The sequence below is a fragment of the Streptomyces sp. NPDC048606 genome (assembly GCF_040650855.1).
Classification (GTDB): domain Bacteria; phylum Actinomycetota; class Actinomycetes; order Streptomycetales; family Streptomycetaceae; genus Streptomyces.
Genome location: NZ_JBEZIB010000003.1, coordinates 1 through 113,830, shown reverse-complemented (window position 1 = coordinate 113,830; position 113,830 = coordinate 1). Strand labels below are relative to the sequence as shown.

Genomic DNA, 113,830 nt, shown 5'->3' with positions numbered 1-113,830 from the left:
CCTCCGCCCCTCGTCGACAACGACGAGAACGAGGACACGCCCATCGGTCGTGCCGCCCAGCTGGCGGTCGAGGCGCTCGGGCGGTCGGGTTCGCGTCTGCCGCGGCCCGCGCAGACCCGGATCATGGTGGTCGCGAACCAGAAGGGCGGCGTGGGCAAGACCACGACGACCGTGAACCTGGCGGCCTCCCTGGCCCTGCACGGCGCGCGGGTCCTCGTGATCGACCTCGACCCGCAGGGCAACGCCTCCACGGCCCTGGGCATCGACCATCACGCCGAGGTGCCGTCCATCTACGACGTGCTCGTGGACAGCCGGCCCCTGCTGGAGGTCGTCCAGCCGGTGGTGGACGTGGAAGGGCTGTTCTGTGCCCCGGCCACCATCGACCTCGCGGGCGCGGAGATCGAGCTCGTCTCGCTCGTGGCCCGTGAGAGCCGCCTCCAGCGCGCGATCCAGGCGTACGAGCAGCCGCTCGACTACATCCTGATCGACTGCCCGCCCTCGCTCGGCCTGCTCACCGTGAACGCGATGGTGGCCGGCGCCGAAGTGTTGATCCCGATCCAGTGCGAGTACTACGCGCTGGAGGGACTGGGCCAGCTGCTGCGCAACGTGGACCTGGTGCGGGCCCACCTGAACCCGAGCCTGCACGTGTCGACGATCCTGCTGACCATGTACGACGGCAGGACGCGGCTGGCCTCGCAGGTGGCGGACGAGGTGCGCACCCACTTCGGCAACGAGGTGCTGCGCACCAGCATCCCGCGGTCGGTGCGCATCTCGGAGGCCCCGAGTTACGGACAGACGGTCCTCACGTACGATCCGGGCTCCAGCGGTGCCCTCTCCTACCTGGAGGCGGCGCGGGAGATCGCGTTGCGCGGGGCCGGCATTCATGACGACGCCCAGTACGCCCACCAGGGCGCGGGCATGAACAGCACGCAGAGTGTGGCGGAGGGGATCCAGTGAGCGAGCGACGTAGGGGTCTGGGGCGGGGGCTCGGCGCGCTGATTCCCGCGGCTCCCCAGGAGAAGGCGCCGGCGACGGTGGGTGGGTCGACGTCTCCGTCGGCGGTGCCCTCGCTGACGTCGGAGCGGGGCATCGCCGCGGCGAAGCTCGCTTCGCTGGCGCAGGCCGATGTTTCACGTGAAACATCGGTTCCCGCGCCGGCGGGCTCGCAGGAGGCGGAGGTCGGAGCGACCTTCGCGGAGCTGCCGATCGACGCGATCATCCCGAACCCGCGGCAGCCGCGCGTGGTGTTCGACGAGGACGCGCTGGCCGAGCTGGTCACCTCCATCCAGGAGGTGGGTCTGCTTCAGCCGGTCATCGTGCGGCAGTCCTCGGTGGGGCGCTATGAGCTGATCATGGGCGAGCGCCGCTGGCGGGCCTGCCGTGAGGCGGGTCTGGAGCGCATCCCCGCGATCGTCCGGGCCACGGACGACGAGAAGCTGCTGCTGGACGCGCTGCTGGAGAACCTGCACCGGGCCCAGCTGAACCCCCTGGAGGAGGCGGCCGCCTACGACCAGCTGCTCCAGGACTTCAGCTGCACGCACGACCAGCTGGCCGACCGGATCGGACGTTCGCGTCCGCAGGTCTCCAACACCCTGCGGCTGCTGAAGCTCTCGCCGCCGGTGCAGCGACGGGTGGCCGCGGGCGTGCTGTCGGCGGGTCACGCGAGGGCGCTGCTCTCGGTGGCCGACGCCGAGGAGCAGGACCGTCTGGCGCACCGCATCGTGGCCGAGGGGCTGTCGGTGCGTGCGGTCGAGGAGATCATCCAGCTGATGGCCTCGGAGGCCTCGCCCGCGGTGAAGCCGAAGGGCCCGAGGGCGGGGACGCGTGTGGCCCCGGCACTCAGCGAGCTGGCGACCCGGCTTTCGGACCGCTTCGAGACCCGGGTGAAGGTGGACCTGGGGCAGAAGAAGGGCAAGATCACGGTCGAGTTCGCCTCCATGGAGGACCTCGAAAGGATCCTGGGGACGCTGGCTCCGGGCGAGGGTCGGGTCCTGGAACAGGGCCTGTCCGGGGAGTAGTTCCACCGCCGCCGCCCCCTGCCGCGCCGAGGGACGTTCTCACTCGAAGATGCGGGGGGCAGTGGTTACGATGCGGTCATGGGTCGTCGGCTGGTACCGCTCACGCTGGACAACCTCCAGGATCTTCCCGGGCGTTGCCGAGGCTGCGTCTTCTGGGAGCTCGATCCCGTCAGCGGTGAGGCGGCCGTCAAGGCCGGTACTCCGGAGCTGGAGAAGGAGGCCTGGATCTCCGCCGTCCTGTTGGACTGGGGGTCCTGCGGCCGGGTGGTGTACGTCGACGAGGTCCCGGTGGGCTTCGTGCTGTACGCGCCGCCCGCCTACGTCCCGCGTGCCGCCTCCTTCCCGACCAGTCCGGTCTCCCCGGACGCCGTGCAGCTGATCACGGCCTGGATCATGCCGGGCTACCAGGGCCAGGGGCTGGGCCGGGTGATGGTGCAGACGGTCGCGAAGGACCTGCTGCGCCGGGGGTTCAAGGCGATCGAGGCCTTCGGCGACGCCCGCTGGGAGCGTCCGGCCTGTCTGCTGCCCGCCGAGCACCTGCTCTCGGTGGGCTTCAAGACGGTGCGCCCCCATCCGGTCCATCCCCGGCTGCGGTTGGAGCTGCGTACGACGCTGTCGTGGAAGGAAGACGTGGAGCTGGCCCTGGACCGCTTGCTGAGCGGTGCGAGGGCCCGCAAGGAGCCGGCGCTGCGTCCCCTGTGAGGACGTGGTCGTGCGAAGTGACCACGCGGTCATGCGAACGGGGCCGCCCCCTCGAAGGGGGCGGCCCCGTTTCACGTGGTCACCGACCACCTGCCGCCAAGGGCGGTGGGTCAGGCCTTGACCTCGACGAAGTCGGAGAGGTCACGCAGGATCGCGGCCTTCGGCTTGGCACCGACGATGGTCTTGACGACCTCGCCACCCTGGTAGACGTTCAGGGTGGGGATGGACATGACGCCGTACTTGGCGGCCGTGGCCGGGTTCTGGTCGATGTTGAGCTTGACGATCTGGATCTCCTCGCCGTGCTCGGCCGCGATGGCCTCCAGCGACGGCGCGATCTGACGGCACGGGCCGCACCACTCGGCCCAGAAGTCCACCAGAACCGGCTTGTCGCTGGCCAGGACCACCTCGTCGAAATCGGCGTCGGTCACGTTCTTCAGGGTGCCGGCCACAGCGGCCTCCTTCTTTCCTGCGGGGTGTGGGGTGTGGGGTGAAAGGGGTCAGACGGCCGCGTGGGCGTGCTCGGCGTCCGCGAGGGCGGCGAGGTAGCGCTCGGCGTCCAGGGCGGCGGAGCAGCCGGTGCCGGCGGCGGTGATGGCCTGACGGTAGGTGTGGTCCACGACGTCGCCCGCGCCGAAGACACCGGTGAGGTTGGTGCGCGTGGAGGGCGCGTCGACCTTCAGGTAGCCCTCGTCGTCCAGGTCCAGCTGGCCGGTGAACAGCTCGGTGCGCGGGTCGTGTCCGACGGCGATGAACAGGCCGGTCACGGGCAGCTCGGAGGTCTCACCGGTCTTCGTGTTGCGCAGGGTGAGGCCGGAGAGCTTCTGCTCGCCGTGGATCTCGGCGACCTCGCTGTCCCAGGCGAAGCGGATCTTCGGGTCGGCGAAGGCGCGGTCCTGCATGGCCTTGGAGGCGCGCAGGCTGTCGCGGCGGTGCACGATCGTCACGGTCTTGGCGAACCGGGAGAGGAAGGTCGCCTCCTCCATCGCGGTGTCGCCGCCGCCGACCACGGCGATGTCCTGGTCCTTGAAGAAGAACCCGTCGCAGGTGGCGCACCAGGAGACACCGCGGCCGGAGAGGGTGTCCTCGTTGGGCAGGCCGAGCTTGCGGTGCTGGGAGCCGGTCGTGACGATGACGGCCTTCGCGCGGTGCACGGTGCCGGCGGTGTCGGTGACCGTCTTGATCTCGCCGGTGAGGTCCACGGCGACGACGTCGTCCGGGACGAGCTCGGCTCCGAAGCGCTCCGCCTGGCCGCGCATGTTGTCCATGAGGTCCGGGCCCATGATGCCGTCCTGGAAGCCGGGGAAGTTCTCGACCTCGGTGGTGTTCATCAGGGCGCCACCGGCGGTGACGGCGCCCTCGAAGACCAGCGGGTTGAGCGAAGCGCGTGCGGTGTACAGGGCGGCCGTGTAACCGGCCGGCCCGGAGCCGATGATGATCACGTTTCGTACGTCGCTCACGGGTTTCTTCCTCGTCTCTGCGGACTTCGTTGCCTACCGGGGGCCGGTGCGGACTCTCACCCCACCCAACGGATCCTACGGCGCTTGCATTCCCTACTTGTCCCAGCCCGGCCCCGAACGTGTCAGGTCCTTTCCCGGCCATGTCAGGTTCGTGGATAGGTGCCGGTCAGGAGGGGACCGCCCGGGGTCTTCGCCGGGTCGTCCGCGCAGGAGGCGTCGACGAGGTAGGCGTCCACGAGGGCGGCGTCGCCCGCGTGGGGGAGGACGAGGAGGTAGGCGGCCGTGCCCCGGTAGCTGCCGAGCTCCGTCGCGAGCGGGGTCTCCGTACGTCCGGTGGCGGCCCGGACGCAGGAGGGCGCGCCCGCGGTCTCCGGGGACGCCTGCCGGTCGGAGGGGGCGACGCCGGGCGGGGCGGAGTCCAGGCCCATGGTCTTGTTGGTCCCGCTGCCCGCGGCCAGGAGCTGCCGGACCTGACCCCCGAGGCCCTGGGCGGTGTACCCGCCGGCCTCCGAGGAGCGGTCGGAGCCCTCCGTGGGGGCCTGGGAGGCGGTGGCGCGGGCGCTGGTGTCCGAGGGAGCGGGGCCGCCGGAGGCGTTGAACAGGAAGACCGCGAAGGCGCAGACGCCCGCCCCGGCGAGGCCGGCGATCACGGCGATGCGGCGGCGTGCGCGACGTCGGCCGGGTCCGTTGGGGCCGGACGGGTGACCGGAGGGCCGCCCCGGCGTGGCGCGGTGGACGGGGCCGGTCGATGTTTCACGTGAAACATCGCTGCCGTCGCCACCGCCACCGCTGCCGGCGCCGGCGAGTGCCGCGGCCTCGGCTTCGGCCTCGGCCGTGGCCCGGGAGCTGTTGGATTCGAGGAGGGCCTCGGCGGCGAGGGCGGCGTCGATGCGTCCGGCGACGGAGGAGGGCATCCGCGGCGGCCCCGGGAGGGTCCCCAGCAGGGAGCGGATCTCCTCCAGGGAATCGCGTACGTCGGCGCACAGGGCGCAGCCGCCCAGGTGTCGCCGCACCTCGGCGGTGCGGGAGGGGGAGAGCACTCCCTCGGTGAGGTCGGAGATCTCCGAGACCTCCGGGTGCCGGATCGTGCCGGTCTTGCCGGTCGTGGGGGTCACGGTCGTCCACCTCCGCCCTTCACGGCGTCTGGATCTGGATCGGGATGCCTGGGTTGCATCGCCGGTGGGACGGCTGCTCCCGGCGTCCGGTTCCTTCCCCGCTCGGTGGCGGTGTTATCCCCGGCATTCGTGCGCAGATGAGTGAGCATCGGCAGGAGCTTCGCCCGGCCGCGCGCGCACCGGCTCTTGACGGTTCCGGTGGGGACGTCGAGGATCCGCGCGGCCTCGGCGACGGGGTATCCCTGCATGTCGACGAGGACGAGCGCGGCCCGCTGGTCGGCCGGGAGGGTGCCGAGGGCGGCCAGCAGCTGCCGGTGGAGGTCCTGGCGCTCCGCGGGTGCCTCGGCGGACTCGTGGGGCTCCAGGAGGCGCTCCAGGCGGTCCGTGTCGTCGAGCGGCGAGGTCCGCCGGGAGGCGGCCTTGCGGGCGCGGTCGAGGCAGGCGTTCACGGTGATGCGGTGCAGCCAGGTGGTGACGGCGGATTCGCCGCGGAAGGTGTGGGCGGCCCGGTAGGCGGAGACCAGGGCGTCCTGGACGGCGTCGGCGGCCTCCTCCCGGTCCCCGAGGGTGCGCAGCGCGACGGCCCAGAGGCGGTCGCGGTGGCGGCGTACGAGCTCACCGAAGGCGTCGGGATCGCCGGCCACGTGCAGCTCCAGGAGTTCCCGGTCGCTGCGGTCGCCGGCGGCGGCTTGGTCCAACGGTGAGCCCCTCCCCCTGTGTGCGTCAGCCCTTGAACTTCACATCCGTGATGCCCTGCTTGTAACCGGCCTGGCTGAAGTCGTCGTAGCCCGCGTAGGGGACTTCGGTGATCCACAGCAGGACGTAGCGCGCCTTGACCGGCGTCTCGACGGTCAGGTTGACGCTGGAGTCCTTGGTCGTCGCCCCCACGATCTTCTTCATGCCGTCGACCGAGTTCTTCGGGTGCATGGAGTCGGCCGCGTACAGCGCCAGGGTGGTGTGGTCGCCCGCGTGCTTCAACGCTATCGAGGCGGCCCTGACCTCCTGCTCGGAGCCGAGGTCGTAGATGATCCCGACGCCGGACTTGATCTCGAACTTGGGGCCCTCGTTGTAGCTCTTCGTGCGCCAGTAGCTGGAGCTGTCCGCGTCGAAGGTCTTGGAGACCCCGTCGGCGTTCTGCGCCTTGCCGTCCGGGTAGTACTCGGCGGCGCCCTTGATGGAGAGGGGGACGGGGTCCTTCTTCTCCGCGGTGCCGTCGGGCCCCTGCTGCGTCGACTGGTTGGTGTCGCCGTTCTGCTTGTTGTGGTCGAGCAGGGAGTCGGCGAGCTGCCAGCTGCCCAGGCCGAGGGCGGCGATGAGCAGCGCGGCCACGCCCCACTTGAGGGCACGGCCGGTCCGGCTCTGGAGCGGGGGCGGCGGGGGGCCGACCACGACGGACTGGGCCGTGGTCATGCCGGTGGCCAGGGGACGGCCGTAGCTGCCCTGCTGGTAGGTGGTGTGCTGGTACTCCGGGGGCGCCGTGAAGGCGGGCTCCGGCGGCCGGATGCGCGGCATCGCGGCGACCGCCTTCGAGAGCTCCTCCGGGGTGGTGCAGGCGGGCTCCTGGCGGGACGCGGTGGCGCCGTCGTTGGCGAGGGCCCGCATGGCCAGCTCGCCCAGTCCCCGGTGCACGCCCGCGCGGACCTGGTCGGGGGCGATCAGCCCGATGCCCTTGGGCAGGCCGGCCAGCCCGTAGGCGTCGGTCTCGTAGGGCCACCGCTGGGTGAGGGCGGCGTACAGCAGGGCACCGATGGCCTCGGTGTCGGCCCGCTGCGGGGTGTCGCTCGTGATGCCGCGCAGGGCGGCGTTCACGGCGAGACCGCGGATGCGGTACTGGCCGCTCGACGTCCGCAGTATCGCGCTCGGGGTCAGGCGCAGGTGGGAGAGGCCCTCCCGGTGCGCCGCCGCCATGGCCTGGGAGACCTGGCTGACGAGCTGGTAGGCCTCGTGGGGCTCCAGCGGTCCGGCGGCGAGGACGGCGGTGAGTTCCGTGGCGTCCGGCAGCCACTCGTGGACCACGTAGACGAGGTCGTTCTCCTCGACGGCGTCGAGGACCTGGACGAACCGGGGGTCGCCGAGCAGAGCGGAGGAGCGGGCGGCGGCCAGGACGGTGCGGGCCCGCGGGTGGTCCGCGGGCAGCAGGTGGACCCCCACCGCGCGGCGCAGCTTCTCGTCCATCGCGCGCCAGCTGCTGAATCCGTCCAGACGGGTGACGCACTCCTCGAGGCGGTAGCGCCTCGCGAGCTTGTGGCCGCTGTGGAGTTCGGGCGCGGCCGCGGGTGCCGCACCGGCGCGTTCGCCGTCCTTTTCGGGCATGGATCCGTCCGCGGCTCGTCCGTTCTGGGTGTCCACCCCGTCGGCCGTGGCCTTGGCCGCGTGCGCGGCCGGCGGCTGCTCGCCGCTGTTGTCGGCCACGTCGACGGCAGCCGTGCTACGTTCCGCCACCGTCGTCCCTGCCTCCCCATCCGTTGCGCGCTGTCGGCCAGTCTGCGAAGCCATGCCAATTGTGCCCACAGTCCGGCGCTCCGCACGACACGCGAAGAGGTCTCGAATCGGGGGCGGGTGGACGCATCAGCGTCCCAGACGTCCGCGGACCATCCCGACCATGGCGTTGAGCTCTTCGATCCGCATCCGCTTCGCGGCGACGAGGAACACCGCGCCCAGGGCCGCGGCGCCCGCCACGAGGGCCGCGAGGGAGCCGAGCGCCCCGTTGCCCAGCCAGAGGGTGACCCCGTAGGCCACGGCCCCGGCGACGGCCGCTGCCGGGACGCAGGCGCCGATCAGGCGGGTGTAGGTGCGCATGACGTGGGCGCCGTCGAGGTCGCCGCCCAGACGGTTCTTCAGGCGGCGCCAGGCCACACCGACTCCGACCGCGTAGCCGAGGCCGTAGGCGGCTCCCATGCCGACGACGGCCCAGCGGGCCGGCAGCACGAAGAAGGCGAGGGCGGAGACGCTCGCGTTGACCGCGGCGACGATGACCGTGTTGTAGAAGGGGGTCCGGGTGTCCTCGTAGGCGTAGAAGCCGCGCAGGACCACGTACTGCACGGAGTACGGGATCAGGCCGAGGCCGAACGCCATCAGGATGAAGCCGATGTTGGTGGCGTCGTCGGCGCCGGTGCTCGCGTACAGCAGCGTGGACATCGGTACGCCGAGCGCGAGGAAGGCGAAGGCGCAGGGGACGATCGCCACGGCCGAGGTGCGCAGGCCGTAGGAGATGTCGTCGCGGACGGCGGCGGCGTCGCCGTCGTGGGCGGAGCGCGAGATGCGGGGCAGCACGGCCGTCATGACGGAGACGGTGATGATGGCCTGCGGCATCTGCCACAGGAGCAGGGCGTAGTTGTAGCCGGTGATGCCGGTACCGCCGTGGCCCTGCTTGTCGGCGACCTCACCCGCCCAGGTGGCGAGCTGGGTGACGACGACCAGGCCGATCTGGTTGGCGAGGACGAAGAAGAAGGTCCACTTGGCCAGGCCCGCGGCCTTGCCGAGGCCGTGGCCCTTCCAGTCGAAGCGCAGGCGCGGCCGGAAGCCGGCGTCGCGGAGGTAGGGGAGCATCGCGAGGGACTGGACGGCGAGGCCGAGCAGGGTGCCGATGCCCAACAGGCGGACGCCCTCGGGGGTGATGGTCGCCTCGGTGACGCCGGTGCTGGTGAAACCGCCGAAGGCCCAGATGAAGGCGCCGAAGGTGGCGATGACGACGATGTTGTTGAGGACCGGGGTCCACATCATCGCGCCGAACCGGCCGCGGGCGTTGAGGATCTGACCGAGCACCACGTGCACGCCCATGAAGAACATGGTGGGCAGGCAGTAGTGCGCGAAGGCCACCGCGATGTCCATGCGTTCCGGACTGTCGGCGATCTTCTGCGACATCATCGCGATGAACAGCGGTGCCGCGAACACGCAGATGGTGGTCACCGCGCCCAGCAGCACCACGACCAGGGTGAGCAGGCGGTTGGCGTACGCCTCGCCGCCGTCCTCGTCGTTCTTCATGGCCCGGACGAGCTGTGGGATGAAGACCGCGTTGAGGGCGCCGCCGCCGACGAGCACGTAGATCATCGTCGGGAGGGTGTTGGCGACCTGGTAGCTGTCGTTGAGGGAGGCGACGCCGATGGCGCCGGCGATCACCAGCGTGCGCGCGAAGCCGGTGATGCGGGAGACGATCGTGCCCGCGGCCATCAGGGCGCTGGACTTCATCAGGCCGGCGGCCCGCCCGGCGGGCTTCGTCGGGGCGGGGGCCGCCACGGGCGCCTCCTCCACCGGGGGACGCGGTACCGCCTGCTGGTCGCGGTAGAGGTGGGTGAAGGCGTCCGGTTCCTGCTGCTCCTCCGCGGCGCTGGTCACCAGGGAGTCCACTCCGACGAACTGCGTCGTCGTCGCGTGGTCGCCGTAGGGGAGGTGGCGGGAGGGGCCGTCCGGCTCGGGGGGCGGGGTCTGCGCCCAGACGCGGGGGTCGGGGCCGTGGGAGTGGGCCTGCGGGGCCGCGTAGAGCGGGCCTGCCTCCTGGTAGGTGCCCGGCGGCGGCGGGGGGTGGGAGGCGCGGTCGTAGAGCACCTCGGCCACGGGGTCCTGGGCCGACAGGTCCTGGCCCCGGTAGGGGTCGTGGTCGTAGGCGTCCTGGACGTAGGGGTCGTGGACGTACGGGTCGTGTTCCGGCGCGGGCGCGGGCGCCGGAACCTGTCCGGGCACCGGAGTGCCCGGGGCAGTGCCCTGGGAGGGCGTCGGCCCACCAGTGCCCTGCGCTCGGTCACCGTCGTACGGCGCGTTCATCGCAACCCCACCTCATCGTCCCCAGGCCGACCGGCCACGGCATTGCTCAACGGTCCACTGTCTCACCCGTGCCGGACCCCTCCGCGCTTTGCGGTTCGGTGTCCGGGGACTCGTCACTCGGCTGCGTGCTGTCCTCGGCGACCGCACGCGCGGCGACGCGCTTGCGGCTGGCGTACATCTTGATGCCTGCCAGGACCAGCAGGAGAACACCGCCGGCGATGACGAGCATGACGGTGGGGGTGATCTCGGTTGCCTCGACGGTGAACTTCCGTTCCTTGCCGTACGGCACGCCGTCCTTGGTGAAGAGACGTGCGGTGACCTCGACGGGACCGCTCGCAGTGGCGTTGGCGGTGAACTTTACCGTCTGGCTGTGCCCGCCCTGGACGGTGACTTCCTGTTCCGCTTCGCCGCTGTCGCCGAACATCAGACGCGTGGGATTGGCGGACTTCACGCGGAGCACGAGGTTGTGGACGTCCTGCACCAGGCTGTTCTGGACGCTGACCGGGATCGTCGCGCTGTGTCCGGACAGGGTGGCGTCCGACTTCGGGACGACCTTGACCTTCTCGGTCAGTCCCAGCAGGTACTCCTGGACCTGGTCGCGGTACTCGCGGGCCTGGTCGGGGCGACCGCGCCAGGAGGTCGACATCTCCCGGTTGGTGGTGTTCCCGAAGGGGATCTCGACCCGGTCCGGGGCCGTCAGGATGACCTTGAAGTGGTCGAGGGTGTTCTGCGTGGTGCGGATCTGCTCGAAGGCCGAGACGGGAAGCTCTTCCTTGGCGAGCGACTCCGGATACTGGCCGGCGCCGGGCACCTGCGTCGCGGCCCCCGGGTCGGGCTTGGCCGCGGCCGCAGCCTCCAGGTCGGAGGGCTGCGTCCAGCGGGCGCCCTGGAGCCCGCGCAGGGCGCTCGCCATCGACTCCGCCTGGGTGGCCGTGGGCCTGCGCTGGGGGGTCACCACGTAGCTGCGCGGCTCCGGGCTGTCGTGCAGGTTCAGGGCGAGGCTGTGGGCCAGGAACTGCTGCACGGCCAGGGTGGAGCCGCCCGCGCGGGCCATGTCGCCCTCGAAGGCGGTGGAGAGCTCCGCGTCCGCGACCACGGCGGTGGTGCCGGCGCCGATGGGGCGGGCGGCCGTCGGGGTGTAGCCGAGGGCGCCGGTCTCCTGGAGGCTGTCGCTGCGGGTCAGGACGTTGTGCGCGCCGGCCGAGGTGGCGACGTTGACGATCGACGGGTCGATCGCGCCGTCCACGGGCCAGGAGAAGTCGGTCGACGGCGTGACGTGGAGCACCGTCTCGACGGTGTCCCTCGCCTTGTCGGTCGCGGGCCGGAGCTGGCCCAGGGTGCCCGAGACGTCCTTGCCGTGGTGGGCGAGGGAGGCCAGGTCCGGGTCGGCGAAGGGCAGGGCGACGACCTTCTTGCCCTGGACGGCGCTCTCCAGGGAGTTCAGCCACTGCTCGGCGACGGCCTTGTTCCGCCCCTGGACGGGCTTGCCGCCCGGTTCGGGGCTGCGGACCCGGTAGCCCTTCGTCATGGCGTCGACGGTGGTCAGCAGGTCGGGGTCGATGACCCAGGTGATCGGCAGGTCCTTGCCGAGCGAGACCATGCGCTCCAGTCGGCCGCCGGGCCGCAGCTCGTCCGCGAGCGAGTCGTCGAGGAACACGGGGGTCTGGAGCTCGTCCGAGCCCGTTTCCGCCGTGACGTGGGTGGTGGAGACCAGCGGCCACACATAGGTCAGGGAGGAGCGCTTGGCGGCCGGGTCGGGCTGCCAGGGCAGGAACGTCCGCTGGATCCCGAGGACCTGCTCGTTCGGTCGGCTGTCGGTGGCCCCGGACAGGGAGACCCCGAGCTGGTAGACGCCGTCCGCGCCCAGGTCGAGCCGGTTGACCGGGACCTTGATCGTGAACTGCTGGTCGACCTTGGAGGGCAGCGAGTCGATCTTCACGGAGAAGGCCTGGTCGATCTCGCCCGGATCGACCCCGGGCCGGAACCCCTTGCGGTCGGCGACCTCGTCGATGGCCGACCGGTCGCCCAGCCGGGGACCGACGCGCAGACCGACGTGGGCGTTCTTGATCGTCTCGCGGCCGTTGTTGACCACCGTGCCCGAGATCGTCAGCGTGTCGCTCTTGACCGGCGCGCTGGGCGCCACCTCGGTCAGCTGCACGTCGACGGCGGAATCGGCCGCCTGCGCCGGCGGGGCGGGGGCGTAGATCAACGCGGCGAGCACCGGCGTCCCGGTGAGCAGGACGGCCGCCCGTCGCAGCCACCGGCGCCGGGCAGGGGCGGGCGACGCCCCGTGGTTCTCTGCCGCCTCGGCCACGCGCTCGCCCGTCCCTCGAAGTGTCAGTGGTCGTCGGTTGTGCGTCCACGCATGGTAACGAGGTGCGCTGTGCGCGAGTGCCGCGGCTTGCTCCACATGATCGGGACCGCCGGGGGCGCGGGATGGCGGGGCCTGCGGAAACGGGGGAGCCCGGACCGGGCGGGCCACGTACTCTTTTTTGTTGTGCCGAACGCCAATGAAGACAACCCCAGTGCCCTGAGTCAGGTGCAGCGCCGCGCGGTCAGTGAACTGCTGCGGGTCGCGCCCGTCGCCGACGAGCTCGGCCGCCGCTTCCAGGAGGCGGGCTTCCGCCTCGCCCTGGTCGGAGGCTCCGTCCGTGACGCGTTGCTCGGGCGTCTCGGCAACGACCTCGACTTCACCACCGACGCGCGTCCCGAGGACGTCCTCAAGATCGTGCGGCCCTGGGCCGACTCGGTGTGGGACATCGGCATCGCCTTCGGCACGATCGGCGCCCAGAAGGCGGCCCGCGTCGGGGGCGCCGAGCGGAGCTTCCAGATCGAGGTGACCACGTACCGCTCCGAGGCGTACGACCGCACCTCCCGCAAGCCCGAGGTCTCCTACGGCGACTCGATCGAGGAAGACCTCGTCCGGCGCGACTTCACCGTCAACGCCATGGCGCTGGCCCTGCCCGAGCAGGAGTTCGTGGACCCCCACGGCGGCCTGGAGGACCTGGCCGCCGGGGTGCTGCGCACGCCCGGCACCCCCGAGGAGTCCTTCTCCGACGATCCGCTGCGCATGCTGCGCGCGGCCCGTTTCGCCGCGCAGCTGGACTTCGAGGTGGCGCCCGAGGTGGTGACCGCGATGAAGGAGATGTCGGACCGGATCGAGATCGTCTCGGCGGAGCGGATCCAGGGTGAGCTGAACAAGCTCCTGCTGTCCGCGCACCCCCGCAAGGGCCTGGGGCTGCTCGTGGACACCGGGCTCGCGGACCGGGTGCTGCCGGAGCTGCCCGCGCTGCGTCTGGAGAGCGACGAGCACCACCGCCACAAGGACGTCTACGACCACTCGCTGATCGTGCTGGAGCAGGCGATCGCGCTGGAGGAGGACGGTCCGGACCTGGTGCTGCGGCTCGCGGCCCTGCTGCACGACATCGGCAAGCCCCGCACCCGCCGATTCGAGAGCGACGGTCGGGTCTCCTTCCACCACCACGAGGTGGTGGGCGCGAAGATGACCAAGAAGCGCATGACGGCGCTGAAGTACTCGAACGACATGGTCAAGGACGTGTCCCGGCTGGTGGAGCTGCACCTGCGCTTCCACGGCTACGGGGACGGCGAGTGGACCGACTCGGCGGTGCGGCGCTACGTCCGCGACGCCGGTCCGCTGCTCGACCGGCTGCACAAGCTGACCCGGTCGGACTGCACCACGCGCAACAAGCGCAAGGCCAACGCCCTCTCCCGTACCTATGACGGGCTGGAGGAGCGGATCGCCCAGCTCCAGGAGCAGGAGGAGCTGGACGCGATCCGCCCCGACCTGGACGGCAACGAGATCCAGCAGATCCTGGAGATCAAGCCGGGCCCCGCGGTGGGCAAGGCCTACGCCTTCCTGCTGGACCTGCGTCTGGAGAACGGCCCGATGGGGCACGACGCCGCCGTCGCCGCCCTCAAGGAGTGGTGGGCCGCGCAGACCGCCGCGACCCCGGGCGCCTGACGTGTGATCCTCCGCGTCGATGTCCGTCGACGGCTGCCGATGTTTCACGTGAAACATCGACAGCCATCGACAGGCGTCGACGCGGAGGCCCGGCGCCGCGTCCGGGTGCGCGATGTTTCACGTGAAACGTCGCCGGCGCCCCTCGCGGGGCGAGCTCTGTCCCTGTCGGCGCAGGAGCGCGGCCGTGCCGCCGTAGATCAGGGCCACGCCGATGATCAGCGCGACGGACCGGCCGTCGACGGGGAGCATGAGCGCGGAGACCGCGGCGGCTCCGACGAAGGCGACGTTGAACAGCACGTCGTAGACCGAGAAGACCCGGCCCCGGAAGTCGTCGTCCACCCGGGACTGCACGACCGTGTCGGTGGAGATCTTCGCGCCCTGCGTGGCCAGACCGAGGACGAACGCGGCCACGAGCATCGGCCCGGGGGCGAAGAACAGCCCCAGCGCCGGGACCAGCACGGCCGAGCCGGCGGCGCAGCAGCCGATCCAGGCAGCGGGGCCCAGCCGGGTCACGAGCCAGGGCGTGATCACGGCCGCCGCGAAGAACCCGGCACCGGAGACCCCGACGGCGATGCCCAGCAGGGCCAGGCCGTCCGACTCGTTGTCCGACCAGGAGTAGCGGCAGAGCATGAGCAGCATCACCGTGAGCGCCCCGTAGCAGAACCGCATCAGGGTCATCGCGGTGAGCGCCAGGGCGGCCTCGCGCCGCTCGGCCAGGTGCCGCAGGCCCTCGACCATGCCGCGGGCGGTGAGCGCGATCCCCTCCAGCGGCGAGGGGTGGACCCTGCCGGGAGGATGGTCGGGCCCCAGGAGGTCGACGGCCAGGCGCAGGGCGACGAGGGCCGCGCCCAGGTAGAGGGCGGCGCCCAGCAGCACCACCACGGCGTTGGAGCCCGAGCCCAGGAGCCGCACGAGGAAGGCCAGGCCGCCGCCGGCGACGGCGGCGAGGGTCCCGGCGGTGGGCGAGAGGGCGTTCGCCGTGACCAGCAGGGCGGGGTCGACGACGCGGGGCAGGGAAGCGGCGAGGCCGGCGAGGACGAAGCGGTTCACGGCGGTCACGGACAGGGCGGAGGCGTAGAAGAGCCAGTCCGGTACGTGGGCCACGATCAGCATGCCGGTCACGCAGGCGAGGAAGGCCCGCAGGAGGTTGCCGTAGAGGAAGACCTGGCGACGGTGCCAGCGGTCGAGCAGGACCCCGGCGAAGGGGCCGATCACCGAGTAGGGCAGCAACAGGACGGCCATGGCCGAGGCGATGGCCGCGGGCGAGGCCTGCTTCTCCGGGGAGAACACCACGTAGGTGGCGAGCGCGACCTGGTAGACACCGTCGGCGGCCTGCGAGAGCAGCCGTACGGCGAGCAGGTTGCGGAAGTCCCTCAGGCGCAGGAGTACGCGCAGATCACGTACGACAGGCATGAGGGCAAGGGTCACATACGCCGTGGGTCCCCGGACACATTGTCCGGGGACCCACGGCGGAAGATCAGTCGAAGACCGGGTGTCCCGAAGGGACGCGCGGATCCTCGCGGCGACTAGCGCTCGACCTCGCCCTTGATGAACTTCTCGACGTTCGCGTAGGCCTCGTCGTCGAAGTACTGGACCGGCGGGGACTTCATGAAGTAGCTGGAGGCCGACAGGATCGGGCCACCGACGCCGCGGTCCTTGGCGATCTTCGCGGCGCGCAGGGCGTCGATGATGACACCGGCGGAGTTCGGGGAGTCCCACACCTCGAGCTTGTACTCGAGGTTCAGCGGGACGTCGCCGAAGGCGCGACCCTCGAGGCGGACGTAGGCCCACTTGCGGTCGTCGAGCCACGCGACGTAGTCGGACGGGCCGATGTGGACGTTCTTCTCGCCGAGCTCACGGTCGGGGATCTGCGAGGTGACGGCCTGCGTCTTGGAGATCTTCTTCGACTCGAGGCGGTCGCGCTCGAGCATGTTCTTGAAGTCCATGTTGCCGCCGACGTTGAGCTGCATGGTGCGCTCGAGACGGACACCGCGGTCCTCGAACAGCTTCGCCATCACGCGGTGCGTGATGGTGGCGCCGACCTGGGACTTGATGTCGTCGCCGACGATCGGGACACCGGCCTCGGTGAACTTGTCGGCCCACTCCTTGGTGCCGGCGATGAAGACCGGGAGGGCGTTGACGAAGGCGACCTTGGCGTCGATGGCGCACTGGGCGTAGAACTTCGCCGCGTCCTCGGAACCGACGGGCAGGTAGCAGATCAGGACGTCGACCTGACGGTCCTTGAGGATCTGGACGACGTCGACGGGGGCCTCGGCGGACTCCTCGATCGTCAGGCGGTAGTACTTGCCCAGGCCGTCCAGGGTGTGGCCGCGCTGGACGGTCACGCCGGAGTTCGGGACGTCGCAGATCTTGATGGTGTTGTTCTCGCTGGCGCCGATGGCGTCGGAGAGGTCGAGGCCGACCTTCTTCGCGTCGACGTCGAACGCGGCGACGAACTCGATGTCGCGCACGTGGTAGTCGCCGAACTGGACGTGCATCAGCCCGGGGACCTTGGACGCCGGGTCGGCGTCCTTGTAGTACTCGACGCCCTGCACCAGCGAGGCGGCGCAGTTGCCCACGCCGACGATGGCTACGCGAACCGAACCCATTCCGGTTGCTCCCTGTTTGTTCTCGGAACGAGGCCTGCGAGATGCAGGCCTCACTTTGCAGTGTGGTCGGGCGGACCGGGTCGTCTGCGATCCCGTCCCGCCCGCTCGCTCTCGATGAGCTCGTTCAGCCAGCGCACTTCCCGCTCCACGGATTCCATTCCGTGGCGTTGCAGTTCGAGCGTGTAGTCGTCGAGACGCTCCCGGGTCCGGGCGAGGGAGGCGCGCATCTTTTCGAGGCGCTCCTCCAGCCGGCTGCGGCGGCCTTCCAGCACGCGCATCCGCACGTCTCGTTCGGTCTGGCCGAAGAAGGCGAAGCGAGCGGCGAAGGACTCGTCTTCCCAGGTGTCGGGGCCGGTGTGGGACAGGAGCTCCTCGAAGTGCTCCTTGCCCGCTGCCGTCAACCGGTAGACGATCTTGGCGCGGCGCCCTGCGAGTGAAGCGGCGAGTGCGTCCTCCGGGGCGCTGCCCGGCTCCTCGATCAACCAGCCGTTGGCGACCAGCGTCTTGAGGCAGGGATAGAGGGTCCCGTAGCTGAACGCCCTGAAGACCCCCAGCGAGGTGTTGAGCCGCTTGCGCAGCTCGTAACCGTGCATGGGGGATTCGCGAAGCAGGCCGAGGACGGCGAACTCGAGGATGCCGGAGCGTCTGCTCATCCGCCTGCCTCTCTCTGCCTCTGAGTTTATGTCGAGCTGATGTATCGGCTCGATACATCCAGACGATAGAACGGGTGGACTCCGGCTACAAGTGGTGGCGTGGTGACCGGCGTCACATCACCAATTCGTACGACGTGAAGTGCCTGATTTGGGGTGAACTTCGGCACTGGTCGGGTTTTGACCGTGCGTAGTCTGTGCGGGCAGAAACCGCGCTAACCGGAATCCGTTTGCCGCTTCCAGGCCACTCGCCTGCCCGAGGAGTAGTCGTTCGATGAGCGAGCACCGCCGCAAACCGCCGCAGTCCCAGGGCGGCGGCCGCGCCGCCTCCCGCCGGGCTGCCCAGCAGCGCCCGGGACGGGGCGCCGGTCCCGGGCGGGAGACACCCCCCGGCTCCCCCGCCGGCCCGCCGGGCGGCCAGGCCCCGTACGGCGGTCGCGCCGACGCCCGCCGGGCCGACCGCCGCGCGGCCCCCGGCCGCGGACGCCCCGCGGGCAGGGGGGACCGCGGCGGAAACCGGCTCATCGACTACCCCCGCGCGGGCAAGGCCGGTTGGAAGCGCTTCGTCCCCTCCTGGAAGCTGGTCGGCGGCACCTTCCTCGGCTTCTTCGCCGTCATCGTGGCGGGCGCCGGCATCGGCATCGCCAGCGTGGGCACGCCCGACGCCAACAAGGCGGCGGAGGCGCAGAACAACGTCTTCCAGTGGGCCGACGGCACGCAGATGGTCGCCACGGGCGGTTCCACGAACCGCCAGATCGTCAGCATCGACCAGATCCCGGTGTCGATGCGGAACGCCGTGATCGCCGCGGAGAACGAGTCCTTCGAGACGGACAAGGGCGTCGACCCGATGGGCATCGCCCGCGCCGTGGTGAACATGGCCACCGGCGGCTCCACCCAGGGCGGCTCGACCATCACCCAGCAGTACGTGAAGAACACGTACCTGGACTCCGAGCAGACCCTCAAGCGCAAGGCCACCGAGCTGTTCATCGCGCTGCGCCTGGGCATGACGGAGGAGAAGGACGTCGTCCTCGCCGGCTACCTGAACACCGCCTACTACGGTCGGGACGCCTACGGGATCCAGGCCGCCGCCCGCGCCTACTTCGGCAAGGACTGCAAGGACCTCAACCCGTCCGAGAGCGCCTTCCTCGCCTCCCTGCTCAAGGGTCCGAACCTCTACAACCCGGACGGCGGCATCGGCACCGCCGCCACCCCCGAGGCCAACGAGAAGCGCGCCCGCGCCCGCTGGGCCTGGGTCCTCGACCGCGAGGTCGCCGTCGGCCGGATGACGAAGGCCGAGCGCGACAAGTACAAGGACTCCGACTTCCCGGCCCGCGTGGAGTCCGAGCAGGCCCGCGGCATGGGCGGGCAGACCGGCTACCTCGTCGACGTGGCCAAGGCCTACGTGATGAAGACCGGCGACATCACCGCGGAGAAGCTGGCCATGGGCGGCTACACGATCCGCACCACCTTCGAGAAGCCCCGGGTCGACGCCCTCGTGAAGGCCGTCGAGGACACCCGCAACGACTTCCTCGACGTGAAGAAGCGCCCCGAGTACGACACGTTCGTGCAGGTCGGAGCGGCCTCGGTGGACGTGAAGACGGGAGCGATCGTCGCCCTGTACGGCGGTCCCGGCTTCGACCAGAAGCACTTCAGCAACAACGCCAACACCTCCGGCGTCCCCGTCGGCTCGACCTGGAAGCCCTACGTCCTGGCCGCGGCCATGCAGTACGGCACGCAGAACTCCAAGGGCGCGGGCATCTCGATCGACAGCAAGTACAACGGCGACGACCTCGCGGTGATCAACAACCGGGAGGGCAAGCCGCTGCTCGGCTCCAACGGCCAGCCCTTCCGCCAGAAGAACGAGAGCCCCGAGGCCCACGGCTACGTGACCCTCAACGAGGCGATGCGCCAGTCGATCAACGTGCCCTTCGCCCAGCTCGTCTTCGACGTCGGCCACAGCAAGGTCCGCTCGGTGGCCAAGTCCACGGGCATCCTGGAGGAGTCGATGGACGCGAACAACAACGCCTCCTTCGCCCTCGGCACCTCGACGCCCAGCGCCATCCGCATGGCCGACTCCTACGCGACCTTCGCCGCCTCCGGCACCCACCGCGAGCCCTACTCGGTGCAGTCGGTCGTCAAGGGCGGCAAGGAACTGCCCGGGTTCGAGCCCCCGAAGGAGGCCCGGGCCATGGACGACGACATCGCCGACAACATCACCAAGGTGCTCCGCAACGTCGTCGAGAACGGCACCGGCACCAAGGCGAAGAAGCTGGGCCGGCCGGCCGCCGGCAAGACCGGCACCACCGACCAGAACAAGTCGGCCTGGTTCGTCGGCTACACCCCGCAGCTGTCCACCTCGGTGACCCTCTTCCGCAACGACCCGAACGCCAAGGGCAAGGACCGCAAGCTGCTGTCCATGAACCACGTGGGCGGTGTCGACTCCATCCACGGTGGTGACATCCCGGCCGTGATCTGGACCGAGTACATGCGCGAGGCCCTCAAGGACACCCCGGTCAAGCAGTTCCCCGAGGCCGAGGACATCGGCGTCACCGCGGACGCGGCCGGCGCGCCCACCCCGACTCCGGCGGCGTCCCCGTCGCCGTCGGTCTCCCCCTCCACCTCCCCCTCGCCCTCCCCCTCGACGGTCTCGCCCTCCCCGTCCGACGACGGCAAGCCGACCTGCCGCCCCGGCCCGTGGAACCTGTGCGACCCGACGCACAGCGGCGGCGCGGGCAACGGAGGAAACGGCGGCAACGGCCCCGGCGGAGGCAACGGCGGCCGCGGCGGCACCACCAACGGCGGACTGCCCACCGGCGGCAACGACGGGGGCGCCGGCGGCGGCGAGCCCTCCCCGACGTACACGGGCCGGCCCGGCCGTCCCGGCGGTACGACCAACTGGGGAGCCAACATGGGCATCGGCGGCTGACCCCCCGATCGACCCACCCGCACCACGCACCACCAGAGGGCCGTCGCACCGCCGCGACGGCCCTCGCCCGTGTCCGGTGCGGTACGGCAGGATGAGCGCATGACCCAGGTGCACGAGGACCGGCCCGTACTGCCCACGCAGCAGGACGAGGTCGCGGCGGCCGGCAGCGAGCTCATCGGCGGCCCGATCGGCCGCCGCGCCCGCCTCGGCGGCCACTGGCTGAACCCCGTACGCGTCGTGGCCCTCGTCATGCTCGGCATGTTCGCGCTCGGCATGGCGCAGAAGGCGCCCTGCTACGACTGGGCCTGGTTCCGCGGAGCGGCCTCCCAGTACACGCACGCCTGCTACTCGGACATCCCGCACCTGTACTCCGCCCGGGGCTTCGCCGAGGGGCTCACGCCGTACGTCGACAAGTTCCCCGACATCGCCACGGACCCGAAGTTCGGCGGCATGGAGTACCTGGAGTACCCGGTGCTCACCGGGGCCTTCATGCAGGTCGCCTCCTGGCTCACGCCCACCGCCGGCAGCATCCAGCACCGCGAGCAGATGTACTGGATGGTCAACGCGGGCATGCTGATGATCTGCGCCGCGGTCATCGCCGTCTGCGTCGCCCGCACCCACCGCAACCGGCCCTGGGACGCCCTGCTGCTCGCCCTGGCCCCCGCCTTCGCGCTCACGGCCACCATCAACTGGGACCTGCCGGCCGTCGCCCTGACCGCCGTCGCCATGCTGATGTGGTCGCGCGGCCGGCCCGCCCTCGCCGGTGTCGCCATCGGCCTGGCCACCGCCGCCAAGCTCTACCCCGTCCTGCTGCTCGGGGTCCTGTTCGTGCTCTGCTGGCGGGCGGGCAGGTGGCGGGCCTTCGGCGCGGCCGCCCTCGCGGCCGTCGCCGCGTGGCTCGCCGTCAACGTTCCCGTCATGTACGTCGCCTGGGACGGCTGGAAGCGCTTCTACGTCTTCAGCCAGGAGCGGCCCATCGACTTCGGCTCCGTCTGGCTGCTGATCTCGCAGCGCACCGGCAACCCCCTGGACGGGGCCAACACCTACGCGACGGGCCTCACGCTGCTGCTGTGCCTGTCCATCGGGCTGCTCACCCTGACGGCCCCGCGCCGGCCCCGCTTCGCCCAGCTGGCCTTCCTGGTGGTGGCGGCGTTCATCCTCGCCAACAAGGTCTACTCGCCGCAGTACGTGCTGTGGCTCATCCCGCTCGCCGCGCTCGCCCGGCCCCGCTGGCGGGACTTCCTGATCTGGCAGGCCGGCGAGGTCCTCTACTACCTCGGGATCTGGTTCTACCTCGCCTACACCTCCAGCGGCGACAAGCACCAGGGCCTGCCGGTGGAGGGCTACCAGCTGGCCATCGCCGCCCACCTGCTGGCGACGATCTACCTGTGCGCCGTGGTGGTGCGCGACATCCTGCTGCCCGAACACGACGTCGTACGGCGCGACGGCGCCGACGACCCCTCCGGCGGCGTCCTGGACGGTGCCGAGGACGCGTTCACCCTGAGGGAAGCACGGAAGGCGCCGCGGGACACGGCGCCTTCCGAGGGACAGCGGGTCGACTGGGGCACGGACCCCGGTCGCTGACGGGCCCGGCCGGGCCCGTCAGGCGGGGCTCAGGCGTCGAGCACCCGGTCGAACTGGGTGGTGGTGTGCCGCAGGTGCGCGACCAGCTCGTCGCCCACCTTCGGCTCGGTGGCGTCCGAGGGCACGAACAGGATCGACACCTGCATGTGCGGCGGCTCCGCGAACCACCGCTGCTTGCCCGCCCACACGAAGGGCGACAGGTTGCGGTTGACCGTGGCCAGACCGGCCCGGGCGACGCCCTTGGCACGCGGCATCACCCCGTGCAGGGCCTTGGGGGCCTCCAGGCCCACACCGTGCGAGGTGCCGCCCGCGACGACGACCAGCCAGCCGTCCGAGGCGGCCTTCTGCTGCCGGTAGCCGAACCGGTCCCCCTTGCCGACGCGGGTGACGTCCAGGACCGAGCCGCGGTACTGCGTCGCCTCGTGGTCGCCGAGCCACAGCCGGGTGCCGATGCGGGCCCGGAAGCGGGTCTGCGGGAACTGCTGCTGGAGACGCGCCAGCTCCTCGGCCCGCAGGTGGCTGACGAACATGGTGTGCAGCGGCAGCCGGGCCGCGCGCAGCCGGTCCATCCAGCCGATGACCTCCTCGACGGCGTCCGAGCCGTCCGGGCGGTCCAGCGGCAGGTGGAGGGCGAAGCCCTCCAGCCGCACGTCCTCGATCGCCGACTGGAGCAGGCCCAGGTCCTGCTCGGAGATGCCGTGGCGGCGCATCGAGCTCATGCACTCGATGACCACGCGGGCGCCGACCAGACCGCGGACCCCGTCCACCGAGGAGACCGAACGGATCACCCGGTCCGGCAGCGGCACCGGGTCCTCGCCGCGCCGGAACGGGGTGAGGACGAGCAGGTCACCGCCGAACCAGTCCTTGATCTTGGCCGCCTCGTACGTCGTGCCCACGGCCAGGATGTCGGCGCCCATCCGGGTCGCCTCCTCGCACAGCCGCTCGTGGCCGAAGCCATAGCCGTTGCCCTTGCAGACCGGGATCAGTCCGGGGAACTGGTCGATGATCTGCTTCTGGTGCGCACGCCAGCGCGCGGTGTCGACGTAGAGCGTGAGCGCCATGCCCGTCCGGAGCCTCTCTCGGAAGGCTGCGTGGTGCAGCCGGTGCGGTGTGTGTGGGGTGGGGTGGAGCGGGGGGTCAGCGGCGCGACATGTAGATGTCGAGCGCCTTGTGCAGCATCTTGTTGAGCGGGAAGTCCCACTCGCCGACGTACTCGACGGCCTCGCCGCCGGTGCCCACCTTGAACTGGATGAGACCGAACAGGTGGTCGTTCTCGTCCAGGGTGTCACTGATGCCGCGCAGGTCGTAGACGCTGGCGCCGAGCGCGTAGGAATCGCGCAGCATGCGCCACTGCATCGCGTTGGAGGGGCGGACCTCGCGCTTGTGGTTGGCGGAGGCGCCGTAGGAGTACCAGACGTGCTGGCCGACGGTGAGCATCGTGGCGGCGGCCAGCGGCTCCCCCTCGTGCGTCGCGATGTACAGGCGCATCCGGTTCGGGTCCTCGGAGTTGAGGGCCGTCCACTGGCGCTGGAAGTAACTGAGCGGGCGCGGGCGGAACTTGTCGCGCTCGGCGGTGATCTCGTAGAGGTGCTGCCAGGTCGGCAGGTCCTCGTAGCCGCCCTGGACGACCTCGACACCGGCCTTCTCGGCCTTCTTGATGTTGCGGCGCCACAGCTGGTTGAAGCCCTTGAGGACGTCGTCCAGCGAGCGGTTCGCCAGCGGCACCTGGAAGACGTAGCGCGGCTGCACGTCGCCGAAGCCGGCGCCGCCGTCCTCGGCCTGCTGCCAGCCCATGCGGCGCAGCTTGTCGGAGACCTCGAAGGCGCGGGGCTCGATGACCGAAGCCTCCACGTCGCGCAGGCGCTTGACGTCCGGGTCCTGGATGCCGGACTTGATCGCGGCGGCGTTCCAGCGGCGGATGACGACGGGCGGACCCATCTTCACGGTGAAGGCGCCCTGCTGCTTGAGGTGCGCCAGCATCGGCTGGAGCCATTCCTCCAGATTCGGGGCGAACCAGTTGATGACGGGCCCCTCGGGGAGGTACGCGAGGTAGCGCTTCACCTTGGGCAGCTGCCGGTACAACACGAGCGCGGCGCCGACGAGTTCACCGTGGGCGTCGAACCAACCGAGGTTCTCCGAACGCCACTCGTTCTTGACGTCGGCCCACGCCGGGACCTGGCAGTGGCTCGCCGACGGCAGGCTCTGGAGGTAACCCAGATGCTGCTCTCGGCTGATGGTCCTCAGGGACAGGCTCATGCGGGGCGTCTCCTCGGCGGCTTCGCTGGCTATGGCGCGAAGCCTACTGCGACGGGGGCGCCACCCATCTGGGGGACGGGCCGTAGCCCGGGGCGGAGGTCCGCCGGCGCCCCGTCGAGGAGGTCCCCCGGTCAGCCCAGCCAGCCGCCGAAGAGGCCGCCGTGGGCCATGCCGAGGAAGAAGCCGAGGGCAGACGCGCCAAGGCCGATGATCAGTGCGAAGCGCTCGCGTGTCGTTTCGGAGATGAACTGCCCGTAGGCCCCGGTCGCGATTCCGATCAGTCCGGCCCACGAGGTCAGCAGGTGCAGGTTGTGGAAGAACGCAGTGACGAACGCCACGGCACCGAGGACCAGCGTGACGGCCATCAGGGTGTCCTGGAGCGGATGGGGCTTGCCGTCGGTGGCGAGCAGGGAGATCGCCGGGGGCGAGGCGGAGGGGGACTGGCCGTGCATTGCCTGTGCCATCGGAAGGCACCTCCTGGCTGACGCAGAGCGGTGCTGCGGGGCCGTCCCGACGGGGGTCGGGGCGTAGCACCGAGCACACCCGATGAGTACAGATTGCGGCCGGTCACCGCCGGATTTCAACCGGAAGGAGGCGAGCGGGTACTCTGTACGGTCTGCGCGGTGTCTGCTCTCGGACGCCGTGCGCACGCATCACGACCCTCCTGCCACGGAACGACCGTGGCCGCTGAGTCCAAAGGAGGTGGGTTCCACATGCGTCACTACGAAGTGATGGTCATCCTCGACCCCGATCTCGAGGAGCGCGCTGTCTCCCCGCTGATCGAGAACTTCCTCTCCGTCGTCCGTGAGGGCAACGGAAAGGTCGAGAAGGTCGACACCTGGGGCCGTCGTCGTCTCGCTTACGAGATCAAGAAGAAGCCCGAGGGCATCTACTCGGTCATCGACCTGCAGGCCGAGCCTGCGGTCGTCAAGGAGCTCGACCGCCAGATGAACCTGAACGAGTCGGTTCTCCGGACCAAGGTCCTTCGCCCCGAGACCCACTGAACCTCGGTTCAGCGGTAATCGGGATCGAGTAGCACAGCAGCCCCAGCAGCAATCCCCGCCGAGAGGTTCATCCATGGCAGGCGAGACCGTCATCACGGTCGTCGGCAATCTCGTCGACGACCCCGAGCTGCGCTTCACCCCCTCGGGTGCGGCGGTCGCGAAGTTCCGTGTCGCGTCCACCCCCCGCACCTTCGACCGTCAGACCAACGAGTGGAAGGACGGCGAGAGCCTGTTCCTGACCTGCTCGGTGTGGCGGCAGGCGGCGGAGAACGTCGCCGAGTCCCTCCAGCGGGGCATGCGCGTCATCGTGCAGGGCCGGCTGAGGCAGCGGTCGTACGAGGACCGTGAGGGTGTCAAGCGCACGGTCTACGAGCTGGACGTCGAGGAAGTCGGCCCCAGCCTGAAGAACGCCACGGCCAAGGTCGCCAAGACCACGGGTCGCGGCGGCCAGGGTGGTTACGGCGGCGGCGGTCAGCAGCAGGGTGGCGGCGGCGGCTGGGGCGGAGCCCCCAGCGGCGGCGGCGCCCCGCAGGGCGGCGGAGCTCCCTCCGACGACCCGTGGGCGTCCAGCGCGCCGGCCGGCGGCCAGCAGCAGCAGGGCGGCGGGGGCGGCTGGGGCGGAAGCTCCGGCGGCTCCGGCGGTGGCTACTCGGACGAGCCGCCCTTCTAGGGCAGCCCGTATCCCCACTTCTTGATCACACAGGAGAGACACAATGGCGAAGCCGCCTGTGCGCAAGCCTAAGAAGAAGGTCTGCGCGTTCTGCAAGGACAAGACCGCGTACGTGGACTACAAGGACACGAACATGCTGCGGAAGTTCATTTCCGACCGCGGCAAGATCCGTGCCCGCCGCGTTACCGGCAACTGCACGCAGCACCAGCGTGACGTCGCCACGGCCGTGAAGAACAGCCGTGAGATGGCGCTGCTGCCCTACACGTCCACCGCGCGATAAGGAAAGGGTGACCGACTAATGAAGATCATCCTGACCCACGAGGTCTCTGGCCTCGGCACCGCCGGCGATGTCGTCGACGTCAAGGACGGTTACGCTCGCAACTACCTGGTCCCGCGTGGTTTCGCGATCCGCTGGACCAAGGGTGGCGAGAAGGACGTGGCGCAGATCCGCCGCGCCCGCAAGATCCACGAGATCGCGACCATCGAGCAGGCCAACGAGGTCAAGGCCCGTCTCGAGGGTGTCAAGGTCCGTCTGGCCACCCGCGCGGGTGACGCCGGTCGTCTCTTCGGCTCCGTGACGCCGTCCGACATCGCCACGGCGATCGAGGCGTCCGGTGGCCCGAAGGTCGACAAGCGTCGCGTGGAGCTGGGCTCCCCGATCAAGACCCTCGGTTCGTACCAGGTCTCCGTGCGTCTGCACGCCGAGGTCGCCGCGAACGTGGGCATCGAGGTCGTCGCCGCCTAAGGGCAGCGCATGAAGGGCCGCACCCCTCGGGGTGCGGCCCTTCGTCGTTCCCGGGCTCTTCCGGTGCTTCCGAGGTCCTCAGGGTCGGCGGGGGCCGGCGGTGATGTTTCACGTGAAACGCGACCGACCCCCGTGTTTCACGTGAAACACGCGGGTCGGTGGCCGGCGCTCGGAGCGCGACGGCGGGGCAGGGGCGCGGCCTGCGTGCGTCAGCGGGTGGCGCCCGCGACCAGCCAGCGTCCGGAACGGGCCCGCAGCTGGAGGGTGACCATCCGGACCAGCATCATCAGCGTCATGGCCCACCACAGGGCGGTCAGACCGCCGCCGAGGGCGGGGACGAGCAGGGCGGCGGGGGCGAACACGGCGAGGGTCAGCAGCATGGCCCGCGCGAGGTAGGGGCCGTCACCGGCGCCCATCAGCACGCCGTCCAGGACGAAGACGACCCCGGAGACCGGCTGGGACAGCGCGACCACGAGCAGGGCGGGCAGCAGGGCGTCCTCCACCACCGGGTCGCTGGTGAACAGCGGGATGAAGACCGGGCGGGCCAGGACCACCAGCAGTCCGAGCACGATGCCGGAGCCGATGCCCCACCGCACCATGCGCCGGCAGACGTCGCGGGCGCCCTCGGTGTCGCCGGCTCCCAGGTAGCGGCCGATGATGGCCTGACCGGCGATGGCGATGGCGTCCAGCGCGAACGCGAGCAGGCTCCACAGGGACAGCAGGATCTGGTGGGCGGCGATGTCGGCGTCCCCGAGCCGGGCGGCCACGGCGGTGGCGATCATCAGGATGGCGCGCAGGGACAGGGTGCGGACCAGCAGCGGGACGCCGGCCTGGGCGCAGGCCCGGATGCCGGCCGCGTCGGGGCGCAGGGAGGCGCCGTGGCGGCGGGCCCCCCGGATGACCACGACGAGGTAGACGGCGGCCATGGCGCACTGGGCGATGACGGTGCCCCAGGCGGAGCCGGCGATGCCGAGGTCCGCCCCGTAGACCAGGGCGACGTTCAGGACGCCGTTGAGGGCGAAGCCGCCGATGGCCACGTAGAGCGGCGTACGGGTGTCCTGGAGGCCGCGGATGACGCCGGTGGCGGCGAGCACCACGAGCATCGCGGGGATGCCGAGGGCGGAGATCCGCAGGTAGGTGATCGCGTAGGGGGCCACGGTGTCCGAGGCGCCGAACAGGGAGATGAGCGAGGGCGCGGTGGGCAGGACGACGGCCACGACGGCGGCGCCGAGCAGCAGGGCCAGCCAGATGCCGTCCATGCCCTGGCGTATGGCGGCCGGGAGGTCGCCCGCGCCGACCCTGCGGGCGACGGCCGCGGTGGTGGCGTAGGCGAGGAAGACGAAGACGCTCACGGCGGTGGTGAGGAGGGCGGCGGCGACGCCGAGCCCGGCCAGCTGGGGGGTGCCGAGGTGGCCCACGATGGCGCTGTCGGCCATCACGAAGAGGGGTTCGGCGACGAGGGCGCCGAAGGCCGGCACGGCCAGGGCGAGGATCTCGCGGTCGTGCCGTCTCGGGGCGGTCTTCGCAGCTGTGGGCGCCTGTGTCATGTGCCCAATCTAATCTTCCACAGGTAATGGACGCAAGGGTGCTGCAATCCTTACAGAGTCTCTGACTTGGGCGTTCTTCCCGCCTCGTTGGAGGCGATCTTGAGACAGTGGCGAAGATTTTTCTCCTGCACAGCCCGAGGGTGCCGAAAGCGCAGGTCAGATAGGGTGCAGGGGTAGGCCGGGTGATTTTGTCCACAGCGCCGTCCCCCGGTCCGTGCACAGCTTCGGGCGAGTTACCCACAGCATTGGGACCGTCGTCCACATCTCATCCACACAGCCTGTGGATAACAAGATTGGCTGACGCCGCTCGCGGCCCTACCGTTGGGCGTTGCCCGACGCGCCGACAGCCGTTCCGGGCGCCCCGAATGTCAGAGCCGTGTCGTAGAAAGAGTGACACGGCGAGGTCCGCGTTGCGGACGGGAGGAGGTGGCCCGGTGAGCATGCCCGAGCCCATGGACGACCCCTGGGCCGACAGCGGTCCCAGTGACCGTCTGCCCGCCCGTCCGCGCCGGAACGGCGAGGGCCGCGGCCGTCGTGACGACCAGGACGACCAGGGCCGCGAGGGCGGCTCCTGGGACGGTGGTGGCGGCGGCTTCGAGCGGGTACCCCCGCAGGACCTCGACGCCGAGCAGTCGGTCCTCGGTGGCATGCTGCTCTCCAAGGACGCGATCGCCGACGTCGTCGAGGTCCTCAAGGGCCACGACTTCTACCGGCCCTCCCACGAGACGATCTACCAGGCCATCCTCGACCTGTACGCCAAGGGAGAGCCCGCCGACCCGATCACCGTCGGCGCGGAGCTGACCCGGCGCGGCGAGATCTCCAAGGTCGGCGGGGCCTCGTACCTGCACACCCTCGTGCAGTCCGTCCCCACGGCGGCCAACGCCGAGTACTACGCGGAGATCGTCCACGAGCGTGCCGTCCTGCGCCGCCTGGTCGCCGCCGGTACGAAGATCACGCAGATGGGCTACGCGGCGGACGGTGACGTCGACGAGATCGTCAACAGCGCCCAGGCCGAGATCTACGCCGTCACCGAGCAGCGGACCTCCGAGGACTACCTGCCGCTCGGCGACATCATGGAGGGCGCGCTCGACGAGATCGAGGCGATCGGCTCGCGCAGCGGGCAGATGTCGGGCGTCCCCACCGGGTTCACGGACCTCGACTCGCTGACCAACGGCCTGCACCCCGGCCAGATGATCGTCATCGCCGCGCGTCCCGCCATGGGCAAGTCGACGCTCGCGCTGGACTTCGCGCGTGCCTGCTCCATCAAGAGCAACCTGCCGAGCGTGATCTTCTCCCTCGAAATGGGCCGCAACGAGATCGCGATGCGCCTCCTTTCGGCGGAGGCCCGCGTGGCCCTGCACCACATGCGTTCGGGCACCATGACCGACGACGACTGGACCCGGCTCGCCCGCCGCATGCCCGACGTGTCGGCCGCCCCCCTCTACATCGACGACTCGCCGAACCTGTCGATGATGGAGATCCGGGCCAAGTGCCGGCGCCTCAAGCAGCGCAACGACCTGTCGCTCGTCGTCATCGACTACCTCCAGCTGATGCAGTCCGGCGGCTCGCGCCGGCCCGAGAGCCGCCAGCAGGAAGTCTCGGACATGTCCCGAAACCTCAAGCTGCTGGCCAAGGAGCTGGAGGTCCCGGTGATCGCGCTCTCCCAGCTGAACCGTGGCCCCGAACAGCGCACCGACAAGAAGCCGATGGTCTCCGACCTGCGTGAATCCGGTTCCATCGAGCAGGACGCCGACATGGTGATCCTGCTGCACCGAGAGGACGCCTACGAGAAGGAGTCCCCGCGCGCGGGCGAGGCCGACCTGATCGTCGCCAAGCACCGAAACGGTCCCACCGCGACCATCACCGTGGCCTTCCAGGGGCATTATTCGCGGTTCGTGGACATGGCCAACACGTAGCATCCGGGCATGGACGCCCTTTCCGAAGACCTCGAACCGCTCCCCTCCACCCGGCGCGCGCTGCGTCACCGGATCGCCGTCGCGCAGAGCGAGGGGCGCGCCCCCTCCCTGGTGGCGGCCGTCGTGCGGGGCGGGCGGGTGGTCTGGGAGGGCTCCCGCACCTCGGTCGAGGGCCACGGGCCGGACGGCGACGTCCAGTACCGCATCGGCTCGATCACCAAGACGTTCACGGCCGTTCTGGTCATGCGACTGCGTGACGAGGGCCTGCTGGACCTCTCCGATCCCCTGGGCAAGCACCTTCCCGGGAGCGGCGCGGACGAGGTGACCATCGCCCAACTGCTCGCGCACACCGCAGGGTTGGCCGCCGAGACCCCCGGGCAGTGGTGGGAGCGCTCGTCCGCGGAGCTGCGGCCGACGCTCGCCGAGGTGCTGGGCGAGGAGCCGTTCAGGCACGCCCCGGGACGCAGGTTCCACTACTCCAACCCCGGCTACACGCTGCTGGGTTCGCTCGTCGAGGCCCTGCGCGGCCGGCCCTGGGAGGAGGTGCTGCGCGCCGAGGTGCTGGAACCGCTGGGCCTGCACCGCACGAGCGGCCTGCCGCGGGCGCCGCACGCCGGGGGCTGGGCCGTGCACCCGTGGGCGGACGTGATGATGCCGGAGCCCGCCGAGGACCTCGGACTGATGGCCCCCGCAGGGCAGTTGTGGTCCACGACCACCGACCTGGCGCGCTTCGCGGTCTTCCTGGCACGCGGGGACGAGCGGGTGCTGAGCGCCGCGAGCGTACGGGAGATGCGCGCCCCCTCCGCGCCGGGCGAGCCCGGGTTCGCCGACCTCGGCTACGGATTGGGCCTCCAGCTCTCCGAGGCCGCGGGGCGGCGCCTCGTCGGGCACAGCGGATCCCTGCCCGGGTTCGTGGCCGGGCTGTGGATGAGCGAGGCCGACGATCTGGCGGCGGTGGTCCTGGCGAACTGCACCTCCGGGGTGCCGACCGGCACGGTGGCGGCGGACCTCATCGGGATCGTCGCCGACGCGGAGCCGCGCTTCCCCGAACCCTGGCGCCCGTTCACCGAGGACGCCCGCGTGCCGCTGGAGCTGTGCGGAACCTGGTACTGGGGCACAGCGGCCCAGGTGCTGCGCCTGCGGTCGGACGGTTCCCTGGAACTCGGCCCGGCGGGGGCGGTCGGCCGCACGGCCCGCTTCCGCGCCGAGGACGACGGCACGTGGACGGGCCTGACGGGTTACTACGCGGGTGAGACGCTGCGCGCCGTCCGGCGTGGCGACGGCACCGTGAGCCACCTGGACCTCGGCTCGTTCGTCTTCACCCGCGAGCCCTACGACGAGGGCGCCCCGGTGCCCGGCGGAGTCGACCCGCGGGGCTGGCGGGGCATCGGCTGACCTCAGAGCTGGAGCTTGAACCCGACGTGCGAGGCGGTGAAGCCGAGCCGCTCGTAGAAGCGGTGGGCATCGGTGCGGCTGGCGTCGGAGGTGAGCTGCACGAGCGAGCAGTTCTCCTGGCGGGACCGCTCGACGGCCCACTCGATGAAGCGGGTGCCCAGGCCGCTGCCGCGTTCGTCCGCGTGGACCCGTACCCCCTCGATGATGGAGCGGGTGGCGCCCTTGCGGGACAGCCCGGGGACGAACGTCAGCTGGAGGGTGCCGACGACGCGTCCGTCGCGGACGGCGACCACCACGTGCTGGTGGGGGTCGTCCGTCAGGCGCTTGAGGGCCGCGCGGTACGGGGCGAGGTCGTCCGGGGACTCGCGGCCGGCGCCCAGCGGGTCGTCGGCGAGCATCGCGACGATCTCCGGCAGGTCGGCCTCGGTGGCGGGACGGATGTCGAGGTCGGTGGAACGGGTCACGGTGCGGTGGTCCTTGTCTGTTCGATCCGTCCCCGAGGGGACGCGGTGGGACGTGGCGAGGACGGCCGGCCGGGTCAGCCGGTGGCCAGGGTGAAGGGCGCCCAGCGCCGGGTCCAGTCGCCGGGAAGTCCGGGTACGTCGCGGACCATGACGTCGTTGAAGGTCAGCGAGGCGAGGCCGCGCTCCTTCAGCCACGCGAGGAGCTCCTCGTGGCGTACGTCGACGTCGGTGCGCAGGGGGCGTTCGGTGCCGGCGGCGGCCTCGGTCACCAGGGCGCGGGCCGTCGCGTCGTCCCGGGCGATCAGCGGGCCGACGATGTGCGTGTCCATGCTGGGCCAGACGGACGCGTACCCGACGAGAGTGCCGGAGGGGTCCTCGGCCACCAGCAGGCGGTCCGCGTAGGCGGGCATGCGCGTGATCATGTGGGTCCGGTCGGTGCCGAACACCTCGGTGTCCAGCCGGATGATCCCGGTGAGGTCCTCGGCGGTGGCGGCCCGTACGGAGACCGGGGCGGCGGCCGCAGCGGAGACGGGAGCGGCGCCGACGGCGGCGTCGGGGGTGGTGGGCTCCTCGGGGGCGGGGTGGAAGTGGCCCCGGACCATCTCCACGCGTCCCGTGGTATCGAAGCCGAGCTGCTCGTAGAGCGGTCGGCCGAAGGGGGTGGCGTGCAGGGTGAGCGGGATGCCGGCGAGCACCTCGTCGCACACGTGGGTCATCAGACGGCGCCCCAGCCCCTTGCGGGCGTATCGGTCGGCGACGAGGACCATCCCGATGGCGGCGAGGTCGGGCTTGCCCCGGTGATCCCCGTAACGGGTGACGACACAGACGGCCGCGAGCCCCTGGCCGTCGGGGGCGTCGATCCCGTAGCCGTCCCCGGCGGCGAGCAGCAGTCCCCACCTGTTCTCCTCGCGTGGCCAGCCACGATCCTCGGACAGGTCGGCGCAGGGAAGGAGGTCGTCCAACCTCAGCGCGCGAATGGGCAGGTCGGTCAGCGGTGATGGTGTCACCGGCCCAGACTGGATCATCGATCAGGGCGCGTCCAGAGGATTTGGGAGACCGAGGGGGCGATGTTTCACGTGAAACAGGGCCCCCGTTTCACAGCGAACCGGGGGTGTTTCACGTGAAACGCGCTGTTTCACGTGAAACACAGCGGCTAGCCTCGACAGCTATGACGCTCCTGCACCTCTTCGATCTCGACGGAACCCTCATGTACGGCTCGGCGGCGCCGGTGGAGATCTCCCGGCAGCTGGGCGTGGGCGAGGAGATCGCGAAGTTGGAGCGGGCCTTCGCCGCGCGCGAGATCGGACCGCACCAGTTCTCGATGGCCGCCCGCGAACTGTGGTCGGAGCTGACGCCGGACCACGTGCGGGCGGCCTTCGACGGATCCCCCTGGCTGGCTGGCATCCGGGACGTCTGGACGGAGATCCGCGAGCGCGGCGACTACTGCGCCGTGATCTCCCTGTCCCCGTCCTTCTTCGTCGAGCTGCTGCTGGAGTGGGGGGCCCACGCCGCGCACGGCTCGGTGTTCCCGGAGGTGCCCTTCACCCGGCCCGTCGAAGCGGCCGGGATCCTGACGCCCGAGGCCAAGGTGGACGTCGCGGACCGGCTCTGCGAGCGGTTCGGGGTGGGGCGCGTCGACTGTGTCGCGTACGGGGACTCGATGACCGATGCTGTCCTCTTCGAGGCGGTTCCGCGATCGGTGGCGGTGAACGCCCGACCGTATCTGGCGGAGCGGGCGACGCACGTCTATCAGGGCCGTGACCTGCGCGAGGCATACCAGCTCGTGGGCGCGGCACGCCCGGAAGTCGACGCATCTTAAGGGGAAGGGGGGTTCGAAACGCGGATTTTCCCCATTCCCCCGCCGGGCCCCCGGTCGGCCGGCACGCTGTGAAATCCGGAACCTCGGATTCGAGGCCGTGGCGTGTGCAGACCCGACCGAGATGCTCGAAGCGAGGCACCACATGGACGCTCCGCCCACCAGAGCGGCAAGACCGACGGGCCGGATACCCTCCGAGGACGCGAAGGAGCCCTCCCCGGACGCCGTGCTCATCCGCCGGACGCTCGCGGAGATCGCACCGGTCGCCGACAAGGTCACCTCCTACTTCTACGCCCTGGTCTTCACGGGCCACCCCGACGTGCGGGGGCTGTTCCCCGCGGCCATGGACGTGCAGCGCGACCGGCTGCTCAAGGCGCTGCTGACGGCCGCCGAACACATCGACGACCCCGAGGTCCTCACCCCGTACCTGCGCCGGCTGGGCACCGGCCACCGCAAGTACGGGACCATGGCGGCGCACTACCCGGCCGTGGGCGAGGCGCTGATCGGTGCGCTGAGCCGCTACTCGGAGTTCAGCTGGGGGCCGGAGACGCAGGCGGCGTGGGTGCGGGCGTACACCGCCATCTCCCAGATCATGATCGACGCCGCCGCCGAGGACGAGGTGAAGGCGCCGGCCTGGTGGCACGCGGAGGTGGTCTCCCACGAGCTGCGCACCCCCGACATCGCGGTGGTCACCGTACGGCCCGACCAGCCCTACCCCTTCCTCGCGGGCCAGTACACGAGCCTGGAGACCCCGTGGTGGCCCCGGGTCTGGCGGCACTACTCCTTCGCCTCGGCGCCGCGCGCGGACGGCCTGCTGTCCTTCCACGTCAAGGCGGTCCCGGCGGGCTGGGTGTCCAACGCCCTCGTGCGCCACGCCCGACCGGGGGACGTCCTGAGGCTGGGCCCGCCCGCCGGGTCGATGGTGGTGGACCACAGCACGGACAACGGCATGCTGTGCCTGGGCGGCGGGACGGGGATCGCCCCGATCAAGGCCCTGATCGAGGACGTGGCCGAGCACGGCGAGCGGCGCCGGATGGAGGTCTTCTTCGGGGCGCGCAGTGACAGCGACCTCTACGACAAGGACACCCTGCTCGGGCTCCAGCGCTCCCACCCGTGGCTGTCGGTGCGCCCGGTGGTGGGCGAGGGGCTGGCGGGCCAGCTGCCGCAGGCCGTGGGGGAACACGGGCCCTGGAGCTCGTACGACGCCTTCATCTCGGGGCCTCCCGCGATGATCCGCAGCGGGGTCGACGCGTTGAAGCGGATCGGGATCCCCGGCGAGCGGATCCGCCACGACGAGGTCGAGGAGCTGGCGGGCGTGGCCGGCTGAGACCGGCCCGCCGGCCTGCCGCCCTCTGCCCGCCGGACTCGGCCCTCCGCCCGCCCGCTCCCCGTCCGACTCAGCCCAGGTCCGGGGCGTGCATGGCGCGCACTCCCTCGATGTTCCCGTCGAGGTAGTGGCGCAGGGAGAGCGGGACGAGGTGGACCGCGGCGATGCCGACGCGGCTGAAGGGCACGCGGACGATCTCGTACTCGCCCTCGGGCTCGTCGACCTCCGGGCCGTGGCGCAGGGAGGGGTCCATCGAGGCGAGGTGGCAGACGAAGAAGTGCTGCACCTTCACACCGGTGACCCCACCGGAGGCGATGTGCTCGACCGTGTCCACGAAGCAGGGCACCACGTCGGTGATCTTGGCGCCGAGTTCCTCGTGGATCTCCCGGTGCAGGGCGTCGACGACGGTGGCGTCCGAGGGCTCCACTCCCCCGCCGGGAGTGAGCCAGTACGGATCGACGCCGGGCTTGGTGCGCTTGATGAGGATCAGGTCGTCGCCGTCGAGCAGGATCGCGCGGGCGGTGCGTTTGACCACCGGTCGTTCGGTCATGGGAGAAGAGTGGCCCGCGGCTCCCCTTCTGAAACGCGCCACGAGGCCGAAACCGCGGCCGTCACCAGCGCACGGCGGCGCGCAGCAGGCGGTCGTGGGCCCGCGCGAGGTGTGCCAGACCGAGGCTGCCGGCGCGGACGGCGAGGAACCAGGTGCGCAGCGGGGGCACGTCGGGATCCAGCAGGGCCACGATCCGGCCCGCCGCGAGATCGTCCCCGCACAGGTAGCGCGGCAGTACGGCGAGGCCGGCGCCGGCCCGCACGCACTCCAGGACGGCCCGCAGGTCGGGGGCGACGACGGTGGCCGCGCACTCGGGCACGCGGTCGAAGACGGAGCCCCAGTAGCGGGTGACGAGGGGCAGGCTCTCGTGGACCTCGACGACGGGGATCCCGTCGAGGGCGAGGGGTCCCTTGTCGCGCAGCTCCGCCCGATCGACCAGGGCGGCCCAGTACGGCGCGGCCACCAGGACCTGGTCCTCGTCGCACAGGGGGCTCGCGGAGAACAGGCCGCCGCGGGGCCGGGAGGTGGTGACGACCAGGTCGTGCTGCCCGGCGGCCAGCCCGTCCAGGGCCTGCTCCGCGTCGGAGGTGAAGGCGGTGCGCAGGGTCTGGCCCTGGCCGACGAGGGGGGCGAGGGCGGGCAGCACCCGCAGCGACAGGAACTCCGGCGGGCCGGCGAGGTGCAGGGTCCGCAGGGCGCCGGCGACCTCCCGCTCGGTCTCGGCGATCCGCAGCAGGGCGTCGAGGTGCGGCGCGGCCTTGTGGGCCAGCTCGTCCCCCACGGCGGTGGGGGTGACCCCTCGGGCCCGGCGGTGGAACAGGGGCCGGCCCATTTGGCGTTCGAGCGTGCGGATCTGGGAGGTGACGGCGGGCTGGGACAGCCCGAGGAGTGTGGCGGCCCGGGTGAACGAGCCCGCCCGGTGCACGGCGACGAAAGTGCGCAGCAGGGCCAGGTCCATTTTTCGGCCCCTCTCGGTGGGGGCCTTCAACTATAAATATGCCGATAGGCCCCTGTCGTTACCGTGATTGGACTCTGACGCACGGTCAACTAGCCTTGTCGACGAGGTTCTTGCGCGAGGGGAACCGGGCGGTCCGAGCCACCAGGGGGGAGGCTCGGACCGCCTTTCCCTGTCCGGTTCAGGCCCCCGGACCAGCGCTGTCCAGGGCCCGCAGCACGTCGGCGACGAGGTCCGCGGGGTCCTCGGCGCCCGCCGAGAAGCGGATGAAGCCCTCCGGGACGGCGTCTCCGCCCCAGCGCCGGCGCCGCTCCGCGGTGGACCGTACTCCGCCGAAGCTCGTGGCGTCCTCGACCAGCCGCAGGGCCGCCATGAAGCGTTCCGCGTGTTCGCGGTCCGGCAGGGTGAAGGAGACCACCGAGCCGAATCCGCTCATCTGCCGGGCGGCCGTCTTGTGGGACGGGTCAGAGGGCAGGCCCGGGTAGCGCAGGTCGGTGACCTCGGCGCGGTCGAGCAGGGCCTCCGCCACGGCCAGCGCGTTGTCCCACTGGCGTCGGGTGCGCAGGTCGATGGTGGCCAGGGAGCGGTGTGCGAGCCAGGCCTCCATCGGGCCCGGAATGGCTCCGATGATCTTGCGCCAGCGTCGGATGCCCGCGGCGAGCTCCGCGTCGCGGCACACCACGTAGCCGAGGAGCAGGTCCCCGTGGCCGGTCAGCCCCTTGGTGCCGCTGGCGACGGAGAAGTCCGCCCCGAGTTCCAGCGGTCGCTGTCCGAGTGGCGTGGCGAGGGTGTTGTCGACGGCGACCAGGGTGCCGCCGGCGTGCGCGGCCGCCACGAGGCGCCGTACGTCGCACACGTCCAGGCCCGGGTTGGAGGGGGTCTCGATCCACAGCAGCCGCGCCCCGTCGAGGACCTCCAGCTGGGCCTCCTCGCCGGTCGGCGCGGTGCGGACGTGGATCCCGTACGCCTCCAGCTGTTCCCGGAGCAGGGGCAGGGCCTGGTAGCCGTCGTCGGGCAGGACGACGGTGTCGCCCGTGCGCGCCTGGGAGAGCAGGACGGCGGAGATCGCCGCCATGCCGGAGGCGAAGACGACCGTGTCCACGTCCGGGCGCCCCGGTGCCTCCAGTTCCCCGATGGCACGTTCCAGCAGGGTCCAGGTGGGGTTCGTGTCGCGCCCGTAGGTGTACGGGCCGCTGACGTCGCCGGGGAGGTGGAAGTGGGCGGCGAAGACCGGTCCCGGCAGGGTCGGTTCGTTCTTGACGGGTTCCGGCAGGCCCGCACGGACGGCCCTGGTCCCGTCGCCGTACGGTCGCCGGTCGGAGAGGTGGTCCACGGTGCGTCGCTCAGTTCTTGTCGGGGAGGACCATGTTCACGGCCCACGAGACGATGGAGATGATCAGGCCGCCGAGGACGGCCGTCCAGAAGCCGTCGACGTGGAAGCTGAGGTCGAACTGCTTGGCCAGCCACGAGGTCAGCAGCAGCATCAGGGCGTTCACGACGAGGGTGAACAGGCCGAGGGTCAGGATGAACAGCGGCAGCGAGAGCAGCTTCACCACGGGCTTGACGATCAGGTTCACCAGGCCGAACACGAGCGCGACCAGGATGAGGGTGAGCGCGCGGCGGCCGGTGCCGCTGCCGTCGTCGAGCGTGATGCCCGACAGCAGCCAGACGGCGACCGCCAGGGCGGCCGCGTTGGCCAGCGTCTTGACTACGAAATTCGTCATGTGTCTGATCGTGGCAGAGAAGATCCCGGTGGGACATCGGCACATCAGCGGATCCCACGGCACCACCGAGCAAGGGCAAGGGGCAGAACGACGATGAAGGCCTTCCGGCTGGACGAGCTCGAAAGGGAGCGGGCGGCCAACGACGGCGCCTACCTGCAGTTCCTGAAGGAGCGGCACATGTCGGTGGGGCTGTACGCGCTCGACGCCGGCCAACTCGACCCGCAGCAGCCGCACCGCCAGGACGAGGTGTACTTCGTGGTGAGCGGTCGCGCCGCGATCACCGTCGGGGAGGAGACGACGATGGTCGCGAACGGCAGCGTCGTGTACGTGCCGGCCGGGGTGCCGCACCGGTTCCACCACATCACCGAGCCGCTGAAGGTGATGGTGGTGTTCTCGCCGCCCGAGGCCTGAGGGTCGCGACCCCGAACCCCCTAGGGGGCGGATCAGGGGGTTCCGGGGGCTCTCGGGCCCCCGTGCGCGGCCGTGGGCTCCTAGCATTTCAGCAGGAAGTCACGGACGAGGAAGAGGTAGGGACATGGACGGGATCCGGGCGCTGTTCGCGGGTATGCCCTGGTGGGTGAAGTGGATCGCGGTGCCGCTGCTGGCGCTCTTCGTCTTCGGCGGTGTGATCACGAGCATCCTCGGTGCGCTGATCTCGATCGTCTTCAAGGTGCTGCTGTTCGCGGGTCTGGTCGCCGGACTGATCTTCCTGGTCAAGAAGTTCCGCGGCGACGCCTCCAAGTCCTCCGCCGGTGAGTGGTAGGCCCCGCGCGTCCCGTGTGACGGTGATTGACCCAGGCGGGGGAACGTGGGGCCCCAAACCCCTCGCGCGTCGGGAGCCGATGGATACAGTGCCAACTCGTGTGGTCACCCGGGCACCGACAGCCAACACCTCCGCTTGGAACAGGCGGTGACGTCGGCCGCCGAGCACGACCCCGGGAACGACACGCGCGGGGGCGGCCCCCGCGGCGCGGGCCCCGGCGTCCGCGGCCAGGCCCGGGGGTGAGCATTGTCTTCCGTCCACAACGCCGGAGTGCCGACCCTCATCGGTTCGGTGCAGCGGGCGCTGAGACTGCTCGAAGCGGCGGGCTCCCATAGCGGGGGAGCCCCGGCGAAACAACTGGCGCGCGAGGCCGGGCTCCCGCTCCCCACCGCGTACCACCTGCTGCGGACCCTCACCCACGAGGGGTATCTGCGCAAGGTGAGCGGAGTCTTCGTCCTCGGCGACGCGGCCGGTCGGCTGGCGGTCGGTGGACTTCAGCAGAAACGTCGCAGCATGATCCTCGACTCCCTCGCGCACTTCCGCGACGCGGTCGGGGCCCCGGTCTACTTCGCGGTCTACCGCGAGGGCGAGATCGAGGTCGTGGGCGTCTCGGACACCCCGGCCCACCCCGCCTGCGAGGAATGGGCCGACTTCCGCGCGACCGGACACGCGCACGCCATCGGTCAGTGCCTGCTGGGGCAGCTCGACGAGAAGACGCGCAGGGACCACTACGCCCGGCACCCGGTGCAGAGCGTCACCCCCCACACCGTGCGCGACCTGCGCGCCCTGGAGGAACGCATCGGGTCCCTGGAGCGGATGCAGCCCGTGATCGAGCGTCAGGAGTACACGCTGGGCACGGTGTGCGCGGCCATCCCCATCACCGCCGGTGACACGGCCGCGACGATGGCCATTTCTCTCCCCTCGCACCAGGAAGCTCGGTTGCTCTCGGTAGTCGATCGACTCCGGAGTGAAGTAGGCGCGCTGCTGAGCAGCCTCTCCTTCTCTATCAGTATCTGAAAACTCACTCCTTGTGATCTACCTGCCCTTCCACCACTCTTGTCAAGAGGGTCTTTAGGGATCATTCCTGGCCACTTCCACAACAGCGGGGTAGGCAATGCGCGAGTCGGTACAGGCAGAGGTCATGATGAGCTTCCTCGTCTCTGAGGAGCTCTCGTTTCGGATTCCGGTGGAGCTTCGGTACGAGGCGTGTGATCCCTACGCGGTGCGCCTGACCTTCCACCTGCCCGGAGACGCGCCCGTGACCTGGGCGTTCGGCCGGGAGCTGCTGCTCGACGGGATCAACAAGCCCTGCGGTGACGGTGACGTGCGCATCTCTCCCACCCACCCGGAGGAGCTGTCGGACGTGCACATCCGACTTCAGGTCGCGGGGGAGCGGGCGCTGTTCCGCGCCGGCGCGGCACCTCTCGTCGCCTTCCTCGACCGGACCGACCGGCTCGTTCCGCTCGGTCAGGAGCGCACTCTCGGTGACTTCGAGGAGAGCCTCGACGAGGAACTGGACAGGATCCTCGCCGAGGCGCGGCAGAACGAGCAGAACGCGGGCTGAGCCGCGGGGCGGTTCGGATCGGCCGGCGGGCCGGGGCGGCGGGCGGCAGTGCCCGTCGCCCCGGCCCGTCAGCGCTTGCGGCGCCGTCCCCGTCCCCGGCCGGCCCGGGCGGCGGCCCGGGAGGGGGCGGACGCGGAACCGGCGGACGCCGATCCGGTCGACGCCGATCCGGTGGGCGTCGGCCGGTCCGCGGACACCACCAGGGCGGCGAGGGCCGTGGTCACCGGGACCGAGGCGACCAGTCCGATCGAGCCCACGAGGGTCCGTACGATCTCCTCCGCGACCAGCTCGCTGTTGGCCACCGAACCCATGCTGCTGTTCGCGATCGAGAACAGCAGCAGCAGGGGCAGCGCGGCACCCGCGTAGGCCAGGACCAGGGTGTTGACCACCGAGGCGATGTGGTCGCGGCCGATCCGGATGGCCGCCCGGTACAGGGCGCGGGGCCCCATCTCCGAGTCGGCCTGGTGCAGCTCCCACACGGCCGAGGTCTGGGTGACGGTCACGTCGTCGAGCACGCCGAGCGAACCGATGATCACGCCCGCGAGCAGCAAACCGCTCATGTCGATGTTCGGGTACAGCCCGTGGATCAGGCCGGTGTTGTCGTCCGTGTTGCCGCTGAGGAACGCCCAGTCGATGAACAGCGAGCCCAGCAGTCCGATCAACAGCAGCGAGACCAGGGTGCCGAGCACGGCCACCGAGGTGCGCGCCGTCAGGCCGTGGCACATGTAGAGGGCGATCAGCATGATCGCGCTGGCCCCGACCACCGCGACCAGCAGGGGATTCGATCCCTGGAGGATCGCCGGGAGGATGAAGAGGGTCAGGATCGCGAAGCTCACCACGAGCGCGATCAGGGCGAACAGCCCGCGCATGCGACCCACGACGACGACCGCGACGGCGAAGATGCCGGCCAGCAGGGCCATCGGGAACTTACGGTTCAGGTCGACCACGGAGTACTGGAGGTCGCGCGGCGCGTTGGGGGCGTAGGCGACGACCACCTCCTGACCGTTCGCCAACTGCCGTGGCGCGCCCGGCTGGACGATCTCGAAGAAGGCGCGTCCCTTGTCCGGCCCGGTGCCGACCTCGATGGTGGCCTTCTTGCAGTCGCCGGTCTGCGAGGCCACGGCCTCGCGCCCTTCGGGTGTGGAGGTGTCACCGGTTGGAGGTACCTGCGCGGCGTTGACGGATTTGCAGTCGACGCTCACCAGAGCGACGACCTTGCCCTGCTGGGTCTGGCGGTCGAAGCCCACCCCGGTGCGCTCGTGCGCCGGCGCGCCCCCGGGCCAGAGGACGGCCATGCCGACGAAGACGGCGACGGCGAAGGGGATCAGTACGGCGGCGATGACCTTGCGCAGGTGCAGGGATACGGGCGCGGCCGGACCGTGGCCGTGACTGTGGCCGTGCCCGCCGTGACCGTGTCCGTGACCGCCGGGTGCGGGTGCGGGTGGGTGGCCGTGGCCGTGGCCGCCGGGCGCGTGGCCGTGGGACGGGTCGTGTGGATGACCGTGGGAAGGGCCGTGGTGGGAACCGGCCGCCGGCCCCGGCGAGGCGTGCTCGTGGCCGGCGGGGCCCAGGGGATCTGTGGGCTCGTGTGGGGGCTGCGGCGAGGACGTCACCGGCTGATCATCGCAAGAGATGAGGGGGCCCACTGTTCAGCACGCCACAGATGACGCTAGCGTGGGGGCACCTTTGCACAACGCGGGAGCTCGGAGCACCGGGCTGAGAGGGCGCTGATCACCGTACGCGCAGGACATGCGTACGGGAAGAGGCTGCGTCGACCGCCGAACCTGTTACCGGGTAATGCCGGCGTAGGGAGATCAGGTCTCATGACCATTCAGGACGCACGCACGCCTGCCGTCAGCCAGGACACCGACGGCCAGACCGAGCGCCAGCCCGGCTGGCACAAGGGATACCTGGCGGGCTCCCGCCCCGACATCCGGGTGCCGGTCCGCCAGGTCCACCTCACCAACGGCAAGGACGTGACGCTCTACGACACGTCCGGTCCGTACACCGATCCGCAGATCGACACCGACGTCCGCCGGGGGCTCGCGCCGCTGCGCGAGAACTGGATCATCGGGCGCGGTGACACCGAGGAGTACGCGGGACGCCCCGTGCGCCCCGAGGACGACGGCATCAAGCACACCTCGCCGCGCGGTGGCCTCAAGAACCTCGACGCGGTCTTCCCCGGTCGGCCGCGCCTGCCCCGCCGGGGCCGCGGCGGCGCCGCCGTCACCCAGCTCGCGTACGCCCGCCGCGGTGAGATCACCCCGGAGATGGAGTACGTCGCGATCCGCGAGAACGTCTCCCCCGAGGTCGTCCGCGAGGAGATCGCCGCAGGCCGCGCCGTGCTGCCCGCGAACGTGAACCACCCCGAGATCGAGCCGATGATCATCGGCAAGCGGTTCCTGGTGAAGGTCAACGCCAACATCGGCAACTCCGCGGTCACCTCCTCCATCGAGGAGGAGGTCGACAAGATGACCTGGGCGACCAAGTGGGGCGCCGACACGGTCATGGACCTCTCGACCGGGCGCAACATCCACACCACGCGCGAGTGGGTCCTGCGCAACTCCCCCGTGCCGATCGGCACCGTGCCGCTCTACCAGGCGCTGGAGAAGGTCGACGGCCGTGCCGAGGAGCTGACCTGGGAGATCTACAAGGACACGGTCATCGAGCAGGCCGAGCAGGGCGTCGACTACATGACGGTCCACGCCGGCGTCCTCCTGCCGTACGTGCCGCTGACCGCCCGCCGCAAGACCGGCATCGTCTCGCGCGGTGGCTCGATCATGGCCGCGTGGTGCCTCGCGCACCACAAGGAGAACTTCCTCTACACGAACTTCGAGGAGCTCTGCGAGATCCTCGCGACCTACGACGTCACGTACTCCCTCGGTGACGGCCTGCGTCCGGGCTCCATCGCGGACGCCAACGACGCGGCGCAGTTCGCCGAGCTGAAGACGCTGGGCGAGCTGAACACGATCGCCAAGCGCCACAACGTGCAGACCATGATCGAGGGCCCGGGCCACGTCCCGATGCACAAGATCAAGGAGAACATCGACCTCCAGCAGGAGATCTGCGAGGAGGCGCCGTTCTACACGCTCGGCCCGCTGACCACGGACGTCGCGCCCGCCTACGACCACATCACCTCGGGCATCGGCGCCGCGATGATCGCCTGGTGGGGCACCGCGATGCTCTGCTACGTCACGCCCAAGGAGCACCTGGGCCTGCCGAACCGGGACGACGTGAAGACCGGCGTCATCACGTACAAGATCGCCGCGCACGCGGCCGACCTGGCCAAGGGCCACCCGGGCGCCCAGGAGTGGGACGACGCCCTGTCGGACGCGCGGTTCGAGTTCCGGTGGGAGGACCAGTTCAACCTGGCCCTCGACCCGGACACCGCCCGTGAGTTCCACGACGAGACGCTCCCGGCCGAGCCCGCCAAGACCGCGCACTTCTGCTCGATGTGCGGTCCGAAGTTCTGCTCCATGAAGATCTCCCAGGACATCCGCCGTGAGCACGGCGGTGACCTGAAGGCCGAGGAGATCCAGGCGGGCATGGCGGAGAAGTCCGCCGAGTTCGCCGCCTCGGGCAGCCGCGTCTACCTGCCGCTGGCGGACTGACGTACCGACGGCTGACGTACCGACGGCTGCCGGACCGACGGCTGTCGGACCGGCGGTTTGACGGAAGGACGGACGGCGCGACCGGCCGACGGCGACATGGGGGGAGTCGTCGGCCGGTCGTGTCCGCCCGTTCTTGCCGCCGCCACCCAGTGGCGGCGGGCACCGAACGACCGGGCCGCGGGCCAGGGGCCCGAACCTAGACCCGTACCGGGTTCGTGAGCGGTGTTTCACGTGAAACATCGGTGGCGTCGGTCGATGTTTCACGTGAAACAGGAACGGACGGGGCGAGCGCGGCCACCGCGAACGCGCGGTTCTTCTCGGTCTGCCGCCGGTACGCCTCCGGCAGGTCGGGCAGCGCCAGCAGCCGGTCGCAGAGCGCGACCGACGTGGCCGCGTCCCCGATCCAGTACGCGGTGATGGAATGCTCGAAGAGCAGCCCCCACCGGTACACCCAGGGTTGGACGAAGAGCAGGTCGTCCGGGGCGGGACGGTCGAGGACGGCCGAGGTGACGGCGTGCGCCATGTGGTGTCGGCCCAGCAGCCGCAGCCGGCAGGCCAGTTCGTAGCAGGCCTCCAGGCGCTCGGGGCGGAAGTCCCAGGCCCGTGAGAGGGCGTCCATCGCGGCGGGCCACTCCCCGGCCTCGCCGTGCAGGACACCGACCTGGAGGAGGGAGTAGTAGACCTCCTCCGCCCAGCCGCCCATGCTCGCGCGTCGCTCGTAGAGGTTGATGGAGGCTCCGGTGTCGCCCATGTCGCGCATGGTCTGGGCGAGGTAGAACACGGTCCGGGGGTTGGACGGGTCCCTTTGCAGCTCCGCACCGAGCAGGCGGGCGTCCCGTTCGAACTTGTCGTGGCGCGATCCGCCGTCGGCGTGGTCCTCGATGGACAGCGCGTCGAGGTTCTCCTGGAGGCCGGGGCGCTGGTCGTTCTCGTCGCGGCGGTCGCAGGTCAGGTACTCGTGGGTGACCCCTTCGTACCGCCAGGGCAGATCGCCGCGAACCAGTCGTTTGATGCGGTACTCGGTGGCTCCCTCGTGGCGGAGCATGTACGAGTCCGCGGTGAGCGGGGGCAGCGCGTCGGTGCGCCGCAGCACGAGGTCGGCGTCGAGCAGGAGCAGGTAGTCCGCCTTGCCGTGGGCGTGCGCGATGTTCAGGCTCCGGTTGTGGCCGAAGTCCCGCCACGGTTCTTCGTGGAGCTCGCCGGGGATGCCGCGCAGGGCGGCGCGGATCAGGTCCTGGGTGCCGTCCGTGGATCCCGTGTCGGAGATGACCCAGGTGTCGATGAGGTCCCGTACCGAGTCCAGGCAACGCTCGATGACGGCGGCCTCGTTCTTGACGATCATGCAGAGGCAAATGGTCGGCTTCACGCCCGATGACCCTAGGAACGGGCGGTAGCCCGTTCCGGGCGGCTCGCCGGGGCGAGTCCCCGGGTGGCCCTGTCGCGAGCGTCCAAGTGGCTGCGTGGGCTGGGCCATTCCGCTGACAGAGTGGCGAGCCTCGGCGGCGCGCGCGGTGCGGCTCCTCAGGATGACGCGGCGACGTCCGGTCACATTTCCGGATTTCGCAGAAGCATCCAACTCGGTGTGCGCGAGGAGCGGTAAATGAGTTCTGAGGACAGGTCCCGTACTTTCCTGGGGCCGCTGCCCCGTCGTGCCGGCTGGCTGGCGGGCGGCACCCTGGCGTCCGTGGCTCTGGTTCTGGCGGGGATCGCGGCTCCCGCCGCGTCGGCCGGAGCCCAGGCCGCGGGCACGCAGACCGTCCAGCAGGCCGGTGGTGGCGACGACTGTCGGCCGTCGAAGTCGCGGGAGGACGACGAGGACGAGGTCAAGGCCAACAAGGCGAACCCGCGCAAGGACGACTGCAAGGTGGGCCCGACGGGTCCGCGGGGTCCGCGCGGTCACCGGGGCCACACCGGAGCCACGGGCCCGACGGGCCCGGCGGGCGCGCAGGGCCTCACCGGCCCGCAGGGTCTCACAGGCCCGCAGGGTGTGACCGGTCCGCAGGGCGTGCCGGGCACGAACGGCCTGACGGGTCCCACCGGCCCCCAGGGCCTGACCGGTCCGCAGGGTCTGACCGGTCCGCAGGGTCTCACGGGTCCGCAGGGCGTGACCGGCCCCCAGGGTCTGACGGGCCCCGGCGGCCCGTGCAGTGACGTCGACTCCTACAACCCGAACGCGGCGACCCAGCTGAACGCCGTGCTCACCGGGGGCAAGGCGTACGTCGGCATCCGCAGCAACACGCCGACCATCTCGCCCTTCCTCTGGTACGACCTGACCAACGGCGGCACGCCTCCGGGCACCTTCCCGACCAACGCCTGCGCGATCTCCATCGGCGCCCAGGCGAACCTGATCTCCATTGAGGTCCTGACCACCAACAACCTGCTCTTCGAGACCACCTGCAATCCGGGCACCAACATGGGCACACCCGTCCTGGCCTGCACCAAGACCTGGGCCCAGGTGAACCCGGTCAGCACCGCCACCCTGCGGGGCAAGTTCCGCCACACCATCGACCCGGCGGACATCAACTACCTTCGGGCCGAAGGCAGGTAGGTCTTACTCCGGGCCGGTCTCCGGCCCGCCGAAGTCCGGGCTCGTGAAGTCCGGGGACGAGTAGCCGGGCCGGGTCCCCTGTGAGGGGGCCCCGGGACTGGTGAAGTCGGGCCGGGTGTAACCCAGATCGGGGATGCGCCCGGCCCCTGGCGTACGGGGCACCGGATAGCCCGAGACCGCGCTCGGATCGGCCAGGGCGTCGCGCAGGAACGGCATGATCCCCCGCTCCAACAGGGCGTTGCGCCAGGCCTCCCGGGCGCGGGAGAGCTCGTCGGGGACCGGGACGCTCTCCTCGGCCGCCACCTCGGTGGAACTGTTGCGGACGGCGGCCACCAGCAGCCCCACCACGGCGAACAGCAGCGCCGCCACCGTGAGGGCGCCGAACAGCCAGCCCGCGGTCACCATCGTGCGCGCGAAGGCCGGTTCGGGATCGATCATCTTCAGGCTGTAGCCCACCAGCAGGAAGATCAGCATCGCGGTGCCCGCCAGGACGGGTGCCAGGACCGCGACCACGGCGAAGGCCCCGGCCCCGTCGTCCTCGTCCTGACCGGAGTCGTTCTCGGCGGCGCCGCTCGGAGTGGAGAGGGCGACGTCGCGCAGTTCCTCCCGGACCTTCACGAAGTGGTCGTACTCCGCCGCCGCGGCGGCGCTCAGGAGCGCTCGGGCGCTCAGGGCCATCGTGCGCAGTTGTTCGGCGTTCAGACGTTCGCCGAGAGTGGCGAGCTCGGGCCGTTCGTCCGCGGTGCGCAGTGCCTCGTCGAGGAGCCGATCGAACTCGGGTCGGTCTTCGGTGAGCAGGTGCGGAGCGCTGGTCATGTGCATCCCCCGATGCTCCGTGGGTGGAGCCGGTATGCCCGCGTAGACCCGGGCGCCGGCCCGAACGGAGGAGAGCCTGCTACGGATAGAGCGATGGTAGAGCGCCCCGGCCACGCCGTGACAGGGGCTTTCGGGAAATACCCCGCTCCGACAACGCTCAGTCACTCAGAGGCAGTTGTACGACCAGGAGTTTGCCCGCCATCGTCACGCCGCCGTCCATCGCGATCGCCAGTCCCTCCGCGTACACGTGGGGGCCGTCGACGGCCTCCGGGCCGCGGGACTCGTCGCCGTCCTCGGCGCCCACCTCGCCCAGCAGGTACGGGATGGGGCTGTGGCCGTGGACGACGCGGGCGCCGCCGTAGGTGTCGAGCAGCTCGCGCACGGCCTGCGGGCCCCCCTCGTCCCGGAAGGCGAACCGCTTGGTGAACTTGCGGAACAGGTCCCAGGTGATGTCGGCGTCGTTGCGGTTGAGGAGCTCGTGGATGGTGTCGTTGACGTCCTCGATGGAGTCGCCGTAGTCCAGGTACGCCGTGGTGTCGGAGTGCAGGAGCAGGTGCCCGTCCTCCAGGGTGGCCGCGTCCAGCCGGGACATCCACTGGAGGTGGACGTCCTCCAGGCGCTCCATGTCGGTGCGCTGTCCGCCGTTGAGGAGCCAGGCGGCCTGGAAGGTGGCGGTGCCGGCGTTGGAGTGGATGGGGGTGTCGCCGAAGCGCTTGGCTCCGATCAGGAGCAGCTCGTGGTTGCCCATGAGCGCCTTGCAGTAGCCGCCGGCGGCGGCGGCCTCGGCGGACAGCCGCATGACGAGGTCGATGACGCCGATGCCGTCGGGGCCCCGGTCGGTGAAGTCGCCGAGGAACCAGAGCCGGGCGTTGCCGGCGGACCAGTGGCCGTCGGCGTCGATGAGCCGCTGTGCGTGCAGCTCGGTGACGAGCTCGTCGAGGTATCCGTGGACGTCGCCGACGACGTACAGCGGGCCGGGGCCGGCGGGCGCCTGCTCCTCGGGGACGTAGTGGACCTGGACGGTGTCGCCGGGGCCGCCGATCGGGGCGACGCGGCCGATGACGGGCAGGTCGCGCTGCGTGGGCGTGTAGCCGTCGTCGGGTTCGAGCGGGTGGTCCACCGCGTGGTCCACCACGTGCTCGTCCGGCCGGTCGTCCGCGTGGGCGGTGGCGGTCCGCTGCCGGGGCACGGTCTGCGGGTCCGGGTAGCCGGTCGGTGCGCCGGGGCCGGCGAGCGGGTGCCCGGACGGCTTGGAGGCGTACGCGGGGTGCACGGCGTGCGGCTGCGCCGGGACGTGGTCGTCGAAGTAGACGGGGTAGTCGCCGTAGCCGTCGGTTTCGCCGGGGCGATCGGAGGCGCGTTCGGCGGTTCTGTCGGCGGGCGGGGCGTACGGCCCGGGTTCGTTGACCGGCACCCGGAAGTCCCGCAGCGTGTCCGTCCGCATCGCGGGTCCCTGACCGGCCCCCTGAGTCATCGACCCCTCCACCACCGTCGCGCTGCCGTACACCTGCGGACCCCCGTGCCGCCGGGGCGGAGGGTCCGTGATGTCGTGCGCCCATCATAGGAATGCGGCTCGCGCTCTGTGACGCACCAGGGGTGGTGAATCCTGGCCGGAGCCGCCCCTTCCTGGTGGTTTCGCCCGATATCGGTGTAGGTGAATCTTCGGCGGGGCCGTCGGCCCCGCCGATACGGCGGCGTGGAGGTCAGTCCTGGGCGGGTGAACGGGGTGGGCTGACGGTCGTCCGGGGGGTCCTGCGCTGCGAGGACGTACGGATGATCAGCTCGGTCGGGACGACCTGTTCGACGGGGCGCCCGGTGTCGACCCCTTCGATCGCGTCGATCAGCAACTGCACGACGGCGGTGCCGATCCGGCGCGGTTTGAGGGACAGCGTGGTGATGGGCGGTTCGGTGTTGGCGTACACGGTCGACTCGCTGCAGCACACGAGGAGCAGGTCCTCGGGCACCCGCAGGCCGTAGCGGCGGGCGGCGGCCAGCAGGTCGGTGCCGTTCGGGTCGAAGAGGCCGTAGACGGCGTCGGGTCGGTCGGGTCGGGCGAGCAGCCGATCGGCGGCGACGGCGCCCGCGCACGGGTCGTGGGCCGGGTAGGACTCGTAGACCGGGTCCTGGCCGACGCGCTCGCACCAGTTGAGGTAGGCGGTGGTGGAGAGCCGGGTGTAGGTGTCGGTGGTGGTGCCGGTCAGCAGCCCGATGCGGCGGGCGCCGGCGGCGGCGAGGTGGTCGAGCAGGCCCAGGACGGCGGCTTCGTGGTCGTTGTCCACCCAGGCGGTGACGGGGAGGGTGCCGGCCGGGCGGCCGTCGGAGACCACGGGCAGGCCCTGACGGACCAGTTCGCTGACGACCGGATCGTGGTCGGAGGGGTCGATGACGACGGTGCCGTCCAGGGCCACGTTGGACCAGACGTCGTGTCGTGAGGTGGCGGGGAGGATGACGAGGGCGTAGCCGCGGGCGAGCGCGGCGGAGGTGGCGGCCCGTGCCATCTCGGCGAAGTACGCGAACTCGGTGAAGGTGAAAGGTTCATCCCCGTACGTGGTCACGGTCAGGCCGATGAGGCCGGACTTGCCGGTACGGAGGGTGCGGGCGGCGGCGGAGGGGCGGTAGCCCAGCCGGTCGGCCACCTCGCGGACGTGACGTCGGGTGGCGTCGGGCAGTCGCCCCTTGCCATTGAGCGCGTCGGAGACGGTCGTGATGGAGACGCCCGCCGCGGCGGCCACGTCTCTGATGCCGGCCCGGCCCGCTCGGCCGCCGACCCGCCGGGTGGTCTCGGCCCGGCTCACCTGATGCTTCCCTGCTGCTGTCATGGCGAGCCGATAGTAGGGCTCGGTGGGGTGGGTGGTCCGGGTGCATATGCACGCGTTGACAGGCACGATTCTGCATGGTTCGCCACCCCCAATGACCTTGGAATCGCAGGGATTTCGTTGCTCTGGGTAACGGTGGGGCTTGTCGGCGGGTACGAGCATGCCAAAACGGAGCCGTTTGCGGCCGGTCGCAACTCACCTGCACGAGGGACGCGCGCCACGGCGCAGGCCACCGGCGCACGCATATATGCGCGCGCTCCCCCAGTGATCCTGGCGCCCACCATTCTCGGATCGGCGGAATCCTCATAAGGTGAGCAGTATTGAGTCGACGGTCGTCGACGGGACGGTCGAGGAGGACCTGCGGTGAGCGAGAAGAGCCCGAAGCTGCGCGCCGAGCTGGACGGCATCCCCACCTACAAGCCCGGCAAGCCCGCCGCCGCGGGCGGGCCCGTCGCGTTCAAGCTTTCCTCGAACGAGAACCCGTATCCGCCGCTGCCGGGGGTGCTGGAGAGCGCGGTCGAGGCCGCGCACCGGTTCAACCGCTACCCGGACATGGCCTGCACCGGCCTGGTGAACGAGCTCGCGGAGCGGTTCGGTGTCCCGGTCGAGCACATCGCCACCGGCACCGGCTCGGTGGGCGTGGCGCAGTCGCTGATCCAGTCGACGGCCGGTCCGGGCGACGAGGTGATCTACGCCTGGCGCTCCTTCGAGGCGTACCCGATCATCACCCAGATCTCGGGCGCGACGTCGGTGAAGGTGCCGCTGACCGACGGTGACGTGCACGACCTGGACGCGATGGCCGAGGCCATCACCGACCGGACGCGCCTGATCTTCGTCTGCAACCCCAACAACCCCACCGGCACCGCCGTGCGCCGGGCCGAGCTGGAGCGGTTCCTGGACCGGGTGCCCTCGGACATCCTGGTGGTGCTGGACGAGGCCTACCGCGAGTTCGTCCGTGACGCGGACGTGCCGGACGGCATCGAGCTGTACCGCGACCGCCCCAACGTGTGCGTGCTGCGTACGTTCTCCAAGGCGTACGGGCTCGCGGGGCTGCGCGTCGGCTTCGCGGTGGCGCACGAGCCGGTGGCCGCCGCGCTGCGCAAGACCGCGGTGCCCTTCGGCGTGAGCCAGCTCGCGCAGGACGCGGCGGTCGCCTCGCTGCGCGCCGAGGACGAGCTGATGGGCCGCGTCGGGTCCCTCGTGGGCGAGCGGGCCCGGGTCTACGGCGCGCTGATCGCGCAGGGCTGGACCGTCGTCCCCGAGACCCAGGCGAACTTCGTCTGGATGCGGCTGGGGGAGCGGACGGCGGAGTTCGCGGAGGCCTGCGAGAAGGCCGGTGTGGTGGTCCGGCCCTTCGCGGGCGAAGGCCTGCGGGTCACGATCGGTGAGACCGAGGCGAACGACCTCTTCCTGCACACGGCGGAGGCGTTCTTCAAGGAGATGTAGCCCCGGGTCGGGGCCGTCGGGAGCGCGTGGCCCCCGGTGGGGTCACGCCAGTTCCACGCGGACGGGGTCGCCTTCGCGGATGGTGGCCAACAGGCGGGGGTCGCCGTCGAACGAGCCGAGCACGTTGCACGGGCTCGCGAGGCGGCTCTCGCCTCCGCGCGATATGGGGGTGGGGCCGTAGGGCAGCGCGAGCGCGTCGCCCTCGGTCCAGAAGGCGACCGTGCCCGGGTCGACGACCTGTCGGGCGTCGGACTCCAGGGCCACGGAGACGCCGGTGTCGAAGTAGACCTCTTCGCCCCAGGTGTTGGCCGAGGCCGATATGGGCAGGGCGTCGACGAGGGCCTTGACCGTAGGCGTGTCGTCGAGGGTCGCGGTGAGCTGGCCCGCGGGCCAGGAGATTCGAATCTGCATGAGCCGCATTCAACAATTTGTTGAAGACATTGGCTAGAGGGGACCCCGGCTGAAAGTCGCCGGCAGCGGTACGACATAATGCTTGTGAATGTGAACGCGTTCACAAGCGTGTCCCGCTTCCTCCGGGATTGGGTGGGACATACCAGGCAAAGTGCGGCTGTGACCACGGCGACCCGAAGGAGAAGAGGGCGTGGACCTAGCTTTGGCGCCGGAAACGCTGGCGCGATGGCAGTTCGGCATCACCACCGTCTACCACTTCCTGTTCGTCCCGTTGACGATCTCGCTCGCCGCCCTCACGGCCGGTATGCAGACCGCCTGGGTGCGTTCCGAGAAGGAGAAGTACCTCAAGGCCACGAAGTTCTGGGGAAAGCTCTTCCTGATCAACATCGCGATGGGTGTGGTCACGGGCATCGTGCAGGAGTTCCAGTTCGGCATGAACTGGTCCGACTACTCGCGGTTCGTCGGTGACATCTTCGGCGCCCCGCTGGCCTTCGAGGCCCTGATCGCCTTCTTCTTCGAGTCGACCTTCATCGGCCTGTGGATCTTCGGCTGGGACAAGCTCCCCAAGAAGATCCACCTCGCCTGCATCTGGATGGTCTCCATCGGCACCATCCTCTCGGCGTACTTCATCCTGGCGGCCAACTCCTGGATGCAGCACCCGGTCGGCTACCGCATCAACGAGGAGCGCGGACGCGCCGAGCTCACCGACTTCTGGCTGGTGCTCACGCAGAACACCGCGCTGACCCAGTTCTTCCACACCATCACGGCCGCCTTCCTGGTCGGCGGCGCGTTCATGGTCGGCATCTCCGCCTTCCACCTCGCCCGCAAGAAGCACATCCCCGTGATGCGCAGCTCGCTGCGCGTCGGCCTGGTCGTCATGGTCATCGCCGGCATGGGCACCGCCATCAGCGGTGACCTCCTCGGCAAGGTCATGTTCAAGCAGCAGCCGATGAAGATGGCCGCCGCCGAAGCCCTGTGGGACGGCGAGGCGCCCGCGCCGTTCTCCGTCTTCGCCTACGGGGACGTGGACAAGGGCCACAACAAGGTCGCCATCGAGATCCCCGGCCTGCTGTCCTTCCTGGCCAACGACGACTTCACCTCCTTCGTCCCCGGCATCAACGACGTCAACAAGGCGGAGCAGGAGAAGTTCGGCCCCGGTGACTACCGGCCCAACATCCCCGTCGCCTACTGGGGCTTCCGCTGGATGATCGGCTTCGGCATGGCCTCCCTGAGCGTGGGCGCCCTGGGCCTGTGGCTGACCCGCAGGAAGTTCCTGCTGCCGCCGGCCCTGCGCACCGGCGAGGACGAGGTCCCGCACCTGGTCCTCTTCAAGACGGCGCTGAACCCGAAGTTCACCCGGCTCTACTGGATCGTCGCCCTCTGGACCATGGGCTTCCCGCTGATCGCCAACTCCTGGGGTTGGATCTTCACCGAAATGGGCCGCCAGCCCTGGGTCGTCTACGGAGTCCTGCGGACCCGCGACGCCGTCTCGCCCGGTGTCAGCCAGGCGGAGGTGCTCACCTCGATGATCGGCTTCACCCTGCTCTACGCCGTGCTCGCCGTCATCGAGGTCCGGCTCCTCGTGAAGTACGTGAAGCTCGGACCGCCCGAGCTGACCGAAGCAGACCTCAACCCGCCCACCAGGATCGGCGGCGACGACAAGAACGCCGACCGGCCCATGGCCTTCTCGTACTGAGGCTGAGGAGACCGCACGATGCAACTCCACGACGTCTGGTTCGTACTCATCGCCGTCCTGTGGATCGGCTACTTCTTCCTGGAGGGCTTCGACTTCGGAGTCGGCGTCCTCACCAAGCTCCTCGCCCGCGACCGCACGGAGAAGCGGGTCCTGATCAACACGATCGGACCGGTCTGGGACGGCAACGAGGTCTGGCTGCTCACGGCCGGCGGCGCGACCTTCGCCGCCTTCCCCGAGTGGTACGCCACCCTCTTCTCCGGGTTCTACCTGCCCCTGCTGCTCATCCTGATCTGCCTGATCATCCGCGGCGTCGCCTTCGAGTACCGCCACAAGCGGCCCGAGGACAAGTGGCAGACCAACTGGGAACACGCGATCTTCTGGACCTCGCTGATCCCCGCGTTCCTGTGGGGCGTGGCCTTCGCCAACATCGTGCGCGGCGTGAAGATCGACCGGGACATGGAGTACGTCGGCACCCTCTTCGACCTGCTGAACGTCTACTCGATCCTGGGCGGTCTGGTCACCCTCACCCTGTTCACCTTCCACGGCGCGGTCTTCACCTCGCTGAAGACCGTCGGTGAGATCCGGGACCGCTCGCGCGCGCTGGCGACGCGGCTCGGCGTGGTGACGGCCGTCCTGGCCCTGGTCTTCCTGATCTGGACCCAGGTCTCGCGCGGCGACCGCTGGAGCATGATCGCCATGGTCGTCGCCGCGGTGGCGCTGGTCGCGGCCCTGGGCTGCAACCTCAGGGGCCGTGAGGGCTGGTCGTTCGCCCTGTCCGGGATCACCATCGCGGCGGCCGTCGCGATGCTCTTCCTGACGCTGTTCCCGAACGTGATGCCGTCCTCGCTGGACAGCGCCTGGAACCTCACGGTCACCAACGCCTCGTCCAGCGCGTACACCCTGAAGATCATGACCTGGTGCGCGGGAGTGGCCACGCCGCTCGTCCTGCTCTACCAGGGCTGGACCTACTGGGTGTTCCGCAAGCGCATCGGTACCCAGCACATCGCCGACGCGCACTGACGCGCCCCGGCGCCTCACGCGCCCCGGCGCGCCGGTGGCTTCCCGCGCCCCGCGCGTGCCGGCACGCCGACGAGTCTCCCGCCTGACCCTGCCGAGGGGATGTTTCACGTGAAACCGATCGACCCGCGTCTGCTGCGGTACGCCCGCTCCACCCGCCGCTTCCTGGGGGCGGTCGTGGCCCTCGGGCTGGCCGGGGCGGCGCTGGTCGTCGGTCAGGCGATGCTCATCGCCGAGATCGTGGTCGGTGCCTTCGAGGACGGGCTTGACGGCTCGCAATTGCGGACCCCGCTGCTGCTGCTCGCGGCGGTGGCGGTGGGCCGCGCCCTGGTGGCCTGGCTCACCGAACTGGCGGCGCACCGCGCCGGCGCGGCGGTCAAGTCGGAGCTGCGCGTGCGGCTGCTGGACCGGGCCGCCGACCTGGGGCCGGGATGGCTGGGCGGGCAGCGGACCGGATCCCTCGTGGCCCTGGCCACCCGAGGGGTGGACGCGCTCGACGACTACTTCTCCCGCTACCTGCCCCAGCTGGGGCTCGCGGTGGTCGTCCCGGTGGCGGTGCTCGCCCGGATCGTCACCGAGGACTGGGTGTCGGCGGCGATCATCGTGGTCACCCTGCCGCTGATCCCGCTGTTCATGATCCTCATCGGCATGGCCACCCAGTCCCGGATGGACCGCCAGTGGCGGCTGTTGTCACGGCTCTCGGGCCACTTCCTCGACGTGGTGGCGGGGTTGCCCACGCTGAAGGTGTTCGGCCGGGCCAAGGCGCAGGCCGAATCCATCAGGAAGATCACCGACGAGTACCGGCAGGCCACGATGCGCACGCTGCGCATCGCCTTCCTGTCCTCCTTCGCGCTGGAGCTGCTCGCCACCCTGTCGGTGGCGCTGGTCGCGGTGACCATCGGCATGAGGCTCGTCCACGGCGGCCTGGACCTCTACACCGGACTGGTCATCCTGATCCTGGCCCCGGAGGCCTACCTGCCCCTGCGGCAGGTGGGGGCGCAGTACCACGCGGCCGCCGAGGGCCTGGCCGCCGCCGAGGAGATCTTCGAGGTCCTGGAGACCCCCGCCCCGGCCTCCTCCGGCGGGGCCGACGTGCCGGCCGGCGGCCTGCGGATCGCCCTCGACGCGGTCGAGGTGCGCCACGAGGGCCGGGGTGCGAGTTCACCCGGCCCCGTGTCCCTCGTCGTCGAGCCGGGCGAGTGCGTGGCCCTCACCGGGCCGAGCGGCTCGGGCAAGTCGACGCTGCTGGGCGTGTTGCTGGGCTTCGTGACCCCGACGGGCGGGCGGGTCCGCGTCGGCGACACCGACCTCGCCGAACTCTCCCCGGAGCAGTGGCGGGAGCGGATCGCGTGGGTGCCGCAGCGGCCGCACCTGTTCGCGGGAACCATCGCGGAGAACGTACGGCTGGCCCGACCCGAGGCCCGCGACGAGGAGGTCCGGGCCGCCCTGCGCGACGCCGGGGCCTGGGAGTTCGTCGCCGCCCTGCCGCAGGGGGCCTCGACCCCGCTCGGCGAGGGCGGGATCGGGCTCTCCGCCGGACAGCGGCAGAGGCTGGCGTTGGCCAGGGCCTTCCTGGCGGACCGGCCCGTGCTGTTGCTGGACGAGCCGACCGCCGCCCTCGACGGAGAGACCGAGGCCGCGGTGGTGGAGGCCGTACGGCGCCTCGCGGTCGGGCGGACGGTGCTGCTCGTGGTGCACCGGCCGGCGCTGCTGGCGGTCGCCGACCGGGTGGTGGCCGTGACGGAGGGCCCGGAGGGGCCGACCGCCGCGGGAGCCGCGGGGGCTGCGGGCGTCGCGGGCGCTGTGGTCGAGGGCCGGGGACCGGACGGCACCGCCCCCGCCGGCGCGCGGCGGGGGTCGGCCGGGATGGCCGACCCCGGGGAGTGGATCCTCGGCACCGCGACCGAGCGGGCGGCGGTCCTCCCGGGGGCCGTGACGGGCTCGGGCGATCCGCTGCGCCGGGTCCGGGAGGTGGCCTCCCCCTGGCAGGGACGCTTCCGGCTCGGTCTGCTCCTGGGCGCGCTGGCCGTCGGGTGCGGCGTCGGCCTGATGGCCGTGTCCGGCTGGCTGATCTCCCGGGCCTCGGAGCAGCCGCCGGTGATGTACCTGGCGCTGGCCGCCACCGCGACCCGGGCCTTCGGCATCGGCCGGGCCGCGTTCCGCTACGCCGAGCGGCTCGTCTCGCACGACGCGGTCCTGCGCATGCTCGCCGAGCTGCGCGTCTCGGTGTACCGGCGACTGGAACGGATCGCGCCCGCCGGGTTGCGCGCGCAGCGGCGCGGGGACCTGCTGTCCCGGCTGGTGGCCGACGCGGACGCCCTCCAGGACTACTGGCTGCGCTGGCTGCTGCCGGTCGGCACCGCGGTGCTCGTCGGCACGGGGTCGGTGGCCTTCACCGCCTGGCTGCTGCCCGAAGCCGGGGCCGTGCTCGCCGTGGGCCTGCTGGTGGCCGGGGTCGCGGTGCCCCTGATCGGCGCGGCCTGCGCCCGCGGCGCCGAACGGCGGCTGGCGCCCGCGCGGGGAGAGCTGTCGACCCGCGTGGCCGACCTGCTGACCGGGACCGCCGAACTGACGGTGGCCGGGGCCCTGGCCGACCGCAAGCGCCGGGTGCGCGAGAGCGACGGGGTGCTCACCCGGATCGCCTCGCGCGGGGCCGCCGCGGGCGGTGTCGGTGGCGGGCTGTCCGCCCTGGTGTGCGGGCTCACGGTGGTGGGCGCGGCGCTGGTCGGCGCGAACGCCCTGGCCGACGGGCGGCTGAGGGGGGTGGCGCTGGCCGTGGTCGTGCTGACCCCGCTCGCCGCGTTCGAGGCGGTGAACGGTCTGCCCCTGGCCGTCCGGTACCGGCAGCGGGTCCGGCGCAGCGCCGAGCGGATCCACGAGGTCGTGGACGCGCCGGCGCCGGTGGTCGAGCCGGCCGCTCCCCTTCCCGCGCCGGACTCGCCCTTCCCCCTGAGGCTGACGGCCCTGGCCGCACGCCACCCCGGGCAGGACGCGTACGCGCTGCGCGGCATGGACCTGACGCTGGAGGCGGGCCGGCGCGTCGCGGTCGTGGGCCCCTCCGGCTCGGGCAAGACCACCCTGGCCCAGGTCCTGCTGCGCTTCCTCGACCCGGCCGAGGGCACCTACACGCTGGGCAGGAACGACGCCCGCCTCCTCGACGGCGACGACGTACGCCGCACCGTGGGCCTGTGCGCCCAGGACGCCCACATCTTCGACAGCTCGGTACGGGAGAACCTGCGGCTGGCCCGCACCGGCGCGAGCGAGGCCGAACTGCGCGGGGCGCTCGCCGCGGCCCGGCTCCTGGAGTGGGCCGACGGTCTGCCGGAGGGGCTGGACACCCTGGTCGGTGAGCACGGACAGCGGATCTCGGGCGGTCAGCGCCAGCGCCTGGCCCTGGCCCGGGCGCTGCTCGCGGACTTCCCGGTGCTGGTCCTGGACGAGCCGGCGGAGCACCTGGACCTGGCCACGGCCGACGCGCTGACGGCGGACCTGCTGGCCGCGACGGAGGGCCGGACCACCGTGCTGATCACCCACCGGTTGGCCGGACTGGAGGCGGTCGACGAGGTGCTCGTACTGGACGGCGGGACGGTCGTGCAGCGCGGACCGTACGCGGAACTGGCCGCGGTGGACGGACCCCTGCGGGGGCTGCTGGAACGGGAGCGGCAGGCCGGTGGCTTTTCGGCCGATCTCGCCCGGGCGGGACGGTCTCAGGCCGGCCTGACCCATGTCGACTTTCCCCACTAATCGGGACTAACTAGTCTCAAGGGCATGTCACTGCAGGAGTCTCAGGAATCACCGGAGCCGAACCGGGAAACACCGGACCCGTTGGAGGCCGCCACCCAGGCCACCCGGAGTCTGCAGGGGCTGTCCACCGAGCTGACCGCTCGGGTCCCGCAACTGCTGGAGGCCATGCGCTCGGTCGGCACCGGTCTCGAACTGCACTCCACGCTCGACCGCATCTGCGAGACCGCCGCCGAACTGGCGGACGCCCGCTACGCGGCGATCGGCGTCGTCGACACGGAAGGCCCCGGGCTCTCCGACTTCGTCACCTTCGGAGTCAGCCCCGCCCTGGCGCGCAAGATCGGCCACCGGCCGGACGGCAAGAGGGGGCTGCTCGGCGCGCTGATCTCCCACCCCGACACGGTCCGGCTCGCCGACCTGACGAAGGACCCCCGCTCGGCCGGGTTCCCCACGCACCACCCGCCGATGAAGACCTTCCTGGGCGTCCCGATCCGGGTGCAGGGCGAGATCTTCGGCAACCTCTACCTCGCCGAGAAGAACGGCGGCGGCGAGTTCAACGACTACGACGTCCACATGGTCCGCGTCCTGGCCACCGAGGCGGGGATCGCCATCGGCAACGCCCGCCTGTACGAGGCGGCGACGCAGCGCGAACGCTGGATCGACGGCTCGGTGGCCGTGACCACCGCCCTGCTGTCGGGCGGGGACGCGGACGACGCCCTCGCGGTGGTCGCCGAACAGGCGCGCAGGCTCGCCGACTCCGCCGCCGGGATCGTCCTGCTGCCGGCGGAGGAGGGCGGCATGGAGATCGTCGCGGTCTCCGCCGACAACCCGGCCAGCTCGCTCGGCGTCGTGATCCCCGCCGAGAGCCCGGTGGTGGGCCGGCTGCTGGAGGGGGAGCCGGTGTTCGTGGACGACGCCGCAGCCGACCCCCGCATGATCAGCAAGCTCACCAGCCAGTACGGCCCCTGCATGATGCTGCCCCTGCACAGCGGCGGACGGGTGCTGGGCGCCCTCGTCACACCGAGGGCCCGTGGCAAACGACCCTTCAGCGAGGCGGAGCGGACCCTCGCCACGCAGTTCGCCTCGCAGGCGGCCCTCGCCCTGATGATGGCCGAGGCCCAGCGGGACCGGGAACGCCTCGCGGTCTTCGAGGACCGCGACCGGATCGCGCGGGACCTGCACGACCTCGTCATCCAGAGGCTGTTCGCGACGGGGATGATGCTGGAGGGCGCGCAGCGCCGCTCCATCGTCCCCGAGGTCCGCGACGGGGTCGGCAAGGCCGTGGACGAGCTGGACGTGACGATCCAGGAGATCCGCACCGCGATCTTCGCACTCCAACAGGGACCGGCCGAGGCCCCGTCCGGACTGCGCACCCGCGTACTGCGGGAGATCAACATGGCCGCCGTGCCCCTGGGCTTCAAGCCCGCGCACCGCTTCCTCGGGCCGATCGACGCGGTCGTGGGCGAGCTCGTCGGCAAGAACCTGATCGCGGCCCTGCGCGAGGCCCTCTCGAACGCCTTCCGGCACGCGGACGCCTCGCGGATCGAGGTGGTGCTGGACTCCACCGTCACCCTGGCCGACGGCCGGCCCGGCGTCCGGCTGGAGGTCGCGGACGACGGGGTGGGGATCCCGGAGGGCGGCCGGCGCAGCGGACTGCGCAACCTGCGCCGCAGGGCCGAGTCCCTGGGAGGGTCGAGCTGGTACGGGCAGGGCATCGGCGAGGACGGCGGCGGGACCACCCTGGTGTGGGAGGCCCCGCTCTAGGCCTTGACGACAGACCCTAGGCGCGGGCCGCGCGGTCGGCGAGGATCGCCTCGATGACGATGGCCACCCCGTCCTCGTTGTTGGCGACCGTCTGACCCGAGGCGGCCGCGATCACGGCGGGGTGCGCGTTGCCCATGGCGTACGAGGTGCCGGCCCAGCTGAGCATCTCCACGTCGTTCGGCATGTCCCCGAAGGCGACGACCTCCTCGGGGGAGATGCCGCGCTCCGCGCAGCACAGGGCCAGGGTGCTGGCCTTGGAGACGCCGAGCCCGCTGACCTCCAGCAGGGCGGTCGGGCTGGAGCGGGTGATGGAGGCGTACTGGCCGGCGGCGGTGCGGGCCAGTTCCAGGAAGGCGTCCGGGGAGAGTTCGCCGTGGTGCGCGAGGAGCTTCAGGACGGGTGCGGTGCCGTCGTCCAGGTCCTCCTGGAGCAGCTTCTCCACGGTGGCGATGGTGGCGCCGGGGTCCTGGAAGAAGGGCGGATAGTCCGGCTCGTAGTTGATTCCGGTGGTCCGCTCGACGGCGAAGGAGGTGCCGGGCGCGGCGGCGCGCAGGGCCTCGACGACATCGAGCGCCGTGCCGCGGGGCAGCTCCCGGACCTGGACGAACTCCCGACCGGCGTGCAGGTCGACGACGGCCGCGCCGTTGGCGCAGATCGCCAGACCGTGGCCGTGGACGTGATCGGCGACCACGTCCATCCAGCGGGCCGGGCGGCCGGTCACGAAGAAGACCTCGATGCCGGCCTCCTCGGCGGCGGCGAGTGCGGCGACGGTGCGGAGCGAGACGGATTTGTCGTCGCGCAGCAGGGTGCCGTCGAGGTCGGTGGCGATGAGCCGGGGTGCGGGGGTTGGCCCGTCCGGGCGCTGGGGAGCCGAGGTCACCGCTCCATCTTCACTCATGGGTAGGGGCTCGTCGCCCATGATCATGATCATGGGGGTGATGTTTCACGTGAAACGTCGTCCGGGTGGCGTGTTTCACGTGAAACATCGCGCGGAGGGAGGCGGAGGGGCCGAGGGAGGCCGAGGGGGCGGCGGGGAACACGAGGGGCGCGGTGGGAACGTCGTAGGCTCGCTTGCATGAGTCTGCGTCTGAGCACCGTGATCCTGCCGTACCGCCCGTGGCACCAGGGTGGCCGTGATGAGTGGCAGAGGGCCGAGCGGCTCGGCTTCCACACCGCCTACACCTACGACCACCTGTCGTGGCGGACCTTCCGTGACGGCCCCTGGTACGGAGCGGTGCCCACGCTGACCGCGGCCGCCGCCGTCACCGACCGTATGCGACTGGGCACCCTGGTCACCTCGCCGAACTTCCGGCACCCGGTGACGCTGGCCAAGGACCTCATGACGCTGGACGACATCTCCGGCGGACGCCTCACCCTCGGTATCGGCGCAGGCGGCAACGGCTTCGACGCGACCGCGCTCGGTCAGGACGAGTGGAGCCCGCGGGAGCGGGCGGACCGCTTCGCCGAGTTCGTTCCGCTGCTGGACCGGCTGCTGACCGAACCCGCGGTGACCGAGCACGGCACGTACTACTCGGCCGTCGAAGCCCGCAACGTCCCCGGCTGCGTACAGCGCCCCCGGCTGCCCTTCGCCGTGGCGGCGACCGGGCCGCGCGGAGTGAAGCTCGCCGCGCGCCACGGCCAGGCCTGGGTGACCGCCGGCGACCCGAAGGTCTTCGAGGGCACTCCCGAGCAGTCCCTGGAGGCCCTGCGCGGCCAGCACCTGAAGCTCGACAAGGCCCTGTCGGAGATCGGCCGGGACAGCGCGACCATCGAGCGGGTCCTGCTGACGGGCTTCACCCCGGAACGCGCCACGATGCTGGAATCGGTGGACGCGTTCGTGGACTTCGCCGGTCGCCACCGTGAGCTGGGCTTCACCGAGCTGGTCGTCCACATGCCGATCGCCGACTCCGACTTCGCCGCCGACGACACCGTGTTCGAGCGGATCGCCACGGAGGCGCTCGGCCAGCTGGACGGCTGACCGGTCCGGTCGTACGCGAGCCCCCGGGCCCGCGAGTCGCCGCTCCGGCCCCGCTGTGTCGCGGGGCCGGAGCGGCATCGGTATGAGGACGTCAGGACGTCAGGACGTCACGGCGTCACGACGTCAGGTTGCCGTGGACCCGACGCGCCTCGGGAAGCAGCCACTCGGGGAGGCTGCCCTCGGGCCAGGCCTCGACCTCCTCGATCAGGGCCGAGACGCGGGCGGCGCCCACCTCCGGACGGCCCAGTTCCTGATCGGTCCAGGCGGCGTTGTTCAGGCACTGGAAGCGGTCCTGGACGTGGGCGGGTCCGAGGTCGGCGTAGAGCGCGGCCGCCCGGTCCCACAGGAGGATCTCCTCCAGGCGCAGGGCCTCGATCTCCGAGGAGTCCAGCCGCCGGTCCGGTCCGCCGGCCCGCTCACCGTTCTCGGTGCCGTGCTCAGAGCCGCTCTCGTCCTGGTCCTCGTCGCCGTCCTCGTCCTCGTCGTCGTCCGATTCCTGCGCGGTGACGAGGCGGTCGAGCACCTGGGCCAGCTGGTGCCAGGTCTGGGCCAGCTCCGAGCGAAGGTCGGTCGGAGCCGAGGCGTCCGGCTCGGCGGCCAAGGCCGTCTCCAGTACCCCGGCGGCCTCGTCCATCCGGCTCCGGGCCGTCGCCACCGCCGAGGTGGTGACGCCCTGACGCAGGCCCAGCCAGGCCAGCGAACGCAGGATCCGCACCTCGGCGATCACCGCCCCGCCGGCGTCGCGCCGCAGTTCGAGGGCCCGCTCGTAGGCGGCCACCGCCTCCTCGACCAGCCCCGCCTCGGAGAGGTGGTCCGCGGCCGACTGCGCGAGGCTCGCCTGTGGACGCGGGTCCTCCCAGTCCTTCGTCAGTTCCGCCGCCAGCAGGTACTGCTCGGCGGCGGCCCGCGAGTCGCGCAGCGCGCCCAGCAGGTCGCCGAGGAACTCCCGCGCCGACACCGCCTGCCCCTCGCCGTGTTCCAGCAGATCCGGCAGCGCCGACCGCAGTACCTCCGCGGCGTCGGCCGTCCTGCCCTCCCCCGCGTGGGCGCGGGCCAGGACCAGCCGCGCCTGCGCGCCGCCGTCGGCGCTCAGCCCGGCCTGGTCGAACCAGTGGGTCGCCGTCAGCGCGTGCTCGGCAGCCTCCGAAGCCGTCTCCCGACGCCGCACCAGGATGTCGGCGAGGGTGAGCCGTACGACGGCCTGCTCCTCGGGGTCGACGATCTCCTCGGAGTGCTCCAGCGCGGACCGTGCGGCCTCCTCGGCCTCCTGCGCCCGCCCCGACGACATGAGGACGCCGGCCCGCATGACGAGGGCGTCGACCGCCTGCCAGGGCCGGTCGGCCTCGATGGACCGGGTCGCGGAGGCGGCGAGCAGCGCGAGCGCGTGTTCCGTGTCGCCCCGCGAGAGGGTGAGCCGCCCCAGCAGTTCCTCGGCATCGGCGGCCAGGTCGGGCACGGTCTTCCCGTAGGAGGAGACGAAGGAGTCCAGCGCGTCGGCCAGAGCCGCGTGCCCGTCGCGGTCGTGCCCGTCGTGCCCGTCGTGCCCGTCGTGCCCCTCGTGGTCCCCGTGTTCGTGCCCGCCCTCGATCGAGCGCAGGTACGGCTCCAGGCGGAGCGCCGACAGCCGCGCGACCGCGATCCGCCGCTCCCGCACCGGCTCGGCCGGCTCCAGGGCCTCGGCGGCCCGCAGTCCGGCGGCCAACAGCTCCCGGACCTCCCCCGGTGCCGCCCCGTCCCGGGCCGCCACGGTCGCCAGGCGCAGCTGCGCCACGGCGGCGCGGTCCGCCCGGCCCAGGTCCCGGTATCCGTCCCGGGCGGCCGTCAGCAGGCGGGCCGCGTCCTCGGCTCCCGCCCGCGCGGCGGCGAGGGCCCGGTGGTCGGCGATGTCCGCCGCGAGCAGCGGGTCCACCTCGGACGCCGGGAGCGCGAGGACCCGTACGGCCAGCTGCTCCCAGAGCGCCGCGGCGCCCGGTCGGCCCGTGTCGCGGGCCTCGCGGGCCCGTTCCACCAGGCCGGAGACGTCCCGCGCGGTCGCCGGGTCCGCCGGGTCCGCCGCGGGCGCGGTGGGGCGGGCGGCCTGCGGGAGCGCCGCGCTGCGCACTCCGAGCGGCAGTACGTCGATCAGCGGTCGCCGCTCGATCCGGGTGCGGAACCGGTCGGAGACACGGGTGGTGCCGTTGCGCGCGTCGAAGCGGCGGGCGACGGCGAGGGCGCCCTCGGACAGCAGCCCGTGGAGTTCGGAGACGGTGCGGGGCACGCCCTCGTAGGGGACGGCGGGGCTGTCCCCGTGCCCCAGTTCCCGCAGTCGGCGCAGCAGGACGAGGATGCCGCCGTGGAAGGCGATCTGGTCGTCGACGTTGGCGAGGGGGCCCACGTGGGCGGCGTGGTCGGCCAGGATCTCCAGGCCGCGGGACTCGTTGCCGGTGAGGGCGCAGAACTCGATGTGCTTGCCGACCGAGGGCAGCAGGCTCTCGTTGCCCCGGACCAGGCGGTATCCGCGCAGGTGGTTCGAGCGGGCCTCGTCGACGCGCCCGAGGCGCAGCAGGGGCAGCAGGGAGGTCGCGAGGACCCGGTGGGGCTCCTCGGCGCAGGTCTGGTCGCCGTCGAGCACGGGCTTCCAGAGGTCGAGGGCCTTCGCGTCGTCGCCGCGCAGGACGGAGTACTGGCCCTGGCCGTTGAGCTCGCAGGCCACGCAGTCGCTCATGTCGTCGCGCTCGGCGGCGAGCCAGCGGGTGAAGGCGCGCTCGGCCCGGTCGTCGTCCCCGATGGCGTCGGCCAGCCACAGTTCGGACTCGCGGACGGGCCGTTCGCTGTAGCCGGCGAGGCGGTAGCGGCGTTCCATCTCGTCGAGCCAGCCGGTGGCGGATTCCACCGGAACCTCGGGCGAGTCGCCGATGGCCGTCGCCACCCACTTGAACTGCCAGAAGAGGGAGTGGGTGTCCCAGTGGGAGAAGGCCGCGGGGTCCTTGTCGTACTCCTGGAGCAGCCGGGAGAAGGGCACCAGCATCCTGGAGGACTCGGCGCTGTACAGGTAGGAGTTGATCAGGTTGTCGAGGGCCTCGCGGAACAGGGCGCCGTCGCCGCTCACCTCCGCGGCCGAGGCCAGGGCCTCGGCGTGGGCGTTGCGCGCCGAACCGTTGGGCGCCCGGCGGTTCTCCGTCAGGCCGTGCCGGATCTCGTCGGGGGTCAGGGACGTCACTTCGGGTCCTCCTGGATGTCGACGGAGTGGGTGGCCCATTCCAGGAGCCCGAGGAAGGCCCGGTTGAGCAGGGTGGTGTCGGCCGGGCGCAGCGGCCGCTGGGACATCAACAGCGCCTGTCCGTAGAGCGATTCGATGGCGGTGCCGGCCAGGGCGGGGTCGGGCAGGTCGGCGATGCGGCGGATCAGCGGGTTGTTGTGGTTCAGCACCAGGCGGGCGCGCGGTCCCGTGCCGCGCAGGGAGCCGAGGATGCCGCTCCACAGGGAGTCGGCGCTCTCCAGGGCGGCGGTGCGGTCGCGTTCCTGCCGGGCCTGGCGGTCGTCGAGGTAGAGCGCCGGGACGGACACGGGCTGGAACGCGCGCAGCACGACGTCGCAGCTCTGCGGCTCCAGTCGGGTGCGGGCCGTGGCCAGGAAGGAGGCGAGGGCGAGTTCGACGCCGGTGGGTACGGGGTCCAGGCGCTCGGTGACGGCGCCCGCGTCGAGTTCGGTGACCTTGAGCTCCGGGCGGACGGCGGGCAGCAGGGCCAGCAGGTCCGCGTCGTAGGTGTAGCCGGCGTTGATGACGCCGAGGCCGTGGGCGGCCGCGATCGGGGCGATCTGGCGGAACTCCTCGACGGTGCGCGTGAAGTGGATGTCGCTGTGGGCGGCGGCGAACTCCTCCAGGCTCATGGCGCCGTCGCTCGTCTCGAACGGCAGCCACGGAAGCATCAGGCCGAGCAGTTCGGCGTCGTGCCGGGCCAGGGACTTCACGCCGAGGTGGTGGACGCCGAGGAACGCCGCCAGGCGCTCGGGCTCGCTCGCGGCGAGTTCGGCGAGCCAGGACCGTACGCGGCTCCCCAGGGCCTCGCGCACGGCGGCCAGGGTCTCGTCGTCGTAGAGGTTCTCGCGGGAGGCGGTGGGTCGCAGCGTGTCGGTGTCGAGGACGACGCGGACGAAGAAGGCCCAGTCGGGCAGCAGGTTGTCGGCCTGGTCGGTGAGCAGCATGCCCTTGAGGTGGACGCGGTGTCCGGACCGGTGGGCGGGGCTGGTCGGCTCGGGCAGGACGTACGCGACCCCGCGCACGCCGGCGACGGGCAGGTCGAGGTCGATGCTGTCGAGCGGGGTGAAACCGAAGAGGGCCGCGCAGTGTCCGGCGAGCGCGACGCGGCGGGCGGCCGGGGTGGGGAAGGCGCGGTCCCACACGGCGGGTCGGTCGGTGATCGGGCGCGGTTCGCCGCCGGTGCCGTCGTCGAAGGTGATCTCGTGGGGCAGCAGGGAGCCGTAGTCGCGGGCGAGCTGCTCGACCTTGGCGGGGGCGGTCCACTCCTCGGCGCCCGGGCGGGCCTGGAGGTGGACGGTGGTGCCGGGCTCCGGGCGGGCCTCGTGCGGGAGTTCGCGGACGGTGTAGGAGCCGTCGTCGGTGGCGAGCCACTCCACGGGGGCGGCGTCGGGCCGGCGGGCGGAGCGGGTGACGACGCGGATCTGCCGCGCGACGACGAAGCAGGCGAGCAGGCCGATGCCGAACTGTCCCAGGAACTCCTGGCGGGTGGTTTCCAGTCCCCGGACGGTGTCGGCGGTGTCGTCGCCTCCCCGCTTCGAGCTGCGGCCGATCGTGGCCAGGAGGGAGTGGGCCTCCTCGGCGGTCAGGCCGATGCCGGAGTCCTCGATGGTGACGCCGCCGGCGGAGGCGGACAGGCGGATGCGCACCGGCGCGCCGGGTTCGTGCGCGTGGCGGGCGGTGATGGCGTCGACGGCGTTCTGCAGCAGCTCGCGGACGTAGACGCGCGGGCTGGAGTAGAGGTGGTGGGAGAGCAGGTCGACCAGACCGCGCAGGTCGACCTGGAAGCTGTTGACCTCGGCGGACTCCGCTCCGGGGGAGGAAGGGGAGGGGGTCGGGGAAGGGGATGTGGACGTCATGGGGCGTCACCTCGCATGCGCGTGTGGGAGATTCGGCGATCGCGAGGTACCCCCCCTCACGTATCCCGGAGTGAGCAACAGGGTAGGGGGATGATCCGACAATCCCCCCTCGAATTCCGGGCCGGTCGGGCTACGGGAGGCGCAGGAACCGCGGCGGTACGGCCTCGGTCAGCCACACGCCGTTCGCGCTGACGCGGAAGACGTGACCGGCCGCGCGCATCGCGCCGGCGTCGACGGCCAGCACGATCGGCCGGCCCCGGCGCGCGCCCACCCGGGTCGCGGTCTCGCGGTCGGGCGAGAGGTGTACGTGGTGGCGGGCCATCGGGCGCAGGCCCTCGGCGCGGATCGCCTCCAGGGCCCGGGCGACGGTGCCGTGGTAGAGCCAGGCGGGCGGTTCGGCCTCGGGGAGGTCCAGGTCGACCGCGACCGTGTGGCCCTGGTTGGCCCGGATGCGGGTGCCGTCGACGGCGAAGCGCTGCTTGTCGTTGGAGGCGACCACGTGGTCGAGCTCCTCGCGGGTGAGGGGGAATCCGTGGGCCGCGGCGGCGGCCAGGAGGTCGTCGATCTCCACCCATCCCCGGGGGTCGAGCGTCAGTCCGATGCGTTCCGGCTGATGGCGCAGGTGTTTCGAGACGTATTTGGACACCTTCACGGTGCGTTTGTCGTCCATTCCCCCAGCCTGCCGGGTCGGGAGGGGCTCCGGCAGGGATTTTTCGCCGCCCGTCACAGGGTGGACACCTCTATCGTGATTCCGAGATACGGAATACATTTTCCACTGGACTGCTGCCCAGAGGGAGAATTCATGACAGAACAGGCTTCACTGCTGCGACGCGCGACGGCCGAGTTCGTCGGCACCGCGAGTCTGCTCGTGGTGGTGATCGGCTCAGGGATCCAGGCCTCCGCCCTCAGCCCCGACACGGGCGTCGCCCTCGTCGCCAACTCCCTCGCGTCCGCGATCGGCCTCGGGCTGATCATCACCCTCCTCGGGCCGCTGTCCGGCGCGCACCTGAACCCCGTCGTCACCCTGACCGCCTGGTGGGCCCGCCGCACCGGCGGCGAGGGGCTCGGCGGCCGTGAGGCCCTGTCCTACGCCGCGGCCCAGACGGCCGGCGCCGTCGCGGGCGCCGCGGTGGCCGAGGCGATGTTCGGCCGCACCCCCGGCGTCCTCTCCACCCAGGTCCGCGACGGCGGGCACCTGCTCATCGGGGAGATCGTCGCCACCGCCGGGCTGATCCTGGTCATCCAGGGCCTGGGCCGCATCGGCCGGGCGAAGCTGATCCCGACCGCGGTCGCCGCGTACATCGGCGCAGCGATCTGGTTCACCTCCTCCGGCTCCTTCGCCAACCCGGCCGGCTCCGTCGGACGCGCCTTCAGCGACTCCTTCACCGGCATCGCCCCGCAGTCGCTGCCCGGATTCGTCGCGGCGCAGTTGGTGGGCGGCGTCCTCGGTCTCGCCCTCGCCACCCTGCTCTACGGGCGCGAGCGCCGGGGCCGTGCCCAGGACCCGGCGGATGTCGTACCGGTGGCCGTCCTGCCGACGGACGTCATACCGGTGACGGTCGTACCGACGGACGCCGTGGCGGAAGAGGTCGTGGCGGCGCAGAACGTACCGACGGAGGTCGTGCCGGGCGAGGTCGTGCCGGCCGAGACGGCCTCGGCGGAGAAGCCGGAGAAGCCGGAGAAAACCGGACCGGGCGTGGCCGATATCGCGCGCGGGGGCGGCGCGTTCGAGACCGCCGTCTGAGGATCAGAGCGCGTTGCCCACAGGAAAAGGGCACTTGTCCACAGCTGTTTCGGATGGTTTCGGGGACAAGGATGCGATTCGCCCTGTGGACTGCTGATCGAGCACTATCGGCCGCCCCTGCGCGCCAGATCGTTCATCGTCCGGGCCTGGAGCTCCCGCTCCGTCGCGGCCCGGACGAACTCCGCCACGTGATCGGGCCCCACCAGCTCCTGCACCGCCCGCACCGTCTCGGCCGGCAGGGCCACGGGTGAGGGGCCCGACGGCTGCGCCGCCCCGGCCGTGCCCAGGTGTTGCTGGAGGTGCCGGGTCGCGAACAGCCGCATCGCCCGTGCGAGCTCCGCGTCCACCGACTGTTGGGCGAGCGGGCGCAGCCGGCGGACCATCGTCGCCGCCTCCGCCGCGTCCGCGTCCGTCGGCGGCACCTCACCGAGGTAGCGCGCGAAGACGTGCTCGGTGGTGAAGTCCAGGAAGCGCGAAGCGATGTGCTCGACCTGGCCCCGCAGCTCGCGCAGGTGCCCGGTGATCGCCGACAGCGGCACCCCGGCCGCGTACAGCTCGGCCGCGACCGCCAGTTCCTGGGGCGAGGGCACCAGGAACTCGTCCGGCCGTCCCGGGATCCGCTCCAACACCCCCAGCTCGCAGGCCTCTCCCACCGCGTCGTCGTCGGGCAGGCCGCCGAACCGCTCGTCGAGGTCGGCCCGGGTGATCCGGGCCGCCTCCTCGTCGGTCCACGGCCCGTGCACCTCCGCGACCAGTCCCAGTACGCCGCCCAGGCCGCGGCCCGCGTCCCAGGCCTCCAGCAACTCCTTGATGGAGGCCAGGGTGTAGCCCCGGTCCAGCAGGTCGGCGATCTGACGCAGCCGGGCCAGATGGGTGTCCCGGTAGACGTTGGACCGGCCGCGGCGCTCCGGCTTCGGCAGCAGACCGCGGTCCTGGTACGCGCGGATCGTGCGCACCGTCGCCCCGCTGTGGTGCGCCAGATCCTCGATCCGGTACTCGGCTACCGCCTGATCGGACAATCCCGGCTCCCTACGACATGGCGGCTCGGCCGGCCGCGCCCGCCGCGGCCCGGGCGGCAGGTGACGCCGCCAGGAACTCGACCGCACCGCGCGACGAGCCCTCCTGCGAGGGATGGTACGACCGCCGGAAGTAGGGGGGTATGCCCGTGCCGGGCCCGGTGCGCCGGGTCGGCCTCCCCGGCGGGGTCACAGCCGGGGCTCCAGCTTCGCGATCCGCCGCAGCGTGCGCGGCGCGAACCGCGACAGCCACAGGGCGCCCTTGGACTCCGGGGTCACCGGCACCACGGCCTGGTTCTTCACGACGGCGAGCAGGATCGCGTCGGCGACCTTCTCCGGCGGGAAGTTGCGCAGCCCGTACAACCGGGAGGACCGTTCCTGGCGCCGCTTCTCCTCGGCCTCGTCCACTCCGGCGAAACGGGAGGTGGCGGTGATGTTGGTGTTGACGATGCCGGGGCAGATCGCCGAGACGCCGATGGACCGGGAGGCCAGCTCCGCGCGCAGGCACTCGCTCAGCATCAGCACCGCGGCCTTCGAGGTGCTGTAGGCGGGCAGGGTCCGCGAGGGAAGGTAGGCGGCGGCGGAGGCGGTGTTGACGATGTGGCCGCCCTGCCCGCGCTCGGCCATCTGCCGGCCGAAGATCCGGCAGCCGTGGATGACCCCCCACAGGTTCACGTCGAGGACCTTCTTCCAGTCCTCGGCGCTGGTGTCCAGGAAGGAGCCGGAGAGCCCGATCCCGGCGTTGTTGACCAGGACGTCCACGATCCCGTACTCGGCGGCGACCTTCGCCGCGAGCTTCTCCATCGCCTGTTCGTCGCTGACGTCCACGCACTCGCCCCAGGCTTCGGGGGCGCCCACGAGGCGGGCCATCTCGGCGGTGCGGGCCGCGCCCTCGGCGTCCCGGTCCACGGCCACCACCCGCGCCCCGGCCTCGGCGAACGCGAAGGCGGTGGCCCGGCCGATGCCGCTTGCGGCGCCCGTGACCAGGACGAGCTGCCCGCCGAAGCGGTCGGCGTACCGGCCGGGGGCCTTCTGCTCGGGAGCCCGGGCGGCCGGCTCCTCGCGCGCCGTGACGAACTCCGAGATCCACGCCGACACCTGGTCGGGCCGCGTGCGCGGGATCCAGTGCTGGGCGGGCAGGGTCCGCCGCACCAGGTCGGGAGCCCACAGCTCCAGGTCGTCGTAGAGCCGCGGCGACAGGAAGGCGTCCTCGGTCGGGACGATCAGCTGCACCGGCACGTGCGCGTACGCGTCGGCGCGCGGCCTGCGCATCCGGCCCCGTACGTTGTCGCGGTAGAGCCAGGCGCCGTGCGCGGCGTCCGAGACGAGCGAGTCCGTCGGGTAGGCGCCGGCCGGGACCTTCTCCACCCGTTCGAGGATCTTCGGCCACTGCTTGCCGAGCGGTCCGCGCCAGGCCAGCTCCGGCAGCGCCGGCGCGTGCAGCATGCCGACGTACCAGGACTTCGACCCCTGCCTGAGGAGCTGGGCGGCGCGGACCGGGGTGGGCCGCGCCAGCCGCTTCTTGATCCAGTGCCCGAAGTGGTCCAGGGAGGGGCCCGACATCGAGGTGAAGGAGGCGATGCGCCCCTCGGTCCGGGCCACCGTCGCGAACTCCCAGCCCTGGACGGAGCCCCAGTCGTGCCCCACCAGGTGCACCGGGCGGTCCGGGCTGACGGCGTCCGCCACGGCCAGGAAGTCGTCGGTCAGCTTCTCCAGGGTGAACCCGCCGCGCAGCGGCACCGGCGCGGAGGAACGCCCGTGGCCCCGTACGTCGTACAACACCACGTGGAAGCGGGAGGCGAGCCGCTGCGCGACCTCCGACCACACCTCCTTGCTGTCCGGGTAGCCGTGCACCAGCACGACCGTCGGCCGGTCGGGGTCGCCGAGTTCCACGACGCACAGCTCGATCCCGCCGGTGGCCACCCGGCGCTCGCGCCCGCCCGCCAGGGCCCCCGTCGCCGTACGGCCGGTGCCGCTCGTCCCGCTCGCCTCGCTCATGCCGTCTTCTCCTCAGCCCAGCGCCGCACGTGCGGCAGGTCGTCGTCCAGCCAGAACGCGCTTTCCTCGGGATCCCGGGAGTCGGTGACGACCAGGATCTCCTCGAACTTGGCGCCGGTCCCCCGGAAGCCCAGGTGCGGCTCCACCGCCCACAGACCGGGCTGCGGCGGATGATCGGAGAAGTGGTACGGACTCCACAACGGGGACCACCCCTCGCGGTGCCCGTGCAACGCGTCCGAGGCCAGCCCGCGCAGGGATCGGGTGCCGAACCCGAAGGCGGTCGGGGACCAGCGGCGCTCCTTGACGCGGTCTATTTTGTGCGCGATGACGCCGAAGGGGTAGGCGCGGTGCCGGTTGGCGTACCCCTGGCGGGTCATCAGCCGCTCGACGTTCTCGTAGATCTCGCGCAGCGAGCGGCGTTCGCGCACCTGCTCCAGGATCAGTTCGCGGTGCGGCCGCAGGTCCGACATCAAGCGGTCCTGCACCGGATGGAGACCGAGGCTGCCCGAGTAACCGATGTCGGCCGCGTAGCCCCGGTGGACGGGCGCCATGTCGAGGATGAACGGCATCCCCGGCTCCAGCCTGCGGCCCGTCGGGAAGAACTGGAGGGGAACCTTGAAGTTCGCGAAGGCCGTACGGTCCCCGAACCAGGCGAAGGGCAGGTGGAACCAATCCCGCACCCCGCGCTCGCGCAGCCAGTCCCGCTGCATCCGCGCCGCCTCGCGCTCGGTCACCCCCGGTCGCAGCTGCGCCGCCACGGCCTCGGCGCACTCGTAGGCGAGGCGCTGTACCTCTCTGAAGCCGCGCAGCTCGGCCGAGAGCCGTCCGGACCCGTACACGGTGCGTTGCTCGGTGTGCCCAGCCATGCCTGCCGTCCGTCCCTGTAGCCCTGCGCGCCCGAAACTTGACACTGATGAATGTGACAATGACCGGAGATCACGTCAAGGGTCGTGCGCGGACCTGTGGACAACCCGGCCGGAATCCGGTCCGAATCCGGTCCGATCACGGTCCGAACCCGGACGGAACACGGTCGCGACAGCGCCCCCACCGGTGCCCCCACCCGGCCGGCCATCAACCTTCCGTCCGCCCGTGTAGTCCTCAAGGCTGAGACCGGATCCCGCTCCAGGTCTGACGATCCGCCGACCGCGCGGCACTAACGTCGATCGCGTGACTGTCATCGCGACCGAAAGCCTGAGCAAGCGGTACCCCCGAGTGACCGCCCTCGACCGGCTCTCCCTGGACATCGGGCCCGGAGTGACCGGCCTCGTGGGCGCCAACGGAGCCGGCAAGTCCACGCTGATCAAGATCCTGCTCGGACTGTCCCCCGCCACCGAGGGCCGCGCCGCCGTGCTCGGACTCGACGTCGCCACGCATGGCAGTGCCATCCGTGAGCGCGTCGGCTACATGCCCGAACACGACTGCCTGCCCCCCGACGTCTCGGCCACCGAGTTCGTTGTCCACATGGCACGCATGTCGGGCCTGCCGCCGGCCGCCGCCCGCGAGCGGACCGCCGACACGCTGCGCCACGTCGGCCTGTACGAGGAGCGCTACCGCCCCATCGGCGGGTACTCCACCGGCATGAAGCAGCGCGTCAAGCTGGCGCAGGCCCTCGTCCACGACCCGCAGTTGGTCCTGCTCGACGAGCCGACCAACGGTCTCGACCCGGTCGGCCGCGACGAGATGCTCGGCCTGATCCGCCGCGTGTACACCGACTTCGGCATCTCGGTCCTGGTCACCTCCCACCTCCTCGGCGAGCTGGAGCGGACCTGCGACCACGTGGTCGTCGTCGACGGCGGCAAGCTGCTGCGCTCCAGCTCCACCAGTGACTTCACCCAGACCACGACGACCCTCGCCGTCGAGGTGACCGACTCCGACGCCCACCCGGACGGCACCGCCGCCCTGCGCGAGGCGCTCACCGCCGCCGGCATCGCCCTGCACGCGGGCGAGGAACAGGGCCTGCCCGGCGCCGGTCACATCCTCCTCGTGGAGGCCAAGGGCGAGCACACGTACGACACGGTCCGCGACACCGTCGCCGACCTCGGCCTCGGTCTGGTCCGCATGGAACAGCGCCGCCACCACATCGCGGAGGTCTTCCGCGACAACGACCGGCAAGCCCCGTCCAGCCGGCAGAAGGGAGCCGGTACCGATGGCGCCTGACACCTCGACCCAGATCCACAACATCGGCTACCGGTCCTACGACGGCGCCCGGCTCGGCCGCGCGTACGCCCGGAAGTCGCTGTTCTCGCAGTCCCTGCGCGGAGCCTACGGACTCGGCCGGTCCGCCAAGTCCAAGGTCCTCCCGATGATCCTCTTCGCGGTGATGTGCGTTCCCGCGCTGATCATCGTCGCGGTGGCCATCGCCGTCCCGGGCTCCACCGACCTGCCGATCAAGTACACGACGTACGCCCTGACCACCCAGGTGGTCATCGGCCTCTACCTCGCCTCCCAGGCACCCCAGTCGGTCTCCCGCGACCTGCGCTTCAAGACGGTGCCGTTGTACTTCTCCCGGCCCATCGAGCGCGTCGACTACGTCGTCGCCAAGTACGCGGCCATGGCCTCGGCCCTCTTCATCCTCACCGCCACCCCGCTGCTGATCATGTGGATCGGCTCGCTGCTGGCGAAGTTCGACTTCGGCGACCAGACCAAGGGATTCGCACAGGGAATGGTGTCCGTCACGCTCCTGTCGCTGCTGTTCGCGGGACTCGGCCTGGTCATGGCCGCCCTCACCCCGCGCCGCGGGTTCGGTGTCGCGGCCGTCATCGGTCTGCTGCTCATCCCCTACGGCGCCGTCTCCACCGTGCAGGCCGTCGCCTACTCGACCGGCAACACCGGCGCCATCGACTGGCTCGGCCTGCTGTCCCCGATCACCCTGATCGACGGGGTCCAGACCGCCTTCCTCGGCGCGACCTCCGCCTTCCCCGGCGGCGAGGGCCCCGCGGCCGGTGTCGGCGTCGTCTACCTGATCGTCGTCCTCGCCCTCATCGTCGGCTCCTACGCCGCTCTGATGGCCCGCTACCGGAAGGCCGGGCTGTGACCATCATCGACATCGACCACACCTCCCGCTGGTTCGGGAACGTCGTCGCCGTCAACGACGTGACCATGCGCATCGGTCCCGGCGTCACCGGCCTCCTCGGCCCCAACGGCGCCGGGAAGTCGACCCTGATCAACATGATGGGCGGCTTCCTCGCGCCCTCCACGGGCACCGTCACCCTCGACGGCGCCCCGATCTGGCGCAACGAGCAGGTCTACAAGCAGATCGGCGTCGTGCCCGAGCGCGAGGCCATGTACGACTTCCTCACCGGCCGGGAGTTCGTCGTCGCCAACGCCGAGCTCCACGGCCTCGACGACGCGGCGGCCCAGCGGGCCCTCGCGACGGTCGAGATGGAGTACGCCCAGGACCGCAAGATCTCCACGTACTCCAAGGGCATGCGCCAGCGCGTGAAGATGGCCTCGGCCCTCGTCCACGACCCGTCCGTCCTGCTCCTGGACGAGCCCTTCAACGGCATGGACCCGCGCCAGCGCATGCAGCTGATGGACCTGCTGCGGCGGATGGGCGCCGAGGGCCGCACCGTCCTGTTCTCCTCCCACATCCTGGAGGAGGTCGAGCAGCTCGCCTCGCACATCGAGGTCGTCGTCGCCGGCCGGCACGCCGCCTCCGGCGACTTCCGCCGGATCCGGCGCCTGATGACGGACCGCCCGCACCGCTACCTGGTCCGTTCCTCCGACGACCGGGCCCTCGCCGCGGCCCTGATCGCCGACCCGTCGACGGCCGGCATCGAAGTCGACCTGAAGGAGGGGGCCCTGCGCATCCAGGCCGTCGACTTCGGCCGCTTCACGACCCTGCTGCCGCAGGTCGCCCGCGCGCACGGCATCCGACTGCTGACGGTCTCGCCCTCCGACGAGTCCCTCGAATCGGTCTTCTCCTACCTCGTCGCGGCCTGAAGGAGCTGGCACCCATGTACAACCCCACCGTCGCCCGGCTCACCTACCGGGCCCTGCTCGGCCGCCGCCGCGCCGCGATCCTCTTCGCGCTCCCCGCCCTGCTGATCGCCATCTCGCTCGCCGTGCGCCTCCTGACGGGCGTCGACGACAAGGTGGCGGCCGACCTCCTCGGCGGCTTCGCCCTCGCGACGATGGTCCCGCTGATCGGCGTCATCGCCGGCACCGGAGCCATCGGCCCCGAGATCGACGACGGCTCGATCGTCTACCTGCTCTCCAAGCCGGTGAGCCGCCCGACGATCATCATGACGAAGCTGACCGTCGCGATCGCCGTCACGATGGCCTTCTCCGCGATCCCCACCCTCATCGCCGGATTCATCCTCAACGGCAACGGCCAGCAGATCGCCGTCGCCTACACCGTCGCGGCGCTCGTCGCCTCGATCGCCTACAGCGCGCTCTTCCTCCTGCTGGGCACCGTCAGCCGGCACGCGGTCGTCTTCGGCCTCGTCTACGCGCTGATCTGGGAGTCGCTCTTCGGCAGCCTGGTCTCCGGCGCGAAGACCCTCAGCGTCCAGCAGTGGGCGCTCTCCCTCGCAGAGAAGGTCGCCGGGGAGGGCTACGTCGACGCGACCGTCGGCCTGCCCACCGCGGTGATCCTGCTCGTCGCGGTCACCGTCGGGGCCACGGCCTACGCGGGCCAGAAGCTGCGCCGGCTCACCCTGGCCGGCGAGGAGTAGGACCGGCCCCCCGCCGACGACCTCACGGGGAAAGTGCCCCGCTCCACGGGGAAGTGCCCCGCCCGGCCCACCGGCCGGGCGGGGCACCGTCGTACGCGGGATCATCGGTGCATGATCGAGCACACCGAGCCCGAGCCGTCCAGGCCGCTGCGGTCCTGGATACGCTCCTCGCCCGGTACGCACGTCTGGCTCCTGATCATCGTGGTCACCGGCATCGTCGTCGCGATCGCCCCGGACCGGGTCGACCACGCCCTGTTCCACCGCAACAGCAGCAACATCCACCAGCTCGACCAGTACCCGATACGCGCCCTGATCGGCAGCGCCTTCTGGATCGAGAACCCGGCGTCGCTCCCCCTCTACGCCCTGCTCTTCGAGGTCTTCCACGCCACCGTCGAACGCTGGCTCGGCACCCTGCGCTGGCTCCTGATCGTCGCCACCGCCCACGTGGTCGCCACGCTCGCCAGCCAGAAGCTCCTGCTCATGGCCATCCAGGACCACCGCGCGCCGCACAGCATGACGCACGTCGTCGACATCGGAGTCAGCTACGGGATCGCCGCGTCGGTCGGCGTGTTGACCTACCGCCTCCCCGACCCCTGGAGATGGCTCTACCTCGCCGGAGCCGTCGCCTTCTTCGGGATCCCGCTCCTCACCGGGGGCACGTTCACCGACTTCGGTCACGCCGTGTCCCTCGCCGTGGGGCTGCTGGCCTGGCCCCTGACGTTGCACCCCCAGCCGTACACGGACCGCCTGCCGGGGCATGTTTCACGTGAAACATGAGCCGGATCCCTCGTGAAACATGAGCCGGATCCCTCGTGAAACACGAGCCGGAGTCCTCGTGAAACACGAGCCCGTGGCGCTCCGCGGCCCTACTCCGGGCCCACCACCCCGTGCTCCCAGGCCCACGCCGCGATGCCCACCCGGTTCCGGGCCCCGACCTTGCCCTGCACGTTCGCGATGTGCGTCTTGGCCGTCCCCGCGGTGATGAACAGCTCCGCCCCGATCTCCGCGTTCGTCCGCCCCCGGGCCACCAGCCGCACGATGTCGAGCTCGCGCCCCGTCAGCACCCCCGCGGCGGGCGTCGACGTCCTCGCCTCGGGGGCCGAGAGCCGGCTCAGCAGCCGCACCGTGATCTGGGGGCTGATCAACGTGTCCCCGGCCATCGCCGCCCGGACCCCCTCGATCAACAACGCCGGACCGGACCGCTTCAGGAGGAACCCGCAGGCCCCGGCCCGCAGCGCGCCGTGCACGTACTCGTCGAGGTCGAAGGTGGTCACCACCACGACCCGGGTCCGGGGGGCCAGCAGCCGGGTCACCTCCAGCCCGTCGAGGCGGGGCATGCGGATGTCCGTCAACACGAGGTCGGGGTCGAGTTCCCGGGCCAGGGACACCGCGGTCCGACCGTCGGCCGCCTCCCCGACCACCGTCATGTCGGGCTGCGAGTCGAGGACCAGCCTGAACCCGCTGCGGATGTCCTCTTGGTCGTCGGCTATCAGGATGCGCGTGGTCACCGCGCCATGATCACCCGTGACCGGTCCCCTCCGCCGGGAAGACCGCCGAAACCCGCCATCCCCCGTCATCGGTCGGGCCCGCCCCGAACGTCCCCCGCGCGGCCTCCACCCGCTCCCGCAGCCCGACGAGCCCCGAGCCGCCGGTGGGCCGCCGTCTGGATGCGCGCCCCCGTGCGGTGCGCGCGGGCGCTGTGTTGGCCACGGCCAGCTCGATCCCGCCCGGAGCCCGGCGCAGGGTCACCCGTACGGTGTGCGCGCCGGGCGCGTGCCGCCGTACGTTCGTCAGCGCCTCCACCGCGACTCGGTAGGCGGCGGTGTCCGCCTCCCGGGACAGCCCCGCCGGCGCCCCCGGCTCCGTCTCCCACACGCCCCCCTCGAACCGGTCCACGAGCCCCGCCAGCTCCGAGAGCCCCGGGGCCGAGGTCGCGTCCCCGCCGCCCGCCTCGCGCAGCGCGTGCACCGTCCGGTCCATCGAGGCCAGCGCGCTCAGCCCCGCCGCCTCGATGCGCTCCAGGGCGCGCAGGGCCTGACGGGGGTCGGAGCCCGCGACGAACCGGGCCGCCTGTGCCTGGACGACGATGGCGCTCACGTCGTGGGCGACGAAGTCGTGCAGGTCCCGGGCCAGTTCGAGCTGTTGGTCGCGCCGTGCGTCCCGGACGGCCCGCCGGGTCCGCGAGGCCTGCCGGCGCAGGTGGAGGCCCACCCCGGTGGCGCCCAGCGCGGGGACGGCCCAGAAGGCCCCCGCGCCACAGGCCTCCAGCCACGACCCCTGATCCCACACCAGGGCCGCCGGCCACAGGGCCACCGCGCCGACCCCCAGGGCGGCCGCGATGGTGCCGGGGAGCACCGGCGACCACCGCGCCACCAGCCCCAGCAGCACGAGCAGCGGGACCATGCCGGCCATGGACCACGTACCGCCCGTCCCGGTCAGCGAACCGAGGGCGGACAGCGCGGCGGTGCCCACCAGGGCGGGGGCGTACGGGAATCGCGGATGGCTGGTCATGCGGCGACCCTACGAGCGCGACCCGGACCGGGCCATCCGCCGTTCGGCAGAGGTGGGTTGAGGGGCCGACGCCATGGCCCGCCGATCGGCCGACGGTGGCGGGCGGGGGTGAAATTCGCTGGTAAGGGCCGTGCGACAGGGGCACAGTGAGAGGTGCGGGGAGCAACAAAAGGTCCGGGACGGCCACTTCGAGCGCGCCTTTCGGCGCGGGCCGTCCCGGACCTCTCGTACGTCGGTCCCGCTGTTACGCGGCGCCCAGCAGGCGCTCCAGCACCACCGCGATGCCGTCCTCCTGGTTGGAGGTCGTCACCTCGTCGGCCACCGCCTTCAGCTCCGCGTGGGCGTTGGCCATGGCGACTCCGTGCGCCGCCCAGCCGAACATCGGGATGTCGTTGGGCATGTCGCCGAAGGCGATCGTCTCGGCCGCCTTGACGCCCAGCCGACGGGCGGCCAGCGACAGGCCGGTGGCCTTGCTCAGGCCCAGCGGCAGGATCTCCACTATGCCCGGACCGGCCATGACGATGTCGACCAGGTTGCCGACGATCGCCCGGGCCGCCCTGACCAGCTCGTCCTCGCTCATGTCCGGGTGCTGGATGTAGAGCTTGTTCAGCGGCGCGGTCCAGACCGCGGCGGTGTCGTCCAGGTAGAGCGCCGGGAGGCCCTCCTGCACCTGGTAGCCGGGCCCGAACAGCACCTCGCCGTCCACCCCGTCGCGGCTGGCGGCGAGCGCCACCGGACCGACCTCGGCCTCTATCTTCGACAGGGCGAGCGCCGCCAGCTGCCGGTCGAGGGTGACCGAGGTCAGCAGACGGTGGCTCCCCGCGTCGTACACCTGCGCGCCCTGCCCGCACACGGCGATGCCCCGGTAGCCGAGGTCGTCCAGTACGTGCCGGGTCCAGGGGACGGCCCTGCCGGTGACGATGATGTGCGCCGCACCCGCCGCGGTGGCCGCGGCGAGTGCCTCACGGGTGCGCTCCGAGACGGTGTCGTCGTCACGCAGCAGCGTGCCGTCGAGGTCCGTGGCGACGAGCTTGTACGGGAACGGGGCGGCCGTGCTCACTTGGCGATCGGCTCCAGGACCTCGCGGCCGCCCAGGTACGGACGGAGCGCGGCCGGAACCCGCACCGATCCGTCGGGCTGCTGGTGGTTCTCCAGGATCGCGACGATCGTGCGCGGTACGGCGCACAGGGTGCCGTTCAGCGTGGACAGCGGCGCGGTCTTCTTGCCGTCGCGGTAGCGGATCGACAGGCGGCGGGCCTGGAAGCCGTCACAGTTCGAGGCGGAGGTCAGCTCGCGGTACTTGCCCTGGGTCGGGATCCAGGCCTCGCAGTCGAACTTGCGCGAGGCGGAGGAGCCCAGGTCGCCGGTGGCCACGTCGATGACCTGGAACGGCAGCTCCAGGCTCGTCAGCCACTGCTTCTCCCACTCCAGGAGGCGCTGGTGCTCGGCCTCGGCGTCCTCCGGCGCGACGTACGAGAACATCTCGACCTTGTCGAACTGGTGGACGCGGAAGATGCCGCGGGTGTCCTTGCCGTACGTGCCCGCCTCGCGGCGGAAGCACGGCGAGAAGCCGGCGTACCGCAGCGGCAGCTTCTCGGCGTCGATGATCTCGTCCATGTGGTACGCGGCGAGGGGGACCTCGGAGGTGCCGACCAGGTAGTAGTCGTCCTTCTCCAGGTGGTACACGTTCTCCGCGGCCTGGCCGAGGAAGCCGGTGCCCTCCATGGCGCGCGGGCGGACCAGCGCCGGGGTCAGCATCGGGATGAAGCCGGCCTCGGTGGCCTGCGCGATCGCCGCGTTGACCAGGGCCAGCTCCAGCAGGGCGCCGACGCCGGTGAGGTAGTAGAAGCGCGAGCCCGACACCTTGGCGCCGCGCTCGACGTCGATGGCGCCCAGGGCCTCGCCGAGCTCCAGGTGGTCCTTGGGCTCGAAGCCCTCGGCGGCGAAGTCGCGGATGGTGCCGTGCGTCTCCAGGACGGTGAAGTCCTCCTCGCCGCCGACCGGGACGTCGCTGTGGACGATGTTGCCGAGCCGCAGGAGGAGCTTCTTGGCGGCCTCGTCGGCCTCGTTCTGCTCCGCCTCGGCGGCCTTGACGTCCTGCTTGAGCTGCTCGGCCTTGGTCAGCAGCTCGGCCCGCTCCTCGGGAGAGGCCTTGGGGATGAGCTTGCCGAGCGACTTCTGCTCGTTGCGCAGTTCGTCGAAGCGCATGCCTGAGGACCTGCGGCGCTCGTCGGCGGAAAGGAGCGCGTCGACGAGGTCGACGTCCTCTCCACGGGCGCGCTGCGAGGCGCGGACACGGTCAGGGTCTTCACGGAGCAGCCGAAGGTCAATCACCCCTCCAGGCTACCGGGCGGGGCTTCCTGGGATCACACCGATATCACGCTGCGTGTCGCTATGTCCCAATTGAGGGGAATGCAAAACTTCGCCCCGGGCGTCCCTCGTGGGTGCTCCGGATGGCTTGATAAATGCGCTTCCATTCCCCGAAAAGGGGCATCGCGGCGGGCGTCGGGTGCGCCCTGAGCTGTGCGGCAGCGGGTTCCTTGTCCACAGGCATTTCCGCCGGAGGCGCCTTATCCACAGGCTGTGTGCGGCGTCTGTGGACATCGAATTAGATCAATAGGCATCCGGGACCGGTCGGCCCCGGTCAGGGTTCAAACCGCCCTCACACACTCATTCGGGTGGGAATGACTCGCTCCAAAGAGTTGATCGGTGATACAGGGGTGACGCCGTTCACCTGCCGCTCGCCGGAGCGAAACCTGGGCCGCCGGGCCGATATGTCGACCTTGTCGCGCCGCCCTGTCGACTTGTCCCCAGGTCTTCATCTCGCCCTGTGGATAACTCTGTGGACAAGTGGACGGTGCCTACGCCCGCCCGTCGAGGCAGCGAGTCAGCCAGTCGGACGCCTCCGTGAAGTCCTCGTCCGAGGTGCCCGGCCGCGCCTCGCGCACCTCACTGAGAGCGACACCCGCCCGCGGGTAGGAGCCGAGGAACCGGACCTGGGGACACGTACGCCGCAGACCCATCAGCGCCTCGCTCACCCGACGGTCGGAGATGTGACCCTCCGCGTCGACGGCGAAGCAGTAATTGCCGATGCCCTCGCCCGTGGGACGGGACTGGATCAGCATCAGGTTCACCCCCCGGATGGCGAACTCCTGGAGCAGCTCCAGCAGCGCACCGGGGTGGTCGTCCCCGAGCCACAGCACCAGGGAGGTCTTGTCGGCGCCGGTGGGCGCGGCCGGTCGGGCCGGCCGCCCGACGAGCACGAACCGGGTCTCCGCGTTCTGCGCGTCGTGGATCTCGGTGACCAGCGCCTCCAGCCCGTAGGTGGCTGCGGCGAACTCACCGGCGAAGGCGGCGTCGAAGCGGCCCTCCTGCACCAGGCGGGCACCGTCGGCGTTGGAGGCCGCCGACTCCCACACCGCGTCCGGCAGGTGCGTCCGCAGCCAGTTGCGCACCTGCGGCTGCGCCACGGGGTGCCCGGTCACGGTCTTGACGTCCGACAGCTTGGTTCCGGGCCGCACCAGCAGCGCGAACGCGATCGGCAGGAGCACCTCGCGGTAGATCATCAGCGGCTCGCCGGAGGCCAGCTCGTCGAGAGTGGCGGTGACCCCGCCCTCCACCGAGTTCTCGATCGGCACCAGGGCGGCCGCCGCCTCGCCGTTGCGGACGGCGTCCAGGGCCGCCGGCACCGACACCATCGGGACCAGCTCCCGGGTGGCGGCCTCCGGCAGCGTGCGCAGGGCGGCTTCCGTGAAGGTGCCTTCGGGACCGAGATACGTGAAGCGGGTGGCCGACATGCGATCAGCCTAATGCCGGGCCGGCCGCCCCCGCCGGGCTGTTCACCCTTCGAGCAGCCGCTGCCCGACGTACTCCCCGTCGCCCGGACCGGGCGGAACCGCGTACAGCCCGGAGGACTCGTGGCGGATGAACGCCGACAGGGCGTCCCCCCGGTCGAGCTTGCGCTGCACCGGCACGAAGCCCCGCAGCGGGTCGGCCTGCCAGCAGATGAACAGCAGACCCGCGTCCGGGCCGCCGTCCGGGCCGATGCCGTCGTGGAAGGAGAACGGCCGCCGCAGCATCGCGGCCCCGCCGTTCTGCTCGGGGGCGGAGATCCGGGCGTGGGCGTTCGCGGCGATGACCGGCTTGCCGTCGGCGCCGAGCTTGTCCAGGGCCGGCTCCGTGGTCTCGGTGCCCCCGGTCAGGGGGGCTCCCGTCGCCTTGTTCCGGCCGATGACCTGCTCCTGCTGGGCCAGGGACTGCTTGTCCCAGTCGTCGAGGAGCATCCGGATCCGCCGGACGACGGCGTACGAGCCGCCCGCCATCCAGGCGTGCTCGGCGGGACCGGGCCCGGCGGCCGGCACGAAGATCCGCTTGTCGAAGTCCGGCTCGGCGGGCTTCGGGTTGGCGGTGCCGTCCACCTGGCCCATCAGGTTGCGGGCGGTCATCGGGGTGCCGGTGGCGCCCGGAGACCGGTTGAAGCCGTTCATCTGCCACCGCACCCGCGCGGCCTCTCCGGCGTCCTTCTGCACCGCCCGCAGGGCGTGGAAGGCCACCAGCGCGTCGTCGGCGCCGATCTGCACCCACAGGTCGCCGTTGCTCCGCTGAGCGTCGAGCCGGTCTGCGGAGAAGTCCGGCAGCGGGTCCAGCGCGACGGGGCGACGCGCGGTGAGGCCCGTGCGCTCGAAGAAGGAGTGACCGAAGCCGAAGGTGAGGGTCAGGGACGACGGACCCGCGTCCAGGGCGATCCCGCTGTCGCCGGTCGGAGCCGTCTCGCCCGCCATCAGCCGCCGCGCGGTGTCCGACCAGCGGCGCATCAGGGCGGCGGCCTCCGTGCGCCCCGCACCCGGTGCCAGGTCGAAGGCGAGGACGTGCCCCTTGGCCTGGAGCGGGGTGGTGATCCCGGCCTGACGCTCGCCGTGGAAGGCGACCCGGGTGGCACCGACGGAACTGAGCGCCCCGGCCGCGCCCGCCGAGCCGGCCGGCGAATCGGCGACCGCGGAGTGGACGAGGGCGCCACCCGTGGCGCCGAGCGCGAGGCCCGCGGCGCCCGCCGCGCCCACGGTGCCCAGCAGCCGCCGCCGGGAGATCTCGATGTCGGGGTTGCCCCCGCTGCTTTCGGTCACGCTGTTCAGCCGATCTTGACGTTCTTCTGGACGGTCGTCTGGTCGATGTCGGAGGTGCGCACGGTCACGTCGATGCGCCATTCGCCCACGAGCGGAAGCTGGACCCCGGACGCGGTCCAGTGCCCGGCCGAGGCCCGGTCGGGTTGGACCGGCAGCGGGCCGATCTCCTTGGCCGGGAGGGTGAAGGAGACCTTGACCTCGGGCAGGTCGAGGGGCTGACCGTCGGGCCCGTCGGCCCACACGTGGAGGGTGTTGGCCCCGACCCGGCCCGGGTCCAGCTCCAGGCGCACGTTGCCCTTGCCGTTCTGGCCACCGGTGTCGAAGGGCAGGGTGATCTTGACGGCCCGGTTGGGCACCGCGGTGGAGGCCGCCGGGCCGCGCCCGGTCTCCTGCTCCGCCGCGCGTCCCGGCTCGGTGCTGGTCAGTACCGTGGTGACGGCCAGCAGGACCACGGCCACGCCGGCCTCGGCGAGGACGGAGCGACGCAGGCCGGCGCGGTCCGGATCCGCGTCGCGGACCTGCCGCTCCCGGGCCTTGGCCCGTGCGGCGTTCTGCCGGGCGAGCTGGGCGGCACGTCGGGGATCGACGGATGCGACCTCCTCGGCGGGCTCCCCCTCCTCCCGGTCGGCCGGGGGCGATGTTTCACGTGAAACGGCCGACGGGGTGGTCGACGTGGTGGTCGACGTTTCACGTGAAACATCGCCGCCCACGAGCACCTCGGCCGGTTCCGCGGCGGGCGTGTGGGCCGGAGCCTGCGCGAGCCGTGCGGTCCACTTGCGGGAGACGTAGGCGATGCCGACGAGGACGGCGACGAGGCCGACCTTGATGATGAGGAGCCGTCCGTAGCTGGTGCCGGTCAACGCGGACCAGGTGCCGAGCTGGCGCCACGACTGGTAGATGCCGGTGGCCGTGACGACGAGGACGCTGATGAAGGCGACGCGGGAGAACCGCCGGACGGCTTCCCGTTCGAGGTCCGGGACCGTGTGGAGGGCGACCAGCAGGGCCGCGAGCCCACCGAGCCAGGTCGCCACGCCCAGCAGGTGCAGGATGTCGACCGGCATCGCGATCCCGGGCTGGATCCCGGTGGAGGCGTGCTCGGAGAGGGACCAGGTGGCGGCGAGGCCGGCGGCCACGACCGCACCGCCGATGCCGAGCCCGAAGGCGAGGTCGCTCGTCTCTTTCTTCCGTTCGGAGGCGGTCTCCGCGGTCTCCGCGGTTCCCCCGCCCACCCGCCCGGTCGCCTTCCCGGCGGCCTTCCCGGCGGACTTCTCCGAAGACTTTCCCGAGGCCTCCCCCGGGGTCGCCCCGTCCGTCTCCGGCGCCTTCTGGCGGCGCGCGTAGGCACCGAAGAGCACCGCGACGAACAGCGCGGCCGCGCCGAGCAGCAGCAGGCGCGAGACGAACGAGGCACCCGTCTTGGTCTCCAGGACGGCCCTGAGCCCGTCGAGGTCGAAGACGTCGGCGAACTTCCCCGAGCCGGTGTACGGGGTGCGCAGGGCCAGCATCGCCAGGGTGGCGGCGGTCAGCGTGACCCAGGCGCGCAGCACCAGCTTCTGCAGCGACCGTTCCGCCGAGCCCCGGCGCCAGCAGACCAGGATGAAGGCGGCCCCGCCGACGAGGACGGTGAACCCGGCGTAGGCGACGTAGCGGGCGATCCCGTACGCGATCCCGACGGGTCCGCCCCCCGCCTGTTGCTCCGGGAGGGCCACGGTGGTGGCGGAGGGGGCGCCGACGGAGAAGGTGAAGGCGCCCGAGATCGGGTGGCTGTCGGCGGAGACGGCCTGCCACGCCACCGTGTAGGTGCCGTTGGGCAGCCCCGCGTGCAGGGCGGTGCCGTAGCGGATGGTGGATCCGCTGCACATGTCGCGCAGCTCGCCGGTGTCGACGCGCTTGCCCTGGGGGTCCATGACGCGGATGGAGTCGTCGCCCATGGCGACCTGCTCCGAGAAGGAGAGGGTGACCTGGGCGGGTGCCGTGGCGACCACCGCCCCGTCCTTGGGGTCGCTCGCGGTGAGCGCGGCGTGTGCCGAGGCCGGGCCGGCCGCGGTGAACAGGGTTGCCAGCAGTGCCGCGAGGACCAGCGCGAGGCGCGGCAGGAGTGCCGCCGGCCGGGCGCGGGCCGGGAGAGGAGCGGGGGCGGTGGCCGTCATGGCGTGTCAGTTCCTCGGTCCGTCAGTGGGCGTTGGAGTTCTGTGCGTTGTACGTCCGTTCCTTGACGTCCAGCTCGACCTTGACCGGGTCGGCCTTCTCGAAACGCAGCTCGACGGTGATCTTGTCACCGACCTTCGGCTTGTTCTTGAGCCCCATGAACATGATGTGGTTGCCGCCGCGCTCGAGCTTCAGCTCGCCGCCCGCGGGCACGTCCATGGACGGGACCTGCTGCATCTTCTGGTCCTTGGTCTCGTGGATCTGGAGATCGTCCGAGAGCGGGCTGGTGACGCCGGTCAGCTTGTCGGCGGTCTTCGAGTCGTTCTTGATGACCATGAAAGCACCGGCCATCTTGTCGTTGACCGGTTCCGGCATGTAGGCGCCGCTGACCGTGGGGGCGGGCTTGGCCGCCTCGGACCCGGAGCCCGAGTCGGAGGAGGAACAGCCGGATATGGCGAGCGCTGCCGTCAGGGAGAGGGCGGCGGCGAGGGTGCGGGTGGTGCGGGCGTTCACGGGTTCTCTCCCTTGATGATCTTCGGCAGGTCCTTGGTGTAGTCGTCGACGGTCGTGCCCTCGCCGTAGAGGACGTAGCCCTCTTCGGTCTTGGGCGAGAACGCGATGACCTGGGCGCCGTGCATGGAGACGACGCTGCCGTCGGCCTCCTTCTTGGCGGCCTCGATACCGATGCCGAGCGATCGGGCGGCGGCCTGGATCTTGGCGAAGTCCCCGGTCAGTCCGACGAAGGACGGGTCCTGGGCCTTGAGCCACGCGCCGAGGGATTCGGGGGTGTCCCGTTCGGGGTCCGTGGTGACGAAGACGACCTGGAGCTTGTCCTGGTCCTCCTTGGGCAGCGCCTTCTTGGCGACGGCGACGTTGCTCATCGTCAGCGGGCACACGTCGGGGCAGTTGGTGTAGCCGAAGTAGATGAGCGTCGGCCGGCCCTTGGTCTGCTCGCGCAGGCTCCACGGCTTGCCGGTGGTGTCCGTGAGGACGAGGTCGGGCTTGTCGAAGGGGCGGTCCAGGACGGTCGATGCTCCGGCCTTCTTCTGGCCGCTGATCTGGGTGACCGAACCGGTGGTCTTGGCACTCTCGCCACCGCAGGCGGTGAGAGTGAGAGCGGCCGCCACCGCGAGGGCGGCGACCGTCACACGTGTGGTGCGCATGAAGAGATGTCCCTGGGATCTGGGATGGTGCGGGTGTACGGGGTCAGGACGTGCGACGGCGCGAGGCGATGCCGAAGGCGACGCCACCGAGGCCGATCACGATGCCCGTGATGCCGAGGGCCCGCGCGGTCGTGTCGGAGGTCTTGGAGGTCTTGGAGGCGGCCTCGTCGTGCTGCCCGTCCTTGGCGTCCGTGGCCTTCTTGTCGTCCTTCGCGTCCTCGGTCTTGGCGCCGGCGTCGTGGTGGTCGTCGCCCTTGGCGGCCGTCAGCTTCAGCACCGGGGCCGGGGTCTGCGGCTCGGCCGCGCCCTCCTTGGGCTCCTCGATCCAACGGACGACCTCGTTGTTGTCGTACGTCTGGATCGCCTTGAAGACCATCTTGTCGGCGTTCTCCGGGAGCTTGCCGACGGACACCGGGAACTGCTGGAACTTTCCGGGCTCGATCTTGCCGCCGGACCACGTCACCTTGGTGACGGCCTCGTTGATCTGCTTGCCGTGGACGGTGAGCGGCTTGTCGAGCTTGGTCTTCTCGACCTTCACGGTCCAGCCGGGGATGTCCTGGGGCATGACCGAGGTCAGCGGCTGGTCGACCGGGAAGTTGACCTCCAGTTGCGTCGTCGAGGCGTTGTCCCGCTCGTTGGGGACCTTGAACTCGATCGTCGCGTAGCCACCCTTGGTGGCTTCACCCGGCTGCACGCTCACGTGCGCGAAGGCCGGACCGGACAGGACGAGGACGGTGCCGGCGGCGAGGGCGGCGGCGAGGGAGACGCGCGAGGTCTTCATGGCAGAAACACTCCACGGAAGCGGTGGTGACGGTTGCTCCGCGCACGGGCGCGCGCGGAGTTCGCGGCACCGGTGGCCCCCGCCGTGTGTCCCGGGGAGGAGAGGTGCCGCGTCAGGCTGCGAGGGCGAGCGCCGTGGGCGGCCCGCGCCTGATCACCGTGTGCTGGAGTGCCTCCCGCCCGGTCGCGACGGCGGGAGCGCCGCCGGTCCTGCGGGCCTGCGGGCCCGCCTCGGGCGCGTCGGGAAGCCCGGCCACGAGGGCGCGTACGAAGCTCAGCGCGGCGCGCAGCGGACGTACGGGATCGGTGGGGCCGGCGGTCCGGGACAGTTCGAGGAGCCGGAACAGCGCGGCGTCGCCACGGCCGAGGAGCCAGCCGGCCGCGAGCGCGGCCAGCAGGTGCCCGATCATCATGGCGGGGCTGAACAGACCCACGACCGGGGCTCCGGCGGTGTCCGAGAGGTGCCCGTGCGCCAGGTGCCCCTGGGCGGCGAGGGCGTCCGGATCCAGGCCGGCGCTCTCCAGGATCCGCCGCGCGTCGGCCGGGCCGATCGGCACCGAGTTGCCCCCGCAGACCAGCTGCGCGGCGAGCGCCGCGAGCGAGGCGTCGGCGGACGCGTCGGCGGAGCCGGCGGCCGCCCGTCCGGCGGCGGCTCCGTGTTGGCCGAGGCCGAAGAGCGTGTGCAGGGCGAGCTGGCACACGGCGAGCCCGGCGGCGATCCCGGGCAGGGAGCGCCGGCGTCCCGCGAGGGGAGCGGCGACCGCGAACACCGAGACGAAGGCGACGCAGAGCGCCCACCACGGCACCGTCGCACACGAGGCGACGGCGTGACCGGCCGCGGACAGCACGACGCAGACCGCGGTGAACACCGCGGTCCGGGTCATCCGGAGGCCCGCTCCGGCGTGCGTCGTGTGGGGGGCAGTCATGGCCGGGTCATCATCGCACTGCGCCCGGGGCGTGCATACGGCAGGTCCGGAACGTCCCGTGCGTCCCCCCGCAAGAGCCCCACCTCGGCATGTTTTCCCCGCCCGGGTTCCGCCCGCGGCCCCGTGCCCCGGACGTCACGGCGGTCAGGGCACCCCGGACGGCACCCCGGACGGCACCCCGGACGGCACGGCCCGCGCCCGCTTTGCCCGACGACCGGTACACCGACTCCCCGGCGAGCCACATCGGCCGAATGAGGGCTGCGCCGGCGCTCGGGGGCTTACGGCTCACCGCGGGCGGCAATAGGTATCCGTATGAGCATCTGGTGGTCTCTCCACTTGAGGCGCGAAGCCGCGAGCGTGCCGCTCGCCCGGCGACTGCTGCTCGGGACGATGGAGACCGCGGGGGTGGACCCTGACATCTCCTTCGACCTGTCGGTGGCGCTGAGCGAGGCGTGCGCGAACGCGGTCGAGCACGGTGGCCGCGCCCCTGCCCGCGAGGTCCCGGACGAGACCGGGGCGTTCCACGTCACGGCCTATCTGGACGGCGATCGCTGTCGCATCGAGGTGGCCGACTCGGGTCCGGGGTTCCCGGCCGCGACGGTCGCCCGGCACAGACCCTCGCTGGCCGAGCACGGTCGGGGCCTGCACCTGATCGAGCAGCTCGCCGACCACGTCCGCTTCCGCAACCGGCCGGGCCGGGGCGCCGTGGTCAGCTTCGACAAGATGCTGAAGTGGCGCGACGACGCGCTGCTGAAGGTGTCGTAGACCGGTGTCGTAGCCGCGCGAACGCCGACGGGCGGGATCCCGGGTGGGGATCCCGCCCGCCGGCGGTGCCTGGGGAGGGCGTGGGTCAGCCCTTGAGGCGCGCCATCCAGGCCTCGACCTCGACCGAGGTGCGGGGCAGGCCGGCGGACAGGTTCCGGTTGCCGTCCTCGGTGACGAGGATGTCGTCCTCGATCCGGACGCCGATGCCCCGGTACTCCTCCGGCACGGTCAGGTCGTCGGCCTGGAAGTACAGACCGGGCTCGACCGTCAGGCACATGCCGGGCTCCAGGGTGCCGTCGACGTACGCCTCGGTGCGCGCGGCGGCGCAGTCGTGGACGTCCATGCCGAGCATGTGGCCGGTGCCGTGCAGGGTCCAGCGGCGCTGGAGGCCGAGCTCCAGGACCCGCTCGACCGGGCCTTCGAGCAGACCCCACTCGACGAGCTTCTCGGCGAGCACGTGCTGCGCGGCGTCGTGGAAGTCGCGGAACTTCGCGCCCGGGCGGACGGCGGCGATGCCGGCTTCCTGGGACTCGTAGACCGCGTCGTAGATCTTGCGCTGGATGTCCGTGTACGTGCCGTTGATCGGCAGCGTGCGCGTGACGTCGGCGGTGTAGAGGGAGTGCGTCTCCACGCCGGCGTCGAGCAGCAGCAGGTCGCCCGAGCGGACGGCGCCGTCGTTGCGGACCCAGTGCAGGGTGCAGGCGTGCGGGCCGGCGGCGCAGATGGAGCCGTAGCCGACGTCGTTGCCCTCGACGCGGGCGCGCAGGAAGAAGGTGCCCTCGATGTAGCGCTCGGACGTGGCCTCGGCCTTGTCCAGGACCTTCACGACGTCCTCGAAGCCGCGGACGGTGGAGTCGACGGCCTTCTGCAGCTCGCCGACCTCGAAGGCGTCCTTCACGGCGCGGGCCTCGGAGAGGTACACGCGCAGTTCCTCGTCGCGCTCGGCCGTGACCTTGTCGGTCAGGGCCTTCTCGATGACGTGGTCGTGGCCGCGGACGGCGCGCACCGGGCCCTCGGCCTCGGCCAGCTCGTCCGCGAGCTTGCGGACGTCCCGGGCGGGGATGCCCAGCAGCTGCTCGGCCTCGGTCAGCGAGTGGCGGCGGCCGACCCACAGCTCGCCCTGGCCGGAGAGCCAGAACTCGCCGTTCTCCCGGTCGGAGCGGGGCAGCAGGTAGATCGTGGCGGTGTGCCCGCCGTCGCCCGAGGGCTCCAGGACCAGGACGCCGTTCTCGGTCTGGTCACCGGTGAGGTACGCGTACTCGGTCGACGCGCGGAAGGGGTACTCCGTGTCGTTCGAGCGGGTCTTCAGCCGGCCCGCCGGGATCACCAGGCGCTCACCGGGGAAGCGCGCGGACAGCGCGGCGCGGCGGTCGGCCGTGTGACCGGCCTGGGCGATGGGCTCCAGCCCGTGCAGTTCGGTGTCGGCCCAGCCGGTGCGCATGCTCTCGGCGAGTTCCTCGCTGACGCCCGGGTACAGCCCGTTCTTGCGCTGCTTGTGCTTCTTCTGGGGCTGCTCTTCTTCCGGGGTCTCCGGGTTGAGCTCGTCAGCCACGTCATCTCCTCAGCTGCTACGACATGCGGTCACCGGGTGCGGACCTCATCCATCGTATGTGCGAGGGGAAGGAGCCCGGCATGACATGTGACAAACCAGTCATACCGGGCGGTGGCGGGCGGTCCGGCGTGCGACGGGAAGCCGCGCGCCTCGGTCGAAGCGCGCCTCGGTGTCGCGTCTCGGTGTCGCGCCTCAGTCGAAGCGCGCCGCCAGCAGGACGACGTCCTCGGCCGGATCCGCCGAGGGATCGGCCGGATCCGCGTCCGGCAGGACCGTGCGCAGGATGTGGTCGCACAGGGCGGCCGGGTCCTCGCGGGCGCTGCGGGGAACCCCGGCGGCGGCGGCGTGCAGCCGGGCGTAGGCCCGGTCCATCGTGTCGCCGGTACGTCGCAGCAGCCCGTCCGTGTAGAGCAGCACCGTTTCTCCGGCCGCGGGCTCGATCTCCACGCTCGGGGCCTCCCAGCAGGCGAGCATCCCCAGCGGCGCGGAGAGGGAGGTCTCCACGTACTCGGTGCGCCGCTCGCCGATGAGCAGGGGCGGGGTGTGTCCGGCGCCGGCCAGGATGATCTTCCGGGCGGCGGGTTCGCAGTAGGCGAAGAGGGCGGTCGCCGAACGCGCGGGCTCGGTCAGCCGCATCAGCAGTTCCAGGTCGGACAGGACCGCGACGGGGTCCTCCCCCTCCATGACCGCGTACGCGCGCAGCGACGCCCGGAGCCGGCCCATCGCGGCGACGGCGCTCGGCCCGGACCCGGTGACGGAGCCCACGGCCAGCCCCATGGCCCCCTCGGGCAGGGGCAGCGCGTCGTACCAGTCGCCGCCGCCGCGCGGCCCGGTGTGGTGCCGGGCCGCGAGCCGCACCCCGGGGATCCGGGGCAGCCGGCTGGGCAGCAGTTCCTCGGCGACGGTGGCGAGGCGGGTGCGGGAACGATCCACCTCCAGCATCCGCGCCAGGTGCTCGGCGGCGTGCCGGGCGTAGAGGCCGACCAGGTCGCGCTGGCGTTCGTTCGGCTCGGCCTGCTCGTCGTAGAGCCACACGGCCGCGCCCAGCCGACCGGTGGCGTCGGCGGTGAGCGGCAGCGCGTAGCTGGCGGCGTAGCCGAGGCGGGCCGCGACCTCGCGGTGGCGGGGGTCGACGGGGGTCTCGTGCCCGGCGGCGCCGGACGGCGCGGCGTGCGCGTCCGGGTCGGGGAGCACCTCGGAGCCGCCGTGGGCGTCCGGGAGCCCGTCGAGGATGCGGCCGTAGGAGGTGGCGCTGCGCGGCACCGTCTCGATGTGACCGAGGTCCGCGCGGCCGAGGCCGAGACCGATGGTGGTGCTGGGGCCGAGACCGTCGGAGGGTTCCAGGACCACGAGTCCCCGGCGGGCGCCGACGAGCGCGGCTCCGGCGCGCAGGAACTCGCTGAGGGAGGACTCCAGGTCTTCGGCGCGGGTGAGGCGCTCGGTGAGTTCGTGGAGGGTGGTGAGGTCGGAGACCATGCCCGCGAGCCGGTCCTGGATGACGCTGCTCGCGGCGGCCGGGGAGGCCTGGGCCGGGGTGGTGCGCGGGACGGTGGGAGCGGACGTGACCGCCGGTGTGGGCGCGTTAGTGTGCGCTGACGCTGTAACTGCTGGATCGATTCCAGCCACTTTCGGCAGATGCGGCGCGCTCATGGCGTCCGCCTTTCCACCTGGTGCGATTCGCCATATAGCATCGCAAACCCCCAGATCGTGCTGCGCCGCCATCAATGGATCCACATCTACACGCAGACGAGGAGCGATGTCCAGCATTGCCCAGGCGGGAATCCTGGTGTCCGTGGGACGGCGACTCACTGTCCAGCCAGGGGTAAAACTTGGCCGGAAAAAGCGGCAGTCGGACGGTTTTTGCGATCGACTGGACGGGCCTCGTGGGGGGTCCGGGTACGTAATCGTTGGTACCCGGGGCCAGTTGAGAGCTCCCGGAACCTTCGGGAACCACCCGGCGCGGGTCGTCGTCCTTAGCGGCGGCAGCCGGTTCCGATGGCGGCACCCGAACCGGTGCGGGCCACCCGGACCGCTCGCGCCAGGCCCTCGCGGGACGTTTGATGGACCTTGGATGAACCTGTAAGAAACCTGCACGAACTGCACGAACCGTGTGAACCTGCTTCAAGCGGACAGTGACGCGAAACGTGTACGTGTGGTGCAACACGGCTTACATGGTGTGATGTGGCCCTTCGGCGTTCAACGGAAAGGAACGAGCGCTCATGCGCGAGATCCTCGGAAGGCGTCTCCAGCGGCTCCGCGATCGCTTGAACCACCCGCGCTCCGTCTCCCGCGCGGTGTCCGACTCCGTCTCCCGCCTGATGTCCGGGGTCGTCCCGGGACGCGTCCCGGTCGCGGACGCCCCGCCCCCGTCCCTCCTCGACGGCGCGTTGACCTGCGCGACCGCCTGGGGATGGCCCGTACTGCCGGGCGTGGGCCGGGCCGGGTCGGACAGCACGCGCTGCGCCTGTCCCGATCCGGACTGCGTGGTGCCGGGAGCCCACCCCTTCGACCCCGGTCTGCTCGCCGCCACGACGGACGCCCGGATGGTGTCCTGGTGGTGGGCGAGGCGGCCCTCGGCCCCCGTCCTGCTGGCCACCGGCGGCGCCGCGCCGTGCGCGGTGAGCCTGCCGGCGGGCGCCGCCGCCCGTGCCGTCGCACGACTGGACGTGCAGGGCGCGCGCCTCGGCCCGATCGTGGCGACGCCCACGCGCTGGTCGCTGCTCGTGGCGCCGTACTCGTTGGAACGGCTCGGCGAACTCCTCTACGCCAAGGACCACGTGCCCTCCTCGGTGCGCTTCCACGGCGAGGGCGGCTACCTGCTCCTGCCCCCCTCCCAGGCGTCCGGCGGCGGGCAGGTCCGCTGGGAGCGGGAACCGGGCACCGGCCCCGGGGGGCTCTGGCTGCCCGAGGTCGGCTCGGTCGTGGACGCGCTCGTGGAGGCCGGCAGCGGTGCCCCCGGCGGCGGCAGCCGGCTCGCCTACTGATCGGCCGCCTACCGAGCGGTCGCCTGCCCGAGCGGCCTGCTGCCGAGCATCCGTCGAGTGAACGTCCGGGAGGCACCGGGGGATCCCGGCGGCCGGCGCATCACTCGTACGGGTGCCCGCGGGGCGGGTTTCCAGGGGAATTGGGCGCGGGCATCTCCGCGCCCCATTCCCGCGTCGCTATCTTCGGCGAATGAATCTCCGCCTGATCGGTATCGGCGCCGGTGTGTTGATCATCTTGTCGCTCCCCCTGGCCGGAGCGATCGCCGGGCCGGATTTCGTCGGTCAGGACGACGGGAAACGCGGGGGGTTGCTCTCCTCCCTCGGCCTTGCGGAGTCCTCCTCCGGTACGCCGGACGGCGCGTCGGGTGGGGCGGCGCGTCCGGCTGCGTCCGCCGCCGCGCGACCCGGGCCGGAGCGGCAGCCGCGTACGGAGTCCCGGTGTGGACCCGAACTCACCTCGCCCCACGGGCTGGAGGCGCAGACCTGCGTCCTGGAGAGCGAGGGGCGGACGTGGGGCCGCACCTACTACCGCAACACGAGCGGTCACGCCCTGGACGCGGTGCTGACGGTCATGGGCCCGGCCGGCCGCACGGTGCAGATCGGCTGCGTCGTGGACGCGGGCGACGAACCGGGGCTGTGCGAGACGCCGCGGGCGGATTCGGCGGGGAAGCGGAACGACTACTCGGCCATTGCGGAATTTGCCGTTCCGGATGATGAGGGGCGACTGCTCCTGAGGTCCGGGAGCAACTCACCGGCACCCACCGACGGTTGAGGACCGAAGGAAATGGAAGGGCCCGGTCGCTGGCGACGGGGGATGCACCAGCGACCGGGCTACAAGAACGGTAACAAGAGATCGCCTGTTCGCAAATTCGATCTCTGATATTCAGACATCGATTTGCAGGCGATTAGCGGGAGTTGTGACTCGGGTCACCGGCTCCGCGCGCTCCGGTGACGTCAGCTGAGGGTCACCTGACGGTTGGTGAGGCCGCCGCGCGCCCGGCGCTCTTCCGTGGTCAGCGGGGCGTCGGTGGCCAGGGCCGCGGCCAGCCGCTCGGCGAGTTCGGCGGCCGGCTTCTCCACGTCGTCGGCGGAGACGCCGGTGGGGAGGTCCCAGACCGGAACGACCAGGCCGTGGGCGCGGAAGGAGCCGACGAGCTTCGTGCCCTCGCCGAGGGAGGAGGTGCCCGCCGCGTGCAGCCGCGCGAGGGCGTCGAGCAGCTTCTCCTCGGGGTGCGGCATGACCCAGCGCAGGTGGTTCTTGTCCGGCGTCTCGCACCAGTAGGCCGAGTCCACGCCCGTCAGCTTCACGGTCGGGATGGCCGCCGCGTTCGCGCGCTCCAGCGAAGCGGCGATCTCCGGCGAGGCGTTCTGCGCGCTTTCCGCTTCCGGAATCCAGAATTCGAACCCGCTGTGGACAACCGGCTCGAAAACGCCGTCCAGGTCGAGGAGATCCTGAAGTCGGGGGCCCTCGGCCGGAACGCGACGGGCCGCGACCGGGGTGCCCGGCTCGGCGACGAGCGCGCGCTCCAGGGTGTCGGCCATGTCGCGGGCGAGGTCCCCGGTGGTGGACTCGTTCTGGAGGCCGAGCAGGACGGAGCCGTCCTCGCGGCGCAGGGCCGGCCACGCCATCGGCAGGACGGTCACGAGGGTGACGGACGGAACGCCCTCGGGCAGGCCGCCCTTGAGGGTCAGCGGGATGGTGGCCGCGGGGACGAGCTCGCGCAGCGCGACCCAGTCGCACTCGCCGGGCAGGCCCTCGAAGGGGCGGCGGACGTGCTCGGTGACGGCGTGGGCGGCGGCCGCGCCGTGACAGGCCTTGTAGCGGCGCCCGGATCCGCAGGGGCAGGGCTCGCGAGCACCGACGACGGGGATCTCCCCGTTGGTGAGCTGCGGCTTCGCGGTCTTCGCGGCGGGGCGCTTCTTGGCCATCTTGGGTGTCTCCCGGTTGCGGCGGTACGGCGGTGTCTCAGGGCGCGAGCCTAGCCGTTCGTACCGCCGGAACCGGTGGGGTGCGGCCGGGAGCACGGTCGGCGTGCGCTCCCGGACGGCCGCCCGTACGGAGGGACGGTGGTGCCCGTGGGGTTCCGCGTCGCGGAACCGGTCACAGCTCCAGGTCTTCGAAGGCCGATACGAGGTCGATGGCGGGGGGAGCGACGCGCGTAGCGAAATCGTCGTGACGGGTCCCGCGGGCGACTATCACCCATACGGTGACCTCGCCCGAAGCCCCGTCCCGTACGCCCCAGTCCTGGGCCAGGGCGCTGATGATGTTGAGCCCCCGACCGCCGTGCGCGGTGACCGACGGCGTGGCCGGAACCGGGCGCGTCGGGCCGCCGCCGTCCGTGACCTCGACGGTGAGCCGCCCCGCCTTGTCGACGCACCACGCGGCGCGGATCTCCCCGTCCCCGACCTCGCGCGCGCCGAGCGGCCTGCCGTGTCGACACGCGTTGCTGAGCAGTTCGGAAAGGATCAGAACGGCATCGTCCACGACCGATTCGGACAGTCCGCTGACGCGCAGTTGTTCGCGCATCCGGTGCCTCGCCTCGCCCACGCCCGCAGGACCATGGCGTACGTCCATGCACGACGACGTGGGCACTTCCTGTGCCATCATCAATGCCACCCCCGGAACCTCCTTAGCCCCACGCCATGGTCTGGATGCCCCGTTGGCCTGGACCGGAAACCGCCGTCCGGGGCCCCTCTGACGCATTCATGACCATCGAACGCGGAGCGGATGCGCCGGAGCACACCCCGTTACGGACGGTGCGGGTGTGACGGGTGGGCAAATCCGGACTTCAGCGCCCCAGTTGTGACAGAACCTGACGGGGTCTGTTCGTGATGATCGCTTCCACACCCAGATCAGCGCACAGCTGAACGTCTTCCGGGTCGTTCACGGTCCATACGTGTACGGAGTGCCCCGCGGCCTGGAGCTTGCGGATGAACCCCGGGTGGTTGCGGACGATGCGCATGCCCGGCCCCGCGATCCGCACCCCGGCGGGCAGCCGGCCGTCGCGCATCCGGGGCGAGATGAACTGCATCAGGTACACGGTCGGGATCGTCGGGGCGGCCGAGCGGACGCGGTGCAGGGAGCGGGCCGAGAAGCTCATGACCCGGACGGGGTGCGGGCCCTCGACGGGCGGGGCGTCCAGCCCGAAGCGCTTGAGGAGGAAGAGGAGGCGTTCCTCCACCTGTCCGGCCCAGCGGGTGGGGTGCTTCGTCTCGATCGCGAGCTGTACGGGGCGTCCGGCGTCGGACACCAGTTCCAGCAGCCGCTCCAGGGTGAGCACGGAGGTGCGCTCGGGGTCCGCGTCCCAGTCGGGGGACTCCTCGCGGTCCTTCCAGGAGCCGAAGTCGAGGGCGGCGAGGTCGGCCAGCTCCAGCGCGGAGACGGCGCCGCGGCCGTTCGACGTGCGGTTCACCCGGCGGTCGTGCACCAGGACGAGATGGCCGTCCGCGGTCAGGCGGACATCGCATTCGAGCGCGTCGGCGCCGTCCTCGATGGCCTTCCGGTAGGCGGCGAGGGTGTGCTCGGGGGCATCCTCCGAGGCGCCCCGGTGGGCGACGACCTGGATCTGGCGCGGCAGTGCGTGGGTCACCCGGTCATGGTGCCATCGAGGGGGCTTCCCGCGTCGGGGGGAGTCTTGAGGATGCGCCTGAAATGTCGGAGATAAAGGATGGGGGGAGACGCACAGGTCCGGCTTACAGTGCTCTGACGGGACATGGGAAAAGCTGTGACCTGGAACTTGTACGGCGCGTCGAACGTTTAGTCGGGCCGGCGCCGGATCGAGGAGGTTCGCCGCCGCCAGGTTTTCAGCACCAGTGTCCGGCCGTGTAAGTCGTAGAAGTCGTGTGTGACGAGGAGAGAGCGCTGTGAGCACCGAGAACGAGGGCACCCCGGCCCCGATGCCCCCGGCGGCCCCGTCCGTACCCCCCGCGCCGGCGGCCGCGCCCACCCCCGGCCCCGCCGGCCCCGCCGCAGAGCCGGCCGCGGAGGCTCCCCCGGCCCATCCGGCCCCGGTCACCCCGCCCGCCCCGCCCGCTCCGGTGGACGCCCCGACCGCGCAGCAGGCCCCGGTGCCCGGCGCCGAGGCCACCCAGCAGCTCCCGCCGACCCCGGCGGGCGCTCCGCACCCGGACCACGTCGCCCACCCGGACCACGCCCAGGGCCACGCCCAGGCCCCGGCCTACGGGCAGCCGCCCGCCTACGGTCAGCCCCCCGCCCACGGGCAGCCGCCGGTCGCGCCCCCGCAGCAGCCGCCCGCCACGGCGGCGTACGGTGCCGAGGGCTGGCCGCCGCCCCCGCCGACCGTGCCCGCGTACGGTCAGGACGGCCACGGCGGCCACGGCGGCGCGGGCTGGGGCGCGGCGTACCCCGCCGACGGCACCCCGCCGGCCAAGCCGAAGGGCCGGGGCGGCCTGATCGCGAGCGTCCTCGTGGCGGCCCTCCTCGCCGGAGGCATCGGCGGAGGGGTCGGCTACTGGGCGGCCCAGCGCACCGACAACGGCTCCGGCTCGACCACGATCAGCGCGGCCAACACCCCGAAGGACCTCAAGCGGGACGCCGGCTCGATCGCGGGCCTCGCCTCCTCCGCCCTGCCCAGCGTCGTGACCATCGAGGCCTCCGCGGGCGACGGCGAGGGCGGCACCGGCACCGGCTTCGTCTACGACCAGCAGGGCCACATCCTCACCAACAACCACGTGGTCGCCTCCGCCGCGAACGGCGGCAAGGTCTCCGCGACCTTCTCCGACGGCAAGAAGTACGAGGCCGAGGTGATCGGCCGCGCCCAGGGCTACGACGTGGCCGTGCTCAAGCTGAAGAACCCGCCCGCGGGCCTCAAGCCCCTGGCGCTCGGCGACTCCGACAAGGTCGCGGTCGGCGATCCGACCATCGCGATCGGCGCCCCCTTCGGCCTGTCCAACACCGTCACCACCGGCATCGTCAGTGCCAAGAACCGCCCGGTGGCCTCCGGGGACGGCTCCGGCGGCAAGAACTCGTACATGAGCGCCCTCCAGACGGACGCCTCGATCAACCCGGGCAACTCCGGCGGTCCGCTCCTCGACGGCCGCGGCGCGGTCATCGGCATCAACTCGGCCATCCAGTCCGCGGGCAACGGCGGGTTCGGCGGCGGGCAGGCCGGCTCGATCGGCCTCGGTTTCGCCATCCCGATCAACCAGGCGAAGAACGTCGCCGAGTCCCTGATCAAGACGGGCAAGCCCGTCTACCCGGTGATCTCCGTCTCCGTCGACCTCCAGTCGAAGGTCGACGGCGCCAAGATCTCCGAGCAGGGCGCGGCCGCCAACGACCTGGTCGACCCCAACGGTCCGGCCGGCAAGGCGGGCCTCAAGCCCGGCGACGTCATCACGGAGTTCGGCGGCAGGTCCGTCGACAGCGGCCCGACGCTGATCAGCCTGATCTGGACGTACAAGCCCGGCGACACGGTGAAGCTGACCTTCCTGCGGGACGGCAAGCCCAACACGGTCGACATCACGCTCGGCTCGCGCGTCGGCGACAAGTAGCCCGGACGGCAAGGAGCCCGGACGGCAAGCGGCCCGGACGACAAGCGGTCCGGGCGGCGAGCAGTCCGGGCGCCGGATCCTCGACGGTGGCTTGATGGGAGGGGCCGTGGGCGCGATTGCGCTTACGGCCCCTCCCAACATCTGCTTATGCTTCGGTCGTGTTCGATTCACGGCACATACGGACATTCCATGAAGTGGTCGCCGCGGGGTCCTACACGGCGGCCGCTCGCGTCCTGGGCTACACCCAGCCCGCCGTCACCCAGCAGATGAAGGCGCTCGAACGCGCCGTCGGCACCCCGCTGTTCACGCGCGTGGGCCGCAAGATGAAGCTCACCGAGGCCGGTGAGTCCCTGGCCCGGCACGCCGAGTCCATCCTCGGCAGCCTGTCGGCCGCGGAGGCCCAGCTCAAGGCGTACGCCCGGTTGCGCACCGGGAGGGTCCGCGTGTGCGGGTTCCCCAGCGCCAACGTCTCGCTCGTCCCCGAGGCCCTCAGCAGGCTCGCCAAGGACCATCCCGGGATACAGGTCGAGCTGCTGGAGGGGGAGCCCCCGGAGTCCCTGCACCGGCTGCGGCGGGGCGAGTGCGACATCACCCTCGCCTTCACCTATCCCGGCCTGCTCGAGGACGTTCCCGAGGACGTCGCCGAGGTCAGGCTGTTGGAGGACCAGCTGACGGTGCTCCTGCCGACCGGCCACCCGCTGGCACGGCGCCGGGCCGTGCACCTCGCCGACCTCGCCGAGGAGCGGTGGATCGCCGGCTGCCCGCGGTGCCGGGCGAACCTGCTGCACGAGTGCGCCGAACTGGGCTTCGTACCCGACATCCGGTTCGCCACCGACGACAACCTCGTCGTGCAGAGCATGGTGGCGCAGGGCCTGGGCGTCGCGATGATGCCCGCGCTGGTGTTGCCCTCGCTCTCCCTCACCCGGGTCTGCGGACGGGCGCTCCAACCGGCCGCCCGCCGCCACATCGCCGCGTACGTCTACCGCGACCATCTGCGGATCCCGGCGACGGCCGCGGTGCTCGACGAGCTGAAGCGGGTGGCGGCGAACCGCGTCGGCTGCTGACGCCGGCGCCGCTCCACCGGATCCCGATCCATAAGCGCCGCTTGGGATTTCAGGGCAGAACTGTCGTTGGACGTGATGGATCGCCCGGCGGACGCTGCAAGGCATGACCACCACCACGCCGGCCCGTACGACCACGAGGATGGCCGCCCTCGTCGATGAGATCCGCAGCGTCGTGGACCGGGGTCTCGCCCCCGACCTGACGGCCTACCTCGTCGGGGAGCGCCTCGCCCCGCACCTGGGAGCCGCGGATCTGCTCACTCCCGAACAGCGTGAGGGGCATCTCGACCGCTACCGCCAACACATCCTGCACTCCGAGGCGGACGGAAGCTTCTCCGTGGTTGCTCTGGTGTGGCTGCCCGGCCAGGAGACCTCCATCCACGACCACGTCTCCTGGTGCGTGGCCGGGGTGCACGAGGGGACGGAGAGCGAGATCCGCTACCGGCTCGCCCCCGCCGTCGCCCCGGAGTCCACGGCCCGGCTGGTGGCCACCGAGGAGGTCGTCAACGCGCAGGGCGAGGTCTGCGGGTTCGCCCCGCCCGGAGACATCCACAAGGTCCGCAACTCCTGTCGTACGACGGCGATATCCCTGCACGTCTACGGAGCCGACGTGGCCCGCCTGGGCAGCAGCGTGCGCCGCGTCTACCCGGAACCGACCGGCTGATGGCCCTCCTCAACCGCACCACGCCCAAACCCCCGCGTCCGTCGGTCCGTCGGGCCGTTTCACGTGAAACATCGCCCCGAAAGCCCTCTGCCCGGCCCGGGTTGGCCTTCGCGGTCCTGGGGGCGTTCCTGGCGTGGTGCGTCCACCTGCTGATCCCCGCGGTGCCGATGCTGACGGCCTCGGTGGTCCTCGGCATCACCGCGGCGCACGTCCCCGGTCTACGTCTCTTCGTGCGGGGCGCCGCCCGCCCCGGCCTGTCGCTGGCGGGTCGCAGGCTCATGCGGATCGGCATCGTGCTGCTCGGCCTCGGCCTCGGCCTGGACCAGGTGGTCCGGCTGGGCTGGGCCACGGTGGCGATGGTGGGCGCGGTGGTCGCCGCGACCTTCTTCGGCACGATCTGGCTCGGCCGCCGTCTCGGACTCCCGGGCGATCAACCGCTGTTGATCGCCACGGGGTACTCGATCTGCGGGGCCTCGGCCATCGGTGCGGTCAGCGAGGTGTCGGGCAGCGACGAGGAGGACGTGGCCTCCTCGGTGGCGCTGGTCACCCTCTGCGGCACCCTGGCCATCGCGGTCCTCCCGCTCCTCCAGGGCCCGTTGGGGCTCTCGGACCTGGCCTTCGGGCGCTGGGTCGGCGCGAGCGTCCACGACGTCGGCCAGGTGGTGGCCACGGCGCAGACCGCCGGACCCGGCGCGCTCGGCGAGGCGGTGCTCGTCAAGCTGATGCGGGTGGCGATGCTGGCCCCGCTGGTGGCGGCGGTCGCCTTCGCGCTGCGGGACCGTCGGCGCGGTCTGCGGACGGCCTCGGGCAGGCGCCCCGCGCCGGTGCCGCTGTTCGTCGCCGGGTTCCTGGCGGCGGCGGCGCTGCGGGCCACGGGGATCCTGCCGCCGGCGGCGTTGGAGTGGGCGCACACGGCGCAGGAGGGCCTGCTGGCGGCAGCCCTGTTCGGCCTGGGGAGCGCGGTGCACCTGCCGACGCTGGCCCGTACCGGTGGGCGGGCCGCCGTGCTGGGGCTCGGGTCCTGGGTGGTGGTGGCCGGGGTGGCGTACCTCGGCGTCCTGCTCACCGTATGACGTTTCGTAGCAGGGCGAGTTGGCCATTTCCTGGCCGGAACCGACCGAACGTCCGGACCGCCCCTGACATCTCGTGACCCCCGTGCGACCCTGCCCCCGCAAGCGAACGGCCGATCCGCACCGACAGCTCTTCACCCCCACCCTGCCCGGGTCCGACCGGTCCGGGCACGGCAGAAGGAGTCTGCGTGAATCGTCATCGCACGGCGTCCGTCCTCCTCGCCGCAGGAGCCCTTGTCGCGGGGGCCCTGACGGCGGCCTCCCCCTCCGCGGCCTCGCCCTCGGGGGCCTCCACGCCGCCCGCCTCCTTCCGGCCCTCGCAGACCCCGGGCTTCTGGACGGCGGAGCGGATGCGCCAGGCGACCCCGCTCGACATCACGGCCGCCCCCACGGGCGCCCGGCAGGCGCCCTCACCCGCCGACCGACCCACCCTGGTGGCTCCGACGCCGGCCTCCGCCCGGACTGCGGCCCAGGCCTCGCCCACGGCGTTCCCGCAGGCCGGCGGCGCATGGACGGGTGGCGGAGCGGTGGTGAAGACCTCGGGCCGGGTCTTCTTCACGATGGGCGACCGGACGGCCTCCTGTTCCGGTGACTCCGTCACGAGCGCCAACGGCAGCACCGTCATGACGGCCGGGCACTGCGTGAAGTACCAGGGCGCCTGGCACACCAACTGGGTGTTTGTGCCGGCCTACGACAACGGCAACGCGCCCTACGGCCAGTGGTCGGCGACCAAGACCTTCGCCACCGACCAGTGGGCCGCGAGCGAGGACATGAACATGGACGTCGGCCTGGCCGTGGTCGCCCCGCTGGGCGGACAGAAGCTGAGCCAGGTCGTCGGGGCCCAGGGCCTCCTCTTCAACGGCGGCTACAACAAGAAGATGTACTCCTTCGGCTTCCCCGCGGCGGCGCCCTACGACGGCAAGAAGCTCGTCTACTGCAGCGGCAACAGCGGCAAGGACTTCCTGCTGACCAAGGACCACAGCCTGGGCTGCAACATGACCGGCGGCTCCAGCGGCGGCCCCTGGTTCCAGGACTTCAACGAGGCGACGGGCCTGGGCACGCAGGTGTCGGTGAACAGCTTCGGCTACAACTTCCTCCCGAACCGCATGTTCGGCCCCTACTTCGGCAACGAGGCCAAGGCGGCCTACGACAAGGCCCAGACCTCCTGAGCGGGCACACCCCCGGCGTCACGGGAAACACCCACCGCACCGGCCTCCACATCCCGGTACTCTGTACCGGCCAGGTGGGTTGCCCGAGCGGCCTAAGGGAACGGTCTTGAAAACCGTCGTGGCGCGAGTCACCGTGGGTTCAAATCCCACACCCACCGCTTGCAGGTCACAGAAGTAGCAGGTCAGAGGGCGGGTCCCAGATTCCGGGGCCCGCCCTCTGCGTTTGCCCTGTCTCACCTCTACTCGCCCGTATCCCGGTTCTGACCAGTACGTATGGGCCATGTGTGGGCCAGGATCACGGACTCAGCCGCCGCTCAGCCCCTTCTCGATGAGCGCGTTCGCACGGGACTGTTGACCCTTCAGGATCTTGGCGTAGAACCGGAAGAGCACGGTGAGGCTGTGCCCGGCCCGCTGCGCGACCTCCACAGGATCTACCCCGGAGTTGATCCACAAGGACACACCGGCGTGGCGCAGGGAGTACGGCACGTCGGCGAGGGGCGTCCTGACCTCCGTTGAGGACAGCGCTTTGGAACGGGCCGTGTCCCAGAGAGCGCAGTACTCCGTCGAGCCGACCCGTCCGCCCTCGGCGGCCCGGAAGAGCCGGCCGTCGTCAGCCGCACCGTACCGCGCCCTGTGCTCCCGGAGCATTGCTGTGAGCACGGGCGGGATGGGCACCGATCGCGTGGCGGTCCGGGCCCGCCGCTTGAGGCCCCGCTGGTCGTATGACTTCCCGTCGTCGGTCCAGCCCGAGCCGACCTCTGGACGACTTCCGGCGAGGATGAGTTCGCCCCACCCTGTTTGTGGCAGCTTGCAGTCCTCGGCGCGCAGGGCCGCAATCTCCGAAGGCCGCATGGCGGCGTAGTACAGGCACCCGAAGAACGCTGCCAGATGCTCCCCGCGCGTGCTGACCTGCCGTACGGCCTCAATGAGCGCGGCGGCCTGCTCCGGATTGGGCACGTACCGGAAGTCGACCTCGTCGTCGCGTACCGGCGCCGTCCAGTCCACACGACCCAGCGGGTTGGCGGGGAGGATGGCGCGCTCCACGGCGTACCGCAACGTGTTGCTCAGAACCATGCGCTTGCGGCTCACCGTGTTGTCGGCAGCGGGCTTCCCGCTCAGCGTCTTGCCAATGACGTCCAGGGCCGCGCGGAGTCGGTCCGGCCGGGCCGCCTCAGTCATCTTGTAGGTGTTCTCGGCGATCCACTTCAGAGCCGCGGCGATGTCGGCCGGCGGCTGCTCGACTTCATGGCGCAGCCGTAGCGTCCCCTCCCCGTCCTGCATTGCTCGGAAAGCCCACCCGTACAACGCCTTCCGCAGGACAGCGGGGGCCGGGGCACCGCGTGAGCTGGACACGAAGGCCGGCGTGACCGTGGCCAACGTCTCGGCGATGCTCGCACGGTGCTTGGCCGCCGCCTTCGGCCACTTCATGAGCACGTACGCGGTCGCATGGGAATACCAGGTCGGAGTGGTCAGGGCCTCAAGCTCCGAGACCGGAAGCCCCGTCTCCTCGTCGAACTGCTCCCGCCGGCGCAGCGCCTCCATCAGCTGCGACTGGCGCCCCTCTGCCTGCGCCTTGAGCTTGAAGCTGCGGGAATGGCTCTGTTCACCGACTCTCCACCGCAGTTCGAAGGGCTTCGGGCGGTCCTTCCGTTGCCGGATGGACCAGAAGTCCACGTCATACGTCAGCATGCGTCTCCAATGAAGGAGGGGGCCCACCAGGCGGTGAGCCCCCTCGATAGCGGGACAGATCAGGCGGCAGCTTCCTCACAGCCGGACAGCCAGGCGTCCAGGTCTGCACGGCGGACGCGGAGCTGTCCGTTGGGGAGCTTGATGAGGCGCGGACCCTGGTTGCGGGCGCGCATTCGGTAGAAGGCGGCTCGGCTCATGCCGATTTCGGTGAGGACCTCGGCGAGCTTGAGCATCTGCGGGCGGGCCATCGGGCTCCTTCAGCTCGGTCCGGGGCGCGAAAACCCCGGAAAGTACTGACAGAACTGACAGAACCTCGCCGTATGGCCTTTGACCTGCGACTTTGGCCGGTTCGGGCCGCGTGACAAAACCTCAAAAAACTCTGACAGAACCTCGAAAACCTAGGTTCTGTCAGACCGGGGCGGATCGCCCGCGGCGAGGTTTTTTGGGTTCTGTCAGAGTTTTCGGAGGTTTTGTCAGAGCTCCGAAAGTGCCCGTTTTCGCAGGTCACAGGGCTGGGCGGGGGGTTCTGTCAGTTCTGTCAGTGGGTTGGGGGGTTTTCAGGCGGCGGGGGTGATGCGGGGGTGGGTCTCGTAGCGGGGGGAGGGCGGCCGGCCGCCGCGGGTGGTGCGGGGCGGTGGGGGCTGCTGGCGGACCCAGCCGTGTTCCTCCAAGAGGTCGAGGGCCGGGTCGAGGTCGCCCATGGCGGGGAACTCGCTGCGGGGCATCGCACGGAAGAGGTCGCGTTTGGTGAAGGTGGCAGTCCGGGTCTCGCGCAGGTGGGTCCAGACCGTGTGGGCGGCTTCCTGGGCGGGGTCGGCCGTCATGGCGTTGAAGACGTCGAGGGCGTGGGCGGTGAAGTAGTCCCCGAGCCGGGTGGCGGCGGCCATGGTCTCCGCGGCGATCGGCCGGGTCCAGGCGTCCTCGGGGTGGGCGGCGAGGTGGAGGAGCCCGGCGATGCGGGCGACGGCGCCGTCGCGCTTGCTGGCCCAGCTCGTGATCGGCGCGAGGCTGCCGTCCTTGCGCAGGCGGGACTCCGTGACGCGCTGGTAGGCGAGAAGGATCGCGTCGGCCTCGGGGGTGAGGGTGAGGGTTGCGGTCTCGGTCCAGCCCGCCAGGGTCAGGGCCAGTCGTCCGAGGTTGTGGGCGTAGGTGTCGGCGGTGTCGGGGCTGAGGAGTTCGGGGGTGAGGTTGCGGTAGCCGACGAGGGACTCGGGCTTGGAGTAGAGGAAGCGGGCGAGCAGGCCGCGCCCGTCGGCGCCCTTGATCTGGCCGATGGCGTCCAGGACCTCCGGTTGGATGGCGAGGCCCATGGTGATGGCGGGGTTCTCGATGTACTGGGGGTCTCGGGCCTGGCGGTTGACGCGGGCCATGTCCCCGGCGTGGCCCTTGAGGAAGATGCCCATGTTCGGGACGCCGGAGTAGCGGCCCGCGATGATCTCGAAGATCTCGCCCTCGGGGGACAGGATCGCGATCCGTCCGTCCTGCTGGGCGAGGAGGCTGGTCAGGCTCTCGGCGGTGACGTCGTCGGCGACGAGCTGGGGTTCAGCGGGCACGACGGCCCGGTCGGCGGCCTCCGACAGGGAGACGGCCCGGTCGGTGAGATCGGCCTGCTTGTCGTCGTCGGCGTTCGCCGCGAGCTTCTCGGCCTTCTCCGCCGCGGCCTTCGCGATCCTCGCGGAGGCCGCGGCCTCGGCGCGCTGGGGCGCCGTGAGTTCGATGAGGGCCTTCTCGGCGGCGAGGAGGGGCTTGGTCATGAGTCCGAACACGGCGCTCTTGCGGTTGCCGGGCGGCAGGGCGACGGCGGTGTAGAGGTTGACCGGCTCGCTCCACTGCCCGCGCACGCTCACGGTGAGGCGCCCGCCGGCGGCGGTACCGATCACGGCGAGCGCGAGGCACCCGGCGAGGTCGACGGGCGTCTGCGTCTCCTCCGCGACCCCGGCCGTCATGGCCGCGAGCCAGTCGGGCAGGGCGTCCACGGGGAAGGCGGGGAGCTGTCCGCGCGGGTTGAGGGGTACCGGCTCGTCCCACCCCGGGCCGGCGACGTCTTCAGGGGTCATTTCGTCGAACCCGGCCCACAGCTCAGGGTCGTGCGGACTCATGCGGCTTCCTTTCCTTCCTGGGGGGCGACGTGGGGGCAGGTCTTGCGGTGCCGGTCGTGGTCGGCGATCAGGGCGAGGGCGCGGGCCTGGCCGGCGGCGAACAGGTCCCGCCCGCACACGCACCACGACCGGACGGTCGGGGTGGTGCCGCGGCCGGGGGCGCTGATGTGGAGCCAGGCGACGGGGCGTCGTCCGTCGTCGGCGGGGGTGTCGAGGCGAACAGCAGAAGGGACGCCTTCGGCGACGACCTTCGGCGCACCACTGCCGTCCGTGGTCGGGGCCGGTTCGGCGGAGCTGATCCCGACGGGTGTGGGGGTAGGGCTGTTAGCCGGGGGGTGTTGGAGGGCGCTCATGCCGTCGCCCGGCCGGCGGGGTTGTTGCGGATGGACCAGTTGAGGGCGCTGTTGAGAGCGGAGCGGTACTCGTACGGCTTCAGACCGGCCGCTTCCGCCCCCCGGCTAAGAGCCTCCTCCACCACCGCGCGGTCGAGGTCGCCGGACGCCACCAGCCGCCCCAAAGCCCGCGCGGCCCGCACCAGCACCCTGTTGCGGGTCCCGTCAGCGGCGCCCGCGAGGTTCGCCTCCTCGTTGCGCAGGGCCGCCCCCGCGTAGGCGGCGCGACGGCCGGCAGGCCGGTCCGTGTGCGGGTGGAGGGGGACGGCCTTGATGCGGGGCGGTGCGGTGAGCTTGGCGAGCATCCACCCGGGAAGCGGGGCTACGGGCCGGTCGTCGGTGACGGTGTAGGTACCGGCGGGGGTGAGGCTTCCGGTGGCGACGACGTAGCCGCCCCAGGCGCGGGTGTCGATGTGCCGTCCGAGGATGTCCTGCGTGCTGCGCATCCGGACCCCGTCCGGGGCGGTGAAGTACAGGTGCAGGCCACCGGACGGCGTGGTCACCGTGAACGTGAGCGGCACCTGTTCCCCGATCGCCCGACACAGGGCGTCGAGGATCTGGGCGCCGCTGAGGGTGCCGGGCGGATCGGTCGGCTTGGGCGGGTCGAGGTCGATGACGACGAGCCCGGCCGGACCGGTCGCCAACCCCACGTTGAACGCCCGACTCGACCACGCGGCGCGGATACGGTCGGGGTCGGTGGTGGCACGCTGCTCCGGCTTGGCGTGCCCGTTGGCGCAGTCCCCGGTGAGCGGGCACTTGTCCTCGCCATGAAGGGCGGACACCTTGGAGCCGGGCCGGAGCGGGATCACGGGCCAGCCCCGGGCGGCGGTGGCGAGGGCGGCGTTCAGGAGGGCGCTCATGCCGCCACCAGCCCGCCGTCGAGGCGGCCCAGGAGGGCGCGGCCGATCCACCGGCTGTAGGCCGGGGGGATGGCCTCGGTCAGCTCCTCGCGGACGTCCGTCCAGGTGATGCCCATGGCGGTCTGCATCTCGGGGATGGTGGCCTTGCCGCCGCCGGCCCCGTACGCGGCGACGTATGGGCCGTCGCGGTAGATGCCGTGGCGCCACCCCCGGACGTAGCCGCGGTGGCGGCGGTGGGCGGGCTGGGCGGTGGTCCAGCGGCCGAGTTCGAAGACGCGGTGGCGCAGGACGCCGAGCCCGAACATCTCGCCGCACAGCCGCAGGTCGGGTCGGACGGGGGCCGTACCGGTGGGCTGCTCGATCACGTACGGGAGCCCGGTCGCGTCGAGGAGCACACGGAGTTCAGGGATGAGCTGGACGTGGGTCCGGCCCCAGCCGCGGGAGGCGTTCGTGCCGACGGTGAGCGCGCATCCGGCCTGGCACGGCGGCGAGGCGTGAACGGCGCTGTAGCGGCGGATCTCCCCGGAGCCGATCAGCTCCGCGAGGACGGTGAGGGCGTCGCCCTGGTGGAAGGGGTACGGGTAGCGGGCGGAGCGGTCGACGAGGTCGACGCCGTGGACGCTGAAGCCGGCGTCGGCGTAGCCGCGGGCCGCGCCGCCGGCGCAGCAGAACAGGTCGAGGAGTAACGGCCTTTGCCTGTTGCGCTGTCGCGGAACGAGGGCGTGTTGGGTCATGCTGGTCTCTCCAGTTCTTGAGCGTGCTGGATGAGAGCGGCCCCGATCATTGGCGTGAGGGGGCCGCTCTCGCTTGTTTTCAGGCGAAGTGAACGGTCATGGCGTCGCGGCCCATGCGCTTGCCCGCGGTGGCGTGGGCGTCGTCGTGGGCGGTGTCGCGGCGTCGGTCGCAGACCAGGAGCCCGTCGGGGGTGAGGGTCCAGCCGTCGTTGCCGTCGAAGCCGGGGTCGGTGACGTACTCGACGGCCTCGGCGGGGGTGTCGAGGTGGGGGGTGTGTCCCTCGTAGTGCTCGGAGTTTCCGCACAGGTCGCAGACGGCGATGTAGCAGGTCACGCGGCGGGTGGCCATGGTTTCCCCCTTGCCGGGTCAGTGGCCGTTGTGGGCGGCGGTGCCGGGGCACTCGTAGCCGGGGCAGTCACAGCCCAGGCATTCGGGGCACTCCTCGGTGTCGCACTCGTCGCAGTAGGTGTGGTCCATCGGTGCTCCTGTTCAGCGGTGAGAGCGGCCCCGACAACGCTGGGGCCGCCCTCGTGTCCGTCGGGTGGGGTGGGTCAGATGTTCTGGTGGTGGGCGCGCTGGATGGCGGCTTCCCAGACCGCGCGGACCTGGGCGCCGGTGTGGTTGTCGTTCCAGGCGGGGATGGATTCCCACTGCGTGCCGTGTTGGCGGCGGGCCTCGTCGAGCAGGAGGTTTCCGGCGTCGCGGTAGGCGTTGTTGCGGGCGCCGGCGGCGGCCCTCAGGGCGCCGATGGAGCAGCGGGCGCCTTCGGGGTGGATGAGCCGGTGCTTGGCCCAGCCATGGGCGTCGAGGAAGGCGAGCGCGTCGGTGAGCGTGGTCTCGACGGCGCCCGGGCAGTGTGCGGGCGGGGCGGCGGCCAGGATCGCGGCGACCGCCACCGGCGCGGCCGGGGCGACGGGCTCAGGGTCGGGGTCGAGGAGCTGGAACGCCCTCGCGTACAGGTCGCTCTCGACGGGGGTGAAGGCGGTTTGGGTGTGGGTGTTCATGCGGCCCTCCACAGGCTGCTCTCGTTGATGACCTCGCCCCGCTTCTTCAGCTCGGACAGCCGCGGCCTGACGTTCCGGACCGGGGTGCCGAGCTTGCGGGCGATGATTTCGGCGGTCATGGGCATGGAGTGCTCCCGAAGGAGTTCGAGGATTCGGGGCTTGATCTGCTCCTGTCCGTCCAGGCCGCCGACCCCGACGGGTCCGTCGGGGTCGGTCTGGGTGGTCTGGGCGCGCTGTTGCGGGAGGCCGGTCGTCGGTCGCTTCTCCGCCTTGGCGATCAGGTCGGCGAGGCTGCCGATCAGGTTCTTGCCGCGCTGGTCGACCATCGCGGTCTGTGTGATCGCGTCCCGCAGGCGCCAGGCCTCGCAGTCCTCGATGTCGACCGGGGGCTGGTTGGCGGCGAGGGAGACGGGCGGGACGTCCAGGTGCAGGGAGCGGAACTGGACGGCTTGGGATCCGGGGGTGAGGAGGTAGCCGAGTCCGAAGGTTCCGTCCTCGGGTGCGGCGACGGCTTCGGTGTCGAGGCCGCTCATGTCCCGTTCGGCGACCTTCTGGGCCTGGCCGGGCCACGAGTCGGGGATCATCGACAGGTCGATGCCCTCCGCGCCCTGGACCGCGTTCGCGCCGACGAGGGAGCCCTGGCCCTTCGCGCAGCGCAGGAAGACGGCGCCGCCGCCGATCAGGAGCTGCGAGCGGATGATCGTGGAGTTGCCGAGGTCTTCGGCGAGCGGGGTCTGGGTGGCCAGAACCACGCCGATCCCCCGCTTGAGGGACCGGCGGACAAGCTGTTCCACGATCGCCTTCGCTTCCGAGTGGTACTGCGAGGACGTCGCCAGGAGCATGTGCGCTTCGTCGATGACGATCAGGACGACCGGGTCGACGAAGGGGAACCGCGGGGAGTGGTAGCGGCTCTCGCGGTCGAGCATCAGGGCGTAGGCCAGTCGCAAGGCGCCCATCGCCTCGTCCAGGCCATCCCCGCAATGGGCGGCCAGGGGTGCGCCCGCGATGGTGCCAGCCTGCGGGGAGGCCAGGATCACCGCGATCCGTGAACGGTGAGCGGAGAGAAGGATCTGTTCCAGCACTCCGGACTTTCCGGAGCGGGAGCCGCCGACGAGGTAGAGGTGGCGGGCCCCGGATCCGGGCTGCGCGAGGGGGACGAGGGCGGCACTCGCGTCGATGTAGGTGCCCAGGCGGACGTAGCCGCGGGAGTCGATGGACAGTTCGTCCACAACGGTGGAGAGCATCGTGCCGTGCATCAGCGCGTGCTCCCGCATCACCCGCACCCCCACCTGCGACGGCATGTCCATGGGGGCCAAGGCGATCTGGATGCTGGACAGATGGAGGTTGCCCGCGAGATCGGCGAGGTTGACCGTTCCGATCGACTTTCGCTCGCGGGTGGCGATCCCCTCCCAGTCCTGGGGTCCGTCGTAGCGGGTGAGGGTGAGCTTGGTGCCGGGCATCGCGCCGTCGGGGATGGCGACGTGCGCGGCCCACAGCTCCTCCGGCGACGTCGGGGCGCCCGCCACGATCTGCGGGGCCGCCGCCGGCTTCTTCAGGTGGACGATGACGGGCAGGGCGTTCGGGGCGTAGTGCTTGGGGTCCCCCAGCTCCACCTGCGAGATGGGGATTCCGTAGACGGACGCGATGTCCGCGGCCTTCACCCGGACCTGCTGTCCCTGGGGCACGGTGATGATCCCCGTGAACGACACGTGATCGGCGCCGACGTCGAGGGTGACGTGTTCGAGTCGGGCGCCGGGCTGGATGAGCTTGCGGCCCGCGGTCTGGGTGGGACCGCAGACGAATTCGGTCCACCACGCGGCGATCATCTGCGCCTGCGAGGACTGCCCCGCCGTCGTGGTGGTGGCGGGGAGTGTGGGGAGTACGGCGGCGGTGTTGCGGTGGTGGGCCAGGGCGGCGGCCCCGGCCGGCACGGCGAGCCCGAGGGCAATGAGCGGGTCCATGCCGGAGGCGAGGATCTGGTGGGCGGCGATGCCGGATCCGGTGGCGGTGATCCCGCAGGCGATCAGCGACCGCAGGACCGGTGCGGAGGTGCTGACGGCCCAGGCGCCCGCTCCGGCCGCGGCGGCGGCGAGAGCGGACCAGGGGCCGACCGTGACCGCGCCCAGGGCGAGGGCTGCGGGCGCGTACTGGATGAACTGTGTGCGGGTCGGCCCCATGGTCCGGCCTCCTTACTGCTGGGTGTAGAAGGAGGCTTCGGCCATGTCGACCGGCGAGGAGCCCACCGCGTCGGCGATGCCGCCGTGGTCGGACTCGACGGTGGTCTTCGCGTCGTCGGCGGCAGCGGCGGCGCTGTCGGCGGCGGCGATGTAGGCGCCGGCGGCCTCCTTGGCGCCGGTCATGGTCAGGGCCGCGTCGGCGAACTCGGCCGTGGTGGCGTCGTCGACCGCGAGGGCCTTCATGGTCTCGGCGGCGTCCTGCATCTGTTCGGCGTTGTCGTCGATGGTGGTCGCGAGGGTGGTGACGGTCTCGCCGTGCTCGTGGACCTTGTGGGTGAGCCAGGCGAGCTTGGTACGCAGGGCCACGTAGGTGGCCGCGTCCTGAAGGGATTCGGTGACGGACATGCGGAGCTTCCCCTCTGCTATCGGGCGTTGTAGAAGTCGCGTTCGGCGGGCTTGGTGAGCGGGGAGTCGGCGACGGCCCGGAAGATGCCGCCGTGGCGGACCTCGGCGTTCGCCGACGCCGTCCGGCAGGCCTCCTCGCCGCCCTGGATCCGGTCGTGCAACTGCTT

99 protein-coding genes, 1 tRNA gene and 1 riboswitch (1 of these 101 cut by a window edge) are annotated in these 113,830 nt (G+C 71.5%); of the genes, 41 read left to right on the top strand and 59 right to left on the bottom strand.

Annotated elements, in window-relative coordinates:
• From AB0D01_RS04615 to AB0D01_RS04605, 3 genes are all read left to right on the top strand, one after another.
• A protein-coding gene (locus AB0D01_RS04615; RefSeq protein ID WP_363053540.1) for a ParA family protein crosses the window boundary here: on the top strand, positions 1-957 show its 3' portion. The gene continues 144 nt to the left of window position 1, outside the view; the window shows 957 of its 1,101 coding nt (coding positions 145-1,101); its start codon lies beyond the left edge, outside the window; its stop codon occupies positions 955-957.
• Positions 954-2,018, top strand: a complete 1,065-nt coding sequence (locus AB0D01_RS04610; RefSeq protein WP_363053539.1) for a ParB/RepB/Spo0J family partition protein — start codon at positions 954-956, stop codon at positions 2,016-2,018. Before AB0D01_RS04615 ends, AB0D01_RS04610 begins: the two co-directional genes overlap by 4 nt.
• A gap of 78 nt (positions 2,019-2,096) precedes the next feature.
• Positions 2,097-2,720 (top strand): GNAT family N-acetyltransferase, encoded by a 624-nt coding sequence (locus tag AB0D01_RS04605; protein ID WP_363053538.1) that lies wholly within the window; start codon positions 2,097-2,099, stop codon positions 2,718-2,720.
• 110 nt (positions 2,721-2,830) lie between these two features.
• Here AB0D01_RS04605 and trxA read toward each other — a convergent pair whose 3' ends face one another.
• From trxA to AB0D01_RS04570, 7 genes are all read right to left on the bottom strand, one after another.
• Positions 2,831-3,169 carry a thioredoxin gene (gene trxA / locus AB0D01_RS04600; protein ID WP_363053537.1) on the bottom strand — a complete coding sequence of 113 codons (339 nt, stop codon included), beginning with the start codon at positions 3,167-3,169 and terminating at the stop codon, positions 2,831-2,833.
• 48 nt (positions 3,170-3,217) lie between these two features.
• Positions 3,218-4,177, bottom strand: coding sequence for a thioredoxin-disulfide reductase (gene trxB, locus AB0D01_RS04595; protein ID WP_363053536.1), 960 nt, complete (start codon positions 4,175-4,177; stop codon positions 3,218-3,220).
• 143 nt (positions 4,178-4,320) lie between these two features.
• Positions 4,321-5,292: a zf-HC2 domain-containing protein gene (locus AB0D01_RS04590; RefSeq protein WP_363053535.1), complete on the bottom strand. Its 972-nt coding sequence runs from the start codon at positions 5,290-5,292 to the stop codon at positions 4,321-4,323.
• A complete protein-coding gene (gene sigM / locus AB0D01_RS04585) occupies positions 5,289-5,990 on the bottom strand; it encodes an RNA polymerase sigma factor SigM (protein ID WP_363053534.1) in 702 nt (233 codons plus the stop codon). The genes AB0D01_RS04590 and sigM overlap by 4 nt, the downstream gene beginning before the upstream one ends.
• A 25-nt stretch (positions 5,991-6,015) precedes the next feature.
• Entirely contained in the window at positions 6,016-7,734 is a 1,719-nt protein-coding gene (locus tag AB0D01_RS04580) for a protein kinase family protein (RefSeq protein WP_363053533.1), read from the bottom strand.
• 126 nt (positions 7,735-7,860) lie between these two features.
• Positions 7,861-10,053, bottom strand: a complete 2,193-nt coding sequence (murJ, locus tag AB0D01_RS04575; protein WP_363053532.1) for a murein biosynthesis integral membrane protein MurJ — start codon at positions 10,051-10,053, stop codon at positions 7,861-7,863.
• Between the two features lie 46 nt (positions 10,054-10,099).
• A complete protein-coding gene (locus AB0D01_RS04570) occupies positions 10,100-12,367 on the bottom strand; it encodes a DUF6049 family protein (RefSeq protein ID WP_363053531.1) in 2,268 nt (755 codons plus the stop codon).
• A 183-nt stretch (positions 12,368-12,550) separates the two neighbouring features.
• On the opposite strand from AB0D01_RS04570, the gene AB0D01_RS04565 reads away from it, so the two are divergent.
• Complete coding sequence (locus AB0D01_RS04565; protein WP_363053530.1) at positions 12,551-14,035, top strand: CCA tRNA nucleotidyltransferase; 1,485 nt, start codon at positions 12,551-12,553, stop codon at positions 14,033-14,035.
• Positions 14,036-14,152: 117 nt separating this feature from the next.
• Here AB0D01_RS04565 and AB0D01_RS04560 read toward each other — a convergent pair whose 3' ends face one another.
• The 3 genes from AB0D01_RS04560 to AB0D01_RS04550 form a co-directional block, all read right to left on the bottom strand.
• Complete coding sequence (locus tag AB0D01_RS04560) at positions 14,153-15,448, bottom strand: MFS transporter (RefSeq protein ID WP_363053529.1); 1,296 nt, start codon at positions 15,446-15,448, stop codon at positions 14,153-14,155.
• 113 nt (positions 15,449-15,561) lie between these two features.
• Positions 15,562-16,644 carry an inositol-3-phosphate synthase gene (locus AB0D01_RS04555; protein WP_363053528.1) on the bottom strand — a complete coding sequence of 361 codons (1,083 nt, stop codon included), beginning with the start codon at positions 16,642-16,644 and terminating at the stop codon, positions 15,562-15,564.
• A gap of 50 nt (positions 16,645-16,694) precedes the next feature.
• The gene (locus AB0D01_RS04550) at positions 16,695-17,297 is read right to left on the bottom strand and encodes a helix-turn-helix transcriptional regulator (RefSeq protein WP_363053527.1); all 603 of its coding nucleotides are present in this window, start codon (positions 17,295-17,297) and stop codon (positions 16,695-16,697) included.
• Positions 17,298-17,568: 271 nt separating this feature from the next.
• On the opposite strand from AB0D01_RS04550, the gene AB0D01_RS04545 reads away from it, so the two are divergent.
• Together AB0D01_RS04545 and AB0D01_RS04540 are read left to right on the top strand one after the other, a co-directional pair.
• Positions 17,569-20,220, top strand: a complete 2,652-nt coding sequence (locus AB0D01_RS04545) for a transglycosylase domain-containing protein (protein WP_363053526.1) — start codon at positions 17,569-17,571, stop codon at positions 20,218-20,220.
• A 99-nt stretch (positions 20,221-20,319) separates the two neighbouring features.
• Complete coding sequence (locus AB0D01_RS04540) at positions 20,320-21,804, top strand: glycosyltransferase 87 family protein (protein ID WP_363053525.1); 1,485 nt, start codon at positions 20,320-20,322, stop codon at positions 21,802-21,804.
• A gap of 29 nt (positions 21,805-21,833) precedes the next feature.
• Here the strand turns inward: AB0D01_RS04540 and AB0D01_RS04535 are convergent, their stop codons facing one another.
• From AB0D01_RS04535 to AB0D01_RS04525, 3 genes are all read right to left on the bottom strand, one after another.
• Positions 21,834-22,865, bottom strand: coding sequence for an alanine racemase (locus AB0D01_RS04535; RefSeq protein ID WP_363053524.1), 1,032 nt, complete (start codon positions 22,863-22,865; stop codon positions 21,834-21,836).
• Between the two features lie 76 nt (positions 22,866-22,941).
• Positions 22,942-24,060 (bottom strand): peptidoglycan bridge formation glycyltransferase FemA/FemB family protein, encoded by a 1,119-nt coding sequence (locus AB0D01_RS04530; protein ID WP_363053523.1) that lies wholly within the window; start codon positions 24,058-24,060, stop codon positions 22,942-22,944.
• A 131-nt stretch (positions 24,061-24,191) separates the two neighbouring features.
• Positions 24,192-24,524 carry a hypothetical protein gene (locus AB0D01_RS04525; protein WP_363053522.1) on the bottom strand — a complete coding sequence of 111 codons (333 nt, stop codon included), beginning with the start codon at positions 24,522-24,524 and terminating at the stop codon, positions 24,192-24,194.
• A 249-nt stretch (positions 24,525-24,773) separates the two neighbouring features.
• Between AB0D01_RS04525 and rpsF the strand changes: the two genes are divergently transcribed.
• The 4 genes from rpsF (at position 24,774) to rplI (ending at position 26,479) form a co-directional block, all read left to right on the top strand.
• Positions 24,774-25,064, top strand: a complete 291-nt coding sequence (rpsF, locus tag AB0D01_RS04520; protein ID WP_004950685.1) for a 30S ribosomal protein S6 — start codon at positions 24,774-24,776, stop codon at positions 25,062-25,064.
• A gap of 73 nt (positions 25,065-25,137) precedes the next feature.
• Positions 25,138-25,734 carry a single-stranded DNA-binding protein gene (locus AB0D01_RS04515; protein ID WP_363053521.1) on the top strand — a complete coding sequence of 199 codons (597 nt, stop codon included), beginning with the start codon at positions 25,138-25,140 and terminating at the stop codon, positions 25,732-25,734.
• A 43-nt stretch (positions 25,735-25,777) separates the two neighbouring features.
• Positions 25,778-26,014 (top strand): 30S ribosomal protein S18, encoded by a 237-nt coding sequence (gene rpsR / locus AB0D01_RS04510; protein ID WP_005315025.1) that lies wholly within the window; start codon positions 25,778-25,780, stop codon positions 26,012-26,014.
• Between the two features lie 18 nt (positions 26,015-26,032).
• The gene (gene rplI / locus AB0D01_RS04505) at positions 26,033-26,479 is read left to right on the top strand and encodes a 50S ribosomal protein L9 (protein WP_363053520.1); all 447 of its coding nucleotides are present in this window, start codon (positions 26,033-26,035) and stop codon (positions 26,477-26,479) included.
• Positions 26,480-26,688: 209 nt separating this feature from the next.
• On the opposite strand, the gene AB0D01_RS04500 is transcribed toward rplI, so the two are convergent.
• Entirely contained in the window at positions 26,689-28,026 is a 1,338-nt protein-coding gene (locus AB0D01_RS04500) for an MATE family efflux transporter (protein ID WP_363053518.1), read from the bottom strand.
• Between the two features lie 452 nt (positions 28,027-28,478).
• Here AB0D01_RS04500 and dnaB point away from each other — a divergent pair, with 452 nt between their 5' ends.
• The gene (dnaB, locus tag AB0D01_RS04495; protein ID WP_363053734.1) at positions 28,479-29,942 is read left to right on the top strand and encodes a replicative DNA helicase; all 1,464 of its coding nucleotides are present in this window, start codon (positions 28,479-28,481) and stop codon (positions 29,940-29,942) included.
• 9 nt (positions 29,943-29,951) lie between these two features.
• Entirely contained in the window at positions 29,952-31,337 is a 1,386-nt protein-coding gene (locus AB0D01_RS04490) for a serine hydrolase domain-containing protein (RefSeq protein WP_363053517.1), read from the top strand.
• Between the two features lie 2 nt (positions 31,338-31,339).
• Here AB0D01_RS04490 and AB0D01_RS04485 read toward each other — a convergent pair whose 3' ends face one another.
• Positions 31,340-31,801: a GNAT family N-acetyltransferase gene (locus AB0D01_RS04485; RefSeq protein ID WP_363053516.1), complete on the bottom strand. Its 462-nt coding sequence runs from the start codon at positions 31,799-31,801 to the stop codon at positions 31,340-31,342.
• 74 nt (positions 31,802-31,875) lie between these two features.
• Complete coding sequence (locus AB0D01_RS04480) at positions 31,876-32,826, bottom strand: GNAT family N-acetyltransferase (RefSeq protein WP_363053515.1); 951 nt, start codon at positions 32,824-32,826, stop codon at positions 31,876-31,878.
• 143 nt (positions 32,827-32,969) lie between these two features.
• Here AB0D01_RS04480 and AB0D01_RS04475 point away from each other — a divergent pair, with 143 nt between their 5' ends.
• Positions 32,970-33,620, top strand: a complete 651-nt coding sequence (locus AB0D01_RS04475; RefSeq protein ID WP_363053514.1) for an HAD-IB family phosphatase — start codon at positions 32,970-32,972, stop codon at positions 33,618-33,620.
• Complete coding sequence (locus tag AB0D01_RS04470; RefSeq protein ID WP_363053733.1) at positions 33,523-34,944, top strand: globin domain-containing protein; 1,422 nt, start codon at positions 33,523-33,525, stop codon at positions 34,942-34,944. The genes AB0D01_RS04475 and AB0D01_RS04470 overlap by 98 nt, the downstream gene beginning before the upstream one ends.
• A gap of 70 nt (positions 34,945-35,014) precedes the next feature.
• Here AB0D01_RS04470 and AB0D01_RS04465 read toward each other — a convergent pair whose 3' ends face one another.
• From AB0D01_RS04465 to AB0D01_RS04450, 4 genes are all read right to left on the bottom strand, one after another.
• A complete protein-coding gene (locus tag AB0D01_RS04465; RefSeq protein ID WP_363053513.1) occupies positions 35,015-35,494 on the bottom strand; it encodes an NUDIX hydrolase in 480 nt (159 codons plus the stop codon).
• 61 nt (positions 35,495-35,555) lie between these two features.
• Positions 35,556-36,452 carry a LysR family transcriptional regulator gene (locus AB0D01_RS04460; protein WP_363053512.1) on the bottom strand — a complete coding sequence of 299 codons (897 nt, stop codon included), beginning with the start codon at positions 36,450-36,452 and terminating at the stop codon, positions 35,556-35,558.
• Between the two features lie 178 nt (positions 36,453-36,630).
• Positions 36,631-37,782 (bottom strand): cystathionine gamma-lyase, encoded by a 1,152-nt coding sequence (locus AB0D01_RS04455; protein WP_363053511.1) that lies wholly within the window; start codon positions 37,780-37,782, stop codon positions 36,631-36,633.
• Between the two features lie 10 nt (positions 37,783-37,792).
• Positions 37,793-38,173: a phage holin family protein gene (locus AB0D01_RS04450; protein WP_363053510.1), complete on the bottom strand. Its 381-nt coding sequence runs from the start codon at positions 38,171-38,173 to the stop codon at positions 37,793-37,795.
• Positions 38,174-38,266: 93 nt separating this feature from the next.
• Between AB0D01_RS04450 and AB0D01_RS04445 the strand changes: the two genes are divergently transcribed.
• The 4 genes from AB0D01_RS04445 (at position 38,267) to AB0D01_RS04430 (ending at position 40,500) form a co-directional block, all read left to right on the top strand.
• Positions 38,267-38,584 (top strand): cupin domain-containing protein, encoded by a 318-nt coding sequence (locus tag AB0D01_RS04445; RefSeq protein ID WP_363053509.1) that lies wholly within the window; start codon positions 38,267-38,269, stop codon positions 38,582-38,584.
• 124 nt (positions 38,585-38,708) lie between these two features.
• Positions 38,709-38,936, top strand: coding sequence for a DUF5326 family protein (locus AB0D01_RS04440; protein WP_363053508.1), 228 nt, complete (start codon positions 38,709-38,711; stop codon positions 38,934-38,936).
• 270 nt (positions 38,937-39,206) lie between these two features.
• A complete protein-coding gene (locus AB0D01_RS04435; protein WP_363053507.1) occupies positions 39,207-39,953 on the top strand; it encodes a helix-turn-helix domain-containing protein in 747 nt (248 codons plus the stop codon).
• A gap of 97 nt (positions 39,954-40,050) precedes the next feature.
• On the top strand, positions 40,051-40,500 hold the full coding sequence (locus AB0D01_RS04430; RefSeq protein WP_363053506.1) for an SsgA family sporulation/cell division regulator: 450 nt from the start codon (positions 40,051-40,053) through the stop codon (positions 40,498-40,500).
• 68 nt (positions 40,501-40,568) lie between these two features.
• Here the strand turns inward: AB0D01_RS04430 and AB0D01_RS04425 are convergent, their stop codons facing one another.
• Positions 40,569-42,113 carry a YibE/F family protein gene (locus AB0D01_RS04425; RefSeq protein ID WP_363053505.1) on the bottom strand — a complete coding sequence of 515 codons (1,545 nt, stop codon included), beginning with the start codon at positions 42,111-42,113 and terminating at the stop codon, positions 40,569-40,571.
• A 72-nt stretch (positions 42,114-42,185) separates the two neighbouring features.
• A riboswitch (TPP riboswitch) is annotated at positions 42,186-42,329 on the top strand.
• Between AB0D01_RS04425 and thiC the strand changes: the two genes are divergently transcribed.
• A complete protein-coding gene (gene thiC, locus AB0D01_RS04420) occupies positions 42,324-44,111 on the top strand; it encodes a phosphomethylpyrimidine synthase ThiC (protein ID WP_363053504.1) in 1,788 nt (595 codons plus the stop codon). It overlaps the preceding riboswitch by 6 nt.
• Positions 44,112-44,307: 196 nt before the next feature.
• Here the strand turns inward: thiC and AB0D01_RS04415 are convergent, their stop codons facing one another.
• The gene (locus tag AB0D01_RS04415; protein ID WP_363053503.1) at positions 44,308-45,477 is read right to left on the bottom strand and encodes a glycosyltransferase; all 1,170 of its coding nucleotides are present in this window, start codon (positions 45,475-45,477) and stop codon (positions 44,308-44,310) included.
• A gap of 234 nt (positions 45,478-45,711) precedes the next feature.
• On the opposite strand from AB0D01_RS04415, the gene AB0D01_RS04410 reads away from it, so the two are divergent.
• On the top strand, positions 45,712-46,659 hold the full coding sequence (locus AB0D01_RS04410) for a hypothetical protein (protein ID WP_363053502.1): 948 nt from the start codon (positions 45,712-45,714) through the stop codon (positions 46,657-46,659).
• 3 nt (positions 46,660-46,662) lie between these two features.
• Here AB0D01_RS04410 and AB0D01_RS04405 read toward each other — a convergent pair whose 3' ends face one another.
• The 3 genes from AB0D01_RS04405 to AB0D01_RS04395 form a co-directional block, all read right to left on the bottom strand.
• On the bottom strand, positions 46,663-47,481 hold the full coding sequence (locus AB0D01_RS04405) for a hypothetical protein (RefSeq protein WP_363053501.1): 819 nt from the start codon (positions 47,479-47,481) through the stop codon (positions 46,663-46,665).
• Between the two features lie 151 nt (positions 47,482-47,632).
• A complete protein-coding gene (locus AB0D01_RS04400; RefSeq protein ID WP_363053500.1) occupies positions 47,633-48,919 on the bottom strand; it encodes a metallophosphoesterase in 1,287 nt (428 codons plus the stop codon).
• 259 nt (positions 48,920-49,178) lie between these two features.
• Entirely contained in the window at positions 49,179-50,294 is a 1,116-nt protein-coding gene (locus tag AB0D01_RS04395) for a LacI family DNA-binding transcriptional regulator (protein WP_363053499.1), read from the bottom strand.
• 360 nt (positions 50,295-50,654) lie between these two features.
• Between AB0D01_RS04395 and hisC the strand changes: the two genes are divergently transcribed.
• Positions 50,655-51,737 (top strand): histidinol-phosphate transaminase, encoded by a 1,083-nt coding sequence (gene hisC, locus AB0D01_RS04390; RefSeq protein WP_363053498.1) that lies wholly within the window; start codon positions 50,655-50,657, stop codon positions 51,735-51,737.
• A 42-nt stretch (positions 51,738-51,779) separates the two neighbouring features.
• Here hisC and AB0D01_RS04385 read toward each other — a convergent pair whose 3' ends face one another.
• Positions 51,780-52,148, bottom strand: a complete 369-nt coding sequence (locus AB0D01_RS04385) for a cyclophilin-like fold protein (RefSeq protein ID WP_363053497.1) — start codon at positions 52,146-52,148, stop codon at positions 51,780-51,782.
• Positions 52,149-52,338: 190 nt separating this feature from the next.
• On the opposite strand from AB0D01_RS04385, the gene AB0D01_RS04380 reads away from it, so the two are divergent.
• The 4 genes from AB0D01_RS04380 (at position 52,339) to AB0D01_RS04365 (ending at position 60,366) form a co-directional block, all read left to right on the top strand.
• Entirely contained in the window at positions 52,339-53,844 is a 1,506-nt protein-coding gene (locus AB0D01_RS04380; RefSeq protein ID WP_363053496.1) for a cytochrome ubiquinol oxidase subunit I, read from the top strand.
• 18 nt (positions 53,845-53,862) lie between these two features.
• Positions 53,863-54,864 (top strand): cytochrome d ubiquinol oxidase subunit II, encoded by a 1,002-nt coding sequence (cydB, locus tag AB0D01_RS04375; RefSeq protein ID WP_363053495.1) that lies wholly within the window; start codon positions 53,863-53,865, stop codon positions 54,862-54,864.
• A gap of 108 nt (positions 54,865-54,972) precedes the next feature.
• Positions 54,973-58,605, top strand: coding sequence for a thiol reductant ABC exporter subunit CydD (gene cydD, locus AB0D01_RS04370; RefSeq protein ID WP_363053494.1), 3,633 nt, complete (start codon positions 54,973-54,975; stop codon positions 58,603-58,605).
• A 24-nt stretch (positions 58,606-58,629) separates the two neighbouring features.
• Entirely contained in the window at positions 58,630-60,366 is a 1,737-nt protein-coding gene (locus AB0D01_RS04365; RefSeq protein ID WP_363053493.1) for a GAF domain-containing protein, read from the top strand.
• Between the two features lie 16 nt (positions 60,367-60,382).
• Here the strand turns inward: AB0D01_RS04365 and AB0D01_RS04360 are convergent, their stop codons facing one another.
• Positions 60,383-61,264 (bottom strand): Cof-type HAD-IIB family hydrolase, encoded by an 882-nt coding sequence (locus AB0D01_RS04360; protein ID WP_363053492.1) that lies wholly within the window; start codon positions 61,262-61,264, stop codon positions 60,383-60,385.
• A gap of 177 nt (positions 61,265-61,441) precedes the next feature.
• Here AB0D01_RS04360 and AB0D01_RS04355 point away from each other — a divergent pair, with 177 nt between their 5' ends.
• Positions 61,442-62,344 carry an LLM class flavin-dependent oxidoreductase gene (locus AB0D01_RS04355; RefSeq protein WP_363053491.1) on the top strand — a complete coding sequence of 301 codons (903 nt, stop codon included), beginning with the start codon at positions 61,442-61,444 and terminating at the stop codon, positions 62,342-62,344.
• Between the two features lie 115 nt (positions 62,345-62,459).
• Here AB0D01_RS04355 and AB0D01_RS04350 read toward each other — a convergent pair whose 3' ends face one another.
• From AB0D01_RS04350 to AB0D01_RS04340, 3 genes are all read right to left on the bottom strand, one after another.
• A complete protein-coding gene (locus tag AB0D01_RS04350) occupies positions 62,460-65,543 on the bottom strand; it encodes a tetratricopeptide repeat protein (RefSeq protein ID WP_363053490.1) in 3,084 nt (1,027 codons plus the stop codon).
• Positions 65,540-67,441 carry an HSP90 family protein gene (locus AB0D01_RS04345; RefSeq protein WP_363053489.1) on the bottom strand — a complete coding sequence of 634 codons (1,902 nt, stop codon included), beginning with the start codon at positions 67,439-67,441 and terminating at the stop codon, positions 65,540-65,542. Before AB0D01_RS04345 ends, AB0D01_RS04350 begins: the two co-directional genes overlap by 4 nt.
• Before the next feature lie 130 nt (positions 67,442-67,571).
• Positions 67,572-68,111 carry an RNA 2'-phosphotransferase gene (locus AB0D01_RS04340; RefSeq protein WP_363053488.1) on the bottom strand — a complete coding sequence of 180 codons (540 nt, stop codon included), beginning with the start codon at positions 68,109-68,111 and terminating at the stop codon, positions 67,572-67,574.
• A 132-nt stretch (positions 68,112-68,243) separates the two neighbouring features.
• Here AB0D01_RS04340 and AB0D01_RS04335 point away from each other — a divergent pair, with 132 nt between their 5' ends.
• Complete coding sequence (locus AB0D01_RS04335; protein WP_363053486.1) at positions 68,244-69,185, top strand: aquaporin; 942 nt, start codon at positions 68,244-68,246, stop codon at positions 69,183-69,185.
• Between the two features lie 104 nt (positions 69,186-69,289).
• On the opposite strand, the gene AB0D01_RS04330 is transcribed toward AB0D01_RS04335, so the two are convergent.
• The 3 genes from AB0D01_RS04330 to AB0D01_RS04320 form a co-directional block, all read right to left on the bottom strand.
• Positions 69,290-70,204, bottom strand: coding sequence for a MerR family transcriptional regulator (locus AB0D01_RS04330; RefSeq protein WP_363053485.1), 915 nt, complete (start codon positions 70,202-70,204; stop codon positions 69,290-69,292).
• Between the two features lie 186 nt (positions 70,205-70,390).
• Entirely contained in the window at positions 70,391-72,199 is a 1,809-nt protein-coding gene (locus tag AB0D01_RS04325) for an SDR family oxidoreductase (RefSeq protein WP_363053484.1), read from the bottom strand.
• Positions 72,196-73,065: a M24 family metallopeptidase gene (locus tag AB0D01_RS04320; RefSeq protein WP_363053483.1), complete on the bottom strand. Its 870-nt coding sequence runs from the start codon at positions 73,063-73,065 to the stop codon at positions 72,196-72,198. Before AB0D01_RS04320 ends, AB0D01_RS04325 begins: the two co-directional genes overlap by 4 nt.
• 301 nt (positions 73,066-73,366) lie before the next feature.
• Here AB0D01_RS04320 and AB0D01_RS04315 point away from each other — a divergent pair, with 301 nt between their 5' ends.
• The 5 genes from AB0D01_RS04315 (at position 73,367) to AB0D01_RS04295 (ending at position 77,652) form a co-directional block, all read left to right on the top strand.
• Positions 73,367-74,356, top strand: a complete 990-nt coding sequence (locus tag AB0D01_RS04315) for an ABC transporter ATP-binding protein (protein ID WP_363053482.1) — start codon at positions 73,367-73,369, stop codon at positions 74,354-74,356.
• Positions 74,346-75,233 (top strand): ABC transporter permease subunit, encoded by an 888-nt coding sequence (locus AB0D01_RS04310; RefSeq protein WP_363053481.1) that lies wholly within the window; start codon positions 74,346-74,348, stop codon positions 75,231-75,233. The genes AB0D01_RS04315 and AB0D01_RS04310 overlap by 11 nt, the downstream gene beginning before the upstream one ends.
• Positions 75,230-76,141: an ABC transporter ATP-binding protein gene (locus AB0D01_RS04305; protein WP_363053480.1), complete on the top strand. Its 912-nt coding sequence runs from the start codon at positions 75,230-75,232 to the stop codon at positions 76,139-76,141. Before AB0D01_RS04310 ends, AB0D01_RS04305 begins: the two co-directional genes overlap by 4 nt.
• A 14-nt stretch (positions 76,142-76,155) precedes the next feature.
• The gene (locus AB0D01_RS04300; protein WP_363053479.1) at positions 76,156-76,875 is read left to right on the top strand and encodes an ABC transporter permease subunit; all 720 of its coding nucleotides are present in this window, start codon (positions 76,156-76,158) and stop codon (positions 76,873-76,875) included.
• A 111-nt stretch (positions 76,876-76,986) separates the two neighbouring features.
• Positions 76,987-77,652, top strand: a complete 666-nt coding sequence (locus AB0D01_RS04295) for a rhomboid-like protein (RefSeq protein WP_363053478.1) — start codon at positions 76,987-76,989, stop codon at positions 77,650-77,652.
• Between the two features lie 89 nt (positions 77,653-77,741).
• On the opposite strand, the gene AB0D01_RS04290 is transcribed toward AB0D01_RS04295, so the two are convergent.
• The 11 genes from AB0D01_RS04290 to AB0D01_RS04240 all read right to left on the bottom strand — a co-directional run bounded on the left by AB0D01_RS04290 (position 77,742) and on the right by AB0D01_RS04240 (position 89,526).
• Positions 77,742-78,383 carry a response regulator transcription factor gene (locus AB0D01_RS04290; RefSeq protein ID WP_363053477.1) on the bottom strand — a complete coding sequence of 214 codons (642 nt, stop codon included), beginning with the start codon at positions 78,381-78,383 and terminating at the stop codon, positions 77,742-77,744.
• A gap of 10 nt (positions 78,384-78,393) precedes the next feature.
• Positions 78,394-79,386, bottom strand: a complete 993-nt coding sequence (locus AB0D01_RS04285; RefSeq protein ID WP_363053476.1) for a histidine kinase — start codon at positions 79,384-79,386, stop codon at positions 78,394-78,396.
• A 244-nt stretch (positions 79,387-79,630) separates the two neighbouring features.
• A complete protein-coding gene (locus AB0D01_RS04280) occupies positions 79,631-80,446 on the bottom strand; it encodes an HAD family hydrolase (protein WP_363053475.1) in 816 nt (271 codons plus the stop codon).
• Complete coding sequence (gene serS, locus AB0D01_RS04275; RefSeq protein WP_363053474.1) at positions 80,443-81,720, bottom strand: serine--tRNA ligase; 1,278 nt, start codon at positions 81,718-81,720, stop codon at positions 80,443-80,445. Before serS ends, AB0D01_RS04280 begins: the two co-directional genes overlap by 4 nt.
• 527 nt (positions 81,721-82,247) lie before the next feature.
• The gene (pheA, locus tag AB0D01_RS04270; RefSeq protein ID WP_363053473.1) at positions 82,248-83,183 is read right to left on the bottom strand and encodes a prephenate dehydratase; all 936 of its coding nucleotides are present in this window, start codon (positions 83,181-83,183) and stop codon (positions 82,248-82,250) included.
• 42 nt (positions 83,184-83,225) lie between these two features.
• A complete protein-coding gene (efeB, locus tag AB0D01_RS04265; RefSeq protein WP_363053472.1) occupies positions 83,226-84,509 on the bottom strand; it encodes an iron uptake transporter deferrochelatase/peroxidase subunit in 1,284 nt (427 codons plus the stop codon).
• A 5-nt stretch (positions 84,510-84,514) separates the two neighbouring features.
• A complete protein-coding gene (locus AB0D01_RS04260) occupies positions 84,515-86,659 on the bottom strand; it encodes a copper resistance protein CopC (protein ID WP_363053471.1) in 2,145 nt (714 codons plus the stop codon).
• A 22-nt stretch (positions 86,660-86,681) separates the two neighbouring features.
• On the bottom strand, positions 86,682-87,170 hold the full coding sequence (locus AB0D01_RS04255) for a copper chaperone PCu(A)C (protein ID WP_363053470.1): 489 nt from the start codon (positions 87,168-87,170) through the stop codon (positions 86,682-86,684).
• Entirely contained in the window at positions 87,167-87,820 is a 654-nt protein-coding gene (locus AB0D01_RS04250) for an SCO family protein (RefSeq protein WP_363053469.1), read from the bottom strand. The genes AB0D01_RS04255 and AB0D01_RS04250 overlap by 4 nt, the downstream gene beginning before the upstream one ends.
• A 43-nt stretch (positions 87,821-87,863) precedes the next feature.
• Positions 87,864-88,601 carry a YcnI family protein gene (locus tag AB0D01_RS04245; RefSeq protein WP_363053468.1) on the bottom strand — a complete coding sequence of 246 codons (738 nt, stop codon included), beginning with the start codon at positions 88,599-88,601 and terminating at the stop codon, positions 87,864-87,866.
• A gap of 112 nt (positions 88,602-88,713) precedes the next feature.
• On the bottom strand, positions 88,714-89,526 hold the full coding sequence (locus tag AB0D01_RS04240; RefSeq protein WP_363053467.1) for a hypothetical protein: 813 nt from the start codon (positions 89,524-89,526) through the stop codon (positions 88,714-88,716).
• A gap of 312 nt (positions 89,527-89,838) precedes the next feature.
• Between AB0D01_RS04240 and AB0D01_RS04235 the strand changes: the two genes are divergently transcribed.
• The gene (locus tag AB0D01_RS04235) at positions 89,839-90,291 is read left to right on the top strand and encodes an ATP-binding protein (RefSeq protein ID WP_363053466.1); all 453 of its coding nucleotides are present in this window, start codon (positions 89,839-89,841) and stop codon (positions 90,289-90,291) included.
• Between the two features lie 85 nt (positions 90,292-90,376).
• Here AB0D01_RS04235 and AB0D01_RS04230 read toward each other — a convergent pair whose 3' ends face one another.
• Together AB0D01_RS04230 and AB0D01_RS04225 are read right to left on the bottom strand one after the other, a co-directional pair.
• Positions 90,377-91,843, bottom strand: a complete 1,467-nt coding sequence (locus AB0D01_RS04230) for an aminopeptidase P family protein (RefSeq protein ID WP_363053465.1) — start codon at positions 91,841-91,843, stop codon at positions 90,377-90,379.
• Positions 91,844-92,035: 192 nt separating this feature from the next.
• Positions 92,036-93,610, bottom strand: a complete 1,575-nt coding sequence (locus AB0D01_RS04225; RefSeq protein WP_363053464.1) for a PP2C family protein-serine/threonine phosphatase — start codon at positions 93,608-93,610, stop codon at positions 92,036-92,038.
• 551 nt (positions 93,611-94,161) lie between these two features.
• Here AB0D01_RS04225 and AB0D01_RS04220 point away from each other — a divergent pair.
• On the top strand, positions 94,162-94,827 hold the full coding sequence (locus tag AB0D01_RS04220) for a bifunctional DNA primase/polymerase (protein ID WP_363053732.1): 666 nt from the start codon (positions 94,162-94,164) through the stop codon (positions 94,825-94,827).
• A gap of 190 nt (positions 94,828-95,017) precedes the next feature.
• Positions 95,018-95,599 (top strand): hypothetical protein, encoded by a 582-nt coding sequence (locus AB0D01_RS04215; RefSeq protein ID WP_363053463.1) that lies wholly within the window; start codon positions 95,018-95,020, stop codon positions 95,597-95,599.
• Between the two features lie 182 nt (positions 95,600-95,781).
• Here the strand turns inward: AB0D01_RS04215 and AB0D01_RS04210 are convergent, their stop codons facing one another.
• The 3 genes from AB0D01_RS04210 to AB0D01_RS04200 all read right to left on the bottom strand — a co-directional run bounded on the left by AB0D01_RS04210 (position 95,782) and on the right by AB0D01_RS04200 (position 98,417).
• Complete coding sequence (locus AB0D01_RS04210) at positions 95,782-96,756, bottom strand: DUF5926 family protein (protein ID WP_363053462.1); 975 nt, start codon at positions 96,754-96,756, stop codon at positions 95,782-95,784.
• A 172-nt stretch (positions 96,757-96,928) separates the two neighbouring features.
• Entirely contained in the window at positions 96,929-97,531 is a 603-nt protein-coding gene (locus AB0D01_RS04205; protein ID WP_363053461.1) for an ATP-binding protein, read from the bottom strand.
• Between the two features lie 85 nt (positions 97,532-97,616).
• The gene (locus tag AB0D01_RS04200) at positions 97,617-98,417 is read right to left on the bottom strand and encodes a glycerophosphodiester phosphodiesterase (RefSeq protein WP_363053460.1); all 801 of its coding nucleotides are present in this window, start codon (positions 98,415-98,417) and stop codon (positions 97,617-97,619) included.
• Positions 98,418-98,691: 274 nt separating this feature from the next.
• On the opposite strand from AB0D01_RS04200, the gene AB0D01_RS04195 reads away from it, so the two are divergent.
• From AB0D01_RS04195 to AB0D01_RS04170, 6 genes are all read left to right on the top strand, one after another.
• Entirely contained in the window at positions 98,692-100,338 is a 1,647-nt protein-coding gene (locus AB0D01_RS04195) for a trypsin-like peptidase domain-containing protein (RefSeq protein WP_363053459.1), read from the top strand.
• 158 nt (positions 100,339-100,496) lie between these two features.
• Positions 100,497-101,402: a LysR family transcriptional regulator gene (locus AB0D01_RS04190; RefSeq protein ID WP_363053458.1), complete on the top strand. Its 906-nt coding sequence runs from the start codon at positions 100,497-100,499 to the stop codon at positions 101,400-101,402.
• A 103-nt stretch (positions 101,403-101,505) separates the two neighbouring features.
• Positions 101,506-102,063, top strand: coding sequence for a cysteine dioxygenase family protein (locus AB0D01_RS04185; protein WP_363053457.1), 558 nt, complete (start codon positions 101,506-101,508; stop codon positions 102,061-102,063).
• A complete protein-coding gene (locus AB0D01_RS04180; RefSeq protein WP_363053456.1) occupies positions 102,063-103,136 on the top strand; it encodes a putative sulfate exporter family transporter in 1,074 nt (357 codons plus the stop codon). Before AB0D01_RS04185 ends, AB0D01_RS04180 begins: the two co-directional genes overlap by 1 nt.
• Before the next feature lie 185 nt (positions 103,137-103,321).
• Complete coding sequence (locus tag AB0D01_RS04175) at positions 103,322-104,302, top strand: peptidase (protein WP_363053455.1); 981 nt, start codon at positions 103,322-103,324, stop codon at positions 104,300-104,302.
• Between the two features lie 73 nt (positions 104,303-104,375).
• Positions 104,376-104,460: transfer RNA gene (locus tag AB0D01_RS04170), tRNA-Ser, on the top strand.
• Positions 104,461-104,605: 145 nt separating this feature from the next.
• On the opposite strand, the gene AB0D01_RS04165 is transcribed toward AB0D01_RS04170, so the two are convergent.
• From AB0D01_RS04165 to AB0D01_RS04120, 10 genes are all read right to left on the bottom strand, one after another.
• Positions 104,606-105,991 (bottom strand): site-specific integrase, encoded by a 1,386-nt coding sequence (locus AB0D01_RS04165; RefSeq protein WP_363053454.1) that lies wholly within the window; start codon positions 105,989-105,991, stop codon positions 104,606-104,608.
• Between the two features lie 59 nt (positions 105,992-106,050).
• Positions 106,051-106,239 (bottom strand): helix-turn-helix domain-containing protein, encoded by a 189-nt coding sequence (locus tag AB0D01_RS04160; protein WP_363053453.1) that lies wholly within the window; start codon positions 106,237-106,239, stop codon positions 106,051-106,053.
• Positions 106,240-106,548: 309 nt separating this feature from the next.
• Positions 106,549-108,090: a YfjI family protein gene (locus AB0D01_RS04155; protein ID WP_363053452.1), complete on the bottom strand. Its 1,542-nt coding sequence runs from the start codon at positions 108,088-108,090 to the stop codon at positions 106,549-106,551.
• The gene (locus AB0D01_RS04150) at positions 108,087-108,443 is read right to left on the bottom strand and encodes a hypothetical protein (protein WP_363053451.1); all 357 of its coding nucleotides are present in this window, start codon (positions 108,441-108,443) and stop codon (positions 108,087-108,089) included. The genes AB0D01_RS04155 and AB0D01_RS04150 overlap by 4 nt, the downstream gene beginning before the upstream one ends.
• Positions 108,440-109,342: a bifunctional DNA primase/polymerase gene (locus AB0D01_RS04145; RefSeq protein WP_363053450.1), complete on the bottom strand. Its 903-nt coding sequence runs from the start codon at positions 109,340-109,342 to the stop codon at positions 108,440-108,442. The genes AB0D01_RS04150 and AB0D01_RS04145 overlap by 4 nt, the downstream gene beginning before the upstream one ends.
• Complete coding sequence (locus tag AB0D01_RS04140; RefSeq protein WP_363053449.1) at positions 109,339-110,076, bottom strand: DNA methylase; 738 nt, start codon at positions 110,074-110,076, stop codon at positions 109,339-109,341. Before AB0D01_RS04140 ends, AB0D01_RS04145 begins: the two co-directional genes overlap by 4 nt.
• Before the next feature lie 79 nt (positions 110,077-110,155).
• Positions 110,156-110,425 (bottom strand): hypothetical protein, encoded by a 270-nt coding sequence (locus AB0D01_RS04135; protein WP_363053448.1) that lies wholly within the window; start codon positions 110,423-110,425, stop codon positions 110,156-110,158.
• A 203-nt stretch (positions 110,426-110,628) separates the two neighbouring features.
• Positions 110,629-111,081, bottom strand: coding sequence for a hypothetical protein (locus tag AB0D01_RS04130; protein ID WP_363053447.1), 453 nt, complete (start codon positions 111,079-111,081; stop codon positions 110,629-110,631).
• Complete coding sequence (locus AB0D01_RS04125) at positions 111,078-113,258, bottom strand: hypothetical protein (protein ID WP_363053446.1); 2,181 nt, start codon at positions 113,256-113,258, stop codon at positions 111,078-111,080. Before AB0D01_RS04125 ends, AB0D01_RS04130 begins: the two co-directional genes overlap by 4 nt.
• 12 nt (positions 113,259-113,270) lie before the next feature.
• Positions 113,271-113,663 (bottom strand): hypothetical protein, encoded by a 393-nt coding sequence (locus AB0D01_RS04120; protein ID WP_363053445.1) that lies wholly within the window; start codon positions 113,661-113,663, stop codon positions 113,271-113,273.
• Positions 113,664-113,830 lie beyond the last annotated feature (167 nt).

Bases quoted from the DNA above. Each gene is read 5' to 3' on its own strand.
- AB0D01_RS04605 (WP_363053538.1), top strand. From the start codon at position 2,097: ATGGGTCGTCGGCTGGTACCGCTCACGCTGGACAACCTCCAGGATCTT.
- murJ (WP_363053532.1), bottom strand. From the start codon at position 10,053: ATGAACGCGCCGTACGACGGTGACCGAGCGCAGGGCACTGGTGGGCCG.
- AB0D01_RS04560 (WP_363053529.1), bottom strand. From the start codon at position 15,448: ATGCCTGTCGTACGTGATCTGCGCGTACTCCTGCGCCTGAGGGACTTC.
- AB0D01_RS04555 (WP_363053528.1), bottom strand. From the start codon at position 16,644: ATGGGTTCGGTTCGCGTAGCCATCGTCGGCGTGGGCAACTGCGCCGCC.
- AB0D01_RS04550 (WP_363053527.1), bottom strand. From the start codon at position 17,297: ATGAGCAGACGCTCCGGCATCCTCGAGTTCGCCGTCCTCGGCCTGCTT.
- AB0D01_RS04545 (WP_363053526.1), top strand. From the start codon at position 17,569: ATGAGCGAGCACCGCCGCAAACCGCCGCAGTCCCAGGGCGGCGGCCGC.
- AB0D01_RS04540 (WP_363053525.1), top strand. From the start codon at position 20,320: ATGACCCAGGTGCACGAGGACCGGCCCGTACTGCCCACGCAGCAGGAC.
- AB0D01_RS04535 (WP_363053524.1), bottom strand. From the start codon at position 22,865: ATGGCGCTCACGCTCTACGTCGACACCGCGCGCTGGCGTGCGCACCAG.
- AB0D01_RS04530 (WP_363053523.1), bottom strand. From the start codon at position 24,060: ATGAGCCTGTCCCTGAGGACCATCAGCCGAGAGCAGCATCTGGGTTAC.
- AB0D01_RS04525 (WP_363053522.1), bottom strand. From the start codon at position 24,524: ATGGCACAGGCAATGCACGGCCAGTCCCCCTCCGCCTCGCCCCCGGCG.
- rpsF (WP_004950685.1), top strand. From the start codon at position 24,774: ATGCGTCACTACGAAGTGATGGTCATCCTCGACCCCGATCTCGAGGAG.
- AB0D01_RS04515 (WP_363053521.1), top strand. From the start codon at position 25,138: ATGGCAGGCGAGACCGTCATCACGGTCGTCGGCAATCTCGTCGACGAC.
- rpsR (WP_005315025.1), top strand. From the start codon at position 25,778: ATGGCGAAGCCGCCTGTGCGCAAGCCTAAGAAGAAGGTCTGCGCGTTC.
- rplI (WP_363053520.1), top strand. From the start codon at position 26,033: ATGAAGATCATCCTGACCCACGAGGTCTCTGGCCTCGGCACCGCCGGC.
- AB0D01_RS04500 (WP_363053518.1), bottom strand. From the start codon at position 28,026: ATGACACAGGCGCCCACAGCTGCGAAGACCGCCCCGAGACGGCACGAC.
- dnaB (WP_363053734.1), top strand. From the start codon at position 28,479: ATGGACGACCCCTGGGCCGACAGCGGTCCCAGTGACCGTCTGCCCGCC.
- AB0D01_RS04490 (WP_363053517.1), top strand. From the start codon at position 29,952: ATGGACGCCCTTTCCGAAGACCTCGAACCGCTCCCCTCCACCCGGCGC.
- AB0D01_RS04480 (WP_363053515.1), bottom strand. From the start codon at position 32,826: ATGATCCAGTCTGGGCCGGTGACACCATCACCGCTGACCGACCTGCCC.
- AB0D01_RS04475 (WP_363053514.1), top strand. From the start codon at position 32,970: ATGACGCTCCTGCACCTCTTCGATCTCGACGGAACCCTCATGTACGGC.
- AB0D01_RS04465 (WP_363053513.1), bottom strand. From the start codon at position 35,494: ATGACCGAACGACCGGTGGTCAAACGCACCGCCCGCGCGATCCTGCTC.
- AB0D01_RS04460 (WP_363053512.1), bottom strand. From the start codon at position 36,452: ATGGACCTGGCCCTGCTGCGCACTTTCGTCGCCGTGCACCGGGCGGGC.
- AB0D01_RS04450 (WP_363053510.1), bottom strand. From the start codon at position 38,173: ATGACGAATTTCGTAGTCAAGACGCTGGCCAACGCGGCCGCCCTGGCG.
- AB0D01_RS04445 (WP_363053509.1), top strand. From the start codon at position 38,267: ATGAAGGCCTTCCGGCTGGACGAGCTCGAAAGGGAGCGGGCGGCCAAC.
- AB0D01_RS04440 (WP_363053508.1), top strand. From the start codon at position 38,709: ATGGACGGGATCCGGGCGCTGTTCGCGGGTATGCCCTGGTGGGTGAAG.
- AB0D01_RS04430 (WP_363053506.1), top strand. From the start codon at position 40,051: ATGCGCGAGTCGGTACAGGCAGAGGTCATGATGAGCTTCCTCGTCTCT.
- thiC (WP_363053504.1), top strand. From the start codon at position 42,324: ATGACCATTCAGGACGCACGCACGCCTGCCGTCAGCCAGGACACCGAC.
- AB0D01_RS04410 (WP_363053502.1), top strand. From the start codon at position 45,712: ATGAGTTCTGAGGACAGGTCCCGTACTTTCCTGGGGCCGCTGCCCCGT.
- AB0D01_RS04405 (WP_363053501.1), bottom strand. From the start codon at position 47,481: ATGCACATGACCAGCGCTCCGCACCTGCTCACCGAAGACCGACCCGAG.
- AB0D01_RS04400 (WP_363053500.1), bottom strand. From the start codon at position 48,919: ATGCGGACGGACACGCTGCGGGACTTCCGGGTGCCGGTCAACGAACCC.
- AB0D01_RS04395 (WP_363053499.1), bottom strand. From the start codon at position 50,294: ATGACAGCAGCAGGGAAGCATCAGGTGAGCCGGGCCGAGACCACCCGG.
- AB0D01_RS04385 (WP_363053497.1), bottom strand. From the start codon at position 52,148: ATGCAGATTCGAATCTCCTGGCCCGCGGGCCAGCTCACCGCGACCCTC.
- cydB (WP_363053495.1), top strand. From the start codon at position 53,863: ATGCAACTCCACGACGTCTGGTTCGTACTCATCGCCGTCCTGTGGATC.
- AB0D01_RS04365 (WP_363053493.1), top strand. From the start codon at position 58,630: ATGTCACTGCAGGAGTCTCAGGAATCACCGGAGCCGAACCGGGAAACA.
- AB0D01_RS04360 (WP_363053492.1), bottom strand. From the start codon at position 61,264: ATGAGTGAAGATGGAGCGGTGACCTCGGCTCCCCAGCGCCCGGACGGG.
- AB0D01_RS04355 (WP_363053491.1), top strand. From the start codon at position 61,442: ATGAGTCTGCGTCTGAGCACCGTGATCCTGCCGTACCGCCCGTGGCAC.
- AB0D01_RS04345 (WP_363053489.1), bottom strand. From the start codon at position 67,441: ATGACGTCCACATCCCCTTCCCCGACCCCCTCCCCTTCCTCCCCCGGA.
- AB0D01_RS04340 (WP_363053488.1), bottom strand. From the start codon at position 68,111: ATGGACGACAAACGCACCGTGAAGGTGTCCAAATACGTCTCGAAACAC.
- AB0D01_RS04335 (WP_363053486.1), top strand. From the start codon at position 68,244: ATGACAGAACAGGCTTCACTGCTGCGACGCGCGACGGCCGAGTTCGTC.
- AB0D01_RS04325 (WP_363053484.1), bottom strand. From the start codon at position 72,199: ATGAGCGAGGCGAGCGGGACGAGCGGCACCGGCCGTACGGCGACGGGG.
- AB0D01_RS04320 (WP_363053483.1), bottom strand. From the start codon at position 73,065: ATGGCTGGGCACACCGAGCAACGCACCGTGTACGGGTCCGGACGGCTC.
- AB0D01_RS04310 (WP_363053481.1), top strand. From the start codon at position 74,346: ATGGCGCCTGACACCTCGACCCAGATCCACAACATCGGCTACCGGTCC.
- AB0D01_RS04300 (WP_363053479.1), top strand. From the start codon at position 76,156: ATGTACAACCCCACCGTCGCCCGGCTCACCTACCGGGCCCTGCTCGGC.
- AB0D01_RS04295 (WP_363053478.1), top strand. From the start codon at position 76,987: ATGATCGAGCACACCGAGCCCGAGCCGTCCAGGCCGCTGCGGTCCTGG.
- AB0D01_RS04285 (WP_363053476.1), bottom strand. From the start codon at position 79,386: ATGACCAGCCATCCGCGATTCCCGTACGCCCCCGCCCTGGTGGGCACC.
- pheA (WP_363053473.1), bottom strand. From the start codon at position 83,183: ATGTCGGCCACCCGCTTCACGTATCTCGGTCCCGAAGGCACCTTCACG.
- AB0D01_RS04260 (WP_363053471.1), bottom strand. From the start codon at position 86,659: ATGACGGCCACCGCCCCCGCTCCTCTCCCGGCCCGCGCCCGGCCGGCG.
- AB0D01_RS04250 (WP_363053469.1), bottom strand. From the start codon at position 87,820: ATGCGCACCACACGTGTGACGGTCGCCGCCCTCGCGGTGGCGGCCGCT.
- AB0D01_RS04245 (WP_363053468.1), bottom strand. From the start codon at position 88,601: ATGAAGACCTCGCGCGTCTCCCTCGCCGCCGCCCTCGCCGCCGGCACC.
- AB0D01_RS04240 (WP_363053467.1), bottom strand. From the start codon at position 89,526: ATGACTGCCCCCCACACGACGCACGCCGGAGCGGGCCTCCGGATGACC.
- AB0D01_RS04235 (WP_363053466.1), top strand. From the start codon at position 89,839: ATGAGCATCTGGTGGTCTCTCCACTTGAGGCGCGAAGCCGCGAGCGTG.
- AB0D01_RS04225 (WP_363053464.1), bottom strand. From the start codon at position 93,610: ATGCTGGACATCGCTCCTCGTCTGCGTGTAGATGTGGATCCATTGATG.
- AB0D01_RS04220 (WP_363053732.1), top strand. From the start codon at position 94,162: ATGTCCGGGGTCGTCCCGGGACGCGTCCCGGTCGCGGACGCCCCGCCC.
- AB0D01_RS04215 (WP_363053463.1), top strand. From the start codon at position 95,018: ATGAATCTCCGCCTGATCGGTATCGGCGCCGGTGTGTTGATCATCTTG.
- AB0D01_RS04210 (WP_363053462.1), bottom strand. From the start codon at position 96,756: ATGGCCAAGAAGCGCCCCGCCGCGAAGACCGCGAAGCCGCAGCTCACC.
- AB0D01_RS04205 (WP_363053461.1), bottom strand. From the start codon at position 97,531: ATGCGTCAGAGGGGCCCCGGACGGCGGTTTCCGGTCCAGGCCAACGGG.
- AB0D01_RS04185 (WP_363053457.1), top strand. From the start codon at position 101,506: ATGACCACCACCACGCCGGCCCGTACGACCACGAGGATGGCCGCCCTC.
- AB0D01_RS04180 (WP_363053456.1), top strand. From the start codon at position 102,063: ATGGCCCTCCTCAACCGCACCACGCCCAAACCCCCGCGTCCGTCGGTC.
- AB0D01_RS04165 (WP_363053454.1), bottom strand. From the start codon at position 105,991: ATGCTGACGTATGACGTGGACTTCTGGTCCATCCGGCAACGGAAGGAC.
- AB0D01_RS04160 (WP_363053453.1), bottom strand. From the start codon at position 106,239: ATGGCCCGCCCGCAGATGCTCAAGCTCGCCGAGGTCCTCACCGAAATC.
- AB0D01_RS04155 (WP_363053452.1), bottom strand. From the start codon at position 108,090: ATGAGTCCGCACGACCCTGAGCTGTGGGCCGGGTTCGACGAAATGACC.
- AB0D01_RS04150 (WP_363053451.1), bottom strand. From the start codon at position 108,443: ATGAGCGCCCTCCAACACCCCCCGGCTAACAGCCCTACCCCCACACCC.
- AB0D01_RS04145 (WP_363053450.1), bottom strand. From the start codon at position 109,342: ATGAGCGCCCTCCTGAACGCCGCCCTCGCCACCGCCGCCCGGGGCTGG.
- AB0D01_RS04140 (WP_363053449.1), bottom strand. From the start codon at position 110,076: ATGACCCAACACGCCCTCGTTCCGCGACAGCGCAACAGGCAAAGGCCG.
- AB0D01_RS04135 (WP_363053448.1), bottom strand. From the start codon at position 110,425: ATGGCCACCCGCCGCGTGACCTGCTACATCGCCGTCTGCGACCTGTGC.
- AB0D01_RS04130 (WP_363053447.1), bottom strand. From the start codon at position 111,081: ATGAACACCCACACCCAAACCGCCTTCACCCCCGTCGAGAGCGACCTG.
- AB0D01_RS04125 (WP_363053446.1), bottom strand. From the start codon at position 113,258: ATGGGGCCGACCCGCACACAGTTCATCCAGTACGCGCCCGCAGCCCTC.
- AB0D01_RS04120 (WP_363053445.1), bottom strand. From the start codon at position 113,663: ATGTCCGTCACCGAATCCCTTCAGGACGCGGCCACCTACGTGGCCCTG.